Consider the following 103,043-nt stretch of genomic DNA (forward strand, 5'->3'; position numbering starts at 1 on the left):
TATTCATAGGTTGCCATTTTTCATCTCACGTTTTCCTCAAACGGGGTGGCAGCTGAACTGGCTGCTTGAGCCATGCAACCGTCTCCCGACGTTTTTGCGGTGCGAAATATGTAATTGTCCCCAGCATTCTCCACTTTTGGTCAAGTTTCTAGGGCTCACGTCGATTCATCGAAATCCTCCCGCGTAGCCTGATCCGTTTCAGCAGAAAGAAGCCTCCGCTTTGTGCCTCCTGCTTTGGAGGATTCAGGTGGCTTCCACCCTTGCCAAGGGGCTGAACTTGAGCACCCGCGAAACCGGGCCACCGGCAGCATGGCCAAGAGCACCTTCACGAAAGAGCTCATCTTGTTGCTCTGGGGGCTATTGACTCGGGATTGCTCTCGGACAAGGCTGCACAAGGCGCTGGAACCCCTGATCCAGCGCAAGGTTCCGTCAACTGATAGTCGATGTCGTCCTGAACCAGTGCTCGGAATTCTGTGCGGCGACAAACTGAATCCCCAATCGTGCTGGATATTTTGGTGGCGGTTGTAGTTTCGCCGTTTTTCGGCGATCCTCAGTTATCGCCGGGCCACAGCACTCTGCTGGTAGCCGGACTCCAACAGCACTCGCAGCAACCCCCGGGTGTCCGGCACCATGCTTACCTCGGTCCGCTGCCATCCGGGGTCGCGGCCTGCGACCTCGACGACTGACTTCACCTCTGCTGATAACAGCCCACGAACTGCATAGCAGCTTCCTAATTCAGAGATCCAGTCCAGTTGGGCCGCTGGAGGGGACCAACCGTTGTGGATGTTTGCGGCATGCATGAAAAGCCACTGCAAGATGATCAGCCGCTTTCGAGACTCGGTAGTATTCCGATCGCCATGAAGTTGAGAATCGAAACCGTAGTGGTCCCCACAAGCGTCGCCGGTGGCACTCTCCGACCATCTTTGCCACTTCCTGGTCTCTGGTCTCCAAAGTCACTATTGGCGATCCCCAACGGAACAAGGGTGGCTCTGTTGATGCGCTGCGACCGTGGGGCTTCACGAGGTGCAGCCCTGTATCAATCGGTCACCCGGGATGTGGTCGGTTTGAACAGCCCCTGGGATCACGCTCACTGAGACAGTTGCCGGCACACTTCTGTTCACTTAGCAATCCTGCTAAGACAGACGAAATATTCCGACCCTGGGCACCGTCCGGAGAAAAACTCCCCATCTGGACATGAAGGAGGGGTGCACGTCCGTAAGCTCAACTCCTCCGTCGCGATGCCTCCCAACCACTGTTTATGTCGTTGATCCGGCGATTGCTCCCCCTATGGTATTTTCCGATGGATACTCGTCACCAAAGTTGGAACCAGGGCCGGCATCAATGACCACATCGCGTTCAAGAAGAGGGTTTCGGTGAGCTGCTTGCCCTCCACAACGACTCCTTTGGTTTTCCAGGATTCCACCCCAGCCAACGGTCCAAGAAGACATCAGCAGGTACTCGGACCGTGGCCAGCAGCTTTGTCGCCAGATGCCTGAACGAGTCCGCCCAAGATTGGTTCACGGGTCCGTTTCCAGCAAGCGGGTAAAGCGAATGACAAAGTTCCGTTGCCGAGGTGCCTCAACTGCCCGCGGATCGTGGCTATCCCGCACGCAGGAGATCACTTCGTGTGCAGGCAAGCCGTCATGATCGCCAAACACACCAATGATGTCATTGTCGTGCCGAAGCCTCCCTTGTAGGCAATTTCTACCCGCTCATCGGCCGCCCGGATCCATCCTTCGTGCAGGGCAGCTTCAACTCCGCGGCGATCTCGTCACAGTCGGAAGCCGGAAGCCGGACCAATGGACCCACCACAAGTCCCAAGTCACCGGCAGCGGCCGTTTCCTGAGCAGGTGGAGTCCGAACTCACGTACGAGGGCGGCCAGCAAGGCGCGACGGAGACCGCGATCCCGGACCATCCTTCAGGATGGAAGCGTCCCATGTCCGGTGGCATCCGCAGGCTACGACCTCATGGCCGGGAAAATATCGTCCCCCCCTGACCGATCAACCGCTGTCGGGTTCCTTTGAAAGGCTAGCGGCCATGGTTACGTGAATGGGTTCTGGCGATACGTTCGTTTCCACGCTTGTAATTTCCGGTGAGTCTGGCCATGAGCATTTGCGGATCCTGGGCATTCACCTCGATAAGGAAACGTTCAGCGGCTCCTGCCCGAAGCGTTGCGGCCCGGCTACCATGATGAAAGATCACTACATCACCGCCGCGCACTTGGTATTCGAATCCTTCTGGTAACCCAGTCATACAAGCATTCTTCCTCATCAATGAAAGCGATCAAGAAACCGGTCCGACTGGAGACTAGTGATTAGTCGCCATGGGCTGCATGGGTGCTTTCCACTCGCTCAGCACCAAAATTCAGAACTTGATGGTGTGGTGCCCCCGCAGTGTATGTTCGCTGCTCTTCCCTTTTGGAATTGGCATCCCGGCACATCCGGTGAACAGATGAAAGAATGAGAACCATGAAGCAGAATGGGAACTTTTTACTGCAAGGTCCCCGAGGGAGACGCCTGTGCCTGGAGATCGCGAAGGAACTGGATCCAGACCTCTACGGGTTTGCTTGGTTGCTGACAAACGACCTTGAGCCAGCGACTGGTGCATCTCACGTCTTGGTGCCCTCGTCCTTCGACGACAGCCACGGCTCTAGCTTCAAATCAGTTCCTGAAGATCCATCCACCCAGCAGCTCGCTGATGCCATCGCTTCCCTCGATCTCACCAATATCGATGATTTCCTGGTGCAATCAAGCCTCGAGCTCTCAGTTTCCAGCGCCATGTATTGGCAACCACCTGACGGTGATGACGTACTTGCACGGCTCGCCGCGATCCAGGTAGCCCTTGTTCCCATAGCCGAGCACATCATTGTTTCATCCGGCACTCGCTGGTGGTCAGAACCGCGCCAGAAAAGGCAGTGGGGTATCGAAAGCAGGTCGGCGGATGATCCAGCACCGTTGCCAAGAAACCCACAGCAGACCTTGCGCCAGTGGGGAAAAACCGAACGATCTGAAGAGCAACTGGCCGCTCGGCAGCGTCCGCGTGATCCGCACGCGAACTGGTCAGGCACGTGGTGGTCCATTCCACGCGGCCTGATCCAAACCGTCGGACAGATGCCGGCAGGGCTGGACCTGATAGAGGATTCGTTCGGGTATGACCAAGCGGTTGCGATCCCGGTGCGCGGCATCGGCAAGACCTTGGAAATATGCACGGCCGAAGACTGGATTTCCTTGTGCCGCTCATTCCCGCTCGAAGTCACCGCTTCCCGTCGCCATGACTGGTTCAACACCACCGGGCGTGACGGGCGCTGGGTGATTCCAGACTGGGAGCAAGTCGCGACCCAATGGGACGCCGTTCACCTGACGGTCATGGGCTATCTCAATGCTGCAACACGCACGCTTCAGATCGACACCGATACGGCCTCGGTCATTGCCGGGTGGGACCCTGACAGCACCATTTGGTTAACGGACCTTGCCCGGGAATGGGAAGGCCCGCGCCAGGTGTGGAACCGAACCAATGACACATGGATCTTGGCGCCGTAGGACTCAGGTCTGCCCGGCACCGCGGCTCACGATTCCATGCCACTGCGGGGTTCTTCAGCGGCAGAAAATCGCCGCTTCCCAGCACCCACCCTCCCTTTGCGATTCATGAACCAACGCGTCCACATAGTGGCTAGGAAATTCCCCGTTTAATGGATGGAACGGACCCGACGTCAAGTCCCATGATGACCGTGCCGGTTAAGCAGCACCGAGCCAAATGGAATTGCCAAGCCGGCCGCACACGCAGGATGCGTGCCCTACTGCTTGCGATAAGGCAAAATGGAACCACGATCACATCACGGACGATCAGGCAAACCTGTGTAAGAGCCACCCCTGGTTTCCCAAGTACTTTGGGTTGTCCCCGAGTCATTTACGTCGGCATGGGAGGAACGACTGACCAGTGGAGGCCACCTCCTCGAAGGGACCACCCTCACCCCGCGGCACACCTGAGCTCAGTCGATTGCTCTCTAACCGCGCAGCTAATCTGAACTCGACCCATTTGAGAAGGCAAACGCGATGCACTCATGGCCGAAGCACCCACATTCACCCAATGACCCCCGGGAAGCACGGGACCCGAGAAGCGGAGACGTGTTGAGCAATCGCTCTAAACCATCCGAGAATCACTACGGCAACGATTCCGCCGAACTTCATGGGGCAGGTGCCGCACCCAAGGGCTTCGGGCTCAGCACCGGCATGCGCAGTGCGCGCACCGTGTTAGGTTTCGCTTGGTTCGTGCTCGGGACAGGAACTTCGTTGCTGCTCATGGGCGCCATCATCTTCATAGGCCAAGCAGCATGGACACCACTGGTCTTGCTGTGTCTGGTGGAACTGGTGTTCATCGCAGCGTTCCTTGCCTTGGTGAACTTGGCCAGAGCCCGTCGGACCCAGTCGAACCATGCAGGTATTGATTTCCGTGAGGAATGCTAGCCGCGCGCACCACCCCAAAAATCGTTGTTGCTGGAGCCGCGGAGCCATCCACCTAGCCACGCGGGAAGGCCCGGAGCCTCTGTCTTGCCGCGGTACCAGGCTCAAGCGTCGCGGGAGTCGATCCCGACGTTGATCCAGTACGCGAGTTCCCCATCGTCCTGAAGATGTTCGAAGGGCACGGTCAGCCACCCCGGACCCATGGGACGGCCCTTGCCCATGTACGCCGGTTTCCCTCCCCGTTGGCATAGCTCGTCATAATCGGCGGGAGCAATACGCACCAGTAGGTTGCCGTCGATGCTGGCAGAGACTGACAACCGCGCATCTACCATGAATGACAGCCCGCCGAACATGCGAACTTCGCGCACGTTCGGGAGTGAGGCCATCGCGTCCCGGACCCTGTGCACCAGAGCCTCCTGTGGGCTTGGCGGGCGCGGGGTAGTCACTGTCCGCCCTTGGCAATGCAGTCTTGCCCGTCGTCGTGACGGTTGAGCATGTCGATCATGCCGTCCCGGATGGTAGAACGAAGGTTGCCACCGGGCATCTCAGCGTCACATAAAACACCGGAAGCGGGGTCATCGTGGACCTCACCGAACACGGTGATGCTGCGGACCGTCGAGACCAAGCCCAGCACACCTCGAAGGAAACCCTCCGTGGAATCCATGTGGCGCACTGCCAGGGAAGCGATAAAGTTCAGGTGGTTTCTCACCAGTCCGCGCAGTTCCTGCTGTTCTCCATATGCATCCGATCCCGCGGCGGGAATGCGGTAGTACTCCTGTAGCACCGACGGCGCTGAAACTGGGACGGTGGCCTTCACAGCCCACTCCCTTGGTTGAAGTTGAAAGCGTACCCCCGAATATGAAGCGATTGATGGAGCTTGTCAAGGGACCAATCACGCGGGCCCGGCTGTCTGTCGGGAACTCCGGCTCCCCGAAACGGCTTCCTCCCGCCGCTTCAACACGCTGGCCTCGCGCGAACCCGACCAAGGGCTGTCCCGAAAGCGCGGGCTCCGCACGGGCTAAGACCGGGTCGATCTTCGTGGGGGATGCCTCGCTTCCCGCTTCCCCGTCGCACTTCTTGACAACCCTGAATCGACATCGATATGTTCGGGAGATGGAACGTATCTGGGCTTTTGAAACATCGGCAATCTCGGCGGTCCTCGTGGATTTTCTCGACCCAGCACTCGCTGGTCAACCTGACATCCGGGAGCGCGGCGTACGCCTGGAGATCCGGCCTATGGCGGTGGGCAGCATCGCCACGATCTATTCCTCGCCCGCGCTCTCGTTGAAACCAGCAATCATTCGTATCGATATGCTTGAATCAGCGCCGCATAAAGCCGACCGCATGCACTTTCATCCCGGCATGGTTGACGGGGAGCCAGAGGAGAGAACCTTCGACGAGAAGATGGGTGATAACCCCATCGACTGGCTGCGCTCGTACCTGGAACAACTCCATGACTGGGTTGGGCAGACCGACGGCTGCTCAATAGCTCATGCCGCGGAAGCCATCACCCGGGAAACAGCGGAATTACTTGACAAGGCCCGTCAGCCGTGGCCCGAGGTTGCCCACGATGAGCGTGGCCTGGTGGTTGGCTGATATGTACCTGAGTTTGTCAAGGGGCAGAGAAGAACGACTCCGGGCCAGCAAATGCCTGGGGTCGTTCTTCATGTACCGCTGCGGCAGTTGAAGGTGTGGGCGCGTCTTTCGACAACGAGGTCAATGCTAATATGCGCGGGTTGGGTACCGCATGACAATTGTTCGGCAGGAACATATCGAGGTCTAGATGCGGGCGTCGCCGGAACTTGCGTTCGGGCTGTTCATAGCCAAATGTCGAGTTAGCTCCGCGTGCTGCCCTCTTCGCCTTCAACGGACCGCAGGGTACGTCTGTGGGATCAAGCCACATGCATGGCAGCCTCCGTGAAGATCGGTTCCCGGGCGGCCTTCTTTTGCAAGGGTGCCGCCACGGACCAGCACCAGCCGGCCAACTCGCGGGCGACCGCAGTGTTCGCCTTCACACGCATCTTCGCGCGCTTGTTGAACTGCTCCCAGACGCGGTGCAACCGCCGGTTTCCCTCCAGGGCCCGGGCCCTGGAGGCCGAATCGACCAACTGGAACTGCTTCACCAGACGGGCCCCGTGACGCGCATACGGTCGGTCATGCAGCCCGGCCGTTTCCACCAGCAGGCGCCGGACGTAGGTGTTCCCGGCCTTGGTGATCGAGCCTTGGCTTCGGGTGAGGCCGGAGTAATGCTCGGAGGGCACCAACCCGACGTAGGAGCCCAGGGAGGATCCGGTGAACCTCGTCCAGTCCCCGATCTCCACGGCCAGCCCGAACGCGGTGGTGACGTCGATTCCGCGGAAGCACATCAGCGCGTTGATGACTTCTTGGTATTCGCAGGTCTGGATCTGCGCGATGATTTCGGTTTCCAGGCGTTTGAGGTGCTCCTTGAGCATCCCCACCAGCTCCAGGTCGGCCTCCAGGGTGAGCTGGGCAGTCTTGTGTTCGAAGTGCTGCCGGCGCAGCCACTCCAGATGCTGGCGGGTCCAACGCGACTTCTGCGGATAGTAGAGGCCGTGACGCAGGATGAAGGCATTGACCCGTTGCTTGGCGTGGGCCAGTTCCTTGGCGGCCTTCTCCCTGGCCCGGGATAGGTCGCGCAGGGCTTCCTGCTCCTGGGTGGGCACCCGGACCCGGGTGACTTCGCCTAGGGACAGCATCTTGGCAAGGTTCAAGGCGTCACGTTTATCGTTCTTAATGTGGTCTCCGGGGCCCGCATGAGCTTCGAGGGGGCCGCGATGAGGCAATCGACTGCGTGGTCGGTCAGGAACCGGGATAGGCCATACCCGGTGGGCCGGCCTCGTAGACCACCTGCACCGGTGCGGCAAGCGTTTGGATCCAGGCAAGGACAGCGACCGGGTCGGGGTTCATCTTGGCGCGGATGACCTCCCCGGTGGCTGTGTCCAGAGCACATGCAACGATGGTTTTGGCATGGACATCGAGTCCAATAAAGGTACGCTCAAACATGTCGGGACCTCCCGAGTCTCAAATGCGGCACTGTCAGTCAATACCCGTTCCCGGGAGACCGAAGGGGTTTTTGGTACTGGGTAATCCCCGAAAAATTGATGCCGTGTGGGTCCCTACCCCTTCACCTCATATTGTCTAGGCCGAGGGCACCTTGCGTTCCTGTTTCTGCGTGTACTCGGTAGCGGAAGGTGTAGCTGGATGCTTCGGCAACAGAACCATCAAACGAACGCTCGCACGATGGAACGGATAAGCGGTCACTATTCCTGGAAGTGGCCTCTTGAACGTGGGCCAGAGGAATGTGGCAAAATGCCTAACAGCAACCTCGAGAAAATGTCTGTGAGTTGCCATGCTGGTGTCGGGGCTTGCCAGCGCGGACTTTTTGACGGCGCTTCGTTTCGGCTCCGCTTCCGCGATCTTTGTTTCCCCCGGGCGATGGCGGCATCACCTCCTTCGCTGTCCTCGGTATTGCGGCTTCCCCGCTACTCGGTGAATTCATTTCGGGAGAATTCTAAGGAACCACTGAACTCCAGGCAACGCCGCTGAAGTACACCGTTTACCACGGGAACGCGATGGGTGGCAACCGGAAACTGATCGAAGCTATCGAGCTAAATGACAAGCTGAGGATACAGCCTGCAGGTCGGGACCCGCTACGCGGAGCAACCGAAATGCGCCTCACCACCAGGAAGATCCAAGGCCCAGAGCCAGAAGACTGAACTCCTCCGCGAAAGCGTTGGCCGCAGCGCCCGGGTTGGCCATGATCCACGGATGCTTGCGATGTTCGCGGGCCAGACCGGTGCCTCTGGCTGTGAATCCAGACGCCCCAACCTATCGTTGGCAACTGGACTGAGGCAACATCCCCCAGCGTCCCCGAGCGTGGACTAAGGCCCTGCCGGCAGCAGTGGCTGTCCAGATTCCGACGCCCAGGAATATCGGCGAACCGAGGATGCCACACCAGAAGCTTCTCTCGATGGAGTTCTCAGGAAACAGCACCGCGATGATTGCGGCCGCGCTCAGGAGCGCACCTGCCAAATACAGCACCGGTTGCCCGAAGACGGGTGCAAGCGCCAGGAAATGAATGCCGACGACGACCAGCACCAGCGGTGCGATGAGGTCAGTGCGCTCGGCGCGAATGGCTAAGAAGGCCAGAAGACCCGCAAGGATCATTTTGGCCCAGAACACGATGATGTAGACCAGTAATGCCGTTGTTCCGCTACGCAGTGCAGTTGGCATGTTCCAGCGGTTGATCGCCATCGGAATGCTCACCGCGGCAAGGACGAGACCATCCAGTCCCAGCAGCCCGAGAACGACACGCCACCACCACTGTTCCGGAGGGCCTGCCTACGCCCAGCCTGCCTAAGCGAAACACGCGATACCGAAAATCGCCCCGATCATCACCAGATCACGTGGATATTCCAGTTCAGCATGGTTCCCTCCGCCACCCACGATGCTCACCGCACGGGTCGATGGGAATGCCAAACAACCATGTGCAACGTGGCGTGATTTCACGTATCCGGTTTGCCGGCCGAAAAGGGGTTGAGCACCACCCCAACGCGGGGGCGAATCCGTTTTCATAACGGTGGCTCAGGTGTCTTTCGACTCCCTGATGTGTGGTTTTCTACATTCACGCCTGTATCGATCGTGTCGGGGCTTCGGGCAAGAGACTAGGCAGGTTGTGAGAAATTCGCCTAGGGTGGGAACGGACGAAAGGAGCATTTCATGAAGAAAATCCTCATGGTACTGACCAGCGTTTCCGAGATCGGCAATACGGGAGAGAGCACCGGCTACAACGTGGCCGAGGCTGCACACCCTTGGAAGGTCTTCAAGGATTCAGGGCATTTTGTCGACTTCGCGTCCATTAAGGGCGGCCAGCCCCCGCGCGACGAAGTGGATTCGGAAGATCCCATCCAGGTCGCCTTCACGGAGGACGAGACCACGCGAGCCGGCCTGTACAACACGGCCCGCGTCGAGGTCGTTGATCCCGACCAGTACGATGCTGTCTACCTTGTGGGAGGCCACGGCACCATGTGGGACTTCCCGGACAGCGAAGGCCTTCAGAAGCTCGTGGCCAGCGTCTACAACTCCGGAGGCGTAGTGGGCGCGGTCTGCCACGGACCCGCCGGCTTGGTGAACGTGGAACTGGACAACGGGTTCCGTCTGGTCGAGGGCCGGCGAGTCGCGGCGTTCACCAACGATGAGGAGGTTGCCGCGGGCAAGGACAAGGTCATTCCGTTCTTCCTGGCGGACCGACTCGAGGAACAGGGCGCCACTCACGTCCCGGGCGATGTCTTCGAGGAGAACGTCGTGGTGGACGAACGGCTAGTGACCGGTCAAAACCCTGCTTCTGCAGCCGGTGTGGCCAAGGAGATGGAGAAGCTGCTGGCCGAGGTCATCCACCAGGAAAAGGCCGAGGAACAGCACGACTCGGAGGCACTGCGCGCGGAAAAGGACGCCGAGAAGGCGGCCGCAGAAGCAGCAAACACCGAACACTAACGTCAGCAACACGCTGAAATTGACGGTCGTCCCATGCCGGGGCGGCCGTCATTCTTTATTTCGGACCAACTTGCGTCTCTTTGAGCACAGCAGGGCCACTCCCTTCGCCGCGCCAAGTGGGTTCCGCGCCCTAGGCGCGGGCCTGGACAAGATTTGCGAACGGCAACCTGCCATGGTGTTGTCGGAAGACCACATGCAGATTCGCCTGAACCGTATTGATCTCTTCGTCAGGGAACTCCTTCCAGGCAATCAGGAGGTCTCCGGCATCCGCCAGTTGCCAGATCAGCCGACCGTCCCAGTGCCCCGGCGGCTTTCCTTTTCCGAAGTCCACGAACTCTTGGATCTGGCGTCGGAGCCCCCGGTTTCCCTTGCTGCCGGGACCGGCCTTGCCGATGAACAAGATATCCGCGTCTGCAACCCATTCAGCACAAAGCCCTGCTTGAGGCAAGGTGGGGTTCTTCTTCTTGAAGATCCCGGCGGTGCTTTTGGTTAGGAACCGTGGGTCAAACCCCTCGGGACGCAGCACGGCGAATACCCCCGTGTGTTGTGGAATTCGGTTGATCTCCAGGGCGGTGATTGGCCTAAATCCGGTGAACCCGTCATCTTTGAGTGCTTTTTTATTCAACGGCATTGCATTCCTAAGATCTGGGTGGCGCGATTGCTGCGGAGGCTCTCACGTGGGTGCAGTGACTTCGCACCTACGATGCTACCCGTCCGGGGGTTGCGCACTTTTATCCCTTGCCCCGTGGAAGGTGGTCATCCCGGCCGCGCTCAGGCACCCAGGTGTCCCCTGGTATCCAGCCCCTCGTCCGCCATGCGCTGGGCCAGTGACTTGCCGGGCTGCGCCATGACGGGCTTGGCTGCGGAGGATCCGAAACTCTCGTTGCGTGCCCGGGCGGGATTGTTCAGGTACCCCGGGCCGGGCAGCAGGGACTTGGCCGAGAGGTCCCAAGCATCAAGTGCCTGCAAGCTGATCCCGCGCGGCCCGGTGCGGCGGGTGAGCCCGTGGACCAGCAACAGCCTGGTGGAGAAGAGCAACGGGCCGCAGCGCCTCTGGGCCTCGTGGAAGAACGTGGCATCGATGCATCCGGTGCCGTCGTCCAGCGAGATGAACACGACCCGGCGTCCTCCCCGCATCGGCGGGGTCTGGGTGGCAACCCGCACCCCGGCCACCAGCACCTCGGTGCCGTTGCGCATCGCCAGCAGGTCCTGTGAGCGCGAGACCCCCAGTGACGTGAGCAGCGGGGCATGGGAGGACATCAGGTGCGCGCTGACGTCGATGGAGAGCAAATCCAGCTCGGTGCGCACCACCTCGTCCATCGACGCAGGCTGCGCCCCGATGCCCATGGTGGAGATCTCAAGGTCCCCCAGCGGCAGGGAAAGCTGCCCGGGGATCGGCCGGTGGCGCGGTGCCAACGCCTTGGCGCCGGTGCCACGCAGGTGTGCCACCAGATCCGCCCGGTTCCCGCGTCCGGCCTGGGCCTGCAGGGAATCGAAAGCCCCTAGTGCGGCAAAGTGGTTCAGCGAGGTGCGGTTGAGTCCTGCACGCGCCCGAACGTCGGCGATCGAGTCGTAGGGCTGGCCTGCGGCCACCCGGGTGACCTCCCGCTCGGAGACCCCGCGGATCCCGCGCAGCGAAAGTCTGATCCCGTACCTCCCCGGTGGTGTGGCACCCACCGCCCGCGGAACCACCGGCAAAAGAGCCGGCGGGAGCATCCCGTCAAGATTTTCCACCTTGTAGCTCGGGGCGGAGCGGTTGATGTCCAGCGGCAGGATCGCAATGCCCATGCGCCTTGCCTCTGCCACCAGCAGCCGCTTGGGGTACATCCCCGGATCATGTTCCCATATCCCGGCCAGGAACGCCTCGGGATGGTGGGCCTTGAGCCAGGCCGAGTGGTAGGTGGGTACGGCAAACGCCGCCCCGTGCGCCTTGCAGAACCCGAAGGAGCCAAAGGCCGCCAGCGTGTCCCAGACCTCGTCGATCACCGCCAGGCTGTAGCCGCGTTCCAGTGCGCGGGAGCGGAAGAGCGACTCCACCCGGGGTTCGGCCTCAGGGTTACCCAGCAGCCGGCGGTATACATCGGCCTTGGCCAACCCGCAGCCGGTCATCACGTCCAAGGTCCGCAGCACCTGTTCGTGGAAGACGGTGACCCCATGGGTCTCGGCGAGCGCCGGTGCCAAATCCGGGTGGGGGTATTTTTCCGGTGCGAAGCCGTGGCGGTTTTCCAGGTACGGCTTGATCATGTTCGACTGCATGGGCCCGGGGCGGAAAAGGGAGATGTCGATGATGAGGTCGTTGAATTCGCGCGGGGCGAGCTTGCCGATGAGTTCGCGCTGTCCCGGGGATTCGATCTGGAAGCATCCCAGGGTGTGGGTGGAACGGATGAGTTCGAAGGTAGGTTCGTCATCCAGCGGAACCAGGGCGAGGTCTATGGCCCCGGTGGGGCCGATGTAGTCCGGTATCTGCCCGGGCACCCCTGCCCGGTGTCCCCCTGCCTTGGCCACGGAGGCCGCGTCGGGGTGGATGCGGATGATTTCCTCCAACGCGTAGGTGATGGCCGATTGCATGCGTACCCCCAGCACATCGAGCTTGAGCATGCCCATGGGGTCCATGTCGTGTTTGTCGAACTGGCTCATGGGCAAGGTGAGCCCGCTGGGCTCGACGGGGGTCCGGTGCAGCAGCCCGGCGTCGGAGAGGATGACCCCGCAGGGGTGCATGGAGATGTGGCGAGGAAGCCGATCGAGGCGCTCGGTGAGGTCCACGAGCAGGTCGAGCTGTTTTTCGGTGCCGAGCCGGTCGGCGAAGGGTGCAAGTTCGGGTTTTTCCTCCAGGGCTTCGCGGAAGGACGAGGCGGAGAAACGCCAGAGTTGCTTGGCGATCACATCGATGTCTTGCTCCTCCATGCCCAGTGCCGCCCCGGCGTCGCGTACCGCTCCCCTGGCGCGGTAGCCGTTTTGCATGCTCATGAGGCTGACGCGTTCGGCGCCGAAGCGTTCGAAGATCCTTTGGTAGATGTTGTGGCGTTGGGCGGATTCGACGTCGATGTCAATGTCGGGCAAGGTGGCACGGTCCCGGGAGAGGAAGCGCTCGAAGAGCAAGTCGTGTGCCAATGGGTTCACCTGGCTGATGCCGATGAGGTAGTTCACCAACGAGGAGGCGCCCGAGCCGCGGGCGGCGGAGCGTATACCCATGTCCGTGATCATGGAGCTGACCTCGGCGACGGTGAGGAAATAGGGGGCGAAGCCGAGGTCGGAGATGGTGGATAGTTCCATCTCCAGGCGCTGGCGCATCAGGGGGTTGTTCGCCTCGGCGGGGATCAGGCGGGTGATACCTGCCTCGGCGCGTGCGGCAAGTTCGGCATCCGGTGCTGCGGTGATCCCGATGATGTGGGCTTCGGGCACCACGGGGATCCCCCACCCGGTGTCGGCCACCGGGTCCAGGCGTGCCCAGTCGGCGAGCGCCGCGGTGTTGCGCAGCAATGTGGGCCCCAAGGAAGTCTCGGAAGCGGAACGCCCTATTTCCGTGGCGAGGTGGTGCATATGTTCTGCTGGCTTGAGCCAGCCCTGCCCGTTGGGTTGGATGTCATTGAGGGTCGACAGGGAGCTCAGTGCCCGTGCGGAGTCCAGCACATCAGCGGTTGCCGCCCCGTCGGGGTCCGTGTACCGCACGGCGTTGGTCAGCACCGGGGCGATGCCCACTGACGTGGCGCAGCGCAGCATGCGGATTGCGTGTGCGGTGCTGAGTCTCTCTCCCGGACTGTTCAGGTGTGTGGTGATTTCCACCCGTAGCGCGCTGTGCCCCAGCAGGGTGCGCCAGCTACGCAACAATGTGCGGGCCTTGGCGTAGTCGCGGTGCCCGGTTGCCAGGCCGATGTCTGAGCCTGGTCCCAGCAGGACGGTGAGCAGTGCCTCCCCGTCGCGGCCCAGTGCGTGGCTGGCCAGTTCCTCGCGGGTGATCCCAGATTGCCCCTTGGCCGCTCCGGCGTTTGTGGCTGGTTGGTGTGCGGCGGTGACCAGGTGGCAGAGGGCAGCGTACCCGGCTCCGTTGCTGTGTCCCTTGGCCAGTACCACGAGGCGCCCTGCCGTGCGCATCGGAGCCAGCTTGCCAGATGCCGCGCGTCCCGGTGTGGGCTCGAGGATGGCCAGATCGACTCCGAGGATGGGATCGATGCCGTTTTCGATGCAGGCCTTGAGGTGCTTAACGCTTCCGTAGAGACCGTCGCGGTCCGTGAGCGCCAGAGCGTCAGCCCCGTCGGCGAGCGCCGCGGCGACGAGGTCCTTGGGCCAGGAAACACCGTAGTGTGCGCTGAAGGCGGAGGCCACATGCAGGTGGGTGAAGCTCATGCGCCTGCCCCGGTTCTCTTTTGCCCATCATTCGGTGGTGCCATGATGGCGGTTCGCTCCCTCTATGATGTCTCGCGCCCTTCCCATCCCCCCTGCATGGGCAGCGCATCCGGACCTTACCTTGGTGCCGTGGTTTCCCGGTGCCCTGGTTTGTGCGGCTCCGTGGAGGGGTTGATTCATTCTATTAGAATATGTGTTCGAATCAAGCCATTTGGCCATCCCCGCCACCGGCTTCAAGGAAAAGCTTGCGACCTCCCGCCCCTGACCTGCAACGGGAAGCCCGGAGGTGAGGATTCCCACCGGCAAGGATTTATATACCTTCGTCGGTGAGGAGTTTTTCAAGGGCCACGAGATAGGCCTCGGAGTAGCTGGGGAACTGCGGCACCATGTCGCGCAACACCTTCAGCGGGACGCGTCCCCTGATGGCCATGGACGCTTGGTGGATCCACTCGCTGGCTTGCGGGGCAATGGCCCAGGCACCAATCAGCATCCGCTGGTGCCTGTCAACCAGGATGCCCATGTCCCCTCGCGGGGCCTGTTCATGGGTCCACGGCTTGACGATTGCCTCCGGCAGGTTGACCCGAACTGCCACCGCATCGATTCCACGCTCCTCGGCCGCCTCTCGGGTCAGGCCGACTGCGGCGATTTCCGGGCTGCTGAACACCACGCGCGGGATCCCGTCATAACTTGCGGTGCGATCCCTGCCCAGGATGGAGTCGGCCACGATGCTTCCTTGGTACTTGGCCACATGGGTGAAGGGCATGATCCCGGTTGCATCCCCGACGGCCCAGAGCCCTTCCTCCGCCCAGCAATGCTCATCCACACGCACGTTGCCTCGCCCGTCAAGGGTTGCCCCGGCCCGGGCTACGTCCAATCCATGGGTGCGCGGGGTTCGCCCGGTGGCGAAGACAAGGGCGTCCACAGCGATCTCTCCGCCCTCCACCAACACCAGGACGCTGGATCCGCCACCCCCGCGTCGTCCGCTGGCCACCGAGCTGTTGGTCAGCACCTTGACACCCAGTTCGCGCAGGTACTCTTCCGCGAGCGCCGAGACCTCTGGCTCCTCACGGCCCAGCAGCCTGGCACTTCGGTTCAGCACAGTGACCTCCACCCCGAAGCCGGCCAGGAAGAACGCTGTCTCCAACGCCACCGCACTGCCCCCGACAATCGCCACGGACCGCGGCAGCGTCTTGAGCGTGTAAACCTCGCGGGTGCCCCAGGCGGTGATTTCCCCGACGCCCGGAAATTCCGGGATGAACGGTTCGGTGCCGCTGGCAATGACGACGTGGTGTGCCAAGTACTCCTGCCCGTTGGCACCCACGCTCCCGGGGCCGGTGATGGTCGCCCGGGCACGCACCACGGTTGCCCCTCGTCGGGCATACCCCTGTTCCTGCGCACTGTCATCGAGGTGCCTGGCCATGTAGTCGCGGTACCCCTTGGCCTTCTCCCAGTCCAAGGCGCCCGCCGAGGCCCCGGCAACCCTGTTGGCCTCAACGTTTACCTCGGGGCCGCGCAGGATGGTCTTGGAGGGAACGCAGGCCCAGTAGGCGCATTCACCGCCAATGAGCTCGGCCTCGAAGATGACAACCTTCTTGCCGGCAGTGAGCAGCCTGTCGGCAACAACTTCGCCGCCGGGGCCCATGCCGATGATTGCGGCATCGAATACTTTTTCCATCAGAGCACTCCCATGTTCGAGTCCCTCGCGCCCTCGGTTCAGGCGCTTGCTCCCAGCCTTGCACCTGGGCTGGGCAACGGCCATGGTCCACGATCGTCCAATCGCCTCCCCCGCCCATGCCCCTACGCACTTTCCAGATAGGCTTGGGGCATGCGAATGATGCGCCAGCGTCCGGTCTCGACCTGGCGGGACACCTCGAAGGTGCGCATGGGCCCCAGCCCGGCGAGCTTGACCTGCAACTGCCACACCTCGTAGTCCACAAGCCCGGGGCCGCGCCCGCGCTCGGCACGCAACTCCTCTTTCCACCAGTTTCGCCTCTCGAACCAGCGAACCGGCTCGGCCGCCAACTTGTATTCGCGACCCTGCCAGCGCATGCGGATCGGCACGCCCGCTGGCGTGCAGTCAACTTCGATCGACTGGGTAAAGATTCCCATTCCTTCGCCACCTTCCCGTCGCACGGCCACCCCCAGGCACCGCCTTGTCCCCGTCCATGGGGTGAAGACGGCCGTGGGGTGAGCCCATGCATCCAACCATTTTATTAGAAACTATGTTCTACACAAGATGAGATTAGGACGCATGTACGACAGTTAGTTGCTGGAGGTTCCCATTGACGCGTTTTCACGTGGGCTTATGCTTGAAACCATGACCTTGAACACTGCTCCTACGATCACCGCACTGACCTTGGGGGTGCGCGATGTCCAGCAGTCACGTGATTTCTACGTCACCGGACTGGGGTTTCGCGAAATCAACTTCATCCCCGGCGAGATCCTGTTCCTCCAAGCCGGCCCCGGACTGATGCTCGCATTGTGGCACGTTGAATCAATGCCCGGCGAATACGGGGATGTCGGGCACGGTCCGCTGGCGCCACCGGTTTCCCTGGGGCACAACACCTCCAGCGCCAAGGAGGTCGGCGTCCTGTACACACGCGCCCTGGCCGCGGGCGCCACCTCGATCGGTGCACCGACCACCAGGGAATGGAGCGGCACCAGCGCCTGCGTAGCTGACCCCGACGGCTTCCGTTGGGACTTCGTGCACAACCCGGCCTTCGCCATCGACGAGGACGGGACCGTCACCGGTGTCTAGCCTCCAACATTGCTGCACCTTCGCATTGCCGCTGCGCCGGCGCCCATGAAGCTCTCCAACCTGCCGATCCGCCGAGTCACCGAACATGCGCTGCATTGCGCTCCACGGGACCAATGGCCCCAGACGCTCCCGCCGGTGCTCCAGCTCTTGGACGAAGGCATGGACTTCGGGCCGGCCACCATCCTGGTGGGAGAAAACGGTTCGGGGAAGTCAACGCTCGTTGAGGCCATCGCGATGAGCTACGGGCTCTCCCCGGAGGGAGGTTCCACCGGGGCGCAACACAGCACCCGGGTCACCGAGTCCGGCCTTGAACATCACCTCCAACTGCTGCGGAACATCGGCGCCAGCCGTCGCGGATACTTCCTGCGCGCCGAAACCATGCACAGCTTCTACACCTATCTGGAAGAGAACCCGTCAATGCGGCAGGTGGAGCCGGACTTCCACACCATGAGCCACGGGGAGTCGTTTCTCGAGCTCATCATCGACAAGTTCCGCGAAGGCGGCCTGTGGGTGCTTGACGAGCCCGAATCAGCGCTCTCCTTCTCCGGTTCTCTGGCCTTGGTGGGGATTCTGAAGGACCTCTTGGCGGCGGGGGGCTCGCAGGTGATCATGTCCACGCACTCGCCGCTGCTCGCATCCCTTCCCGGGGCCAATATCTACGAGGTCGGTCCGAGGGGCCTGCGCCGCAGTCAATGGGACGACCTGGACCTGGTGTCCAACTGGCGATCCTTCATGAACATGCCGGGGCGCTACCTCAGGCACCTGTAAAAACGGTGTGCAGGGCTGCTGGCCCTGCACACCGGAAAACTTGCTGCCGTTACTGCTCGGAGTCGTCCTTGGCCGTATCCGGATCGAAGTCGGCGGGCAACGCCCCGCCCTCGCCCTTCCACCTGGCCAGCTGCCTCTTACTCACCTTGCGCTCATCGGTGTTGGGCGTCAGGTTGTTCTCGATTTGCTCATTTTGGTCCGAATTCGATGTTTCATCAGTCATGTTGCCCACGCTAGCCCCTCCGCGGGGTGCCAGCCGGTTCCACCCCTACTCTGCGCGCGCCGGGCACTGTCCCCGGAGCACACATCACTTCATCTTCACGAACCGGGACTTGGCGATCATGTACAGCCCGTAGCACCCCAGCCCGATTCCGACGGCGGTCAACAGATAGACTCCATATGGTTGCTCGCGCACTGCCTTGAGCGCACCGTCCAGGCCGGTGGATTTCTCCGGGTCCGATTGTAGCGTGGTAACGATGACCAAGACCCCGACCAGAGCCAGAGACGCACCCTTGGCCACATAGCCAACAACGCCCAGGACCAAGGTTCCGCGCCTCAACGGCCTAGAGGCCGGCAAGCTCAGCACCTTGGCAAAGGACCGCATGATGCCCCTGATAACAAAAACCACGCCGGTCACTGAGATACCCACTCCCACCAGCAGCAAGATCACCGATCCCCCCGGCATCTCCATGATCTTGGCTGAGGTCCCGCTGCTCGATTCGCTGCTCTCCTTGCGTTTACCCACGGCATAAGACGCGAACCAGAATGCCAGGGCAAAAAACACCGCCCCCTGGCCGGCCGCGGAGAGCTTGCGGCCCAGCTTCTTCTTTTTCTCCAGCTCGCGATAGCCAAAGACCACTTCACTGAGCTGCCACAAACCCAGGGCAAGGCATGCCGCCGCACCCACCCATAACAGTACGGAGCCTGCCGGTTGGGCCGAGAGTTGGGACATCGCGCCACCCTTGTCCGCATCCTTGGACTCCCCGAAGGCAAGCTGGATGGCGATGACACCGATCAGCACGTGCAAAACGCCGCTGACCGCGAAGCCGGTCCGGGCAGTCGCAACGAAGACGCGTGAGTTCGAGGCCTTCTCGACGGCGTCCGCGGCATCGTTCAGGTCTTTCTTGATGGTGGGTCCTCCCCTTGGGCGCGCAGTGGCGCAACGATTTGGCAGCTTACCCGCTGGTATAGACATCCTGCCACCGTTTCTGGCCCCAGCAAACGGCCTTGCCCGCGGGGTCCGTCCAACTTGCGGCGACTTTGGTTGTCCCTGCCACTGCGTCGTTCTCCTGGCCTACGCGAAAACGCGTTTCTTCAACAGCCTGGGTGGATCCCGAAGTGGTTATTCGGCCGATGGCCGCTGTCGCCGCACCTTGGTGGCCGAACGTTGGGACTTGGCTGCCAGGCGCCGCCTCTGGGAACCCTTGGTCGGCTTCGTCGCACGTCGGCGCGGCCCGTCCGGCGCAAGCGCGGAGCGCACCATGTCGGCGAGCTTGGCCAGCGCGGTTTCCCGGTTTCGCAGCTGGGAGCGTTGTTCGGAGGCGGCAACGGTCAAAACCCCTGCAACAAGGCGGGATTTCATCCGCAAGAGCAGGCGCTGGCGTTGCTCGGCGGTCAGTACACGCGAGTCGGTAACGGACCATGACAACTCAACCCGGCTGTCCGAGGTGTTGACGTGTTGCCCGCCCGGTCCGGACGAGCGCGAGAACCGCCAGTCAAGTTCCGAGGCCGGAATCGTGAGCGTCGGTGAAATCTCCAGATCCATGCTTCAAGCATCGCACGAGGTACACCGCCGCCGTGTGAAGGGGGCTTCCACCTACCGCCCCGAGAGCCATACACTGGGCGTCCATCCACTATCGGAAGAAGTGAGTGAAGATGACCATTCCGCAACCTCCAGAGCCTCCTGCCGAACCCGACCGCGTTCCCCCGGCTCCGCCCGGGCCACCTCATGATCCGTCGCCGGAGCCGGGTCCCGATCCGCATGACCCTTTTTCACCAGCCCAGCCAGCTCCACTCGGACCGATTCCGCCGATCAAGTAGGAAAAGAATTCACCGGGTAGCGGGCCCGTATCGCCATCCATGGCGATACGGGCCCGCTGATGTTTGTCGTGGGGGTTTGGTTCAGCGCTGGGAAACCCTGCTGGCCTTGACCAAGAAATCCGTGCCAGGTCTCGGCTCCAGTAGCCGCAACCTACTCAAAGAACTCGTCTGCATCATCGGTGCTGAGGAGTTATATCGGTAGCGTCCCCTTGGTGAGCAATGCCTGCATCCCCTCGCCTTCGGCTGCCGAACGGGCCCAAATCCATACTCCCCACCTTTGCTGTGTCTGGGAGACAAAGCCGTCCTTCGGCAGCGAAGGATCCTACCCCGACAGCAAGGCCCAACGGCAACGGCTACCACGCTGGTCAGGAACATCCCGGAATTGGTATCAATAGCAACGAAAGCCACGATCGTTCCCCCACTGCCTCATGATTATTGCTGGCCTGGTGGCCTGTGTCCATGCACCCCCGATACTTTAGTAAGCAGCGGTCCCGCAAAAGAATGATCGCCGCAAAGTACCCGAGGAAAACCTCTCTGGCTCAAATTCATGGATCATTTGTTTTGTACCTGATCCACCCAAGAGCCATAGACCGTTGCTGGAAATCCCAATCCGTCTCAGGCCTCCGATAACGTCATCCGAACACTCGCATCGTTCAGTACCAGCCACCCGGCGAGAGGACCCGGCCATGAGGACATCAGAGCAATTCCCAGTACAGACAATTTCTGCAGCAGAACTCAGCGAGGAGATCCGATCGTTGTGTGCCAAACAGCGGTATTGGGTCACCGGAGAATGCAAGAACCCAAGGCCTAGCAAACATAGGTCCTGGACCTTCGATCTGCTCACCAAAGATGTGGATTCGGGAAAAGTTGTCTACACGTCCTGCTGGATTTCTGCTAAGAACGCTACGATAATAAACGCGTTTCTGACCCGCCGGGGACCTTCACTCGCCGAAGCCTTAATCGATGGCATGGAACTTATGGTTGATGCTGAACCCCAAATATGGCAGAACACGCTCCAGCTAACGGTCACACGTATTCGTGAGGGGTTCCTCCCCACCGGTGTTTTTCAGCGTGGCCTCGTGGAGGATTTGGCATCCTTGATGATTGAACATCCTGACCATTCTCGATTCGGCGCTCCTCGTTCGACTGTCCACTGGCGGGCAAACAATGGCCTTCCGTTTAGCGTGGGACGGCTGGAGCGCCTAACAGTCATAGGGCCAGAGAGGTCCCAAGGCAGGAACGACTTACAACATGAGTTGGGGAACCGGCTCAATAAAGCCCTGCACATCACCCACCAAAGCATCAACTGGCACCAAGAAGATGCCGGGTCGCGATTCCGCCAGATCGTTCGAGACGCCAAAGAAGACGGACACACCCTAGTGGTCCTCTTGCGCGGTGGCGGCCACTGGTCGGGCATGCAGGCCTTCGAAAGCAGAAAAGTCGCAGAACTCATCATCTGTGCTGAACTACCTATAGTCACGGCGGTTGGCCACGCTGATGATGTTTCGCTAGCGGACAGAGCAGCGAGAGCCTCCTTCGTTACACCGACTGCTGTTGCGAATGCGATCAACGGAACTTTCAACGACCAGAAAACCCAAGACCGGTTCGCCCGGAATCGACAGGCGCGCACGCAGACCCAGAAAAACATGCCACAGTCCGAGCAAAGGATCCTGGATCTCGAAGCAGATCTTGCCACCAGCAAGAACGATGCAGTTGACCTGCGGCGAAAGATTGCTGAGCGGAACAACCAGCACGTACAAACCCTCCTGGGCATGGCACAGCGGCGAGTGAGAGGCTATTCGCGGCTATCGACCGGCGTTGTTATCGTGCTGACGGTCTCCCTGTTTTTTGGCGCCGGAGGATTCCTGGGCTCCTTCGGACTTGATCCCACGCTCACGGCAGTCCTGCTCATGTGGTGCCTGACTATCGGGGCGGCTTGGCTCGTCGCATGCGGAATCGACAATGCGCGGCAGAATCTTCGCCTTCCTGCCACCAAACCCATGCGATCCCCGCCAGCGGCATCGACATGGATGACCAAGATCAAGACGGTTCGAAGCGTCCGGAGCCTGAGAAAGCTTCAGTGCCACATCCCACTGAACCAGCCCGATGGAGAAATCTAGAAAAGACCGGAGTGCGGCTCGATAAGTTCGGGCCCGTTGTTCCGGACGTTGCCGACAGCGGGATCCACCTCACGCAAGTCCCAGCCGGCGGCAACTTCCTGGGCACCGGCGCGGACCATCTCCACCAGCCAGGCCGCATTTTTCTCACCGGGATCCAACCACTGCTCTATCGATTCCTTCGATAGGGGTATCGGCAAGCGGTCATGCAACCCGTGAAGCTGCTGCAACACTTCTGAATCCGCGTCCGGCCCCGGGGACGGGCCGGTGAGGATCGTGGTGGAAAGCAGCCACTGCTCCGGGTCCCCGTCCTCCTTGGACGGGTCCTTCCACCACTCGTAGAGCCCGGCGAAGAAGATCAGTGATTCATCGGTCGGATGCACGTAGAAGGGACGCTTCTTGGCCTTGGGATTCTCCCCCGCCAACCACTCGTAGTACCCCTGGACAGGCACCGCACAGCGCCGGACCTTCACCGCGGAACGGAATGTCGGCTTCTCGGTCACGGTTTCGCTGCGGGCATTGAAGGCGCGCACACCAACGGCCGGGTCCTTGGCCCACCCCGGGACAAGCCCCCACTTGGCCACGTGTACCTGCCGGTGCAGCTCCCCCTCGATGAGCCTCTCCAAAACGATCGGCACATCTGTGGTCGGGGCAACGTTCCACGACTGGCGCAGTTCAAGGTTCGCATCGGCTTCTGCCTCCGCCTCGGCCACCAGGTCCCCAATTGCCTTGGCCATTACATAGCGTCCACACATGGAATAAGACTCTCACGTCCATGGTTGTATTTTGGTTATGAGCCAAATCGAAAAAGAAAAACTTGCCCCCTACGTCCCCGCTGCCGGTGCGGTCACGATGTTCACCACCTCGTGGTGCGGCTACTGCCGTAACCTCAAGCGCCTCATGGATGCCAAGGGGATCGGCTACACCGAGGTGAACATCGAGGAGGTCGAGGGCACCGCGGAACTGGTGGAAGCCATCAACGGGGGAAACCAAACGGTCCCCACTTTGGTCTTCCCCGACGGAAGTGCCGCAACAAACCCACGTATTGAGGAAGTTCTCGAGCGGGTCTAGCCCAGCTGTGCTTGGATGGAGGGGGCCCCGAACGCCAGTCAAGGCGGTCGGTGTCCCCTACACCGTTAAGAACTTAGGTCGTGCTCGTTGCGGCCACGCATGAATGGAGTGACATGTCACAAAAGGTTCAGGCCGTCATCGTCCGTGCCAAGGACGCACCCGTTGAGACGGTGACCATCGTTGTTCCGGACCCGGGTCCGGGCGAGGCCGTCGTGGATATCCTCACCTGCGGGGTGTGCCACACGGATTTGCATTACAAGCTCGGCGGCATCGGCGACGAGTACCCCTACCTGTTGGGCCACGAGGCCACCGCCGTGGTCTCCGACATCGGCGAGGGCGTCACCAACGTCGTCATCGGTGACCGGGTCATCTTGAACTGGCGCGCGGTCTGCGGCCAGTGCCGTGCCTGCGCCAAGGGCCAGCCGCAGTACTGCTTCGATACCCACAACGCCACGCAAAAGATGACTCTTGAGGACGGGACCGAGCTTTCCCCCGCCCTGGGCATCGGTGCCTTCGCAGAAAAGACACTGGTTGCCGCCGGCCAGTGCACCAAGGTCGACGAAGATGTCGACCCCGGTGCCGTCGGACTGCTGGGCTGCGGCATCATGGCCGGCATCGGTGCCGCCATCAACACCGGTGAGGTCAAGCGCGGGGAGTCCGTGGCCGTGATCGGATGCGGCGGTGTCGGCATCGCCGCGATTGCCGGCGCAAAGCTGGCCGGAGCCACCACGATCGTGGCCGTGGACATCGATGACGACAAGCTAGCCATGGCCAAGGACATCGGGGCCACGCACACCGTGAACTCGAAGAACACCGACCCTATCCAGGGCATCAAGGAACTCACGGGCGGCTTTGGCGCCGATGTGGTCATCGATGCCGTGGGCCGTCCCGAAACCTACAAGCAGGCGTTCTACGCCCGGGACCTCGCCGGACGGGTGGTCCTGGTGGGTGTTCCGACACCCGAGATGAAGCTGGAGCTTCCGCTGCTGGACATCTTCGGCCAAGGCGGATCGCTGAAGTCCTCCTGGTACGGGGATTGCCTGCCCTCACGTGACTTCCCGATGCTGGTGGAGCAATACAAGCTCGGCCGCCTGGACCTTGATGCATTCGTCACCGAACGCATCAAGCTAGGGGACGTCGAAGCAGCCTTCACCAAAATGGGTGAAGGCAAGGTCCTGCGTTCGGTGGTGGAGCTCTAATGAGTGCACAGATCCAAAATATCGTTACATCAGGTACGTTCTCCCTGGACGGGGGTACATGGGAGGTGGACAACAACGTCTGGATCATCGGGGACGATTCCGAGGTCTTCGTGATCGACCCCGCCCACGATCCGGCCACGATCAAGGAAGTCGTGGGCAACCGGGCAGTCAAGGCCGTGTTGCTCACCCACGGCCACGACGACCACATCCGCTACGCCCGGGAATTCGCCGACCTCGTCGAAGCACCGATCCACCTGAATCCCGCCGACACGATGCTCTGGGAGGATGTGTTCCCCGGAACCAGCCCCGACCACGAGATCAACGACGGAGACAAGTTCGAGATTGCGGGAACCACCTTAGTGGCCCTGCACACCCCCGGACATTCCCCCGGATCGACCTGCTTCTACACTGAGTCGTTGGGTACCCTGTTTTCCGGGGACACGTTGTTCAACGGCGGTCCCGGGGCGACGGGGCGCAGCTACTCGAGTTTCGATACCATCGTCGAATCGATCCGCGAACGGCTACTCCCCTTGCCCGGGGAAACCGTGGTGAACACCGGACACGGCGACGCAACCACCATCGGAGCCGAAGCCCCGAACTTGGACGAGTGGATCAAGCGCGGCCACTAGGGCACCGCACTTTTCAAACGGGTGGGCGGCAGTGACCGGAAAACCGGATCCTGCCGCCCACACCCTGCACATGGGGCTTCGAGTCACCGGCGAACCGGTGGAAGGCAACCTATGTGGATCACGCATCAGTGTGCTGACTTGACATTCCCTGCGTATCCTCGGTTGCGCGCAACGGTCGCCGCAGCTAAGCCGCAAGGCACATCGTTGCAGGCATCCCTCCCGTTAGGCGGCCAAAAATGGGAGACTCAAATCATGACTAGCTCCGATTCCCGTACCCTGCCGTACCGTGGGCAGTCTTTGGCCGACCAAGTCATGAACTACGTGCGCCACGCCGTGCTCACGGGCGAAATGAAAACCGGACAGCTCTACAGCGTTCACCAGCTGGCGGAGTTGCTCGGCGTCTCGCGCTCGCCGGTCCGCCAAGGGCTGCTGAACCTCGAAGAGGCCGGGCTGATTGAATTCTCCCGCAACCGCGGATTCCGCGTGGTATCGACAAGTCCCCACGACATGGCCGAGATTTTCTCGCTCCGGCTGGCGATCGAGGTGCCCGCGGCCCAACGCGCCGCCCGGGCCTGCACCGAGGAACTCGCCACAGGGATGGACACCCTCGAGGCCCGAATGCAGGTGGCCTCCGAGGATGACGCCGAAGAACTCTTCTTCTCCCTGGATCACCAACTACACGAGTTGATCATGGGTGCTGCACGTTCTCACCGCGGCCGAGAGATTGTCAGCAGGCTCCGCGGTGCAACCCGTATGCAGGGCGTTTCAACCGCGGGCAAGGAACGAACACTCCAAGACATCCTGGCCGAGCATACCCCGGTCATCGAGGCCATCAAGTCCGGCCAAGCCGAAGAAGCCGCAACGGCCATGCGGAGACATCTCACCACCACCGGCCAACTGCTGGTGGCCCAAGCCATCGATGACCAGGGAATGGATCTCGATGCCGATGAGTTGTGGCGCGACTACACCGAAGACTACTGACCTTCCCGCCCGCATCCGGCACGGACCACCCAAGGAAAATCGTCTCGTGGATGAAAAAGGTTTCCAGTTCCATGCGGTTGTGGGTCCATCGCGGGACCCCATGCCACCGGATGGCACACTTGAATCATGGATGAACCTCTCGACGCTAGCCCGCAACCCCTGCCGCCTTCCCGGGGCCGCCTGCCGATGATCGCCGGGATCCTGGCGGCGCTTGCGCTGGTTGCAGGCGTCGCGACGTTGATCGCCTCAAACGGGCAGGAGATGGAATCGTTCGGTTGGTTCGCCTATGCGCCGTTGAACGAGGAGTTGAGCAAGGACACGTTCACCCCGGCCATCCACTTTGTGAGCACGCAACAAATCATTGGTTGGTTGTTCCTCGCTGTGGCAGCCTGTGCCGCGGCGTTCCGGGCAGGACTGGCTTTGGCCCGTCGCCAGCGCTGATTCACCCGTTCACCGATCGGCCACGGCGCAGTTGGGCATGAGACCCATACTCGGCCAACAGGTCGGTCACGAACGCATCAACGGTGTATCCGGGCAGCAGGTCATCGGCGGCACCGACCGTGGCCGGATCCATGTCTATTTCCATGGCCCGGTAGACCGTATCCAACACGCCTCGGATGGGCGCGGAGTCCTCAATGACGAAGACGCTGGAAAACAGCCAAGCTCCGGAGACCACCCGTTGGGCGGTACCGACCAACTTGACCGGGTGTTCCACGGCGGCCCCGTTCCCGGGCAAGCCGTGAACACTGTATTCCCCGGCGCAGTACTCCCCGGGGATCTCTCCGAGGCGGGCATCAATGCCCGGGCGGCACAGTGCCTCGGCATAGAGCTTGCCCAACGCCTTGAAACGCAGCTGGTGCCCCATCATGGCCTCGGTCGCCGGTTCGACATGGTCAACGATCACCGTGCCACGATGGTAGGCAGCAGCCCGGCCGCCGGCCTTGCGCACCACCGGCACGAAACCGTGCTCCATCGACTGTGCCACGGCCCGGTCGTATCCTTCCACCCGCACATCGCGTTGCCCGAACGCCACGGTTGGGTCCGGACGGTAGAGCCGCAAGGTTGCCGGTTCCCGTCCCTCACGCACTGCCTCGAGCAGCCTGACCCCGGCCATCAAGTCGGCTTCCGGGTCGCCGGAGGAGTCCTCGATGCGCACTTTGAGCAGGTGGTCGACATCGGGATTCCAAAGACTCATGGCACGATTCTAGGTGGCGATGCCCGACAGTGAATAATGGGTGTCGTGCCGAAACAACAAATACCCGTGATCCTGCTCGGTGGGGCTTCCGGATCGGGGAAGTCCTACCTCGCCCAACGCTTCGGCCGACCCCACGTGGAGCTGGACAACTTCTACCGTGAGATCACCGAGCACGCCGCCGGCTCCCCGTTGCCGCAGACCGGATACGGCCAGATCGACTGGGACCATCCGGGAACCTGGAACTGCGACAAGGCCGTCGATGCCCTGGTCGAGCTGCTCGAATCCGGGCAGACCCAGGTGCCGAACTATTCAATCAGCACCTCCACTTACGACGGAACCCGCGCCATTGAGCTCAATGGCGGTCCGTTGCTTGCCGAGGGGATCTTCGTCAGTGAGGTTCTCGCTCCCTTGACCCGTTTGGGAGTCCCGGTCCGTGCGTACTACATCGAGGTCTCAGCACTGGCCACGGCCATCCGTCGGTTCGTGCGCGATGTCAAGGAGCGACGCAAGCCACTGGGCTTCCTGCTCAAGCGCGGCTACGCGCTCTTCCTGGCCGATCAGGGCATTCGCACCAGGCACGTAGCGGCCGGGTTCATCCCGATGAAAAAGAAGGACGTCAAGGTGATGCTGGCAGCGGCCGTTTCCGCCGGTGGTTCACCCACCACCCCTTGACGCACGCGCTCCACCGGGTTGAAATGGTTCCAAGGGATGCTTGGCGCATCAGCTGCCGGCCCCGGAACGGGAGGTGGTGCCATGCTCGCCCCAATCCTTGGAGCGCTTGCCATCCTCGCATGCGCCCAGACGGTGTGGCTCATCAGGACCCGGTCCGCGACGGAACAAGATCCCGACGCGCCGTTCTGGTATGCCTTCACCGGTGCAAGTGTGGTGGTCCCCCTGATTCTGGGTGCAGCCCTTTTGGCCCCATGGCTCGGCATGGTTGTCGTGGCTGCGGTGGCATTCACCGCATTGGCCACCAACAAGGTTTCCACCGCCACCCTTCAGCGTCGGTTGGCGGGAGCGCAAGCGTCCCTGGTGGCCAACGAACACGCGTTGCTTGCCGCTCGCCACGATTACGTTCTCAGGGCGTGGAGCTGGTACGAATTGGATCCCGGCGCAGCCATCGACCATCCGGCAATGAATGACGTAGGAATCCCTGCGACCGCCGCATTGACCAGGGCACTGGCTGCCGCTGAGCAACTTCGCTACCAGCCGGCACAGGCAGCGGCGGCTAGCGGGACCAACTACCAGCAGGCGGTCGTCGGTCTTGAATCTGCCTTTGCATTGGCCCAGCGCCCCGAACTGCAACTCCACGGCAAAGAAGCCTCGGGCCTTTACAGCGCCTGAGGATGCCGCAGGGCAATCGGATCATGGTTACCCGGATCCGGCACGGAGATCCTGCGCACCGGCCATGGCTGGATCAACGCCCACGAGGCTCCTGATCACCCAGTAGTGCCGGAATCGACGCTGAAGTCGACAAAACGGCGGCTCGGCCAGGCTGCTCCGATTTGTCCTGACGAGTTCAGGCAATCATGGTTGTGAGCCAAGCAGTCCTGCGCCCCGAAGGGTCCAAGACCGCTCCTTCCACCGTTCCTGCAACCCGACGTCCGTCCTCCGCACCCGATGCAATACCAGGGGCGGAGGACGGACGTCGGCGGGCAAGCTACCTACCGCCCACCAGATCAGCTCTTCTTATCTTCTTCCGGGGCACGCACCACCAGAACGGGGCACTCGGATTGGGCGATGGCGGCGGAGCTGACTGACCCGACCAGCAATCCTTTCAATCCGCCCATGCCACGTCTGCCGACAATGAGCATATCCGCGTTCTTGCTGGCTTCGATGAGTGCTGATCTTGGGTCTCCCTGGACAAGCGTGATTCTCACACTGTCGAAGGATTCGGGACCGACGGCACGAGTCACGGCCTCGTCGAGGACCTTTTCGGCGCTTTCCTTAAACCCTCCAATGTCCATCATCAAATACCTGTCATACATTCGCGGGTAGTCCCAGCAGCCCATTGCTTCGATTTCAGCGCCCAAGGGCCCTGACAGGGATTTGGCTTGCTTCAATGCCTCGATCGAAGCCTCCGAGCCGTCTACGCCCACAATGATTTTTGCAATGCCGGATCCATGTCCCATGTAAGTCTCCAAAGTCAGATGGTTGGTCTCCCCCAAGCTACAGGCAACGACGATCGGAAGGTAGCTTCAAACGAGGCTGCAACGAGGCGGTATTCGTCCCAGACGAAAAGTAGCGGCGAAACCCAAGGAAGACCTGGCGGTGCCCGACTAGGCGGCAACATCAACTGGCCCCGGCGGGGACTTGGTCGACGGACCTTGGGGATTTCTTAGCCCGATTCACCATGCGGGAACGAACGCCAGGGAATATCACCATGGCATGGGGTCTCGACCCTGATCGAGTCCCACGCCATGGAGCGGGTGGCGAACGGGACACTAAGGCGCCTTTGGCCGACTCCACGCAGCATGCATGGACACGGACGACGACTAACTGCAAAGCAGGAGGATTGCCCAAGTAGCCCAACAATGAGGTTCTTGATGCGGCCGATGCCAAGGGCATCACCTACGACAACAATCGACCGTGTGGGGTCGCTCCAACTAGGCAACTCGTGGATCACTAACCAACCGAGCAAGCGGTCAAGTGTCCGCTAACCGGAATCAGGGTACCGGTTCGCAACGTCATGCCAAACCGTCAACTACCGGCTGGAGCTGACAGATAGCTCCACCGCGCCCGTACAGCAGAAACGGACCCTCCCTTGGCTTCCTTACTTCTGTCCCGCAGCCGGACGCACCGTAAGGATCTGCTCACTGCGCCCGAAAGGTCCGTGCACATCGTGCAGCACGGCACTGGTGAGTCCAATACCGTCGGCCCCATAGGTCTGTTGTGCCTGTATTCCGAGCCATTGGCCGGAAGGACCCCGGTGCATGTGGATCTGCAGGTCCACATTGGGGAACATCCATGAATCCGGGCCGGGCTCAACGCGCGGGGCCACACCGTTGGCGGTGTCGACCATACCCAGCAACCGGACCAGGTCCGAGGTTGTTTCGCCTTCTACCATCTCAAAGTTGTTGCGCATCCAAACGACGCCCTTGCCCGCGCGGTGGCCGTCCGCTCCACGGAATTCCAGACCCCGGATGTAACCGCCGGGCCATGGGGACATTCCGCTAAAGGTCTCCAACTCCTCGGGGTGCACCACCGGGTCATCCTCGATCGCTGCCACCGATGAGCTGTCAAGGGTCTTGAGGCGCCAACCGCGCGCGACGATGCAGGTACGTCCGTGCGAAACCATTTCGGCCTCAATGAGCTCGATGGTGCGTCCAGGACGAACCATGCGGGTCTTAACCTCGAATTCGCCGCCATGGATAACCCCGTGGATATCCAGGCTCACCCGGGCCATGCGCATGTCCTGGCGCGGCTCGAAGAGTTCGAGCTCATGCACCAATACCCCGGTCGCCGGGGCCATGTGCTGTTCGTGCGGATTCCACGCACCTTGGGCATGCACCGTGGAACGATAGGTACCTTCGCCGGTGTGTCGGTAGTAGAAGTCGCCCACCGCGAGTTCCGGAAGATTCTGCTCGGCAGCCGTTTGCGTCATGGTCCCGTTCCTTGTTCCCGTGGCTGTGCAGCCACCTTGTGTCCGGGATTCAGCTTAACCGGCAAGTCGCCCCGCAGGACAATCCCGCCACGGCCAGACCATCGCTGACCTGCCCCGTACGCTTGGCCGGTGCCTGTGACGGAAGTATGGTGATGGGTGATTGCACACTTTATGGAATAGGATGCCGATGCCAACCGTCGCGGAAACCATGATCTCCACTTTCAAGGCCAATAGGGTGAAACGGATCTACGGAGTTGCCGGGGATTCATTGAACGGACTCACCGATGCCATGCGCAAGGACGGCACCATCACGTGGATGCCGGTACGCCATGAGGAAACTGCGGCTTTCGCCGCCGGTGCGGAAGCGGAGATGACAGGGAACCTGACGGTGTGTGCCGGGAGTTGCGGCCCGGGCAATCTTCATTTGATCAACGGATTATATGACGCGAACCGCAACCGGGTACCGGTGCTGGCAATTGCTTCGCACATCCCCAGCGGCGAGATCGGCAGCAACTACTTCCAGGAGACGCACCCGACCGATTTGTTCCGTGAGGCATCAGTGTTCTGCGAGATGGTTTCCACTCCTGAACAAATGCCTCGGCTCCTGGAAATCGCGATGCGTACGGCCATTGAGCGCCGCGGCGTTGCAGTTCTTGTCCTGCCAGGGGACGTTGCCCTGGCCCAGGCAAAGAACACCGGCACCCCCGTGATCAAGGCCAGCCGATCCGCCGTCCTGCCCCATGCCGAAGACCTTTCGCAGGCAGCCGACCTGCTCAATGCCGCCAAGCGAGTAACGATCTTGGCCGGGGCGGGCGTTGCCGGGGCCCATGCACAAGTCATGGACGTTGCGGGAACGCTCGGTGCACCGGTCGTGCATGCACTGCGCGGCAAGGAACATATCGAGTTCGACAACCCCTACGATGTCGGAATGACCGGGCTCCTTGGCTTCGCTTCCGGGTACCGTGCGATGGACGCCGCCGACACCATCTTGTTGTTAGGGACGGACTTCCCGTACCAGCAGTTCTACCCACAGGACGCAACCATCATCCAGATCGATGTGCGCGGAGAACAACTGGGCAGACGCACCAAGATCGATGTGGGGCTGGTGGGCACCGTAACCGATACCCTGCAGGCAATGCTGCCTCTGCTGGAACGCAAGTCGGATACGGGTCACTTGAAGGACGCGCAGAAACACTATCGCAAGACACGTGAAAAGCTCGATGACCTAGCTACGCCATCGCGCAAGGGTGCCAAGATCCACCCCCAATACTTGGCCCGCATATTGGACCAACTCGCAGACGAAGATGCGGTGTTCCTTCCTGACGTCGGCTCTCCGGTTATTTGGGCTTCGCGCTACCTGAGCATGAACGGCAAACGCCGGCTGCTGGGTTCCTTCAGCCATGGAAGCATGGCCAGCTCGGTCCCCCAAGCCATCGGGGTTCAGGCCTCCCAGCCTGATCGCCAAGTCGTCACGCTCTCGGGCGACGGCGGACTCGCGATGCTGATGGGCGACCTGCTCACCTTGGTGCAGTCGAAGCTGCCGGTTAAGATCGTGGTGTTCAACAACTCCTCGCTGAATTTCGTGGAACTGGAGATGAAGTCGGCCGGGTTCGTCAGCTTCGCCACCGACCTGGAGAACCCGAACTTCGCCGACGTCGCCACAGCGCTTGGCATCCGGGGTTTCCGCGTGGAGAAGTCCAAGGACCTGTCCGAGGTTTTGCGTGAGGCCTTGGCACACGATGGCCCCGCTCTGATAGATGTGGTCACCGACAGGCAGGAACTATCGATGCCACCGGCCGTTACCGCGGAACAAGCCAAGGGGTTCGCGCTCTATGCCGTTCGTACCGTGCTCTCGGGTAGGGGCGACGAGTTGCTGGATCTGGCCGCCACGAACTGGCGCCAGCTCTTCTAGGTAGCCAGCACGACGCACGGGGCCGTTGTGCCCCGGCATGCTCTTGTCACCACCGCCCTGTGCGCACCGGCCAAACAACCAGGTCTTCTCAGCATCGGGAGTGTCTGGATACCTGCCATGTCCAACCGGCAAATGAGGTAGATCCCCCAGAGTCCGCGCTATGATTCTGCACGTGTCGGTGAATGATTTCCATGGAACGTTAGGCATTACGCCCTTGAACCGGAATCCTCACGCCAGTAACTTGCGAAAGAGCGGAAAACGATGAGTAGCGAAGAGCGCCGACGTCAACTCGGAGACAACGATGCCCCCGTGGAAGGGGATCTAGTAGATTCCTTTGATCGGATTGTCGAGGAGGGAGCCGAACGGCTAGCCCGGACGCCGACCAGCATTCTGGTCACTGGGACCTTCGGTGGCTTGGAAGTTGGCCTGGGAGTGATGGCCTATTTGGCGGTCCTCCACGAGACACAAAATCACTTGTTGGCAGGGCTGGCGTTCGGCATCGGTTTCATTGCCTTGCTGCTGGCCAAAAGCGAGCTTTTCACTGAAGGGTTCTTGGTCCCGATCACCGCGGTCGTGGCCAAGGAGGCGAGCCTCAGCCAGCTCTTGAAGCTCTGGGGCGGCACATTGGTCATGAACCTCGTCGGAGGCTGGGCTTTCATGTGGATCGTCGTGCAGGCTTTCCCGCAGTGGAAGCCCGAGCTTGAAACCGCTGCCCTGCACTTTGTGGAAGCCGGATTTTCCTGGCAATCCGTCTGTCTTGCGGTGCTTGGTGGCAGCACCATCACTTTGATGACGCGCATGCAGCACGGCACGGACTCCGAGATGGCCAAGATCGTGGCAGCGGTCGCTGGCGGATTCATGCTGGCAGGCCTGCAACTTTTCCACTCGATCCTCGATTCCATTCTCATCTTTGGTGCGATCCATTCCGGGGCACCGGTGACCTACGCCGATTGGTTCGGCTGGTTCGGCTACACGCTGTTGTTCAACATCCTCGGAGGTCTGCTTTTGGTCACGGCGCTGCGCTTGTTGCGCAACAAGGATTTGATTCTTGAACGGCGGCGCCAGGCTCCAGCAGATCCGGATGCGGCAAGATGACACTCGAGTTTGTCGTACAGCTTCCCCGGGGAACCTAAGCTTTTCTTGTATTGGATCCCTGCCACCATCCGAACCGGTGAACACGGACCAAGTTGTTAGCGAGAATTTCGTTGATTCGAAAGACGAACGATGAGTTGTCGACTCATCTACAGAGGCCATTGTTCTCATCTGGGCATCACGGAGTTGTTGCCGTTCCCGATATTCGTTTTTCGTCATGTCGACTTCATGAGCCGAAAACCTTCGAATGAGGGCTGGGACCGTTCGCACTGGATCGTGCCGGCGCCGTGGTTTCGAATGGACACGGTGCAGGCAGCCGTCCGCACACAAGGCACGCTGTGTCGGTCGGACAGAGAGGTTCGATCGATGATCCATACGGGGGATCCAGAAGCCGCTGCCAATCACACGCCGAAGCCAAGCATTGCTGGCATCGTTACGTCACCTTGGGAAATTCCTTCACGGAGGGATTTAGCGATCCTGAACCCTTCTGTCCGGGTTACTACCGCGGGTGGGCCGGGCGTGTAGCCGAGGAGTTCAGTTTTTGCTGCGCCGAGTTCACGTACGCCAGCTAGGCCGTCCGCGCCCATACCGTCAGTCAGGTGATTGCACAGCAGCTCAGTGAGGCGATCGCGCTCACTTTGTGCCTATTGGCATTTCAGGCCGGCTGCAACGACCTCATGCCTCCCTCGGTCAACCCTGATCAATTGGCTGTCCTGATTGAGTCTGAGGTGGATGCCTTGGTTGCGGCAGGTGCCAGAGTGGTGGTGTTTCTCGGACCCGATTCTGGGCCACGGACGGTTTTGGGGCACTGTCGATCCCGAATTGCCATTTTCAACAAGAATCTTCGTGTCCTCTCCGCCTGTCACCTTGCAGTCGTGACGGATCCGTGGGTTCGAGCACCGTTCCATGATCCCAGTATGTGGAATGGGGACTGCCTGCGTCTTTCCCCACTTGATAACGAGAGCGTTGCGATACGGATGATGGAAAGCACGAATGTGGACCACGCCTTTGTACCACTGGCCATCGACCACAGCCACAGGACTTCGTGGCTCCAAGCACGAACCAGTAATCTCCTGTCGACCTGGGATCACTTCGTTCCGTGACTTCGATGGGGAGCGGGCAGGCAGGTTTGGGATATCGTGCCTTCTGTGCAAGGGCCCACTCCGGGGGCGGTCAGCACCATCGAGAAGCCTTAGCAAGAAACCTCGCGGATCGATGACCGTTCGAAATTTACGATCTGAAAGTCCGGACGAGCGCACAGGCAAGGGGCGCCAGCTTCCAAGAAATGAATGCCGACGCCCCTTCCTCGATGCCTATGGTGGGGCCTAGAAGTCCCAATCCTCGTCTTCGGTGTTCACTGCCTTGCCGATGACGTATGAAGAGCCGGAGCCGGAGAAGAAGTCATGGTTCTCGTCCGCGTTCGGGCTAAGCGCCGACAGGATCGCCGGGTTCACATCCGTGACAGAGGCCGGGAACATGGCTTCGTACCCAAGGTTCATCAGTGCCTTGTTGGCGTTGTAGTGCAGGAACTTCTTCACGTCTTCGGCCAAGCCGACGCTGTCATAGAGATCGTGGGTGTACTGGACCTCGTTTTCGTAGAGCTCAAAGAGCAGCTCGAAGGTGTAGTCCTTCAGCTCCTGCTTGCGCTCCTCCGTTACGCCTTCGAGTTCAAGGCCCTTCTGGTACTTGTAGCCGATGTAGTAACCATGCACGGCTTCGTCCCGGATGATCAAGCGGATCAGGTCAGCAGTGTTGGTCAACTTGGCGCGTGAGGACCAGTACATCGGCAGGTAGAAACCGGAATAGAAGAGGAAAGATTCAAGCAGCGTCGAAGCGATCTTGCGCTTCAGCGGATCTTCGCCGTAGTAGTAGCCCTCAATGATTTGGGCCTTCTTCTGCAGGTTTTCGTTCTCGGTGGACCAGCGGAAAGCCTCGTCAATTTCCTTGGTGGAGGCCAAGGTCGAGAAGATCGAGGAGTAGCTCTTGGCGTGCACCGATTCCATGAAGGCAATGTTGGTGTAGACGGCTTCTTCGTGCGGGGTCAGCGCGTCCGGGATCAGTGAAACGGCACCGACCGTGCCCTGCAGGGTGTCCAACAGGGTCAGTCCGGTGAAAACGCGCATCGTCAGCAGCTTTTCGTCCTCGGTCAGCGTGCCCCACGATTGCACGTCGTTTGAAAGCGGGATCTTCTCCGGCAGCCAGAAGTTATTGACCAAACGGTTCCAAACCTCGACATCCTTGTCGTCCTGGATGCGGTTCCAGTTGATGGCTTCGACGTGGCTGGCCAGCTTCAACTTTTCAGTCAATTCGGTCCCTCTTCTTACTCAAGTGTTGGTTATTGCGTGGGTGCGCACGACGCCCGGTGGACACCGGCCGTCGTGCGCTTTCGGTTGCTAGACTATCGCGGTCCAACAACCGTGGGTGAAACGGATTCATCTAGAGTGCGCAGGAAACGCAACCCTCGACTTCGGTTCCCTCAAGTGCCATCTGGCGCAGACGGATGTAGTACAAGGTCTTGATGCCCTTGCGCCATGCGTAGATCTGGGCCTTGTTGATATCGCGAGTCGTGGTGGTGTCTTTGAAGAACAACGTCAGGGACAACCCCTGGTCCACGTGCTGGGTGGCCACGGCGTAAGTGTCGATGACCTTTTCGTAACCGATTTCATAGGCATCCTGGTAGTACTCCAGGTTTTCGTTCGTCAGGTAGGGAGCCGGGTAGTACACCCGGCCGATCTTCCCTTCCTTGCGGATCTCGATCTTGGCCGCCACCGGGTGGATGGACGAGGTCGAGTTGTTGATGTAGGAAATCGAACCGGTCGGCGGCACGGCCTGAAGATTCTGGTTGTAGATGCCGTGCTCCATGATTGAAGCCTTCAGTGCACGCCAGTCATCTTGGGTCGGGATGTCGACGCCGACAAACAACTCGCTGACGCGGTTGGTGGCCGGAACCCATTCCTGGTCGGTGTACTTGTCGAAGAACTCGCCCGAGGCATACTTCGAATCCTCGAAGCCCTCAAAGGTCTCGTCCTTTTCGATGGCCAACAGGTTGGAGGCACGCAACGCGTGGTAAACAACGGTGTAGAAGTAGATGTTGGTGAAGTCCAACCCTTCTTCCGAACCGTAGTAGATGCGTTCGCGAGCCAAGTAGCCGTGCAGGTTCATCTGGCCCAGGCCGATGGCGTGGGTCCTGGCGTTGCCCTGGGCAATCGATGGAACCGAGTTGATGTAGGACATGTCCGAGACCGCCGACAGCGCACGGATGGCGGTCTCGATCGACGCGCCGAGATCCTTGCCGTCCATCGCCTTGGCAATATTCATTGAGCCGAGGTTGCAGGAAATGTCCTTGCCGACTGTCTCGTAGCTGAGATCCTCGTTGTACTCCGAAGGAGTGGACACCTGCAGGATCTCCGAGCACAAGTTGCTCATCGAGATCTTGCCCTTGATCGGGTTTGCCCGGTTTACGGTGTCCTCGAACATGATGTACGGGTAGCCGGACTCGAACTGGATCTCTGCCAAGGTCTGGAAGAACTCGCGTGCATTGATCTTGGTCTTCTTGATGCGGGCATCATCGACCATCTCGTAGTACTTTTCGGTGACGTAAATGTCGCTGAAGGGCACTCCGTAGACCTTTTGAACATCGTACGGTGAGAACAGGTACATGTCCTCGTTCTTGCGGGCCAGGTCGAAGGTGATGTCAGGAACGACAACGCCCAAGGACAAGGTCTTGATGCGGATTTTTTCATCAGCGTTTTCACGCTTGGTGTCCAGGAAACGCAGGATGTCCGGGTGGTGTGCGTTGAGGTACACGGCGCCGGCACCCTGACGTGCGCCAAGCTGGTTGGCGTAGGAGAAGCTATCTTCTAGAAGCTTCATCACGGGGATGACACCGGAGGACTGGTTCTCGATCTGTTTGATCGGAGCCCCATGCTCACGCACGTTCGTCAACGACAGGGCGACGCCGCCGCCTCGTTTGGAAAGCTGAAGAGAGGAGTTGATTCCGCGGGAGATCGATTCCATGTTGTCTTCGATGCGGAGCAGGAAACAGGAAACGAGCTCACCACGCTGGGCTTTTCCGGCATTCAGGAATGTCGGAGTAGCTGGTTGGAAACGACCCTCAATGATCTCGTTGACCAAGGAAACTGCCGTGTCTTCGTCGCCACGAGCCAGGTGCAGGGCAACCATGCACACGCGGTCTTCGTAGCGTTCCAGGTAACGCTTGCCGTCAAAGGTCTTCAAGGTATACGAAGTGTAGAACTTGAAGGCCCCAAGGAAGGTCTCGAAACGGAACTTCTTTGCGTAGGCGCCGCGGTAGAGATCGCGGATGAAATTCTTCGTGTATTGGTCAAGCGTTTCACGCTCGTAGTACTCGTGCTTGACGAGATAATCGAGTTTCTCGTCAAGATCGTGGAAGAACACGGTGTTGTTATTCACGTGTTCCAAGAAGTACTGTCGCGCTGCAGCGCGGTCGGCCTCAAACTGAATGCGGCCATCTGGCCCATACAGGTTCAGCATGGCATTCAGCTCGTGGTAACCCAGACCTTGGAAAGCTGCAGGCGTTTCCTTCGCATCCTGCTTCATTTCAGGTTCTGTGACTTTCGTGTCCAAAAGACTTCCAATCCTTCGCGAACTCGGGTCACATCTTCCGGGGTGCCCATCAGTTCAAATTTGTACATAAGCGGAACGTCGCATTTGGCTGCAATCTTGATTGCGGCCAGGCAATACGTAGTTCCAAAATTGGTGTTGCCGGCGCCTATGACGCCACGTAGAAGGTTCCTGTTTCGTTCATCATTGAGGAACTTCACGACCTGCGGCGGAATCGACCGTTCCCCTTTTTCGCCTCCATAAGTGGGAAGAAGAAGTACAAACGGTTTCACTGCCACCAGGCCTGGCTCGCGGTTCAGCAATGGAATCCGCGCGCAATCCCCGCCCAGTTTCTCCATGAACCGGTGGGTGTAACCAGAGGCTGAGGAGAAATAGATCAAATCGTTGTTGGTATGTACTTCCGCCGATGCGGTGTGATCATGCATTGGGGGTGAAGCCAACGCCGAGCTAGGCATCTTGGTCGCCTCTCAATCAATGGAAACGGTAAAGCTGTGTATGGACGGCTAAGCCATGCTCGGGCTCATGGCGTCAGCCAATTCGTCGATCTTGTCCGGCCGGAAACCCGACCAGTGATCGGCGTCGGTGATAACAACAGGTGCCTGCATATGGCCCAAAGCGCGCACGCGCTCCAAAGCTGCGGGATCCTGCGAAATGTCAACGCTCTGGTAAACGATGCCCTTCTTATCCAGGGCTCGGTAGGTTGCGTTGCACTGTACGCATGCTGGCTTCGTGTAAACCGTGACGGTCATGTCCGTAAATCCCCTCGTGCAAAAATCTGCGTATGTGATGTCTTTGGGTTCCCATGTACTGCCCGGTGTCGGGAAGTACATACGAACGTTGCGTGCCGGCGGTCAGCGTGGCTTTCGAGAGTCGAAGATCCGTAAGTTTCCCCGTATTCCGGAGGCTCGCGCACTAGGCCTCAGCGGCTAACTCAATACTACATCTAGTGGGGGCCTCGGGGTTAGACCCCAACATGATGTATTACACGTCTGTCATTTCATGCACAGGCCGTCCACAACCAGTGTGGATAACCACCCTCGCTTTAACCGCGTGAATCCAGCGAACTCGAAAATCTATCCACACCTTGTGGAACGTCCCCCCACGTTTTAAAGACTTGGCGTGTCGTTGGGCACGGCGTGTCGACTTCCCCGCACTAAACCACAAGATATGGCGCCAAAGCAACGAGTCAACACTACCTATGGTGCCAAGCAGGAACCTAAACGGTCCTCTCCGGCAGCATTTGTTGCCACGCTGCGAGAACCACCGGGCTGCGGCAAACCCGGCCTTGTTCCTTGAACAAAAGGGCAGCGAACTCCCAAATTATGGTTTCTTCCAGGCCACCCGTTGTTGTCCCCGGGGTTCGAAATCATCCCCTGTACATCTAACCGGTCCGCACTGGATCCGACTCGACACATACACCGGGTTTCGCCATCAACTATGAAAAGGCGAATAGGGGCTAGCGGCAAAGCCCCAGCCGATATTCGGCCCCCCGGGCATCGTCGCTGCCATCGGAGCCAACAACTGTGATGCAGTAGGTCGGAGGCTCACGTGCGAGCTTTTATTCAATCCGACGGTAAAATCATCCGCGTCACGTTGTTGGTGAAAAATAGGCGTCGCTCCCGGCAAGCGCCTTCGCTGTTGCTGTAGCAGCAAGCGCAACCGAATCTTCCAAGGTGTTGTTGCCCAGCAGGCATCCGACCGTGGTCCCCAGGAAGAAGTCGCCGGCCCCTTTGGCCCTGCTCTCAACAGCCGGCGTTTTCACCAAAGTGCTGCCTTGGCTGGTCACCAGCAGGGTGTCGACGGTGGAAGCATGGGATCCGCTATTCGCCGCACTGGTGACGGCAACCCACCGAAGCGTGGGTGTGAGCCAAGACTGGACCTTGTCCACCAACGACTTCTTGCTGCCGCCCTCGATGAGCAGCGCTAGTTCAAAGTTATTGGGGGTAACCCCGCTGGCCAAGGGAATCAGATGCTGGATGTAGCCATCGACCACCTCCGGGGCAGTGTATAGACCCACGTCGTCATCCCCCATGGCAGGATCGACAATCAATCGCAGCTCCGGGTTGGTCTCCAGTGCCCGAGTGAACCACTGGCCGACAATGAGGGCTTGGTCCGGATGCGCCAAATACCCAACGCAGACATAGACTGCCTCCCGCAAGACATCGCGCTCCAAAAGGTCATCAAGCATTCCCGACAACCACGCATTGTCGACCGCTCCCCCGGCGAGCGAGGAATAATGTGGCAAGTTGCTGAACATCACGGTCGGGACGCTGACCGCTCGATACCCGGCTCGCTCGATCAGCCTTGAGATCACGATGTTCCCCACCGAACCATAAACGAGCTGGGAGCTGATGACGACTGCGGAGACCGGGCGTTTATCCAGTTCGTAGGGCAGATCCAGGCGCATGATGGACGCAGCCTACTCTGCGGCGGGTTTGGGAGCCGACGATTTTTCGCCGGCGAAGCCCGGCCAGTAGTGGCTGTCCGGCAAAGCCCGGGCGCCAAAAATGCCTTGCCCCACCCGAACGACCGTCGCCCCTTCTTCGATGGCGAGCTCGAAGTCACCACTCATGCCCATCGAGAGTTCTTCGATCTTCATGCCTTCCGGGGCGCTCGTGCGCAACGCGTCTCGCAGCTCGCGCAGGCGAACGAAACAGGCACGCACTGCTTCTTTGTTCTCGCTGAACAACGCCAAGGTCATCAAGCCCTTGACGTGTAGCCGATCGAACTGCGGCAGCTGTTCCACGAACTCTTGGACCTCTTCCGGAGGCAGACCAAACTTGCTTTCCTCATCGGAGGTATTGACCTGCACAAAGACATCGAGCTGGCGGTCTTCAGCCTCCAACCGGCGCTGCAAGGCTGCTGCCTGACGAAGGTTGTCCAGCGCCTGGAATTCATCCGCGAACTGGGCTACGAACTTGGCCTTGTTGGTTTGCAGGTTTCCGATGACCGAGAATCTCAGCCCGGGAATATCGGAAAGATTCTCAGCCTTTCGTGCGGCTTCTTGGACCTTGTTTTCACCCAAGAAGTCCATCCCCGCGGCAACGGCCAGACGCAGCCGATCCTCCGGAACCGTCTTGCTGACCGGCAACAATCGGATTGAGGCGGGATCGCGGCCAGCCTTGTGAGCGGCAGCTTCGATGCGAGCCTTGATCGAGGCAAGGTTGTGCGCAAAATCCTCGGTGGTGCTGGCGTGCGCAGCAGCGGGTTCGGGGGAATTCTCGGACAGCGTCATGGCGGAGGAAGAGTCTTTCGCGATAAGGAAATTCGATTGCATCGACGCACCGGCCGGAACGGCCCAAGCGCCACCGCCAACTTAGCACGTCCCTACTGAAGCCCTTGAAGTCCAAGAGGGGTGGATGGCACCCGGCCGCCCGAAGGTGGCCGTTTGCTACACCTTCTTTACGACCGAGGACTTCAAATGCATCGGGCCAAAGCCATCAACTTTGCAGTCGATGTCGTGTCCGTCGAAGCCCTCAACCAAGCGGATGTTGCGGACCTTGGTCCCGACCTTGATCGACTGCGCCTGGCCCTTGACCTTGAGGTCCTTCACTATGGTGACGGTGTCGCCGTCGCAGAGCACGTTTCCGACCGAGTCCTTGATGGCTGTTTCTTGGGGTTCTTCATCCACATCAGCTGCTGCTGCTGACCACTCATGGGCGCACTCGGGGCAAACCAACAAGGTACCCATTTCATAGGTGTAGGGACTCGAACACTGGGGGCACGATGGCAAGACGTCACTCATGTCACCCAGTCTAGGTCGTTGGCATCCAACAGGGTGTCAGGAGCCTTGTACGGCAGAGCGCGGCCTTCAGGCTTGGGATACGCCGATCCACGGGAAGGGACGTCGCGGTCTTGTTGCCTGTGGCGTCCTTCCTGGGCTTTTCGTGTCGTTGCTGTCACGGAAGGCTGTCTGCGCCTTCTGCCCCCCGGGCTTCGACGTGCCGGGCGCGCGCCGTTCGTCGGTTCGATGCAATCACCGGGGATCGCCATGCGCCTGCTGGCCACCCACGGGACGGGTGGGCGCGGCTCCCGCCTTGGCCTGCAAGACGCTCCTGACACGCCCTGACCAGTTTCTCGGGTACACGCTGGTTTTTGTTGCCGCGGTTTTCATCCTCGAAGACATCCTTCACCGGAGTCCGCCGCAGGATGAACTACACGTGCAGTTGCGGCGCCGGCCTCTTCCCCGTTGCCACCGCACTCAGGACATAGAGAACGGCGACTGCGACAACCACGGCAACCACCACTGGCCCAAGGGAACCTGCTGTCGAACCGAGCGAGCTGAGAAACGCGCCCACCCCTGCGCTTGCCATCTCCCTGAAGTCTCCGGCAAGGATCCGCGATCCGGCCGCATTGGACAATCCCGCCAGGGCCGCCGGAACCACCCACAGCAAGAGCAGATTCACGACCCATGCGACGCCTTGGCGGAGGGTACCTAGACCGCACCAGGCAAGTGCAGCTCCAACCAGCAGTGCCGGCAGCCATCGCGTGGCGCCCACCAAGAACAGCAACGACGCCGGCGAGGGAACGGTGGCCACCCCGAGAATGAAATAGCGAACCCATATGCCCACCGCCAACGCAGCGAGCGCCATCCCGAGGGAAGCCGACAACGGTCCGCCCAGCGCGATCGACAGCAATACAAGCAACCCACCGGCGACCGCAAGGATTATCACCGCCAATACGGCAAGAAAATAGGCAGTGGATGCGAAGGAGAACCGCAGCCCGTCCCGGAGAACGAGCGAGGTTTGGATGATCGCCACGCCGCACGCGGCAAAGGTCCCGATTCCCGCGTATGCGGCAGCTTTGGGCCGTGAGTCGATCGGCATGGGGCGAACCGACAGCCCGGCCAAACCCATGCCCGAGATGACCATCCCCAAAATGGATGAGAGCTCGTACTGGCTAAACGGCAATAGCGTGCGCGGCATCTGCTCCGGCAGCGCTTGGACACCTCACAAATTCTGTAACGGTAGGCGCATCCCGGTCACGAACCAGGGCAGCAACCCCAACACGAGCGCGCCGACACCAATGAATATGTAGCCCATGCGGGGAACCCCCGACGGGCTTGCGCACCGGTTGATGGTCGGGGTGCGCGGCTCATGGGGTTTACTCTGTCATGGGCCACGCAGCCCGGCTGGCCCTCGCCCGTGTTCCGCAGAGCGGCTTAGATGCTGACGAGCAGCCCGACACCTACTGCGGCGCAGGCCCAGAGGACGCTCACGAAGGTGCCTAGGATGAACTGTTCGGCGGCGGCGTGCTGCTTGAGTTCTGAGAACCTACCGAGTCCTTTGACGGCCAAGACCACGGCGAGTCCTTCCGGCCATGCTGCCCAAAGCGTTGAAGCAATGGCGGCCCGCTCCAGCAGACCGATCCACATGCCTCCACGCAGCGGGCTGGCATCCAGCACCAAAGTCTCTCGAGTGTCCTTGCGTGCGTGCTTGAACGCCGCCAGCCGGAAGACGGTCTCGGTCACCGGGCCGCCGCCAAAGGTGGCGGCAGCCACGCTGACAATGATCACCAATTCGCGCGGAACCTGCCCCGCATCCGGCATGTGGTTCCCAATTGCCGCGAGGGTGCCGGAAATCGCCAGCACCATCATGAGCAGGATGCTGGTCAGTGACTGCTTCACCGGCCAACGGAATCCCGATGCGGCGAAATAGCGCGGGATACCCACAAGCACAACGACAAGCAGCAGGGCCCAAGCTATCCAGTTCATCCGGCTCAGCTTCCTTCCGCTATCCGTGCGTACTCGTGCAGTGCCGCACCTGCCAGGTCTGTCAGCCTGGTGGCTTCGTACCAAAGTCCCGAGGCCAGCCGTGCCGAGACGGCTTGCTGCGATATCCCCAGTCGGACTGCGACCTGCTGTTGGGTCAGTCCTTGGGATACCAATATGCCAGCTTCGTCCGACGTTTCGGTGCGTCGCGCGTTCACCAGGGCGATCAATTGCAATTCTGCCTCAAGCCGTTCGGCTTCGGCACCGGGCCCCGAGAGGGCCAGTGAACCGTTGGAGTTCTTCGCCCGCTCCACGGCATCGCGCGCATGTTCAAAGGCGGGTCCGCGGCCGGCTCGCGTTTGCACCGGCATCGGCATCTCCACGGCACCAACACCGATTCCCACACTCCACTCTCCCGTGCGAGCCACCTCGAGCGCCAACAGCACCGCGGCAGGCCCATCTTGGAGCACCCCCTGAACCTCATCGCCAGCGGTTCGTTCAAATGGGCGAGCGACTTCATACGCCCGGGCCAGTCGTTGCAACAGGTCCTCGACCTTGTCCGGTCCCGATCGGGACTTGCGCTGGTCTATGGTCACCACAATCATAATACAAATATAGAACTTTGTATAAGAATATACAAGCTTTGAGGCTTGTATATTGGTTCACAAGGTAAACACTCGGGATAATCACCACCATGCCACGAGCGGGCCCACCACCCGCGGAACCCACGCAACCACCGCTAGACATGGCGTCCACAACGTACCGTTGGACGCGAACAGAGCTAGCAAGCCCATAGCTGGGACGAGCCCGTTTTTTGGCCTGCAGGCAATGCTGGCATGCTTGTGGGATGAGACCGATCACAACTGCACCACCCCGTGCAGTGCTCAGCTGGAAGCTGCTCCCTGCCGTGCTGCTCTCGGCATCCGGAGTGCTCCTTTTCGGGGTCGGTAATGACCCGATCGGCTACAGCCTGCTCATCCTGAGCCTGCTCACGGCGGCAACAATCGACCGCCGGCTCGCACGCCACCTTTTGCTTATCGCCGTGGGGCTACTGATCATCAGCCTGGTTCCGCTCAATGCCGACTTGAGCATCCAGCACATGGCTCTCATGGGTGGTGCGCTGGCCTTGGCCGTGCTGTTGCCGTGGCTCGCTTCGCGGTTCCTTTACCGTGAGGAAGTCATCAAGTTTCCGGTGAAAACCGGCCGGAAATGGCCGTTGGTCGCCAAGCTCTACTTGATAGGTGTCGTAGCCTTGGGCTACTTCATTTTACCGGTGTACCTGATCAGCACGGAGGTATACAGAAACTGGCCGGACGCGTCGGATCCCGTCGTCTTCTGGCGGCTTTTTCTGGGAGTGAATGCTGTTGGTATCTGGGACGAGTTGTTCTTCATCTGCACCACCTTCACGTTGCTGCGGCTGCACTTCCCGGATTGGCTCGCCAACATCCTCCAGGCGGTGATCTTCTCTTCCTTTCTTTGGGAGATCGGATACCAAGCTTGGGGTCCGCTTTTGACGTTTCCTTTTGCACTGCTGCAGGGCTACACTTTCAAGCTGACGAAGTCGTTGACCTATGTCGTTTCGGTGCACCTGACCTTCGACTTCGTTTTGTTCCTCGTGCTGGTCCACGCGCACAACCCTGGCTGGCTGCCGATCTTCGTCTACTGAGCCCCTGGCCCAGCGTCCTTTCGAAAAACCATTGAATCGATAGCGCGCCACTCACGCACGCAACATGGCAGTGCGACCAACCGCGGATGGGTGGTGAACTCGTCGTGGAAAAGGACAGGTATCTCCGGGAGCAACGTGACTGACTGACCGGGTGCATCGGCAACGCAAAAGGTCCCCGACCGAAGCCGGGGACCTTTTGCTGTTCACATATCTTGGTGGAGGTAAGGGGATTCGAACCCCTGACCTTCTGCATGCCATGCAGACGCGCTACCAACTGCGCCATACCCCCAAATGAGAGCCGCCCTCGCGGGCAACTCAACCATCATAGGCCACACAAAACATGTGGCGCAAATCGACGGACCCTAAAGTGAATCAGGCAGCGTCTCGATGTGCGACATGTCCGTTGCGGGCTCCCCGGTGGTGGGCAGATCGATGACCGGGCAGTCCCCCCAGAGGCGCTCGAGCGCGTAGAAGACGCGGTCCTCGTTGTGCTGGACGTGGATAACGACATCCGCGTAGTCAAGCAGGACCCAGCGACCTTCGCCACGGCCCTCGCGCCTCACAGGACGAACATCGAACTTCTCGGCGAGCTTGTCTTCGATCTCGTCGACGATGGCATTGACCTGGCGCTCGGAAGATGCCGAGGCGATCAGGAAAGCGTCGGTGACACCGAGGCGCTCGGAAACGTCCAGAGCAATAAGGTTTTCTGCCTGCTTCTCGGCTGCGGCAAGCGCTGCGGTCTGGACCAGGTTGATGGAATGTTCGTGGGCACTCATAGGGGGTCTCCTTGAGGGATAAGTGGCGTCGCGGTAGCGCGCTAGTTTGAGTTCAGGAACATGATGAGGCCGGCCACCAGGGCCGCACCTCCAACGGACAAAGCCGCGATGACCATCAAGTACATGTTGTTGGCACGGCGCATTCCTGCGGTCTGCACATCCAACGGGTCAAGGCCCTGCGCGCGCACTGCACGCACAGGCGGACGGGCGGCCGCCGAAAACTCGTCATCGGCATGCGAATCAGCGGTTTCCGGTGTCCCGGCCACCTTGCCGTCGAGCGGGGCCTCGGCAGTTGCGGATACGTCCGCCACTGCCTTGGGAGGTGCTGCTGCGGCAGCTTCTTTCGCGTCGGCCGGTTTCGTGCCAGCCGCCGGTGCCTGGGCCGGAGTAGCAGCCTTGAGCGTTTTCGCAGGTGTGACCGCCGGGGCTTTCGCACCCGGGGTCGCCGGCTTGGGCGCCGCGGGCGCCGAAGCCTGAGTAGTGGGGTCCACGGGGTTCGCGGGCTGGGCACCGCCGTGAAGGGTGCCTTGGTCGGTCATGGCGATATTGAAGCCACGGGTCAACGGACCGGAGATGCCGGTGTTGACCATCTTCCTCTCGACGTCATCGGCGACAAGATTGTTCATGGCACCGGTGAAGGGGTCCGATCGGCGGGCACCTTCACGCTGGGTGTTTTCTTCCTGCAGGCGCAGGCGTTCGGCGGCACGGCGGGAAATGATCGCCGCACGTGCCGCAAGTTCGCGTTGCTGTGCCAGCACCTCGAGGTCGACCTCGGCCAGGTCCTCTTCGGGCTGGATCAGCAGCGGTTCGCTGGGGGAACCTGGCTCGGAGCGCCGACGCAGCGCAAGGGCTTCTTCCACGCTCATCTGTGCAGCCGCGGCGGAACTTGCCTCTTCAGCCTTCTTCGAGGACGATTCGGCGGATCCGGGTTTCGGGCCGGATCCCGGACGCACTGGGCCCGGCGACTTGGCTCCCTCCGATTCCTTGAGCGCATCCAACGCCTGGAGCCGCATCTGCTTGCGCGTCAGCGGCGCCGGGTCATCGCCGGGGCTCTGTTCCTTGGGGGAAAGTGAGGAAACTTCCTGTTCCAGCCGGCGGCGGGCGCGCAACGCCTCGCGGTCGCGGGCACGCTGCAGGGATGTTCGCTCGGGCACCGCATCGACCTCGCCGGCTGCGGCACGGCGGCTGCGCAGGGGTTCCGCGACCACGGGTACCGGTTTGGCAGCGGGTGCCGGGTCTTGAGTCGGAGCGGACTTGGCATCTGCAGCAGAATCCTCTGCGCGATGTGTTTCGGCCGATTTTGCAACGGGCTTTGCCACAGGCTTGGCGGCTGGGGCCAGTACAGGCGCTTCTGCCGCCTTTGCCACGGGCTTGGCCGCGGAGACAGCTGCGGGCTTTTGCGCCGGTTTTGCAACGGGTGCGGATTCCTTGGCAGCCGCCGGCTTGTCATTCGACGGTGCGGGAGGCTCCGGCTCTTGGCCCGTGTCCGCAGCTTCCTGGGCAAGCGTCGCTTCGGTCTCGGCACGTCGCTGCTCACGCAGGGCTCGCCTGCTGAGCGCGGGCCCGGTCTCGTCGCTCATCTTGTCCATTCCCGGCCGGTCTCTAGTCCTGGCCGTTGCTTACTGCGTAGTTCTTCTAGTTGTAAAGCTTGTACTTGCCGATGTACTGCACCACGCCGTCCGGTACCAAGTACCAGACCGGATGTCCGGTGCGAACGCGTTCGCGGCAGTCAGTCGAGGATATCGACATCGCGGGCACTTCCATCAGCGACACGTCGTTGCGGTCCAGCACCGGCAATTCATGTCCGGGCCGCGTGACGCCCACGAAGTGCGCCAACCGCCACAGTTCCTCGACGTCCTTCCACCCCATGATCTGGGCCATCGCATCCGCGCCGGTGATGAAGAACAGCTCGGCCTCGGGCCGCTGGGCAGCCAGGTCCCGCAACGTATCGATGGTATAGGTCGGACCCGGGCGGTCGATGTCCACGCGGCTGACGGTAAAGCGCGGATTCGCCGCCGTGGCGATCACCGTCATCAGGTAACGGTGTTCGGCCGAGGCGACATCGCGGTTCGATTTCTGCCATGGTTCCCCGGTGGGGACGAACACGACCTCGTCAAGGTCAAAGACCGAGGCGACCTCGCTGGCCGCCACCAGGTGCCCATGGTGGATCGGGTCGAAGGTACCGCCCATGACGCCGAGGCGAAATGGGCGGTCCGTACGCTCGGCCGCGAGACGACTAGTGATGACCGTGCTTGTTGGTGTGCGTGCGGTGCGGGTCTTCGGGTTCAGGCTTGATCTCATGGCGGTTGCCCACGTTGGAGTACGACATGGTGATCAGCAACATCAGCATCAGCAGCGCGAAGATGCCACCGCCGACGAGCAGCGCCTGCGTACCGGTGCTCATTCCACCGGTGCTCTCCGAAGCCAGGATCGCTGCGTTCAGGGACTGGGTAAACATGTTTCTCCAGGATGTAATGTGCCCGCCGCGCGCATGCGTGCACGGCACGTACTAGTAACTAAGGTGTCTTCCTAGCCTCTATCGTACCCACCTTGGCACGCGGCTACGAACGAACATGCCCATCGCCTTGCACAATCCACTTGGTCGTGGTTAGCTCGCGAAGCCCCATGGGGCCCCGGGCATGCATCTTCTGTGTGGAAATGCCCACTTCGGCGCCCAGTCCCAGCTGGCCCCCGTCGGTGAAACGGGTCGAGGCGTTCACAATCACGGCAGCCGAATCGATCTCGGCGATGAAGCGCTCCGCACGGGCAAGGTCGTTGGTCAGGATCGCCTCGGTGTGCCCGGTGCTGTGTGCCCGGATGTGCTTGATGGCCCCGTCGAGGTCATCGACGACCGCAACGGCCAGGTCCAGGTCCATGTACTCGGTGTCCCAGTCCGCTTCGGTCGCATCGATCGTTTCAATGCCGCCGGCGAGCACTTTGGCGCGGGCATCGACATGCAGGCGCACCCCGGCCTTGGCCAGCGCCGCGAGGACCTCGGGTGCCGCAGCCGCGCGGGCATTGAGGACCAGGGTCTCCACCGTGTTGCACACCGAAGGCCGGTGGGTCTTGGAGTTGAGCACGATCGGCACGGCCATTTCGGCATCGGCGGATTCGTCGAGGTAGATGTGCACGTTGCCCTCGCCGGTCTCGATGACCGGCACGTTCGCGGTGGTGACCACGCGCTGGATCAGTTCGCGTCCGCCGCGCGGGATCAGTACATCGATCTTTCCGCGGGCACCCATCATGGCGGCAGCTCCGTCGCGTCCGTAGGCATCGACCGATGCCACGGCGTCCGCCGGCAGCCCGACGCTCTCTATGGCATCGCGGATCAACCCCAGCAGTGCGAGGTTCGAGTGTGCCGCGGCGCTGCCGCCGCGCAGCAGCACGGCATTGCCGCTCTTGAGCGCAATGCCGGCAATATCGACCGTAACGTTGGGGCGGGCCTCGTAGATGGCACCGATGACGCCCATCGGCACGTGGACCTGGCGCAGGCGCAGTCCGTTTGGCAGGGTCTGTCCGCGCAGCACGGTTCCCACCGGGTCAGGGAGCCCGGCAAGTTCTTCCAGTGCGGCAATCAGATTATCGACACGCGAGTCATCGAGCTTCAGGCGGTCCAGCAATGCCTCGGTGGTCCCGTTGGCGCGCCCGGCCTCGATGTCCTTGGCGTTGGCCTTGATCACCGCGGCGCGATTGGCATCCAAGGAGGCGGCAATGGCCAGCAACGCCCTGTCTTTCCAGTTCCGGTCGGCCCGTGCCAAGACCCGTGCGGCGGAGCGGGCACGATCGGCAAGGTTGCCGACGGCGACCTTTGCTGCTTCGAGTCCATCCGATGGTGCGCCCGCGACTACCGTTTTCTGCTCTGCATCAATATTCTGGCTCATGTTCATCCATTCTACTGGTGGGTGCTGCAAAGCCCGGCCCGGCGCGTTGTGCCAGGGACCGGGCTTTGCATGGAGTGCTTAGAGTCGGACGACGACCAGGTCGTCGACGTGGACCACGGATCTCTCGTATTGGTCCCCGAGGTTTTCCCCGAGCTCGCTGGTGGACCGCCCGAGCATCTGCGGCAGTTCCTCGGAGGAGAAATTGACCAGTCCGCGGGCAACCAGGCCCCCGTCGGCGTCCGTGATTTCCACGGCGTCCCCGGCCTCGAAGGAACCGTTCAGACCGGTGATCCCGGCTGCCAGCAATGAAGCGACACCCGAGGCCACGGCGTCCACGGCACCTGGATCCAGGATCAGCCGCCCACGGGTCGATGCCAGGTGCGCAAGCCAGAGCATCCGGGTGGAACGTCGCCCGCCACGGGCGGCAAACCAGGTTCCCACGTCTTCCCCGGCCAGCGCCGCAGCGGCGTTAGCGGTGGAGGTGACCAGGGCGGGGATGCCAGCTTCGGCGGCCATGGTTGCGGCCTCGACCTTGGTGGCCATGCCGCCGGTGCCCAGTCCAGCTCCCCCGGTGGTCCCGATGTCCAGCAGGGACAGGGCCACGTCGGATTCGATGTCCGGCACGCGCACGCCTCCGTCGTTCGGCGGTGCGTCATAGACGGCGTCGACGTCGGAAAGCAACACCAGCGCATCGGCCTTGACCAGGTGGGCGACCAGTGCCGCGAGCCGGTCGTTGTCGCCGAAGCGGATCTCGTGGTTGGCCACGGTATCGTTCTCGTTCACGATCGGAACAACGCCCAGAGCAAGCAGCCTGTTCAGCGCGCGGAACGCGTTGGCGTACTGCTGGCGTCGGATCAGGTCGTCCGCGGTGAGCAGGACCTGGCCCACGGTGACGCCGTGGGCGGAGAAAGCCTGGGTGTACTTGGCCATCAGCAATCCCTGGCCCACCGACGCCGCGGCCTGCTGGGTGGCCAGGTCGCGTGGCCGACGTGAGAGGTCAAGGGGTGCCAGGCCGGCGGCAATGGCGCCGGAGGACACCAGGATCAATTCGACCCCTGAGGTCTTCACCGCCGCGAGGCGGTCGACAAGGGAGCTGAGCGCTTCCTCGGACATGCCCCCGGCGAGGGTTGTTAGTGAGGAGGATCCGACCTTGACAACGATCCGGGAGGCTCGTGGCAGGTCTTGGCGTTGGGTGATGCCCGAGGGCAGGTTTGTCGCGCGTTCGATGATATTTTACTCTCCAGACTTAGGTTGCTCGTGCTTGTAGTTCACTGACTCCGTCCAGATCCCAGCCTTGCGTTCGGCCTCAAGCTCCGCGCGGGCAGACGCCTTGGCGCCCTTGCGTTCCTCGTGCAACGCCTTCTTTTCATCGCGGGACGGTCGTGCACCGTATTCTTCCAGCCGCACGTCCTGTCCGCGGCGCGAGCCAAGCAGCTCGGCACCGGCGGCCATGGTCGGTTCCCAGTCAAAGACCACGGCATCGGTTTCGGAACCGATGACCACGGCGTCGCCGGGCTTGGCACCCAGCTTATACAGTTGGTTCTCAACCCCCAGCTTAGCCAAACGGTCGGCCAGGTAGCCCACCGCCTCGTCGTTGCGGAAGTCGGTTTGAAGGATCCAGCGCTCGGGCTTCTCACCGATGACGCGGTAAAGCGGCTCGAGGTTTCGCTCCTCCTTGCGGATCACGAACCCTGCCCGCTTGGACACCCGGGTGCGCAGCACCTCAACGGGAACCGGCAGCGGGGCCGCCTCGATCTTAGCGCGTGCCTCGGTGACCAGTTCGGCCATCGCGAAGGAAAGCTCACGCAGTCCTTCGCGGGTCATGGCAGAAACCTCGAAGACACGGTAGCCGCGCTTCTCCAGTTCGGGGCGCACGAATTCGGCCATGTCGCGGCCGTCGGGCATGTCGACCTTGTTCAGGGCGATCAGGCGCGGGCGTTCATTCAGCGGGATGATCTGGCCGTCGGCACCGGCGAAGGAGGAGTCGACCTCGTAGGCGTCGAGCTCGGCGGAGATGATGTCAAGGTCGGTCACCGGATCGCGGTCCGCTTCCAGCGCTGCACAATCGAGCACGTGCACCAGGGCGGCGCAGCGTTCGACGTGGCGAAGGAATTCCAGCCCCAGGCCACGGCCCTCGGAGGCCCCCGGGATCAGGCCGGGCACATCGGCCACGGTGTAGCGGATCTCCCCGGCCTGCACCACTCCGAGGTTCGGGACCAGGGTGGTGAACGGGTAGTCGGCGATCTTGGGCCGCGCAGCGGACAATGCCGCGATCAGCGAGGACTTTCCGGCCGAGGGGTAGCCAACCAGGGCCACGTCTGCCACGGACTTCAGTTCCAGCACCACTTCGGCGGAGCCGCCAGGAGTGCCCAACAGCGCGAATCCGGGGGCCTTGCGCTTCTGGCTGGAAAGCCCGGCGTTGCCGAGGCCTCCCATTCCGCCGGAGGCAATGACGAATTCGGTGCCGTCGCCGATGAGGTCCGCGAGGATCTCACCGTCCCGGGTCTTCACCACGGTTCCCTCAGGCACCGGAAGCACAAGTGTCTCCCCGTTCCTGCCCGGACGCAGGTCGCCCTTGCCGCCTTCGCCGTTCCCGGCGTGGCGGTGCGGCGAGTGGTGGTAGGAGAGCAACGTGGTGGTCTGTGCATCCACGCGCAGGATCACGTCTCCACCGTGGCCGCCGGCTGCTCCGTCGGGTCCACCCAGCGGCTTGAATTTTTCGCGCTTGATGGAGACACAGCCGTGCCCACCGGTACCACCGGAGACATGGAGGACCACTCGGTCGATGAAGGCTGCCACGGTTGAAAACTCCTAGTAAAAAGGGGTGGCGTTGTGCTCGCTACCGGCCAGTGGCGCGGTCTCGGCAAAACACGGGGTACTTGGAAAAACACATAGAGGGTGAGCCGTGCGGCCCACCCTCTATTGTGTAATGAATGCGGTTACGTACTGGGTTAGCCAGCCGTAACGATGTTTACGACCTTGCGGCCGCGGCGGGAACCGAACTCGACGGCTCCTGCTGCCAGAGCGAACAAGGTGTCATCCTTGCCGATTCCCACGCCGGCACCCGGGTGGAAACGGGTACCGCGCTGGCGCACGATGATTTCGCCGGCGGAAACAACCTGTCCACCAAAACGCTTGACGCCCAGGTATTGGGGGTTGGAGTCGCGACCGTTGCGAGTGGAACTCGCACCCTTCTTACTTGCCATGGAATGTGCCTACCTTCAGGTAATGGGAATGCTTGGAAACGACCGCAATTAAGCGATCGAGGTGACCTTGACCTTGGTCAGCGAGGCGCGGAAACCTTGGCGCTTCTTGTAACCGGTCTTGTTCTTGTACTTCTGGATGACGATCTTCTGGCCTCGAAGGTTCTCAACGACCTCAGCAGTCACCGACACCTTGGCCAGTTCGTCGGCTGCAGAAGTTACCTTCTCGCCGTCGACCAGCAACAGGGCAGGCAGTTCAATGGAGGCGCCCGGGGCAGCCTTCAAGCGGTCAAGGGTTACGAGGTCTCCAACAGAAACCTTTTCCTGGCGGCCGCCAGCGCGGACAATTGCGTACACCACGTGGGTACTCACTTCTACTCGACGTTCAATCTGTCTTGCTGCGCATCACTACCCCAAAACAAGCCTGGGGATTGCGCTGTGCTGGCACGCCGAGCGGAAGATTCCGATAGCTGGCGTTCGCACCGAGGATCTAGACTACGCTAAAAAGCGCAGCGGTGGCAAATACAACGTGCCCCCGCGAGTCGTCACGACCCCTACTCTTTCAGCTCGTTGACCGGCACTCCGACACCCAGCATAACCGGCGCATTCGCGGGGTTTTGCTGCTTGGAGAGTGAGGTTTTTTCAGCGAGCGAAGCAACATGGGAGGTACCCGATGCTGCAAGCGTGTCCGATGCCACAGTGACTGCTGCGTCGGATCCGCCCTGCGGGCTCGTTGCACGGCGGCTGCGCTTAGCGCGCACCACTGGCTCGATTCCCGAAGTCTTGTTTTTTGCCTTGGTTGCGGGCTCCTGGGAGGCTGCATCGGCCGAGGCCTGGCCGGCCACACCTGAGACGACGGGCGCCTGCAGGACAGGGGCCTCCACGACGGGGGTCTGCACGACGGCCTTGGGCTCATCCGACGCGTTGTCGCTTTCCGTCGGCTCGGTGGCCTTGGTGCGCGACTTGCGGCGGCTGCGGGAGCGTGCCGGACGTGCATTGGACGACTCCTCCTCGTCATGGGTATCCTGCGCCTCGACCTGAGCGGCACCGCCGGGCAGCGCCGCTTCCAGGTTCTCCAGTGTCACCGACGGTGCGGTTCCCTCCGAACCTGCACGGCGGTTGCGCCGGGCGGCCGGGACAGCCACCTGCTCGCCGGCCACCGACAGGGTGGGAGCTTCCTCCGGGGATTCGGCTCCGTCCTGGTCGTGGGCGGCATGGGCTGCGGCGGCGATGTTCGCAAACGCGGTGCGTGCGGCATCGGCCTTGGCCGTGTCCTCGGGCGCCTGGGCCTCAACGGTTCCTTGGGCGGGCGCCGACTCGGAGTGCGAGTCGGTTTCCGGGGTGCGGTTACGGCGGCGGCGTTCGGCCCGCGAAGGCTTTTCGGCCGCGCGCTGGCTCGATGTGTGTGCATCGCCGGCCGAGTTGAAGGCCCTGCGGTGTTCCACCGGCTCGTCGTGGGTGATCACGCCGCGGCCGTTGCAGGCCTCGCAGTTCTCGCCAAAGACTTCCAGCAGGCCGGTTCCCATGCGCTTTCGCGTCATCTGGATCAAGCCCAGGGAGGTCACCTCGGCGACCTGGTGCTTGGTGCGGTCGCGGCCCAGGCATTCGACGAGGCGACGCAGCACCAGGTCCCTGTTGGACTCCAGGACCATGTCGATGAAGTCAATGACGATGATTCCGCCGATGTCGCGCAGGCGCAGCTGGCGCACGACCTCTTCGGCGGCCTCAAGGTTGTTCTTGGTGACCGTTTCCTCGAGGTTTCCGCCGGAACCGGTGTACTTGCCGGTGTTCACGTCAACGACCGTCATGGCCTCGGTGCGGTCGATGACCAGCGAGCCGCCCGAAGGCAGGAAGACCTTGCGGTCAAGTGCCTTGTGGATCTGCTCGTCGATGCGGAAGTGGTTGAAGATGTCATCTTCGCCCTCCCACTTCTCCAGGCGCGAAACCAGGTCCGGGGCCACGTAGGTCACGTAGGCCTCGATGGTGTCCCAGGCTTCCTCGCCGGAGACGATGAGCTTGGTGAAGTCCTCGTTGAAGACATCGCGAACGACCTTGATGGTCAAATCCGGTTCGCCGTAGAGCAGTTCCGGTGCCAGGGTCTTGGTGGAGGCGGCGGCCGCCTCGATGCCTTCCCACTGGGCGCGAAGGCGGTTGATGTCGTTCATCAACTCTTCCTCGGAGGCGCCTTCGGCAGCGGTGCGCACGATGACACCCGCGTTTTCCGGAAGGTGGTCCTTGAGGATCTTCTTCAGGCGGTTGCGTTCCACATCCGGGAGCTTGCGCGAGATGCCGGTCATCGAACCACCGGGCACGTAGACCAGGTAGCGGCCCGGCAGGGAGACCTGGCTGGTCAGCCGAGCGCCCTTGTGTCCGACGGGATCCTTGGTGACCTGCACCAGCACCGTGTCCCCGGACTTCAGCGCGTGTTCGATGCGGCGCGGCGCACCGTCAAGGCCCGCCACGTCCCAGTTGACCTCGCCGGCGTAGAGCACGGCGTTGCGTCCGCGGCCGATGTCGATGAATGCAGCTTCCATGGACGGTAGTACGTTCTGCACCTTGCCCACATATACGTTGCCGATCAGCGAGTCCTGCTGCGTCTTGGAGACGAAGTGCTCGGCCATGATGCCGTCTTCGAGGACGCCGATCTGTATGCGGTCCTCGTTTTGGCGCACCACCATCTGGCGATCCACGGATTCTCGGCGTGCCAGGAACTCGGCCTCGGTGATCACCTGGCGGCGGCGGCCGGACTCGCGGGAGTCGCGGCGGCGCTGGCGCTTGGCTTCCAGCCGGGTCGATCCGCGCACTGCGGTGACCTTGTTGGAGACAACCGGTTCCAGGGAGGTGCGCGGGGCACGGACGCGGGTGATGGTGTTCGGCGGATCCTCGTCCGAGCCCCCGGTGAGCTCCAGGTCGGCATCACCGCGGCGGCGGCGACGCCGGCGGCGCGACACGGCACCTGAATCCTCGGAGGAATCGTCATCGGAGTCATCGTGCGCGCTTCCGCCCTCGGCCTCCGGCTCTTCCTCGTGGTTCCCGGTGGTTGCTCCGGCGGAGGGAAGGTTCGGCGCCTGGAAGATCATCGACAGCGCGGATTCCGGGATGGCGAACGGGTCGTGGGCCACTGCGGCGTCTACTTCAACAATCTCCACGATCGTGGCATCGGCGACGGCTTCCTCGGCACTGGCAACGTCCTGATCTGACCGGGTCTCGACGGTCCTGATGCTGGCGCCGCTGCGTGTTCCGCGGCCGCCACGTGTTGAACGGGAAGTATCGGCCTTGGCCTGCTCCGGCTTCTCGGCCTGCTCCTCGGTGTCCCCTGCGGTTTCTGCAGGAGCCTGCGCCTGATCGACAACCGGTTCCTGGGCGTTTGAGGCTTCCGATGTGGCCTTGCGGCTGCGGCCCCGTGCAGGGCGCTTGGCGGCGGTCTTGGGAGCTGCATCTTCCTCGACGCGGTCCTCTAACGCGGCTGCCGCGGCGGCGGGCTCTGCCGCGGCTTCACTGGCGAGGGGCGCCACCGTGGCGGATGCACCCGGTGCGCCGACACCTGAAGAGGCGCGACGTGGACCGCGGCGGACCGGGGCCTTGGGCTGCTCGACCGGCGGCGTCGCTGCTTGCACGGGTACCGGGATGGTTGCCGCTGCGGCGACCGATTCCACGGTGGCATCCACATTGGTGGCGGCCCGGGCGTTGCGAGCCTGCGGGCGGCGTGCCGTGGCGTTGCGCGGGGAAACTGCCGGGCGCGTCTTGGCTGTGGGTGCTGCGGCGGCGTCATTGAGTTCGGCCAGGGTCATCGCCCGGCGGGCCGGACGGCTTGGCTCGGCCGGCTCATTGAAGTTGGTGCGCGGGCGACTGGTGCGGCTCCGGCCCTTGGTGCCCTGACCCATCGCTGCCTTGGATTCGTCGCGATTCATTGCCATTGTAAAAGAGTGCTCCTCGGCGGGCTCGACGCTCCCACAGATAGCGACTAGACCCCTGGTTGGTTCGCTGGACCGGGCCTTGTGGCCGCATGTCCCAGCGGAAGTCCTTGTTCTGTTCCGCCCGGGTGCGCCAACCATGATCGGGGCGCGGCATCCATGCGGAACCAACGGCGCTTTTCCAAGCAAGCCGCTTTACATTGCGGCGGCCATATCGCGGTATTCGCTCAGACCTTCGTATAGGTGGTCTATTTGCAGCAGATTCCTCGCGATCGGGCTTGAAAGCCTGTCGTTGGGTTGAAAGCAGACTGTGGATCCACGAACAACCACTGCAATTGTCTCACACCGACACGCCCATGACCGCCGCCATCCCCCAAGGCGCGCCACGGCACTTCCCTGCGGGCATTGTCCCTGCGGTTGTGCCTCCGCGACACGGCAGGATTTCCCGGCCCCGCGGGACATTAGACTTATTGCACGGACCCGGCAAAACCGGTTCCGCATTGGCAACGCAGAGACCCGCCACCGGGTGGCCTCCCTGCCAAGGAACACATGACCTGAAACAGGGAGCATCCCATGCGCACATCCGAAGCCTCAGCACCACCAAGCCACCGGCCCGATGCGCCACGCATGGCCCAGGGCAGATCCTTTGGGCTCTTTCTGGTGCTCACCGGAGTGGTTTCATGGCTTGCCTCGGGCATGCTGGTGCTCGAACGCCTCGCGCTGTATAAGGACCCGGACTACATCACCAGCTGCGACTTCAACCCCTGGGTCTCCTGCGGCACCGTGATGAAATCCACGCAGGCCGCCTTGTTCGGTTTCCCCAACCCATTCCTGGGCATCGTCGGATTCGCCGTGGTGATCACCATTGGCATGGCACTGCTGGCCGGGGCGCGGTTCGCCCGCTGGTACTGGATCGGGGTGCAAGTCGGGGTCTCCCTGGCCATGGTCTTCATCGTCTGGCTCTGGTCCCAGGCGTTGTATGAGATCAACGCGCTGTGCCTGTACTGCATGGTCGTCTGGGCGATGGTGATCCCGATGTTCCTCTACACCACCGCACGAAACATCGCCCACGGAGTGATCCCGGCCTCAGGCCCCGTGCGCCGTTTCAGCGCCGAATGGACCTGGGTCCTCGCTGTCATCTTGCTGGTTGGAACCGCGGCCACGATCTTCCTGCGCTTCCCCGGTGCATTCCTTGGCGCCTGAGGCTCCAACGGCTGCCAAGATGCAGGCAAGGAACCGGCGCCGCAGCGCAGCGGCCTGCGTGCCGCTTCTCATCGCCTTGGGCTTGGCTTCGCGCTTCCCGGGCACCGGCCCGGTTGCGGATGCCGCCGGCGGGGTGTTCTATGCCGTTCTGATCTACGTGCTCTTGGTCTTGCTGCGCCCGGGCGCAGCGATGCTTTCCAACGCGCTAGGCGCCCTGGGTTTCTGCGTGGCACTCGAGCTGTTCCAGCTCACCGAAATTCCGCTGGAGCTGGCCAGCGTCTTCGCGCCGGTGCGGTTGGTACTGGGCACCACTTTCGTTCCCCTGGACCTCTTGGCCTACGCGATCGGTGCCGCGGCGGCACCGATCGCCGACCTTCTGCTGGGGCGGATACGTTCCGCTGCGCCCGGTTCCTTACCGCGCTGATCCGCGCCAACGCCGACGGGCCCGGCACTTCCCATGTTGGGGGAAGTGCCGGGCCCGTCGGCTTTCCCGGGTATCCAGGTTCCGGCGATCCCCGCGCGGCTAGGAGAACCAGATGCCGATTTCACGCCTCGAGGACTCTACCGAGTCCGAGCCGTGGACAAGGTTCTGCTGGACCTTCAGGCCCCAGTCGCGGCCCAGGTCCCCGCGGATGGTCCCCGGGGCCGCCGTGGTCGGATCCGTGGTCCCGGCAAGCGAGCGGAATCCGGTGATGACGTTGTGCCCCTCGGCAACGATGGCCACCAAGGGGCCCGAGAGCATGAATTCGACAAGCGGCTCGTAGAACGGCTTGCCCACATGCTCCTCGTAGTGTGCCTCGAGCAGTTCGCGGGTCGCGGAGACCTGCTTGAGTTCGGCGATCACATAGCCCTTGGCTTCGATGCGGGAAATGACCTGCCCGGTCAGCTGGCGCTTGACGCCGTCGGGCTTGATCAAGATGAGGGAACGTTCAATAGCCATGTCATGGCTCCTATCCAAAGGTGTTTAGAGGGTGTACAAGTCAAAAACTGTGGTGCGGTTCGCCCGCGGTGGAGGAACTAAGCTTGCTCGGGACCGGTTTCGGCCTCGGGATGCTCGGCATCCCACACCTCCTGCTCGCGGGCCCGCCGGGCGGTCTCCAGGTCCATGGTGTGTCCCTTGGTCACCGCATACCACCAGGTCGCGGCAAACGCGGCGCCGATGAAGAACATCGAGGGCAGCAGGAAACCGGTGAGGATAAACAGCAGCTGCAGCGCCCAGCCGATGGCATAGCCAACCGGTTTCTTCAGCAACGCGCAGGTCATAGTGCACGCCACCGCCATGAGAGCTCCGGCGCCAAGGACCATAACAGGTGCGAACTCATCGCGCTTGAGCCCGAAGAGCGCCAAAGCGACGAAGAGAGCCAGCAGCGCCTCGAGGGTGAGCACGGTGGAGGCAAACAGCACCCTGGTGGAACGGACTTTCTTGGGCTGCCCCGGGCGCCATTCACGTTGCGCCTTGGTCATTTTCGCCATGGGCCTATGCACCTCCAAGGAGCATGCGGGCCTCGCCCACCAGGGTGATGGAGCCGGTGACCAGCACTCCGCCGCCAAAGTCCGTCGATGCCTCGGCGCGGCCCACGGCCCACTCCAGGGCATCGTCAAGGCGTTCGGTGACAAACAGGTCCTCTTCGTTGAATCCCGCTTCCAGCGCCATGTTGGCCAGCTCGCCGGCCGGAATGGACCGAGGGGAGTTGGACTGGGTGATGCAGATGTCCTGGCTCAAATCCAGGTACGCCTCGCGCAATTCGGCCAGCATTGCGCGGGCGTCTTTTTCGGCAAGTATCCCGATGACCAGCACCAGCTTGGTGAATCCGAAGGACTCCTTCACCGCGGCCGCGGAGACGCGGATGCCCTCGGGGTTGTGCCCGGCATCGAGCAGTACTGTCGGCGCTTTGCGGATCACCTCGAGGCGTCCGGGGCTGGTGACCGCACCGAAGCCCTCGATGACCAGATCGTGGTTCAGCTCCGTGCTCCCTCCCCCGATGAACGCCTCCACGGCGGCCAGGGCTACCGCGGCATTTTGCCCTTGGTGCGCTCCGTGCAGCGGCAAAAGAATCCCGGGGTAACGTCCGGCGATGCCCTGCAGGTCAAGCTGCTGGCCTCCAACGGCAACGGTGCGGTTTTCGACGCCGAACTCGACGCCCTCGAATCGGTAGGGCACCTCGGTTTCCAGTGCCCGCTCCAGAAGCACCTGGGCCGCGTCGGCCGGCTGCGCGGAGGAGATGAGGAATCCCCCGGGCTTGATGATCCCGGCCTTTTCGCCCGCGATCAGCTCGGTGGTATCGCCCAGCAGGTCCGTGTGGTCAAGGGAAATCGGGGTGAGGACGGCAACTTGTCCGTCCCCGACGTTGGTGGCATCGGTGATCCCGCCCAGGCCGACCTCGATGATCGCGACGTCCACCGGGGTGTCTGCGAAGATCGCGAAGCCCAGGATGGTCACCGCCTCGAAGTAGGTCAGCCGGTTCTCCCCGGTGGCGGTGAGCTCGTCGTCGACGATTCGAAGGTAGGGCCGGATCTCGTCCCAGATCCGCACGAACGTCTCGTCATCCACCGGTTCCCCGTCGATCCCGATGCGCTCGGTCACCGAGACCAAGTGCGGGGAGGAATAGCGCCCGGTGCGCAGGTCGTGGGCGCGCAGCAGTGCCTCGATCATCCGGGCGGTGGAGGTCTTGCCGTTGGTGCCGGTGACGTGGATGATCGGGAACGCCTTGTTCGGCTCCCCCAGGATCTCCATGGCACGGCGCATCGGCTCCATGCGCGGCTCGATCTTGTTTTCCGGGGCGCGTGAGAGCAGCTCGGCGTAGACGCTCTCCACCGAGAACCGGTCAAAGGTGTTGCTCATGCGTGTGGCTCCGATGCATTGGTCTTGCCCTGGGCGGTGGCTACCGACTCCACGGTGATCTTGGTGTCGGCCCCGTTTTCGTTCGGTTCAAGGACCAGTCCGGTGGTGAGAGTCTCGGACTTGATCAGGGCGGCGTTGGCTTGCAGCGCCGCCAGGGTGGCGGGGTCGGCGTGGATCACAGTGCGGATGCGGTCGCTGACCGCCAAATCCGCGTCCTTGCGGGCCGACTGGATGGCGCGGATCGTGTCCCGCGCCAGGCCTTCGGCGGCGAGTTCGGGACTCACCTCGGTGTCCAGGACCAGGAATCCCCCTCCGGGCAGCACCGCCGCGGCGATCGACTCCTCGCCCTCGGTGGCTTCGACGACGGTCTCCAGGGTGTATTCGTGGTCTTGGAGTTCCAGGGACCCGGCGGTGACGATGCCGGCCTCGCTCGTTGACCAGTCCCCCGATTTGGCACCCTTGATGGCGAGCTGCACGTTCTTACCCAGCCGCGGCCCGGCGGCCCGGGCGTTGACGACCAGGCGCTGGCTGATGCCGTATTCGGCGGCGTTGGCTTCTGCCGCATCGATCAGGGTCAGCGATCGAAGGTTCAGCTCGTCCTTGATGATGGTGGCGAAGGTGCCGGCCAGCGCGGCGGCGTTGGGCACCGCGACGCTCATCCCGGCCAGCGGGAGGCGCACCCGCAGGTTCGCGGCCTTGCGCAGCGAGGAACCGACCGAGGCGATCTTCCGGGTGGTTTCCATCGCAGCGACCAGCTCCTGGTTGCGTCCAAAGGCCTCGGCGTCGGGCCATGGCTCCAGGTGCACCGAGCGTCCCCCGGTGAGCCCGCGCCAGATCTCCTCGGATGCCAGCGGCAGCAGCGAGGCCGCCACGCGGGTCAGTGTTTCCAGGGCCGTGTAGAGGGTGTCGAACGCGCCAGGGTCCTCGTCGAAGAAGCGCTGGCGGGAACGGCGCACGTACCAGTTGGTGAGCGTGTCCATGTATTGGCGGATGGTTTCCGCGGCCTCGGAGATATCGTAGGCATCCAGGTGGGCCCCGGCCTGCCGGACCAGGTCCCCGGTCGCGGCGAGCATGTAGGCATCGAGCGGGTCGGACGAGGTGTAGGTGTGCTTGGCCTGGTACCCGGCACCGGAATTCGCGGCGTTGGTGTACAGGCAGAAGAAATGCCAGACGTTCCACATCGGCAGCAACACCTGGCGCACGCCCTCGCGGATGCCTTGCTCGGTGACCACCAGGTTGCCGCCGCGAAGGATCGGGGAGGCCATCAGGAACCAGCGCATCGCATCGGCGCCGTCGCGATCAAGGACCTCATTGACATCCGGGTAGTTGCGCAGCGACTTGGACATCTTCGCTCCGTCCGAGCCCAGCACGATGCCGTGGCTGATCACGTTCTTGAACGCCGGGCGGTCAAAGAGCGCGGTGGAGAGGATGTGCATGGTGTAGAACCAGCCGCGGGTCTGGCCGATGTATTCGACGATGAAGTCCGCCGGGTGGTGGGTGTCGAACCATTCCTTGTTCTCGAACGGGTAGTGCGCCTGGGCGTAGGGCATAGACCCGGAGTCGAACCAGACATCTAGGACGTCCTCGACGCGGTACATGGTACCCGCGCCGGTGCAGCCCTCGTGGGCCTTGGTGAGCTCGTCGATGAACGGGCGGTGCAGATCCGGCTCACCCCCGTGGTTGAGCGGCAGGCGGCCGAATCCGGCCTGGATTTCTTCAAGCGAGCCGTACACCTCGCGGTGTGTGCAGTCCTGGGCGTCGCATTCCCACACCGGGATCGGGGAACCCCAGTAGCGGTTGCGCGAGATCGACCAGTCACGGGCGTTGGCAAGCCACTTGCCGAATTGGCCGTCCTTGACGTTGCCCGGGATCCAGTTGATCTGCTGGTTCAATTCCAGCATGCGCTCCTTGACCTTGGTGACTTCTACGTACCAGGAGGAAATCGCCCGGTAGATCAGCGGGGTGCGGCAACGCCAGCAGTGCGGGTAGGAGTGCACGTAGGAGGCTTGCTTGATGAGACGCGCATCGGACTTCAGGACGTTGGTGATGATCTTGTTGGCTTCAAAGACCTGCACTCCGGCGATCTCGGCCAGCTCCCCGCCCTTGAAAAGCGGCAGGAAGTTCGCACCCTCGTCGATGGAGAGGATCACCGGGATGCCAGCGGCCTCACAGATCTTTTGGTCCTCTTCGCCGTAGGCGGGGGCCTGGTGGACGATGCCGGTGCCGTCAGTGGTGGTGACGTAGTCGGCAACCAGCAGCTGGAATGCATCTGCGGTGTCGTAGGCATCGATATCGGTGAAGGTGTCCCACAACGGGGTGTAGCGGATCCCGGCCAGCTGCTCACCGGTGTAGTGTGCGGTGATTGCCTCGGCGGCCGATGCCTCGTCGGCGTAGCCGAGGTCTTTGGCGTAGGAACCCAGCAGGTCCGCGGCGATCATGAAGTCGCCGTTGGCCGCCGATGCCTTTACGCCGTTCTCCCCGGCGGGCACCACCACGTAGGTGACCGAAGGGCCCACGGCCAGGGCCAGGTTGGTCGGCAGCGTCCACGGGGTGGTGGTCCAGGCCAGCGCCTGGACCCCGGCGAGTTCCCTGGAGATCTCGGTGTCCCCGGCCAGCAGCGGGAAGGAGACGGTGACCGTCTGGTCCTGGCGGTCCTTGTAGACGTCGTCGTCCATGCGCAACTCGTGGTTCGACAGCGGGGTCTCGTCCTTCCAGCAGTAAGGCAGCACGCGGAAGCCCTGGTAGGTCAGGCCCTTGGTGTGCAGCTGCTTGAAGGCCCAGATGACCGATTCCATGTACTCGACGTTAAGCGTCTTATAGTCGTTCTCGAAGTCGACCCAGCGTGCCTGGCGGGTGACGTACTCCTGCCACTCATCGGCGTACTTCATCACCGAGGTTCGGCAGGCGTCGTTGAACTTGTCGATGCCCATGGCCTCGATCTGTTCCTTGTCCGTCATGCCCAGCTGCTTCATGGCCTCAAGCTCGGCCGGCAACCCGTGGGTGTCCCACCCGAAGCGGCGCTCGACGCGGTGCCCGCGTTGGGTCTGGTAGCGGGCCACCAGATCCTTGACATAGCCGGTAAGCAGGTGCCCGTAGTGCGGCAGGCCATTGGCGAAGGGGGGTCCGTCATAGAAGACGAATTCGTTGGCTCCCTCGGCACCGGCATCGCGGGTGTCAATGGAGGCTTGGAAGGTCTCGTCGTTCTTCCAGTAGGAAAGGACCCGTTCCTCGATCTCCGGAAAGCGGGGAGAGGATGGCGTCACGCCATGGGGGTCGGTCGAGGCCTTGGGGTAGCTGGTCATCTGCGGCAGTCCTGGTGATCGAAGGCGCATGCATGCGCTTAGGCGTTCTCCAAATACAGGGGCGAGTACGAAGCAAATCGGTCGCTCCATCTCGCGGTACCACCCCGCTTGCCAGGTTCGGTCCGGATTCCCGGGCGCTTCCTGGCCGCTCATTGACTGCTGTGACGGGCTTACCCGCTCGGGTCTAATGCGGTGTCGCCCGCGTGCTTGGTGGGCTTGCCGTTCTTCCGAGGACTCGCCGGTGATTGCCGGGTCAACGTCATGCTTTATCCAGTCTAGCGCCCCCGGGCCCCGAAGGATCAACCCGGCCGGCCGCTTTCCAGGTACTCCTTCGAATGTTCCGGCCGGAAACACTTCGCCGTTGGGCGCCAACACCACCGGGGCTCGCCGTGCGCCCTGTGATAATCCCGACATCGATGCACCTTCCTCCGGCACCCCGCAGCGGGTCGAAGAGCGGCTTTCACCTGCCCAGCCCAAACGCGCCGCAGACCGAGAACGACCATGGCGAAACCCTCGCCCTCCACCCGCAGCGTCGCGCACAAACACTACAAGGGAGGATCATGCAATAATTTCGTCTATCGGTTATTGATAACGCTACCTTTAGTCAGCAGCACCTCGTCCAGGCGCAGAGTTCCGGATGGCACCACCACCCTTCGAACCAGCGCCGAACCCCGTGACACGGGCTCGCGCCGGAGAACTGGAGCACTTGATGAAACGCGGAATCCAACTCATCGGCGGTGGGGCAATCGCGCTCATCGCACTCACCGGTTGCTCCGGGCTCATGGGCAGCGATGAACCGGCTGCCCCGACAACCCAGGAAGCCCCTGCCAGCCAGGAATCCGCCCCAAGCGCCGAGCCCACCGCGCAGGCCGGGCCTGGCACAGCCTCCGCAGACGCCTCCGGGGAAGCGCCCACCGTCGAGTCACTGGGCACTGCCCTTCTCACCCAGGACTTCACCGTTCCCGGGACCAAAGACAAGGTCGAGGCAAGCATCTATTCGCTAAAGGTCCACGGCGAGATCATGGAACTGACCATGACGATCACCCCGCACTTCCCGGACGCCCCGGCGGACGAGCCCCTGAGCTACTACACCGTCCTGAACGAAACCGCCCAGGGCCCCAAGCTCCTAGACCGGGAAAACCTCAAGGAATACAGCACCGTGAAGGAGCCCAGCTCATCGGGCCTCTCGACGCTCAATGACACCCCAATGCTTTGGACCGGGTGGTACTCCGCTCCGCAGGACCCCATCGACACCATCGACATCAAGGTGATGGACGGGGTTCCGAGCTTCCGCAACGTTCCGGTGACCCGATGATCGCCCAACTTGCCGTTGCCGCGCTGCTGCTGGCTTCGGGCGGCTGGACCCCCGCCCCGGAGGCCCCGCCGGTGATCCCCGCCAAGGACCTTGCCGCCTCGGTACACACCTACGACCTCGAATCCTCCGTCTTGGCGTTGGACACCACCGATTACCGCGGCGGCAAGAGAATAATCTCGCTTTCCAGCGACATCCTCTTCGACGTTGACGAATCGGACCTGCCCGCGGCGGCAGGGGCACAGATCAAAAAACTGCTTGCGGATGTACCCAAGGGGGCAGGGCTGGCCATCGGCGGCCACACCGATTCGCGCACCGGTGCGATCCCCAACAAGGTACTCTCCACCGATCGCGCAAAGGCCGTGGCCGCACTGGTGAAGAAGCAGCGTCCGGACCTCGAACTCAGCGTCAAGGGACTGGCCGACACCCAACCCGCGGCCCTCGGGGACCAGGAAGACGCGGAGAACCGGGCCAAGAACCGGCGCGTTGAAATGATCTACGAGGGCTAAGGGCCCCGCCCCGGAAGAGGTGCCGCCACATCCACGCCTATGGCGTGCCTCCTTGGCCCGCACGTAGGCTGGTGGCCACCCCCACCAGCCCGAGCCACCAAGGAACCGAACCCCCATGAGCAAGAAGCCGACCCCAGGAATCTGGACCTACCTCGTCGAGTCCGGTGACTCGCCAGCGGAAGGGACCGCCCTGGGCTCGGGCCTCGACGCGGGGTTCGACTTCGCCGTGAAGGCCAACATCGAGGTCGCGGGCCTGCCCGCCAGTGCCGGCAGCCCGGTCTTCGACGGCTACCTGCCGCTGGCGGACTCCCCCGTGGTGACAACGTTGAAGCGGCACGGCGGACGTCTTGCCGGGCTGACCAACATGCATGAACTCGCCTTCGGCATCACCAGCAACAATTCCGTTTTCGGCCCGGTGCCCAACCCCTTCGATCCGCTGCGCAGCGCCGGTGGTTCCAGCGGCGGCAGTGCCGCTGCCGTGGCAGCCGGGCTGGTCCAGGTCTCGCTGGGCACCGACACCGGCGGATCGGTATCGATTCCCGCTGCTGCCTGCGCCGTGGTGGGGTTCCGCCCCACCACCGGCCGCTGGCCCGGGGCGGGGACCATTGGGCTGTCGTGGTCCCGTGACACCGTCGGTGTCCATGCCCGCAGCGTCGCACACGTAAGCACCGTCGATTCCTGGCTCACCCACAACGGGCAGACAGGCCTCGAGGCAAAGGCCCCGGTGTTGGCGGTCCCCACCACGTTCCTGCTGAACCTGGATCCATCGGTCGCAAAGCGCTTCCAGGAAGTCCTGGCAACACTGAGCAAGGACTACGAGGTCATCGAGGTTGACCTTGACCAGGTGTTCGCGCAGACCGACGCGGCCCAGTGGGATCTCGTGGGCTGGGAGGCCCCGCGACTGCTCGGTGCGCACCTGGCCGCAGCGGAGAACCTGTCCCCCACAGAGGCCTGGAAACAGGTCGTGGCCCGTGCGGCCTCACCGGATGTGCGCACCGTCCTGGCTGGATACGAAGCCGATCCTGTCACTGCCGACGCCTACGAGCAAGCCGTCGAACTGATGGATACCGCCCGCGAAAACCATGCAGCAATTATGGCCGCTGCGGGCATCGACGCGTTGGTTTTCCCGACGTTGCCGTGCCTTCCGACTCCCATTGGCCAGGACCACATCGTTTCGCATCTCGGGAGACAGGTCCCGGTCTTCCCGCTTCTCACCCGGCATGTCGGCCCGGGCACGGTACTGGGAGTACCGTCTGTGACACTTCCGGCCGGCTTGAGCGACGACGGCCTGCCCGTGGGGATCAACTTGCAAGGATTCGCCCACCAGGACCGGGGTCTGCTGGGCATTGCTGCCCGCGTGGAAGCGCTCCTGGCAACAACGATGCACGCATAGCATAAGAACCACCCTAGGATCCGCCCCAAATCGATGCCTTGCCCTCCCCTGCCCGTACATCGCTTCCCGGGCGGATGGCGACACGTCACGAACCGAACCATGGAGTAGGCACTTATCCACACTTCTCCCCTCGACTCGCCGGCGTCCGAGGTTCCCCGGCCAAACTTGTACCCATGACCAACCAGCCCGAACCCTACGAAGCAGGTTCTTCGACAAACACGTCGACGGGCGCCATGGCCGATGAGTTGCGTTTGCTCGCCGTCTTCAAATCGGGTTTTCGGGATCTCCTGGACAAGGCCTCACGGTCCATCGGTTCCTCCCAGGTCCGTGCCGCAGCATTCGTAGCGCTCACCGAGGACTTGTACAGAATCAGTGGCTACGGCCAGATCCTGGCTGTCGCACGGGCCACCGAAGCCCAACTGCACACCATCACCGAGGCCCCGCTGGCTGAACTCAACAAGTTGCTTGCCGAACCTGCAGCATTTTTAAGCGGTGAACGCGGGCTGCCAGCGGATGCAACGAATGAGCCGAGACGCAAAACCCTGTTCCGCGACGAGGCTGAGTTCTTCAAGAACCAGCAAAACCTCACCCACTTCCAAGCACTGCACCGCGTTGAGACAGCCGCCAACCTTCTTCCGCGCACCGGTTTCAACGGCCGTGAAGTTGCACCGAAGTTCCCGCAGCTCGGCGCCGTCTTGGGTGAAGGATCTGCAGATCCCAAGACGTTGGCGGTCCTAGCAAAAAAGATCGCAGCGATGGGCCCTGAAATCGAACGTCAACCGGATCCGGAAGCCGTGGCATGGCAATTCGAAGCCGAGCTGGCCGATGCCGCTCGCACACGCAACATCCAAGGCACCGACAAGCTCGTCAAGGACCAGACCCGACGCTTGGAATCATTTGCCGCGGCTCACCCGGAAGAATCCGAATCCATGTTCATCGGCGCCTATTACATGGGCCACAGCCGCAAGGGCTATGAATACAAGATCATCACTAACGCCGAAGGCCACGAACTGCTGGCCACCGCTGCTGATGTCCTCAGCAATCCACGAACCAAGGCAGGCAACACGCCCGTCCCACCGCTTGGCATTCCCGAATGGGCGATCGACCCGGAGGCGCCAACAGAGCGAATCCCGGTCCAGGGCTTCGGCGAGCCCGAAGGTTCTCCCACAGGCGGACTTGGGCTCGAACCGCGCGTGGAAGTCATGGGCGGGGAGACCCTGGCCCAAGCTCGTGCCCGACAGCGCGCCCAGCGCCTGCACCGGTTCTTACTCGACTCGATCCGCAGCGTGACGACACACGACGCGTCTGGTTCCGACGGTCCGCCAAAGCCCGAGGCCGAAGGGAAACATACCGCGATGCCTTTGGCGCCGCAGTTCACCTTAGCCGTCACCATCGACTTCCAAACCCTTGCTGGGCAGCTGAACACGACCGGAATCACGGACCACGGACTATCGGTTTCAGCGCAGGATTGCCGTCGGATCGCCTGTAACGCGAGAATCCTCCCGATCGTTCTTAACGGGGACGGGGTTCCGCTGGAACTCGGTCGGACCAGACGATATTTCAACCGAGCGCAACGACGTGCCATTGCGGTACGCGACAAGGGATGCTTCAACCCAGGGTGTTCAATGCCCGTGAACCGGACGGAGGCCCACCACCTCGATCAGTGGAGTGCCGGAGGACGGACCGATGTCTCGCGCGGCTGCCTGCTGTGTGTGCGTTGCCATGTGGCGTACCACGCCGGACATTTCCGCATCACGATGATCAAGGGTTTGCCTTACGTCATCGCGGCGAAATCGACCGATCCTTCACAGATTCCAAGACGCAACTGGATCTTCCATCCCATGGCCGATGCACTGGCTGTTTAACCATCCCTTGGCATGCGCCGGAGCCTGGACCCCAGCGAATCTTGGATACCCGACCGCACGGGGCTGCTTCAGGTCTTGGCGGTGTCACCCAAAATCGTGATTAGTTCCCGATCACGCAGCGCTTGCGGTTCATGGCGTGATGCTCAAAAGCCCGAGGTCCCATGAGACCAGCAAAAATGCCCGGCCGGATACGGTCGAGCATTTTTGCTGGTTCGGTTTCGCGCGGGCCGTTCATCCGCAGCGCATGAGCGGTTGCGCCTGTGCCGAAGGCTAGCTCAGCACCGTGCTTTCAATCTTCCATGCGGTAAGCCGGGGGTATACCCAAAATGAGTAGATACCCAACGTTACGACGCACAGCAGCAACCATTTGAGCCATAGGCCGAAGATTCCCCAGCCCGTCCCGGTGAATTTCAAGGGACGCCCCAACAAATAGGTGTTTTGCGCGCGCCAGCGCTCCACCAGCACCACCGCGAACGGGTAGCAAATCCCCAGCGTCACGACGGTAATCAACACGCCGAGGATCTGGGTTCCGAACCACGTTGCTGCACCACCGCGGAATTGGAACACCTTGGTACCCGGTGAGAGGCTTCCCATCGGTGGGCCGGAAGTCGGTGGGTAGTTTTTTTCGTTGACGTTGATGCTCATGTGTCCCCCATAAGGCAAAGTGACTATTCGATTGCCCTCACGGTATGGCATCGCTCCCCTGCGTTACGTATCGCTGCGGTTCATGACACGGCACTCCAAGGGGTTTGCCCCCAGATGGGATCATGCGAGTCGCTCATTTCGCTGACCGACGGGATCAACGCAAGTTGCCGCGCTACTCCGCGGAACAGTCTCAGTGACGAACATGCCGTCGCCCAGCTGAAGGATTGCCGTCCTCCCGATTCCAGCGCAGCGAATCGCTCATGGCAGGACCGCCCTCTCCGGCAGCGAACGTGCCAGCCGGCCCGGCGGGACGTTGGCAGAGGGCCGCCAATATTCAGGCCAGGTGGCCGATCCGACGTTTCGAAACCACCGGACCCCGAATACAGATGGCCGTCCGCTCTTTCCCGTATGCGGGGTGCCCTACGGCGTTCCATGGGCGAGAATTCGAGCGCGGTCCGGCGAGTGGCTCGCTATCGGTGCAAGGTCTCTGGAACAACGGCGCAATTGTCCGGCTTGCCGGTGCGCGGTCAGCGGACGGCGAACCACCAGGTAGAGCGCACCGCCTGCCCGCCCCGCCAAACCCACAGCGAACCAGGATCCGCCCAGGAACCCATGGAACACCGCCCGGCGAGGAACCGGTGCCGGTGCCGGCGATGTTTCCGCCCGCTGGTTGCTAGGCGGTCTTGCGGATGAGTTTGTGGGCGGCGGCCTGCGCCAGGGGACGCACAACAATCTCATCGAGGTTCACGTGGTGCGGCAGGTTTACCGCGTAGGAGATCACCTCAGCGACGTCGGAGGCTTGCAGTGGTTTTTCCACCCCTTGGTAGATCGCTTCGGCAGCTTCTGCATCTCCGCCAAGCCGGCGCAACGCAAACTCCTCGGTCTGCACCAAACCGGGCAGCACTTCGACGACCCGGACGTTGTGTTCGGCTTCTTCCAGCCGCAGCGCCTTGGTCAGCGCCCGCTGTGCAGCCTTCGCTGCATTGTATCCGCTACCTCCCTCGTAACTGACCTGGGCGGCGGTTGAGGTCAGGTTCACCACGGTTCCTTGGCCTCCGGCGCGCAGCATCGGCAGGAATGCCCGGGTCAGCTTCATCGTGCCCATGACATTGACTTGGAGCATGAACTCCCAGTCCTCGTTTTTCGCTGACCCCACGTAGTCCGTGCCTCGGGCACCGCCGGCGATGTTGACCAGCGTGTCGATCCCGCCCTCGGCCGTGACGCGGGCCAGCAGCGCGGCGACTTGCCCGTCGTCGGTCACATCGCACGGTGAGGGGATGGCGCCTGTTTGGGCCGCCAGGGATTCCAGGCGCTCGGCTCGGCGGGCGACGGCGAAGACCTTCCATCCTGCCGAACGCAGGGCCCGCACCGTGGCTTCGCCGATTCCCGTTGAGGCGCCCGTAACTACTGCTGCATGAAAATTCTGTGGTTGCATGCTCAAATTCTAGCCAGAGCCGTCATCCTTGGACGCCACCGATGCCTCGTCCTGCTGCTCCTGCAGGTACTCCAGCAACACCACCGCGTGGTTGTGCACCTGGTCCTTCGCTGCAAAGAGCAGCACCATGTCCTCGTGTTCCTCAACCAGACCCAACAGCCGTTGGGCACCCTCGAAGGCGCACCCGAGTTCAAGTTCATGCCAGTAGTTGTCGCTGAATTCGCCGAAATGCTCGGCCTTCCGGCGGAAAGCGACGCGCAGTTCCGTCGAGGGGGCAGCATCCTTGGCCCAGTCATCGAGCCGCGCCCGCTCCCTGGCCAGTCCACGCGGCCAGAGCCTGTCAACCAGCACCCTGAAGCCACCGTCCGGATCGTCATATGCGCGCATGATGCGGAAACTACCCATGCTTGGCATCATAGAGCCCACGGGCAGTCCCATGTCAGTGAATGCCGTGATCGTCACATCTGCGCAAATGGGGCAACCACGCCCAGACATGGAAGAATGGAACCCATGGCAGAAGACACCTTGGGCACAGACACGCCCGTCATCGTTTCCGTTCCGGACAAGCCCGTTCTTGAGGGCCTGGAGGAACGCCTCGACGCCCGGTGGCGCGAGCAGGGCACCTACAAGTTCAATCCCGACACCAGTCGCGAGCAGGTGTACTCGATCGACACTCCCCCGCCGACCGCCTCGGGCTCGTTGCATGTGGGACACATGTTCTCTTACACGCAGACTGATGTGCTGGCCCGCTACCAGCGGATGAACGGGAAGAACGTGTTCTACCCGATGGGCTGGGACGACAACGGGCTTCCCACCGAGCGCCGGGTTCAGAACTACTACGGTGTGCGTTGCGACCCGACATACCACTACGTCCAGGGCTACACCCCGCCGGCGACTCCGGCGAAGAACCAGCGCGACTGGGACGTCGTTTCGCGCAAGAACTTCATCGAGCTTTGCGAGGAACTGGCAGTCGAGGATGAGAAGGTCTTCGAGCACCTCTTTTCAACCCTTGGACTGTCCGTCGACTGGGACTTGACCTACCGCACCATCGACGATGTCTCGCGCTCCGTTTCGCAGCGTGCCTTCCTGGCAAACCTGAAGGCCGGGGATGCGTACATGTCCGAGGCCCCCACCTTGTGGGACGTCACGTTCCGCACGGCCGTTGCCCAGGCGGAGCTCGAGGACCGCGAAGTTCCCGGGGCATATTACCGCTACCCGTTCACCGCCGAGGACGGCACCCAAATCTTTATCGAGACCACCCGCCCCGAGCTGCTTGCAGCCTGTGCCGGGCTGGTGGCCAACCCGGATGACGACCGCTACAAGCCGCTCTTCGGCAAGACCGTCACCTCACCGCTCTTCGACGTCGCTGTCACCGTCTATCCCCACGCATTGGCAAAGGCCGACAAGGGGTCGGGAATCGCGATGGTCTGCACCTTCGGCGACTTGACCGACGTGACCTGGTGGCGCGAGCTGCAGCTGCCGACCCGTGCCATCATCGGCCGCGACGGTCGCGTGATCGCCGAGACCCCCGACTGGATCAGCACCGAGGCCGGCCGCGAGGCCTACGCGAAGATTGCCGGCAAGACGGTATTCTCAGCCAAGGAGGGCGTCGTAGCACTGCTCACCGAAGCCGACCTGCTAGACGGCGAACCCAAGAAGATCAGCCACCCTGTGAACTTCTTTGAAAAGGGCGACAAGCCCCTGGAAATCGTTTCCTCCCGCCAGTGGTACATTCGCAACGGCGGGCGCGACGAGGAACGCCGCGAACGCTTGATCAAGCGCGGGGAACAGATCCAATTCCATCCCGCGTTCATGCGTTCGCGCTACGAGAACTGGATCTCTGGCCTGAACGGTGACTGGCTGGTCTCGCGCCAGCGCTTCTTCGGAGTACCGGTCCCTGTCTGGTACCCGTTGGATGACGCCGCCGAACCCGACTACGAGAACCCGGTGTTGCCTACCGATGAGATGCTGCCGGTCGATCCGGCTGCGGACATCGCCCCGGGATACGAGGAATCGGCGCGCAACCAGCCCGGAGGTTTCGTTGGCGACGCCGACGTTCTCGACACCTGGGCCACCAGCTCGCTGACCCCGCAGATCGTGGGCCGATGGTCTCGGGACGAGGACTTCTTCGCCAAGGTCTTCCCCTTCGATCTGCGCCCGCAGGGCCACGACATCATCAGGACCTGGCTCTTCTCAACCGCGGTGCGTGCCGATGCACTGCACGATGTCGCCCCGTGGAAGCACGCCGCGATCTCCGGTTGGATCCTGGATCCGGACCGGAAGAAGATGTCCAAGTCCAAGGGCAACGTGGTGGTTCCAACCGACGTGCTCAACGACTTCGGGTCCGACGCGGTGCGCTATTGGGCGGCCAGCGCCAAGCTGGGTGCAGACACCGCGTACGAGATCAACCAGATGAAGATCGGTCGCAGGCTGGCGATCAAGATCCTCAACGCTTCCAAGTTCGTCCTGAACTTGGGTTCCACCGAGGCCAACGTGCTCGCCGGCAACGCAGACGTGGTGACCAACGGCCTGGACAAGTCCCTGCTGGCCCGGCTCTCCCAAGTCATCGACGACGCGACTCGCGCATTCGATGCCTACGACTACGCCCGGGCGCTGGACATCACCGAATCGTTCTTCTGGTCATTCACCGACGATTACGTCGAGCTCATCAAGGACCGTGCCTATGGTGCACGCGGCGAAGCGGAACAAGCATCGGTGCTTGCGGCGTTGGCCACCACGCTTGATGCCGTACTGCGCCTCTTTGCCCCGTTCATGCCCTTCGCCACCGAAGAGGTCTGGGGTTGGTGGCGAGCAGGCTCGGTGCACCGCGCACCGTGGCCGGGTTCGGCGCATTTGGCCGGAGCCATCGAGGGCGCAGACACCACTGTGCTCCCCGTTGTCGGCGAGGCGCTCTCGGGTATCCGCAAGGCGAAGTCCGAGGCCAAGGTCAAGCAGCGCACCGAGGTTCTTTCCGGGGTCATCTCCGCCCCCGAGGGAACCCTCGAGTTGCTGCGTGCAGGACTCGGTGACCTGTTGGCTGCGGGCAATGCGCACGATGTGACCCTTGTTGCCGCAGAGGGCGAGTTGAGCGTCAGCGATGTTGTGCTGGCACCGGCCGAGGACACCGTCCAAGCCTGACCCTGCGGCCTGAAGGCTCACGCTGACGGACGACGATGGCGCCGCATCCTTACCCCCTGACGGGGTTTGGTGCGGCGCCATCGTCGTTGCCATCCAGGATCATTCCGGCAATGATGCGTATTCCAGTTATCCGCACGCAAAGAAAACAAGGCAAGTACAGGACCCAATCTTCTTGATTAAGTCCTGTACTTGCCTTGGATCATTGGGGCTCACCCAAATTGACAGCCGTTTACGATGTTTTTCTCAACGCTAGTTGGCCTCGACGTCGAACTGCGGGCTCTCGGTCCTCGAACGCTTGATCTCAAAGAAATACGGGTACGACGCCAGACCGACAGCAGAGTCAAAGAGCTTTCCGGCAATCTCGCCGGTTGGTACCCGGGTGATGACGGGACCGAAGAAAGCCGTGCCGTTCAGGGCAATGATCGGGGTCCCGACCTCCTGGCCTACCCGGGAAATACCGTCCTCGTGGCTGGCCTTGAGCGCCACGTCGTACTCGGTGCCGTTGGCGGCTTCGGCCAGTTCCGGCTCCAGTCCAACTGTGGCCAAGGAACGGGTCACGACCTCGGTGAGGTCCGAGACCTTTTCGTAATGCAGCAGTTCGCCCATGGCGGTGTAGAGGTCCCCTAGGACATCGTTGCCATGTTTCTGTGCCGCAGCGGTCAGGACACGGACAGGACCCCAGGCCTTTTCCACGTGTTCGCGGTATTCCTTGCTGATGTCGTCCCGGCCCTCGTTGAGCACCGAGAGCGACATGACGTGCCAGGCGATCTCGACGTCGCGCACCTTCTCCACTTCCAGCACCCAACGAGAGGTTGCCCAGGCGAACGGGCATGTTGGATCGAACCAAAAATCAACGTGTGTCTTCTCGGACAAGTTACTGCTCCTTCAATTGCTTTCCATGGCCACGGGGACCCCGGTCTCGTGGTGCGACGAAGCCAAGGTGGTGGCGGTGGGGTACTAGGCGGACTTCTTGCCGCGTTTGTCGGCGAGCTGAGAGGAAATCAAGGTGGCCTCGTCCCCGTTGAGCACTACGTCCTCGGTGATGATGACCTCCGCGACATCGTCGCGGCTGGGCATTTCGAACATGGTGGCGCTGAGGGTTTCCTCCAGGATCGCCCGCAGGCCGCGCGCTCCGGTGCCACGTGCCAGCGCCTGGTCGGCGATTGCTTCGAGTGCACCTTGCTCAAAGGTCAGTTCCACGTCATCCATGCGGAACATCTTCTGGTACTGCTTGATCAGCGCGTTCTTGGGCTCGGAGAGGATCTTGATCAGCGCTCCGCGGTCCAGCTTTTCCACGGTGCTGATCACCGGCAGGCGTCCAATGAATTCGGGGATCAGCCCGAACTTCAGCAGGTCCTCGGGCCTCACGTCGGAGTAAGAGGCCTCTTCGGACTTCAGCGCCGAAAGCGGTGCGCCGAAGCCGATCCCCTTGCGTCCGGCACGGGAGGAGACGATGTCTTCAAGCCCGGCAAAGGCACCGGCAACGATGAACAACACGTTGGTGGTGTCCAACTGGATGAACTCCTGGTGCGGGTGCTTGCGTCCGCCCTGCGGCGGCACTGAGGCAACGGTTCCCTCGAGGATCTTCAGCAAGGCCTGCTGGACGCCTTCGCCCGAAACATCTCGGGTAATCGAGGGATTCTCGCTCTTGCGCGAGATCTTGTCGATCTCGTCGATGTAGATGATGCCCTGCTCGGCCTTCTTGACATCGAAGTCAGCGGCCTGGAGGAGCTTGAGCAGGATGTTCTCCACGTCTTCGCCCACATAGCCGGCTTCGGTCAGCGACGTTGCGTCGGCGACGGCGAAGGGGACGTTGAGCCTGCGGGCGAGCGTTTGTGCCAGATACGTCTTGCCACAGCCGGTGGGGCCGATGAGCAGGATGTTGGACTTGGACACCTCGACTTCGTCGAAAGAGTCCGTGTCGGTGAGCGTCGAAACGGATTTCGAGGCCGCACCGCCCTGGATGCGCTTGTAGTGGTTGTAGACAGCGACGGCTAGCGAACGCTTGGCGCTTTCCTGCCCGATCACGTACTCCTGCAGGGAGTCGAAGATTTCCTTCGGCTTGGGCAGCTCGAACTCAACACCCTCTTCGACCTCGACCAACTCTTCTTCGATGATCTCGTTGCAGAGCTCGATGCACTCGGTGCAGATATAGACGCCGTGGCCGGCAATTAGCTTGCGAACCTGCTTCTGGCTCTTGCCGCAGAAGGAACACTTGAGCAGATCAGACCCTTCACTCATGCGTGCCATCGTGTTGGTCCCCTTATCTGGTACCGGAAGAAGCCGGTCCGAGAGACCGGAAATGCTTAACTGGCTTAACTCTATGGCAGAGTGCCGACGGAATGGGTGAACGGGCGGCCCGTGGTTCGCGTTTCCGCGCTTTCACGGGACCACCCGTTCATCGTTTTGCGATCTTTAGCTGGTGATGCTGCCCGTGGCCTTGATCTTGCGCGGGGTCAAGACTTCGTCGATCAAGCCATATTCCTTGGCATCGGCCGCGGTCATGTACAGATCGCGTTCGATATCGTTGCCGATCTCTTCCGGTGTCTTGTTTGTGTGGCCGGCAAGGGTCGATTCGAGCCATGAACGCATGCGCATGACCTCTTCGGCCTGGATCTGCAGGTCCGATGCGGTTCCACGCTCTCCGCCGCCCATGGACGGCTGGTGGATCAGGATCCGCGCGTTGGGCAATGCCAGACGCTTGCCGGGGGTTCCTCCGGCAAGGAGCACGGCCGCGGCGCTGGCTGCCTGGCCTAGGCATACCGTTTGGACCTCGGGGCGCACGAACTGCATCGTGTCGTAGATCGCGGTCATCGCGGTGAACGAGCCACCTGGTGAGTTGATGTACAAGGTGATGTCGCGCTCGGGGTCCATGGATTCAAGGACCAAAAGCTGGGCCATGACGTCGTCGGCCGAAGCGTCGTCGACCTGGGCACCAAGGAAGATGATGCGGTCTTCGAACAGCTTCGCGTAGGGGTCCTGGCGTTTGAACCCGTAGGGGGTGCGCTCCTCGAACTGAGGAAGGATGTAGCGTGCCGACGGCATCTCGCCGGAGGTCGCATCTGGGGTGAAGTTCATCGTTTCTCCTGGAAAATCTATTGGTTCTGCCGGATTCCGTCGCGCTACTTCGCTGCGACCCCGCCGCCACCGGAAACGATGCCGGAGGACTGGGCGATGTGGTCGAAGAACCCGTATTCTAAGCCGTCGGTGGCGGTGAACCACTTGTCGCGCTCGTTGTCCTTCAGGATGGTCTCAACGCTCTGGCCGGTCTGTGTGGCGGTCAGTTCGCTCATGACCTTCTTCATGTGAAGGATCAGTTCGGCCTGGATGCGGATGTCCGAGGCGGTGCCGCCGATGCCGCCGGAGGGCTGGTGCATCAGGATGCGTGCGTTCGGGGTGGCGTAGCGCTTACCAGGGGTGCCGGAGGAGAGCAGGAACTGGCCCATGGAGGCGGCCAGGCCTGTTGCCACGGTGACGACATCGTTGGGAATGTACTGCATGGTGTCGTAGATCGCCATGCCCGCGGTGATGGAGCCACCCGGGGAGTTGATGTACAGGTAGATGTCCTTGTCCGGGTCTTCTGCCGAGAGCAGGAGCAACTGGGAGCAGATCGCGTTGGCGTTGTCGTCCCGGACCTCAGAGCCGAGCCAAATGATCCGCTCCTTCAGGAGCCGGTTGTAGATGTAGTCCTCACGATTGGCCGGATCTACCGAAGCCATAGTGGGAGTGCGGGAGTCACTGGACATGTTCTGATACCTCTCCGTGATGCCGTGCCCCGATGTTCTGTCCGTCGGGCCAACGGCTCGTTACTTCCTTGAACATTACTGCCTTGGCCTACCACTTTGGAGGCGCAAGGGCGACTGTTCGCTGTCGGCGCATGGTAGCTGTGCGATGCATCGCCATCGGCTTAAAGCTGGGGTTAAATACAAGTGCGGAGCCACCTTCTGAAGGTGGCTCCGCACTTGGAAGCTACTCCCGCGTGAAGCGGTGCCGCGCTACTTGGCCGATGCCGCCGAAGCGGAGGAGGCCGAGGAGGCCGACGATGCAGAGGAGGCCGACGATGCAGAGGCACCGGATTCCTCGTCTTCGCCGGCCGGGCGAACGAAGTCGCTCAAATCAACGACGTTGCCGTTGGTGTCGGTGACGACTGCCAGTTCCAGGACCTTGGCAAGTGCCTTGCGGCGGCGAACTTCGCCAACCAGCATCGGGACCTGGCCGGCGCCGTCAAGCATCTGGGCAAATTCGTTCGGATCCATGCCGTACTGGCCTGCGGTCTGGACGATGTAGTCGATCAGCTCGGACTGGGCTACGCCAACCTTCTCTGCCTCGGCCACTGCATCGAGCACGATCTCGTTCTTGAACGCCTTCTCGGTGTTCTCACGAACCTCGGTGCGGTGCTCTTCGGTGTCGTGCTCTTCGCCCTCGTTGTGGGCGCCCTGCTCGAAGTGCTGCTCGACCTGCTCGGTGATGACCGATTCCGGAACCGGAACCTCGACGAGTTCCATGAGCTTGTCAAGGACGAGGTCGCGGGCCTCGACGCCCTGCTCCATGACCTTGGATTCGGCGGCGTCCTTGGCAAGCGACTCGCGCAGCTCGTCCATGGTGTCGAATTCTGAAGCCAGCTGGGCGAATTCGTCGTTGGTCTCGGGAAGCTCGCGCTCCTTGACTGCGGTGACGGTGACCTTGACCTGTGCGGTGGCACCTGCGTGCTCGCCGCCGGCCAGCGTCGTTTCGAAGGTGGCGTCTTCGCCTGCCGAGAGGCCGGTGACTGCCTCGTCCATGCCCTCAAGCATGGTGCCAGAGCCGACCTGGTAGGAAAGGCCGGTGGCCGAATCGACTTCTTCGTCTCCGACGGACGCGGTCAGGTCAAGGGTGATGAAGTCCTGGTCTGCTGCCGGGCGATCAATGGACTTCAGCGTGCCGAAGCGGCCGCGCAGGTCATCAAGTGCCTTCTCGATGTCGGCTTCGCCGGCTTCGGTGGCTTCCACGGTGACTTCCAGGCCCTTGTACTCCGGCAGCTCGATGCTGGGGCGGATGTCGATCTCGACCTGGAAAACCAGCTGGCCTTCACCTTCGGTCTCGGCCGAGGGGGTTTCGGTGATTTCCACCTCGGGGCGCGAGAGCGGAACGATTTCGTTCTGCGTGACGGCTTCCTGGTAGTAGGTGTTCATGCCTTCGTTAATGGCAGTCTCCAGGACGTGGCCACGGCCGACTCGCTGGTCGATCATGCGGGCCGGAACCTTGCCGGCGCGGAAGCCGGGAACCTGGATCTGCTTGGCGATGGTCTTGTACGCCTCTTCAATGCGCGGTTTCAGTTCCTCGTAGGGAACTTCAACGGTGAGCTTGACCCGGGTGGGGTTGAGGTTTTCGACGGCGCTCTTCACAGCGTTGCACTCCTGGTGTGTGATGTTTGGTCTAAGTGGACTTCAACCCCGCAACGGTAACCGTTGCGGGGTCGAAGGTACTGAGTCGGGGTGACAGGAGTCGAACCTGCGACCTCACGCTCCCAAAGCGCGCGCTCTAGCCAAGCTGAGCTACACCCCGATTAGCGCAGAAACAGTCTATGCAGAATTTGCGTGTTTCCACTAATCGGCCGTCGACCAGAAGTTTGGATTTCGTCAACGGCGCTGATCAACCATACAAGCATTCGCCCGAAAACAAAATTCGGCGTCCACCCAAGGGATATGGCGCATGTTTCCGCCTTATCCGGTAACCCGGGGCAATAGGGACTCGCTGCGAACCTCCTGCACCATGGTGGATCGAGAGATGAGAAGCGACGCACGGGTAAGGATTCTTTCGGGGTATCAAAGCCAAGTGTGAAACAAAAATGGCTTGGTTCCCTCTACGGGAACCAAGCCATTTCATCTTGGAGGGGATGACGGGAATCGAACCCGCGTCATCAGTTTGGAAAACTGAGGCTTTACCATTAAGCTACATCCCCGCATTTGCTTCACCTGGTCGGTGGCAACGGACAAAACCTTAGCACCCTAAATCCGCACCAAGCAAATCGGCCCGCAAAAGCACCGCGATCCTTGTCACCACCAAAGTTCGCACCCTCCACAACTAACCTGGCACCATCGTGACCGATGCGGCTTTTCGCAGCTTGATGGCCCTGGAGCCGGACCCCTCCGGGGAGCAACGGCAGGACTACGGGAAACCCGGTCCAACCAGGAGACTCCGCGAGGGCGAGGACAGTTACGGACGCGAGGAATCCGGTGATGCTGCACACGTTTGGGACCCACGTCGCCGAGGGGACATACATAACCTATGTAGGATGCATAAGCGCTCTTCGCCCCGGAGTCGCGCCGAAGGGGCAAGCGCCACTGCACCTGCCTTTCCGCTCATGTGTCCCATCCCCTTGCCCCAGTAGGAGCCACCAGATCAGTCGCCGAACCGCACCCCCTCGTTCTTCACCAGCAGTCGTCCCGAACGACAAGACCCGCTCGCCCCGCGCCATCGTCAGCACGTTGGCTTTTGTCGGCATCGTCGTCTCGCTCATGCAAACCCTGGTGGTTCCCCTGATCCCCCGATTGCCGAGCATGCTCAATGCCGATCCCTCCGACGCCTCGTGGGTGGTCACCGCAACGCTGCTTTCCGGCGCTGCCATCACCCCGATCGCCGGGCGGCTAGGCGACATGTACGGCAAACGGAGACTTTTGGTGCTCTCGCTGGTGGTCTTGGTGGCCGGATCGGGCATCTCCGCGATGAGCGAATCGGTGTGGCCGATGGTCATCGGCCGGGCGCTGCAAGGCATGGCAATGGGGGCGATCCCGTTGGGCATCAGCATCCTTCGTGATGAATTGCCACGCGAAAAGGTCGGGGCCGCGATCGCCACGATGAGCGCAACGATGGGCGTGGGCGGGGCGATCGGCCTTCCGCTGGCGGCCGTCATCGCCCAGTACGCCAATTGGCACACCCTGTTCTGGGTGGCGGCCGGACTCGGTGCGCTGTGCCTGGTGCTGGTGCTGACGGTGTTGCCGGCCTCCTCGCTGCGCGCCCCTGCCCGGTTCGACCTGGCCGGGGCCCTGGTCCTGTGCATCGGACTGGTTTCCCTCCTGCTGCCCGTTTCCAAGGGCTCCACGTGGGGCTGGTCCAGCCCGCTGACGCTGGGCATGCTGGGCGGCTCGGTGCTTGTGTTGGTGCTCTGGGGCTTCTATGAACTGCGCATCAAGTCCCCGCTGGTTGACCTGCGGGTGGCCGGAAGGGCGCCGGTGCTTTTCACCAACCTGGCATCGGTGGCCGTGGGCTTCGCCATGTACGTGATGACGCTGGTGTTCCCGCAGCTGTTGATGGCCCCGGCATCCACCGGCTACGGGCTGGGCTTCGACATGGTGCAGACCGGACTGGTGCTCTTCCCCGGCGGACTGGTGATGATGGCGCTCTCGCCGGTCTCAGCACGGATTTCGGCCCGCCGCGGGCCCAAGACAACGCTGATGCTCGGTTCCTTGGTGATCGGCCTCGGATACGTGCTGGTGTTGCTGCTCAACTCCCAGGCCTGGCACATCCTGGTCTCCTCGATGATCATCGGCGCCGGGATCGGGCTGGCCTATGCCGCGATGCCGAGCCTGATCATGGGAGCGGTGAAGCAATCCGAGTCCGCCGCAGCCAACGTGCTGAACGCACTGATGCGTGCGGTGGGCACCTCAAGCTCCGCCGCAGTGATGGGCGTTGTCCTGGCCGCCATGAGCGTGGGCTCCGGCCCCTTGGCGGTCCCGACGATGAACGGGTTCCGGGTGGCATTCGGCATTGCCATGGGTGCCTCACTGCTGTCCATCGTGCTCACCTGGCTGATTCCGCGTCACGGCAAGCTTGAGCGCGTCCACGGAAAACCGGCGAAGGTACCCGCGGAAACGAAGGCTTAGTCGCGGGCGGGCCGCTGGCAGTCCGGACACCAGTAGAGCTTGCGTCCGGCGGCCTCGGCCATCGAGATCTGCCCGGTGCACAAGCGGCAGGTGCGGCCCTGGCGCTGGTAGGTGTAGTAGGCGTTCTCCGGCCACACCGGGCCCTCGCCACGGTGTTCGGGGTGGGTGGTGATGATCTTCCCGTCGCGCACCCCGTCGGCCATGATCGCCACGATGTCATCCCACAGCACCCCCGCCTTGCGCGAGGAGATCTTGCTGCTTGGCTTGAACGGATCAAGGCGGGTGCGGAACAGCGTTTCGGCACGGTAGATGTTCCCCACCCCGGCCAGCAGCGACTGGTCCATCAATGCGATTCCGACCGGGGTCCTCCTGGCGGCTAGGCGGGAAACGAACTCCTTGCGTGCTGCCCGGGCCGCGGACTGGTGCCCGGCGGGGGTACCGCGGCCCTTGGACTGCTCGAACTCCCCGGCTGCTGCGGTGAGCGGATCGGGGCCGAGCTTGGTGCGGATGAGCGCGGCTTGTTCGATGGTGAGGACCTCGCAGGCGCTGGGCCCTCGCACATCGGCCCAGCCGTGCGCGGAGACCAGCCTGGCCCGGACCTGTCCAACCGGTTCCGGGGGCCCGGCATATGGCCCTTCCCCGGTATCCGGGCCCTGTTCGCTCTCCCCCACCTTGCGCGGGGCGCCGATGGAGGATGCCCCGGAGAATTCTTCATCCCCGCCGAAGCTCCACGCACCGTAGAGGCCAAGGTGCACGCGCAGCACCAGCTCGTTCTCGAAGCCCAGGAAGAGTTGCTTGCCGTGGGCATGCGAAGACACCAGCCGGTGTCCGTCGATCAGCCGGGCGCCAGGGGCGAATCGGCCCTGCGGGGAGGAGACACAGAGGACCTGCCCGCCAAAGACATCGTCGAATTGGCGGGCAAGGCGGTGTACGGAGTGGCCTTCAGGCATAGGTTCGGGCGGCCTTGGGCTAGGCCACGACCTCGCCGGTTTCCTCGTAGGTGGCGATTTTTGAAATGCGGCGGATGTGACGTTCGACGTTGGAGAATGGCTCGGTGAGGAACGCCTCGATAATGCCGGTTGCCTCTTCAATGGAATGCTGGCGCCCGCCGACGGCAACGACATTGGCGTCGTTGTGCTCGCGGGCCAGGCGGGCGGTGTCCAGATTCCATGCCAGTGCTGCGCGAACGCCAAGAACCTTGTTGGCGGCGATCTGCTCGCCGTTTCCCGAGCCACCGAGCACGATGCCCAGCGAGTCCATGCCGGACGCACGGTCGGCAACGACGGCCAGCGCGGCATTGATGCAGAAGGCGGGGTAGTCGTCCTCGGCGTCATAGGCGGTGGGTCCGTGGTCGATCATCTCGAAGCCCTTGGCACCCAGGTCCTCGATGAGGTGGGCGCTGAGCTCGAGGCCGGCATGGTCGGTGGCGATGTGAACGCGCATGTGAAAAGTCCTTAGACGGTGGTTGTCGGGGTGCAGGAACCAGCCTAGCGGGGCCCCCTGCGGGACACGAGGTTCATGACCGACCCGGGTGCTGCCTTGCGGCGAGGGAGTTGAGCAGCCCTGCCATGGCCAGGGCGTCATCCATCGTGGCCACCGAGTAGATGCGCGCCCCGGCGTGCTTGCGGATCACGATGACACCTGGCCCGGCGCGGACGATGAAAGCAACACCCGCGCCGCTGTTGCGCGGGCCCCAGCCTCCGAATTCGCCCGCGTGATTTCCCTGGCCTCCGCCATCTCGATGTCCTCCGGCCGGACGTGCAGCAACTTGAGGAATCCTCCGGCGTAGGCGCGGAGGCCCGCGTCGTCAGCGACGACTTGCCCGGTCATGAAAACCACCCCGGAAACCACCACGATCACGACGCCGGGGACCAGTGACCAGGATGTCGCTGGGCTGTCTTTCCATTCGAGGACCGCCACCACCGCCATGCCAGCCGCGAAGGCAGCCAGAAAGGCCAGAAACCAGGCCGAGCCGCGCACGGTGGATGAAATCGCAGAGCCGGGGGCTAAGGACCGCTGCCCCGAAAGGTCCTCGGCCGTGGTGGCTGGTTCGGGCACCGCACGGGGCGGGCATGCTCCGCGGATCAGGAGTGCCGAGCCCGTTCCCCAGAGGATTGCCACGACGAGCGCTCCAATGAGCACCGGGGCGTTCATACGCGTTCCCAGGGCTTGTGGCGCATCAAGCTGCCCCACTTTCCCGGAAAGGAACAGGCCCGCGATGGAGACCAGCAGTCCGTTGCCCAAGCCCGAGAGCACCGGCTTCCCGGCGCGGCTGCCTGCCATGGCGCAGGCGGCAAAAGGCACCAGGATGCCCGGCAGCACCAGGGTGAAGACACCCAGAAGCAGGTATGTGGCCAGGGAGCCGGTGCCGTCGGCCACTCCGGTTCCGGACCAGTGCGTCGCCATGGGCTCAGGCAGCCGCTCGCGCCACAGCAGAGAGCTGCTCAGGTGGATGGCCACCATGGTGCCCATGGTGGCCAGGGACAGCACCCACAGGTGGTGAAGGCGGTACGCATCTGCATCGAGCCTACCCAGATCAGCCTTATTGGTTCGACCTCACTCAATGCGCAGAGTCCGGGAGCAGTGCTAGATGAAGTGCGAGCCTCTTCCGGCAAGGCGAAGCACGCCGGAGGCCATCGATCGCGCGGTCAGCGCGCTGGTGGCCGGGTTCTCCGGATCCGGGAAGTTCTGGATCTCGAAGCGGTAGTTTCCGCAGTCCCCGCGAACCGTGATGGTGTGGCTGGTCAATACAGCGCCCGGGTCGGCAATGATTCGCACATCTACCAGGTCCATGTTCCCGGCGGCAAGCCCCAGGGCCGCGGCGACGTTGATGTTCGAGGGGAAACTCTGGACCGCCTCGGGTACCGAACCGGTGAACACGAGTTTCGGCGTGCCGGAGTCTGTCGTCCCGGTGATGCTCCCGCGCAGCCTTTCGGGAAGGCCTGGGTGCAGCAGCGCCTCGGGCAGCTTGCGTGTTTCGAGTTCGATGGCCTTGATGGTTCCGGCCGAGGCCCGGATCAAGTCCAGTCCCCCGATGGCGCCGGTGGAGAGGTGGCAGCGTCCGGGGCCCGCGGTGAGCATTCCGTGCAGCCGTCCATCGGCCAACGCCCCAAGCGAAGCAATGAGCAGGTCGGTACCGGCGCCGGTGATCCTGGGCCCGTGGGCGCGAATCGCCGACGGGGAGGCGCACTCGATGACCAGGTCTGCGATCTCGATGGCGCGGGACAGTCCGAGCACCGGCACCTTAAGCCCGGCAGGCCCAAGCACACGGTCCGATCCGGGTGCGCCGGCTCGGCAGTGGTCGGTTTCGGCCAGGGAAGCGCGGTCCATGACCCCCAGCACGCGCACCTCGCTCCGGTGCTCAGCGAGCAGTCCATGGACAGCCTGCCCGATCGCCCCGTATCCCAGTATCACCACGTCGATTCCCATGCCCCCATCCAACCAGCACTTCCAGGGGCTTGCAGTTGTGTGGGGTGTTGGTGAGAGAATGGACACAATGTTCAAGGTTTGCTTCACACCCATCTTCTTGGTGCGACCCACCGCCGACGAACAGCACTTGCTCGTTACCCCGATCGAAAGGCGTCTGCGTCCACCATGCCAGGAATGAACCTCACCCGCGAAGAAGCACAAGCCCGGGCAGAAATCGTCAACGTCGACTCCTACGAGGTCGTCCTTGACCTCACCGTTTCCGACAAGGTTTTCGGCTCGCACACCACCGTGCGGTTCTCGGCCACCGAAGGCACCAGCACCTTCATCGACGCAGTGACCTCCTGCGTGCGCTCGGTGAACCTCAACGGCGTGGAACTCGACCCCACCGAGGTCTCTGACGGAGTGCGCATCACACTGCCGGACCTGGCCGCGGAAAACACCCTGGTCATCGACGCCGACGCGCTCTACATGAACACCGGCGAGGGACTTCACCGCTTCGTGGACCCGGTCGATGCGGAGGTCTACCTCTACTCGCAGTTCGAGGTCCCCGACTCCCGCCGCATGTTCGCCGTCTTTGAGCAGCCGGACTTGAAGGCAGCCTTCGCTTTCACGGTCACCGCGCCGGCGCACTGGGACGTCATTTCCAACGCCCCGACACCCGAACCTCTCGACGCCCACGAGGGTGCCAAGACCTGGGCGTTCAGCCCTACGGACCGGATCTCCTCATACATCACCGCGCTCATCGCCGGCCCCTACCAGTGTGTCCGTTCGGAACTCACCAGCAGCGACGGACGGACCATCCCGTTGGGTGTCTTCGCCCGCGCCTCGCTTATGAAGCACCTGGATGCGGAGAACATCTTCACGCTCACCCGCCAGGGCTTCGAGTTCTTCGAGGAGCAGTTCGGCACGCCGTACCCGTTTGAGAAGTACGACCAGCTCTTCGTCCCCGAGTTCAACGCCGGAGCCATGGAAAACGCCGGGGCCGTGACGTTCCTGGAATCCTACATCTTCCGCTCCCGTCCGACCGAGGCCATGGTCGAACGCCGTGCCATCACCGTGCTGCACGAACTGGCACATATGTGGTTCGGGGACCTGGTGACCATGCGCTGGTGGAACGACCTGTGGCTCAACGAGTCCTTTGCGGAGTTCATGTCCACCCTTGCCGCAGCGCAGAACACCGAATTCACCTCGTCGTGGACCACGTTCAACATCCTGGAAAAAAACTGGGCCTACCGCCAGGACCAGCTGCCATCCACGCATCCGATCAAGGCCGAGATCAACGACCTCGAAGACGTGTTGGTGAACTTCGACGGCATCACCTACGCCAAGGGTGCCTCCGTGTTGCGCCAGCTGGTTGCCTGGGTGGGCCAGGAGCAGTTCATGGCAGGGGTTCGCCAGTACTTCGACAAGCACGCCTGGACGAACACCGAGCTGCCCGACTTGATGCGCGAGCTCGAGGCCGCCTCGGGTCGCGACCTTTCACAATGGTCCAAGTTGTGGCTGGAAACGGCGGGGGTCAACACGCTGCGCGCCCGTATCGAAACCGATGCTTCCTCCGTGATCACCTCCTTCGCCATCGACCAGAGCGCGATCGAGGAACACCCGGTGATCCGCCCGCACCGCCTGGCCGTGGGTTTCTACGACCTTGACAGCTCCGGGTCCCTGATGCGGGTGCATCGCGAAGAACTGGACGTCGCCGGGGAAACCACCGACGTCCCGGCATTGGTGGGCCGCAAGCGCCCGGACCTGGTGCTGGTCAACGACGACGATCTGGCCTACACCAAAATCCGCCTCGACGCCTCGTCGCTGGCAACCGCCACCGAGCACCTGAAGGATTTCACCGACTCGTTGCCGCGCACCCTCGTCTGGTCGGCCGTGTGGGACGCGGTGCGCGATGCCGAAACCCCGGCCCGCGACTTCGTCGAGCTCGTGCTGGGAAACATCGGGCACGAGACGGACTCCACCGTGGTCATGGTGCTGTTGCGCCAGCTCAACACGGCCCTTGACTACTACATCGACCGAGGCCACGCGCCTGCCGCCCGCCGTGCAACGGCAGACAGGCTGTGGGAACTGGCCCGGGATGCCAAGGCAGGATCCGATGCGCAACTGCAGTTCACCACGGCGTTCGCCAACCTGGCGCATACCGGGGCACAGCTCGACGCCGTGGGGGCCCTGCTCAGCGCAACGATTGAGCTTGAGGGTCTTACCGTGGATGCGGACTTGCGTTGGGACCTGCTGACGTCCCTGTGCGCCGGGGGCCGCGCCGAGGCCGCGGCCATCGAGGCCGAGCTGGTGCGCGATGCCACCTCCACCGGCCAGCTGGCCGCCCACACTGCCCGTGCCGCAATCCCGACGGCGGAGGCCAAGCGCACAGCATGGGATGCGGTGATCGCCGGGACGCTCTCAAACCTGGAGCAGCGCGCCGCCATCTCCGGATTCAACCGGGTGCACGATCCGAAGCTGATTTCTTCCTACCTCGAGGAGTACTTCGCCTCCGTGGGCACGGTGTGGAAGTCCAAGAGCTACGAGATCGCCCAGCAGATCGCCACCGGGCTTTACCCCTCCGCCCAGGTCAGCGAGTCCACCCTTGCCACGACGGACGCGTTCTTGGGCGCCCTAGGCGATTCATCCCCTGCGCTGCATCGGCTGATCGTCGAAAGCCGCGAATCCGTGGTCCGGGCACTGGCCGCTCAGGCAGCGGACGCCGAGGGGACCGCTCACTGACCGGCTCCACCACAGCCCGCTGCAGGCCGGCGCCGGTGCGCCGCATACACCGGCACCGGCCCGCGTCGGCGAGAATGGGAACATGAACATGGCACTGCACGAATATCACGTTGACATTTCCTGGACCGGTAACCGTGGAGAAGGCACCTCCGGCTACCGCGGCTACGGACGCGACCATGTGATCCGTGCAGCCGGCCTGCCCGATCTGCTCGGCACCGCAGACCCGACATTTCACGGGGACAAGGACCGGTGGAATCCGGAGCAGCTGCTGCTCGGCGCATTAAGCCAATGCCACATGCTCTCCTACCTGCATATGGCGGTGAAGCATGGGGTCGTGGTTACCGGCTACGACGACGCCGCTTCCGGGGTGCTGCGGCTGAACCGCGACGGCAGCGGGGAGTTCCTGGAGGCAAACCTGTCCCCAAGGGTGGCACTGGCAGACGAAACCAATCGAGAGCTGGCCGATTCGCTGCATGCCAAGGCCAACGCGGTGTGCTTCATCGCCCGCAGCGTAAACTTTCCCGTCCACCACCACCCCACGGCACCGGAGGCCTGACCCCATGGGCACCGGCACTTGGCGGGGCGCCACCTGCGACACCGCTTTGCTGGACCTGCTCACCGCAGCGCTGCTTCCGTCGGTGCTGCCCGGCCGGTCGGTCTCCGCACAGGCGTACATGAAAACCGCCCAGCCTTTCTTGGGCGTGCCGATACCGCAGATGCGCCGCATCACGCGCTTTTTCGTCCGGGAGCTTGGCATCCGCAGCGCCGAAGACCGGTTGGCGCTGGCCACCGAAATCTGGTCTGAGGCAACGCACCGCGAGCACTGGTACGCCGCACAGGAAATCTGTGCCGCTGCAACCTGTCGCGGGCGTCTCGAGTTCCTTCCGCTCTATGAACGGATGATCATCCAAGGTGCGTGGTGGGACATCGTCGACGGATGCTCGCGGCCCTACGGGCAGCTTCTGCTTGCCCGCCCGAGGGTCATCGGCGCATTGATGCGTTCATGGTCGAATGATCCCAACATGTGGAAACGTCGACAGTCGATAATCTGCCAACTCCATCTTGGCCTCGACACCGACACAGACCTGCTCGCTGCAGCCCTGCTGCCCAACTTGGGAGACCGGGAGTACTTCATCGGCAAGGCCATGGGCTGGGCGCTTCGCCAATATGGCAAGACCGACCCGCAATGGGTGCTTTCGTGGGTCCGGGACCACCAAGAAGCAATGACACCGCTAGCCTTGCGTGAAGCATTGAAGCATCTGGGCGATCCCTCCGTGGCGGACCCGGCCGACTCTAACGCCCTGCGCGAAAGCCCTCGGATCCGCGATGCATCCGCGAGACAATAAGCCAAGAAGCATCCCGGGCCGTTGCCGGGGAACTGAAAGGACGCACTGTGAACGAGAACCTTCCCGAGCAAGAATCCACCACGACAGAACCGGCTTTGTTGCCGGTCAGCACTCGTTTCGGTGAAAACGTCGGCCAGCTTCGCCCCTTCGGCCAGGAGCCAGGCCAATTGCGACCGGTTGGGGAATCCCTGAAGACGAATCTGCCCGAGGGCCGGATCACTCCCGGCGACGAGCACGAACCATCCGACTATGAGGGCACTTTCTACGCACAGGTCGGCGGTCGGGAAACCTTCCGCAAACTCACGGAAAGCTTCTACGACTCCGTTGCCGAGGACCTTGAGTTCCGTGCCATGTACCCGGAGCAAGACCTGCGCCCGGCCGCCATGCGCCTGCAGTTGTTCCTGGAACAATATTGGGGTGGGCCGAAAACCTACAGCGAACGACGCGGCCACCCACGCCTGCGCATGCGCCACCATCCCTACACGATCAATTCCCACAACCGAGATGTCTGGCTCAAGCACATGCGCTTTGCCGTGGACTCCTTGGGATTGCCGCCTTTGCAAGAGGAGACCCTCTGGGACTACTTCGACCGGGCAGCCCACTCGCTGGTGAACGCACCGGACCAGTAGCCCCGATCCGAGGTCCCGGGGTCCGCCACCTGACTCCGGACCTCAGCCCAAGATTCCGCCCTGCCGTGCCAGCATATGCCCGCCGCCGCTGCTCAGGCGCAGCCACTGGCCGGATGAATACAGTGTGGAGGCCTCCCCCGCACGAAGGAACCCCAGCGCATGGGCCCCGAAGGCCACGGCAAGTGGCGTCGGTGTACCCACTCCCTCGACCGTCGTGGACCAGATCCTGGCGCGCACCGATTTGAGCACGGGACTGCCGGCGTTTGCCGGTAGCGCCTGCGCCACCACGCTCATTCCGCGCAGCGCCTCGGTGACCAACATATCGTCGTCCAGTATCCCTTGCTGCTCCCAGCCGCCCCGAGGCACCTGCTGGCCGGTCCATGACGCCTTGACCTCCGTCGGCGGCACGGAAAGTTCCAGCAACTCCTCGCCCATGCGGGCCAATCTGTCGGTCAATGCGGAGATGGCGTACACGCCCTGTGTCTTGGCTGGCACCGAGAGCCGCACAGCGCGCATCCCCAACACCGTGGGAACCGCATTGCCAAGAAACTCCGGATAGAGCACCGGCACGTACAACGCCAGGGCGTTGCCCGCGGCGTGCATCATGACCGCCCCGTCCTCGATCGATCGAGCGCGTGCCAGGAACGTGGTCAGATCCGCAACGGTTTCCTGATCCTCAAGTACAACGGTTTCACTTGCCATGCCACCATACTTTCATGTTCGAAGCGGCCGGGCTCAATCAGTCTTCCCCCGACGGCTGAACACGGCGTCGGTACGGCGTGGCCCCATCGGATTTTCCCCAACGGCGGAACAGGGCGTCGATACGCCGAACAACTCCTCGGGGCGATAGTGTCTAACCAGATCATTATTTCTCCCTTTCAAGGAGCACAAACGTGAGCACCCAAGACACGACGACGCCGAAACTGATTGAGCTGCTTGACCTAAGCGGTGATCCCGAGGCGCGGACCGATGAAGACATCTTCGTCGGCCACACACCACCGCAGTCAAGGAACAGGATCTTCGGCGGCCAGGTGCTCGGCCAGGCCGTGATGGCAGCGTCCAAGACCGTCGAGCAGGCCCGACCCATACATTCCATGCACGGATACTTCCTGCGTGCGGGAGACGCGAGGCTGCCCATCACTTTCGGGGTGCAACGGCTGCGGGACGGTCGTTCGTTCTCGGCACGCCGGGTCCATGCGTACCAGGACGGGGTGCCCATCCTTTCGATGATCGCCTCGTTCCAGACATACGACGAGGGCATCGACCACCAAGACACCATGCCCGAAGGAATCCCGGATCCCGAGTCGCTGCCTTCGACCGCGGAGCTGATCGGCGATATCAACCACCCCGTTGCCAAGGAATATGCGTTCAACAGGCCCTTCGACATTCGCTACATCAGCGAGCCGCTGTTCTTGAAGGGTTCCGAGGACCGAAGCGCTGCCAACGCGGTGTGGATGAAAACCAACTCAGCCATGCCCGACGACGATGCCCTGCACCGGGCTGCACTGGCCTTTGCCAGCGACTACACGCTTCTCGAATCTGTTCTGCGACGCCACGGGCTGGCATGGATCACCCCGGGCATGTCAGTGGCCAGCTTGGATCACGCCATGTGGTGGCACCGCCCGTTCAGGGTCGATGAGTGGCTTCTCTATGTGCAGGAATCACCCAGCGCCTCGGGTTCCCGCGGCTTGGCCACCGGACGGATCTTCAACCGCGCCGGACAGCTCGTGGCCACCGTCGCACAGGAAGGCATGGTTCGTCTGCCCAAGGACGACGGCGAATAGCCCGGAACGCCAAAGGCCCGGATCGGCACCGAGTAATCGGTGGGGATCCGGGCCTTTGGTTTGACCATGGAAGCTACTGCCGCGCACGGCAGGGACCTCCCTAGCCGCGGGTCAGGCGACGGTGGGTGACGCGGTGCGGCTTAGCTGCTTCAGGGCCCAAGCGCTCGACCTTGTTCGCTTCATAGGACTCGAAGTTGCCCTCGAACCAGTGCCAGTTCGCCGGGTTCTCGTCGGTGCCCTCGTAGGACAGGATGTGGGTCGCCACACGGTCCAGGAACCAACGGTCGTGCGATACGACCACGGCGCAACCCGGGAATTCGAGCAGCGCGTTTTCCAGGCTGGAGAGCGTTTCGACGTCGAGGTCGTTAGTCGGCTCGTCAAGCAGCAGCAAGTTGCCGCCCTGCTTGAGGGTCAGCGCCAGGTTCAGGCGGTTTCGCTCACCACCGGAGAGCACACCTGCCTTCTTCTGCTGGTCCGGTCCCTTGAATCCGAAGGCAGCGACATAAGCCCGTGAAGGGACTTCTACCTGGCCGACGTGCATGTAATCGTTGCCGTCGGACACGACCTCCCACAACGACTTCTCCGGATCGATGCCACCACGGTTCTGGTCGACATAGGAGATCTTGACGGAGTCGCCGATATTCAGCTCGCCGCCATCAATCGGCTCCATTCCAACAATGGTCTTGAACAGGGTCGACTTGCCGACACCGTTGGGCCCGATCACGCCGACGATACCGTTGCGCGGCAGCGTGAAGGAAAGGTTGTCGATCAGTACGCGGTCGTCGTAGCCCTTCTTCAGGTTCTTGGCCTCGATGACCAACGAACCCAGTCGCGGCCCAGCTGGAATCTGGATTTCTTCGAAGTCCAGCTTCCGGGTGCGTTCGGCCTCCGAAGCCATTTCCTCGTAGCGAGCCAGACGGGCCTTCGACTTGGTCTGGCGGCCCTTGGCGTTGGAGCGAACCCATTCGAGTTCTTCGCTCAGGCGCTTGGCCAGCTTCTGGTCCTTCTTGCCCTGGACCTCGAGACGGTCGCGCTTCTTTTCGAGGTACGTGGAGTAGTTGCCTTCATAGGGGATCAAGCGGCCACGGTCCACTTCAGCAATCCACTGGGCCACGTGATCCAGGAAGTACCTATCGTGGGTCACCGCGAGAACTGCACCGTGGTACGCCTTGAGGTGCTGCTCCAGCCACGACACGGACTCGGCGTCCAAGTGGTTAGTGGGTTCGTCAAGGAGCAACAAGTCAGGTTTCTGCAGCAGGAGCTTGCACAACGCAACTCGGCGACGCTCTCCACCGGAGAGGTGGGATACCGGGGAATCAGCCGGCGGGCACTGCAACGCGTCCATTGCTTGTTCGAGCTGGGAATCGATATCCCAGGCATCCGCCGTATCGATGGCCTCTTGCAGGTGTCCCATTTCCTCGAGCAATGCATCAAAGTCGGCACCGTCTTGGGCCATCTCTTCGGAAATCTCGTTGAACCGGGAGATCTTCTGGTAGATCTCACCGACTCCCTCCTGGACGTTGCCCAAGACTGTCTTTTCTTCGTTCAGCGGTGGTTCCTGCAACAGGATCCCAACGCTGTATCCGGGGCTTAGACGCGCCTCGCCGTTAGAGGGTGTGTCCAACCCGGCCATGATCTTCAGGATCGTAGACTTGCCCGCACCGTTCGGACCCACGACGCCGATCTTCGCGCCTGGGTAGAACGACATGCTGACATTGTCGAGAATGACTTTGTCGCCAACGGCCTTGCGAGCCTTGGTCATCGTGTAAATGAATTCCGCCATACCTTCAAGGCTAGTGCCTGTGGCGGGCTTACTCACAATTTTTATCCCCGGATTCCACCGATGGCGCATGTTCCTGCACACATTGGGCGGCCACCGCATCACATGCAGTGGCCGCCGACACATCACTGGTCCAAATTGCGTGATCAGCTAGGCCGCTTCATCCTCGGAACCGGGGTCGTCGGAGGGCCAACCGGTCTGCGGGAATTCCTCGACTGCCTCCCCTTGGCCAGGGTTCTGCATGGCGTGAGTGGTACGCCGATCGATGTTTTCTTCGCTGCCACCGCCCCGAACGCGTTCAAAACGGCTTACTCCGAATCGGAGGTCATGACCCATTGCCATGGCCTCGATGTCAACGCTGAAGCCGCGGGTGCCGTCCTTGCGGTCGTACTCGCGAACCTGCATCTTCCCGTAGACCACTACGTGGTCCCCCATGTGGATGCTTTCAAGCAGGTTGGTCGCCATGGCGCGGAAGCAAGAGACCGTGTACCAGTTGCTGTGTACATCGGCCCATTTTCCGGTATCCGGATCCTGCCGCCGTTCGTTGCTGACCAAGCGAAACTTGGCGATGAGCGTTCCGCTGTTTTCCCCGCTTTGGCGGCGCTCGGTTCCCACTACACCGCGCAAGGTTATGTGGTCCGTCATGGTGCACTCCAATGCTTGGATGTGGGCAGGCGTCTCCTGCCGCGATCACCCCAGTGTGGAGGTGCATCGTCAACGTCTTGCAGAACGGGGTAGCGATTGTGGACAAGCCGCTGAATGCGCGATCACAGCTAGCCGTCAAACGGTGGTTGTGGGGGTAACTGCCTCCGGCGGCTCTCTACCGTCGAAAGGCGACGGAATTGTCCAAGGGCCACCAGGACGATGACAACAGCCAGCGGAGCGATCCAGGCGGACCATCCAAGAATGGTCGCGTTGACGGTGTTGGCCGGGGCGCCGACCGCCGCAAAGACCAGAAAGAACCCTGCCGCCGCATTGAACGTGCCGTGCGCCAGTGCCGCTGGCCACACGGAGTCGGAGCGCAGGCTCAACCAGCCGAAGACCGCCCCGACAAGGATGCACATGCTCGTCATCATGGTACCCCCAGCCAACCGGGAGCCAGCCGATAGTTGTAGCCCAGCAGGATCAGTGGTGCATGCCAGACACCCCAAATGACTCCGGAGATCACGATCGCCTTGACCTGGCCGTACCTTAGGAGCTTGGGCAACAACCAGCCACGGCAGCCGAGCTCCTCGCCCAACGCGGGCACCAGGTTGATCACCGAACCCGCCAGCACGTTGAGAAACTGAAGCGCCACCAGCATCTCGATAGACAAGGGCAGTTCGCCCTGCCCTGAAGTGGAAAGCTGGGCTCCGAGCATCATTTTGAAGCCGGAAAGGTTCTCATAATCGGCCGGGTAGACGCCGAGGGCGGCGCCGATCGGAAGTGCCGCCAAAACGAGCGCCACGGGAACCACAAGACCCAGGCCCAGGCCCAGGCCCAACAGCAGGCGTCCGGCAGGTTTGAGCGGCCAGAGGCCCAAGGCATGCGCCTTGGCCGGGGGACGTTCAACGATGAAAACCATCACCAATGAAGCGACCGCGGGGGTGAACATCATGGCCAGGGCCGCGGTGCCGAAGTGGGCATCGAAATGTCCGTCGCCTTGCCACAGAGGCAATGCCACCAGCCAGGCGAGCCTGAAGGTGATCGCGACGAAGAGCGAGATGTCCCGAAAATTGAACTTCACAGCCTTTGGTGCCTTCCCTCGGGATGGACGATGGCCTCCGGTCTTCTGGATACCTCCCCTTGCCTCGTCCTTCTAACTTGCCACGGCCCCGGCAAGGAACGCGTCCCTCTTTGCGAGGATCTCTTGCCACCGCAGGTCCAGGTCTCCAGGGTTGCTGTGTAGTGCACGCCGGGGCCCTCTATCGGGAAAGCGATTGGTGCAATAGCATGGCCAAATGTCAGATAACTACGCATCGGTCCCGTTACGCGAACTCAACAATGGCGCCTTCATGCCATCCATTGGCCTAGGCACCTGGCCGCTGGACGATATCCAGGCCGGAGCGGCAGTCGCCCACGCATTGGAGGCCGGTTACCGGCTGATCGACACGGCGGAGCAGTACGGCAACGAGGAGGGCATTGGCGAGGGCATCGGTTCCACGTCCATTCCCCGCGAGGAAATCTTCATTACCTCCAAGTTCAATGCGCAATGGCATTCCGTCCAGGGTGTGATGGACGCTTGGGAGAATTCCTGCAAGCGTCTGGGAGTGGACTACATCGACTTGTTCCTGATCCACTGGCCCAACCCGAATCAAGGAAACTACGTACAGGCTTGGGAGGGGCTGGTCAAGTTGCTCAAGCGCGGGAGGGTCAGGGCCATCGGCACCTCGAACTTCACCGTCGAGCAACTCCAGGAAATTATTGATGCCACCGGGGTGGTTCCCGACGTCAACCAGTTCCAGCTCTCACCGTTTTGGCTCGACGATGCACGTGTGGCATTCCACTCCGAACACGGCATACTCACCGAGGCGTGGGCCCCGCTGGGCCGCGGCGAACACGGACTCCTGGAGACCTCACCGGTTGTGCAGGCGGCAGCCGCCCACAAGGTGACCCCTGCCCAGGCTGTGCTGCGCTGGCACATAGAGCGCGGCGTAGTGCCGATCCCCAAGACCTCGAACCCGGATCGGATGGTTGAAAACCTGGATGTCTTTGCGTTTAACCTGTCTCCGGCAGAGGTCTTGGCCATCGACGAACTCGATGGTACTGCCGACGAAAGGGTCGATCCAATGCGTTTCGGTCACTAGTCGATTCGTTGTGCCGCCGAAGCGGGGCCCTGCACAGCAGTTGCCTTTGGCGTGATCACCAGGGTCAGGAGGAGAACGACCGCGACGACGGTAAACGCCCTGAGCACCCCGAAGTGTTCACCAAGGAACCCCAACACGGGTGGACCGACAAGCATTGACGAGTAGCCGAACACGGCAACGATTCCTACGCGTCGGGGCCCCTCGGTCGGATGTGCCGCCGCAACGCTCATGCCCACCGGGAATCCAAGTGAACCTCCCAGTCCCCACAGCAGCGCACCGGTGAAGACGGCCCATGGGGACGTGGCCACGATGAACAGCACGATGCCGCTAAGCCCAAGCAGGCCCATGAACATCAATACCTGTTTATGCCCGGCCCTGTCGATAAGCGGGCCGCCGAAGATGCGTCCGGCGGTCATCGCGGCAACGAAGGCCCCAAAGACCAACGCGCCGTTGGCTTCGCTGAAGCCGTGATCGTCAACCGCGGCTATCGTGAGCCAGTCGTTGGCAGTCCCTTCGGCAAATGCCAGACCGGCAACCATCAATCCGATCAGCATCAGGTGCCCGTCCCGGAACAGGACGCGGATGCGCCTCCATCTGTTTTCTGGGGCGGGGATCGCGGCGGGAGCACCATTCGGCACCGGTTCAAGTCCGGAAACGTTGCGAACGAAGTAAAGTCCCAGCCCCATGATCAAGGCACCAACAATGGTGAAGTTCCACATCACATCGATGTCGAACCGGGCCGCTCCTGCACCAAGGACCGCGCCGATAATGGTCCCGAAACTGAAAAATGCGTGCATCATCGGCAAGACGGTCTTATCCAGCGAACGTTCGACCGCGGCTCCGTCGACGTTCATCATCACATCGGTGGCGCTAAACACGAAACCGTAGACTGCAAGGACCACCATGGCTCCTCCGGTGCTGCCCAACATCTCCGTCACACCACCCAGCGCAACCAGTGCCGCACCAAGGCTCAGCAGCCCCAGCTTGATACCGCGCCGGATCCCCAGGCGCGCCAAGATGCCCGGGGCGAACGCCAGTCCGCCGATGGACCCGATTGCCAGGGAAAAGAGCAAGATACCTACATCGGAAGTGGAGAGCTCCAGTTGCATCCGCACCGCCGGAAGCCGTGAAACCCACGTAGCAAACGCGAAGCCACATAAAAAGAAGATGCCAAAGATGGAGTTGCGCCAAGATGCGATCGTCGGGTTTCCCCCCACTTCAACGGGTGCTTCGGACATACTGGGTAACTGCCATCCTTTCGGCGGTCAAACGATAAATGAGGCTACTGGTCGTCCGCATCCTCCAACGGCGATAGTTGACACTTTCATCATACGTCCGGAGTAATTACTTTTCAGAGCCTCGGTAGCACTCCCAACTCGGTATGGCCAAGAATGGAATATGAGCGTGTCCGTTGTTTAGGCTATGATTCTTGTGCCCGGCCCCCGTAGCTCAGATGGATAGAGCAAGAGCCTTCTAATCTCTAGGTCGCGCGTTCGAGTCGCGCCGGGGGCACCTGCAACGAGTGACATCCGGCTGTGCATTCCTGGCGGATGTCACTCGTTTCTTTCCGCACGCGGCAGGGCGGTGAAGCAACGATTCAAACCATGGCCCGTTTGCTTCCAATTTCAGGCACGACGTATTTCGATGTAGTTCCGGCCTCGTCAGCCGTGGTGGATCCCCCCGACCCTGTGTGCGCCATCCCAGATCATTTCCCGCGGTTCGCCACCGGACGTGCTGGTGGTCCTGGCTAGGTAGCGGGCCCGCACGCGTTCTTCCCGATGCGGATCCGTCGGCATCGATTCAACCATCTGCGCAGCCGGCCAATCCCAGATGGTCATTTCTCGGCCGTCGAATGGGCCGCCACGCAAGACGACCCGCATCGAGCTCATGGCCGATACCTTTGAAACGGTTTCGCTCTGCGGAAATACATGATTTCTTCCTTGATTTCGGGCTCTCCACTGCTCCACGGCTTGCCGTGGTTTCCTCAGCATCACGCAGCTGGGTGGATTTCACAATAGCCAGCTCGGGGCTCGTAAACCGGAGCCGCCGCCACGTCAGCCAAGACCGTACTACAGCCGTGTGGCTAAAGCGGCAGCCGGCCCCCGGACTTGAGGTTTTTCATGACGATTGTGCTGGTTAATTTTTCCACCCCGGGCAGCCCCACCAGGACATCGTCATAGAACCGCTGATAAGCAGGCAGGTCCGAAGCCATTACGCGCAGCAAGAAATCAGGCTCACCAAACAGCCGCTGGGCATCGATGATTTGACCGATCTCGCCAACCTCGCGCTCAAAATCCTTCATGCTCGAGCGGTCCCGCAAGGTCACAAAGATAATGGCTTCGAACCCCAGATCAACTTTGGCCGGATCGACATCGACACCGTACCCCCGGATGACCCCGTTGTTTTCCAGCTCCCTCAGCCTCCGATGGCAAGGAGCGAGTGTCAGCCCGACGCCCACCGCCAAGGCAGTCGCGGTCATGCGCCCGTTCTCCTGCAACTTTCGCAGGATAGCGCGATCGATTCCGTCCATGTCAGAGCCCTTCGATAGATCTTTCTCACCTATCCACAGATGTTACGCAAGATTCTTGCGCAATATGGATTGCGTTTCGGATTTAATCTTCCAGTCTCATCGTTTAGTGCAAGAACCGGCAAGCACCTCTCGAGGTTTTCTTCCTAAACTTGCCGGTATACCTCCACAGCAGAAAAGAAAAGTGATCATGGCCGTCCAGACCTTCCTCGCATTCATCGCGGTTTCCTTCGCCCTGGCCATGACGCCCGGCGCCGATTGGACCTACGCGATCTCCGCGGGATTGGGCCGGCATCGGGTCTCTTCGGCCGTTGCCGGATTATCCAGTGGCTACATCTTCCACACGGCACTGATCGTCGTCGGAATGGCAGCCGTGGTTGCCAGTCGGCCTCAACTGCTTTCATGGCTCACGCTCGCGGGGGCGGCCTACCTGCTTTGGTTGGGCGTCAGCACCTGTAAATCGTGGCGCAGGGCAGGATTCAACGCAGAAGAAATCCAGGCCGAAGACACCGGAACCCAAGCGCTGGATGAGCCGATTCACTCCACTATCGAAGGTTCGGTGAAGGTTGCGGTCCGCACTCAGGTCGCTGCGGCTGCGCTGCAGAAAACCACGCAACGGTTCTTCGGGCCGGCGTTCTTCCGCGGACTGGGTACAAGCGGCACCAATCCGAAAGCCCTACTGCTGTACCTCGCACTGATTCCCCAGTTCATTCATGCAGAGGCCTCCTTTTCGGTACCCGTACAAACAGCGATACTCGGCACTAGCCACATGGTGCTATCAATCTTCATCTATACGGGCGTTGCCCTGGGCGCCCGGGCGCTATTGCGGCAGCGGCCAACCGCCGCTCGATTCATCACGCTGGCCAGCGGCGTGATCATGATCGGATTGGGCCTGCTGCTGGTTATTGAACAAGCCCCGGCATTGCTGGATTCGATCCTGTTGCTGATGGCGTTGCTCGGCCACTGATCCCCGCGGGGTTTGCCGGAATACGCGGGAACCAGGTCGCCGAACGTAGGACTTTCGGGCACGGCAACCCGCCAACTGCTGTCACGTCGGAGCCGGCACCGTCCGCCAAGGTATCCCCCGCATACGATGGCCACCGGTGGAATGCGGATTGGCCCCTAGCGCACCTCGGCGCGGTGGGTCACCTGCGCCGGCTTCCTGAACGACGACGCGTTCTCCTTGATTCACAAAGCAGGTCGACACCACGAAGCAACCAAGTAACGTGCACACCGCCGTTCCCCTTTTTCAGTGCGGCAGCGCGGCCTGACACCCTACTCCTGATGCTCGGATCAATACCAGGCGACCATGGCCGACGTGTACGCCTTGCATCAGCGACGACACCGGCGGGCACCGGGACCCTAGTCCAACGATTCACATTGACCGGTAGGGTTCTAGGAAAGATCTGAATAGACGAAGGGCACAACTACGCATGCGAAAAGTTCTCTCCATCCTGGTCCTCGGCACCATGGTCCTCCTCACAGGCGCCCCCGCAGCGATGGCAGCACAGGCCACCGACGTCGTTGTGGAGGACACCGCCGGGACCCTGGATTCCAACACGCTGGTTCCTGCCATCGAGAAGATCAAGTTCCACGAACCAACAAAGGTGGCCATCTACACTCGGGATGGCGAGTACGAAGACGACCTCAATGAGGAAGTTTTGCGTTTCGCGCGCGACAAACATCCTGAATGGCTGAGCGCTGACGGCCAGAAATGGGCGGATTCACTGTTCGTCTTCACCCTCGATCGTTCCGGCAGGCAGGTCGGAACGTACTTCGGTGAGGACCGCAAGGTCTCCCCCTCGCAGCGTGACGAAATCCAGGAAGCCACCAAGGACCTTTATCGCGAGGCACAGTGGACCGACGGAACCATCGCTGGGGTCAAAAGTGCTGCGAAGATCATGAATCGCCCCTGGTATGCATCGCCGTTCGCTATTCTCTGGGGCGTCGTCATCCTGCTCGTTGGGGGAATAAGCACTGTCACCACGATGGGTGTTCGCAAGCACTACCGGAAACGTTCCGAAGAAGCCCTGGCAATGGGGAACGCCAGCTACTCGAACGTGAGCATGGATCTTGAAGTCACCGAGCTCAACGCGAAGACCATCGACCCCGATTCACGGTACGGAAGTCTGGTGTTGGAGAAGTATCGCGGGTTCATGGCCGCCTATTCTGAGCTTGCCGAAATGAGCAACAAGGCAAACGGAATGGATGCCAAGTCCCACGTACGCGGCGATACCGTGAAGTTCATGAAAAAATACTCCGCCAAGGCCGTCGAGCTCGATCGCTTGGACGATGTCATCCACGATACGAACATGCTCCTGAACATGGGCTCCGGCTGGGAAAGTGCCTGGGAGCGGCAGATTGCTCCGCTACGCGAGGACCTGTCGGAAATCGACAACCTCACCACGGGCCAGCATGCGGCGCCCGAGGCACCCTCGGCCATCGCCTTGGACCGTTTCAAGGCGGCGACGGCAGCCGGGATGGAAAGATTGGGCGCCGCACTGCAGTCGAAGCAGATCAGCCCCGACGACGCCTTGGACAAGATCACAGCATTCCAGAAAGAGCTAACCGGCCTGCTCAAGGAATACTCCGAGGCGGTAATCGCCAAGTACTCAAAGGACAACGAAGAGGCCGATCTCATGCGAGCGGCAATGCGCACTCCCGAATCCAGCGGCCGCAGCAGGACTTCACCGTCCCCCAGCATCCTGGGCACCGTGTATCCGTCCAACATGTTCTGGACGGCCGTCGGCTTCAACACGGGATTCAGGTCCGCCCGGTCCAGCGTCCAGTCCCATCGCACTCCTAGCTCCTCCGGTGGCAGCACGGGTTACGGCTCCAGCGGAGGCAGTTTCTCCGGTTCGGGCTCATCTTCCCGCTTCTGAGCATTCAAGGGGTTCGGCTCCAAGCACGCGAAGGGCGGCTTTATCTCGGTTTCCCGAGGCAAAGCCGCCCTTCCGTATGCCTAGGTGTGTTACTTGCCCGGGACGATCAACGCAGCAGCACCCTTACGGGCAGCCTCGAAACGAGCCGACACATCAGCCCAGTTCACGATGTTCCAGAACGCCTTGACATAGTCGCCCTTCACATTCACGTAA

95 protein-coding genes and 4 tRNA genes are annotated in these 103,043 nt (G+C 62.0%); 35 read left to right on the top strand and 64 right to left on the bottom strand.

What is annotated here, in order from left to right:
* The first annotated feature begins 2,050 nt into the window (after positions 1-2,050).
* The 3 genes from ABEA12_RS18065 to ABEA12_RS18075 all read left to right on the top strand — a co-directional run bounded on the left by ABEA12_RS18065 (position 2,051) and on the right by ABEA12_RS18075 (position 4,464).
* On the top strand, positions 2,051-2,245 hold the full coding sequence (locus ABEA12_RS18065; RefSeq protein WP_345469178.1) for a hypothetical protein: 195 nt from the start codon (positions 2,051-2,053) through the stop codon (positions 2,243-2,245).
* A 224-nt stretch (positions 2,246-2,469) separates the two neighbouring features.
* A complete protein-coding gene (locus tag ABEA12_RS18070; protein WP_210100920.1) occupies positions 2,470-3,540 on the top strand; it encodes a hypothetical protein in 1,071 nt (356 codons plus the stop codon).
* Positions 3,541-4,125: 585 nt separating this feature from the next.
* Complete coding sequence (locus tag ABEA12_RS18075; RefSeq protein WP_210100921.1) at positions 4,126-4,464, top strand: hypothetical protein; 339 nt, start codon at positions 4,126-4,128, stop codon at positions 4,462-4,464.
* A 101-nt stretch (positions 4,465-4,565) separates the two neighbouring features.
* On the opposite strand, the gene ABEA12_RS18080 is transcribed toward ABEA12_RS18075, so the two are convergent.
* Together ABEA12_RS18080 and ABEA12_RS18085 are read right to left on the bottom strand one after the other, a co-directional pair.
* The gene (locus ABEA12_RS18080) at positions 4,566-4,847 is read right to left on the bottom strand and encodes a TfoX/Sxy family protein (protein ID WP_210102567.1); all 282 of its coding nucleotides are present in this window, start codon (positions 4,845-4,847) and stop codon (positions 4,566-4,568) included.
* A gap of 56 nt (positions 4,848-4,903) precedes the next feature.
* On the bottom strand, positions 4,904-5,278 hold the full coding sequence (locus ABEA12_RS18085; protein ID WP_210100922.1) for a hypothetical protein: 375 nt from the start codon (positions 5,276-5,278) through the stop codon (positions 4,904-4,906).
* Between the two features lie 296 nt (positions 5,279-5,574).
* Here ABEA12_RS18085 and ABEA12_RS18090 point away from each other — a divergent pair, with 296 nt between their 5' ends.
* On the top strand, positions 5,575-6,057 hold the full coding sequence (locus ABEA12_RS18090; RefSeq protein ID WP_210100923.1) for a hypothetical protein: 483 nt from the start codon (positions 5,575-5,577) through the stop codon (positions 6,055-6,057).
* 296 nt (positions 6,058-6,353) lie between these two features.
* On the opposite strand, the gene ABEA12_RS18095 is transcribed toward ABEA12_RS18090, so the two are convergent.
* The 3 genes from ABEA12_RS18095 to ABEA12_RS18105 form a co-directional block, all read right to left on the bottom strand.
* Complete coding sequence (locus ABEA12_RS18095) at positions 6,354-7,193, bottom strand: transposase (protein WP_345469182.1); 840 nt, start codon at positions 7,191-7,193, stop codon at positions 6,354-6,356.
* An 88-nt stretch (positions 7,194-7,281) separates the two neighbouring features.
* A complete protein-coding gene (locus ABEA12_RS18100) occupies positions 7,282-7,485 on the bottom strand; it encodes a hypothetical protein (protein ID WP_345469185.1) in 204 nt (67 codons plus the stop codon).
* 825 nt (positions 7,486-8,310) lie between these two features.
* Positions 8,311-8,748, bottom strand: a complete 438-nt coding sequence (locus ABEA12_RS18105; RefSeq protein WP_210100924.1) for a hypothetical protein — start codon at positions 8,746-8,748, stop codon at positions 8,311-8,313.
* Positions 8,749-9,201: 453 nt separating this feature from the next.
* On the opposite strand from ABEA12_RS18105, the gene ABEA12_RS18110 reads away from it, so the two are divergent.
* On the top strand, positions 9,202-9,975 hold the full coding sequence (locus ABEA12_RS18110; protein ID WP_210100925.1) for a type 1 glutamine amidotransferase domain-containing protein: 774 nt from the start codon (positions 9,202-9,204) through the stop codon (positions 9,973-9,975).
* A gap of 130 nt (positions 9,976-10,105) precedes the next feature.
* On the opposite strand, the gene ABEA12_RS18115 is transcribed toward ABEA12_RS18110, so the two are convergent.
* The 4 genes from ABEA12_RS18115 to ABEA12_RS18130 form a co-directional block, all read right to left on the bottom strand.
* Entirely contained in the window at positions 10,106-10,606 is a 501-nt protein-coding gene (locus tag ABEA12_RS18115; protein WP_210100926.1) for a hypothetical protein, read from the bottom strand.
* Between the two features lie 140 nt (positions 10,607-10,746).
* Positions 10,747-14,319: a DNA polymerase III subunit alpha gene (locus tag ABEA12_RS18120; protein WP_210100927.1), complete on the bottom strand. Its 3,573-nt coding sequence runs from the start codon at positions 14,317-14,319 to the stop codon at positions 10,747-10,749.
* Between the two features lie 310 nt (positions 14,320-14,629).
* Positions 14,630-15,994, bottom strand: a complete 1,365-nt coding sequence (locus ABEA12_RS18125) for a dihydrolipoyl dehydrogenase family protein (RefSeq protein ID WP_210100928.1) — start codon at positions 15,992-15,994, stop codon at positions 14,630-14,632.
* A gap of 122 nt (positions 15,995-16,116) precedes the next feature.
* Positions 16,117-16,428 carry a hypothetical protein gene (locus ABEA12_RS18130; protein ID WP_210100929.1) on the bottom strand — a complete coding sequence of 104 codons (312 nt, stop codon included), beginning with the start codon at positions 16,426-16,428 and terminating at the stop codon, positions 16,117-16,119.
* 208 nt (positions 16,429-16,636) lie between these two features.
* On the opposite strand from ABEA12_RS18130, the gene ABEA12_RS18135 reads away from it, so the two are divergent.
* Positions 16,637-17,077 carry a VOC family protein gene (locus ABEA12_RS18135; protein WP_345469192.1) on the top strand — a complete coding sequence of 147 codons (441 nt, stop codon included), beginning with the start codon at positions 16,637-16,639 and terminating at the stop codon, positions 17,075-17,077.
* A 45-nt stretch (positions 17,078-17,122) separates the two neighbouring features.
* Positions 17,123-17,845 (top strand): AAA family ATPase, encoded by a 723-nt coding sequence (locus ABEA12_RS18140; protein ID WP_210102569.1) that lies wholly within the window; start codon positions 17,123-17,125, stop codon positions 17,843-17,845.
* A gap of 49 nt (positions 17,846-17,894) precedes the next feature.
* Here the strand turns inward: ABEA12_RS18140 and ABEA12_RS18145 are convergent, their stop codons facing one another.
* The 3 genes from ABEA12_RS18145 to arfB all read right to left on the bottom strand — a co-directional run bounded on the left by ABEA12_RS18145 (position 17,895) and on the right by arfB (position 19,610).
* A complete protein-coding gene (locus ABEA12_RS18145) occupies positions 17,895-18,068 on the bottom strand; it encodes a hypothetical protein (protein WP_210100930.1) in 174 nt (57 codons plus the stop codon).
* Positions 18,069-18,152: 84 nt separating this feature from the next.
* Entirely contained in the window at positions 18,153-19,040 is an 888-nt protein-coding gene (locus ABEA12_RS18150) for a DUF1206 domain-containing protein (RefSeq protein WP_210100931.1), read from the bottom strand.
* 147 nt (positions 19,041-19,187) lie between these two features.
* On the bottom strand, positions 19,188-19,610 hold the full coding sequence (gene arfB, locus ABEA12_RS18155; protein ID WP_210100932.1) for an alternative ribosome rescue aminoacyl-tRNA hydrolase ArfB: 423 nt from the start codon (positions 19,608-19,610) through the stop codon (positions 19,188-19,190).
* A gap of 961 nt (positions 19,611-20,571) precedes the next feature.
* Between arfB and ABEA12_RS18160 the strand changes: the two genes are divergently transcribed.
* Positions 20,572-22,005: an exodeoxyribonuclease VII large subunit gene (locus ABEA12_RS18160; protein WP_210100933.1), complete on the top strand. Its 1,434-nt coding sequence runs from the start codon at positions 20,572-20,574 to the stop codon at positions 22,003-22,005.
* Here the strand turns inward: ABEA12_RS18160 and ABEA12_RS18165 are convergent.
* Positions 22,002-22,757, bottom strand: a complete 756-nt coding sequence (locus ABEA12_RS18165) for an SOS response-associated peptidase (RefSeq protein ID WP_210100934.1) — start codon at positions 22,755-22,757, stop codon at positions 22,002-22,004. The two genes, ABEA12_RS18160 and ABEA12_RS18165, sit on opposite strands and share 4 nt — an antisense overlap.
* Before the next feature lie 37 nt (positions 22,758-22,794).
* On the opposite strand from ABEA12_RS18165, the gene ABEA12_RS18170 reads away from it, so the two are divergent.
* The 5 genes from ABEA12_RS18170 to ABEA12_RS18190 all read left to right on the top strand — a co-directional run bounded on the left by ABEA12_RS18170 (position 22,795) and on the right by ABEA12_RS18190 (position 26,323).
* Positions 22,795-23,073, top strand: coding sequence for a mycoredoxin (locus ABEA12_RS18170; RefSeq protein ID WP_210100935.1), 279 nt, complete (start codon positions 22,795-22,797; stop codon positions 23,071-23,073).
* Positions 23,074-23,186: 113 nt separating this feature from the next.
* The gene (locus ABEA12_RS18175; RefSeq protein ID WP_210100936.1) at positions 23,187-24,272 is read left to right on the top strand and encodes an S-(hydroxymethyl)mycothiol dehydrogenase; all 1,086 of its coding nucleotides are present in this window, start codon (positions 23,187-23,189) and stop codon (positions 24,270-24,272) included.
* Positions 24,272-24,901, top strand: coding sequence for an MBL fold metallo-hydrolase (locus ABEA12_RS18180; protein WP_210100937.1), 630 nt, complete (start codon positions 24,272-24,274; stop codon positions 24,899-24,901). The genes ABEA12_RS18175 and ABEA12_RS18180 overlap by 1 nt, the downstream gene beginning before the upstream one ends.
* Before the next feature lie 252 nt (positions 24,902-25,153).
* The gene (locus ABEA12_RS18185) at positions 25,154-25,882 is read left to right on the top strand and encodes a GntR family transcriptional regulator (protein WP_210100938.1); all 729 of its coding nucleotides are present in this window, start codon (positions 25,154-25,156) and stop codon (positions 25,880-25,882) included.
* 126 nt (positions 25,883-26,008) lie between these two features.
* A complete protein-coding gene (locus tag ABEA12_RS18190; RefSeq protein ID WP_210100939.1) occupies positions 26,009-26,323 on the top strand; it encodes a hypothetical protein in 315 nt (104 codons plus the stop codon).
* A 1-nt stretch (position 26,324) separates the two neighbouring features.
* Here ABEA12_RS18190 and ABEA12_RS18195 read toward each other — a convergent pair whose 3' ends face one another.
* On the bottom strand, positions 26,325-27,077 hold the full coding sequence (locus tag ABEA12_RS18195; protein ID WP_210100940.1) for a lipoate--protein ligase family protein: 753 nt from the start codon (positions 27,075-27,077) through the stop codon (positions 26,325-26,327).
* A gap of 36 nt (positions 27,078-27,113) precedes the next feature.
* On the opposite strand from ABEA12_RS18195, the gene ABEA12_RS18200 reads away from it, so the two are divergent.
* On the top strand, positions 27,114-27,749 hold the full coding sequence (locus ABEA12_RS18200; protein WP_210100941.1) for a uridine kinase family protein: 636 nt from the start codon (positions 27,114-27,116) through the stop codon (positions 27,747-27,749).
* An 81-nt stretch (positions 27,750-27,830) separates the two neighbouring features.
* A complete protein-coding gene (locus ABEA12_RS18205; RefSeq protein WP_210100942.1) occupies positions 27,831-28,421 on the top strand; it encodes a hypothetical protein in 591 nt (196 codons plus the stop codon).
* A gap of 335 nt (positions 28,422-28,756) precedes the next feature.
* Here the strand turns inward: ABEA12_RS18205 and ABEA12_RS18210 are convergent, their stop codons facing one another.
* Together ABEA12_RS18210 and ABEA12_RS18215 are read right to left on the bottom strand one after the other, a co-directional pair.
* Complete coding sequence (locus ABEA12_RS18210; protein ID WP_210100943.1) at positions 28,757-29,209, bottom strand: universal stress protein; 453 nt, start codon at positions 29,207-29,209, stop codon at positions 28,757-28,759.
* A gap of 641 nt (positions 29,210-29,850) precedes the next feature.
* The gene (locus ABEA12_RS18215) at positions 29,851-30,681 is read right to left on the bottom strand and encodes a thioesterase family protein (RefSeq protein WP_210100944.1); all 831 of its coding nucleotides are present in this window, start codon (positions 30,679-30,681) and stop codon (positions 29,851-29,853) included.
* A gap of 187 nt (positions 30,682-30,868) precedes the next feature.
* On the opposite strand from ABEA12_RS18215, the gene poxB reads away from it, so the two are divergent.
* Positions 30,869-32,593 carry a ubiquinone-dependent pyruvate dehydrogenase gene (poxB, locus tag ABEA12_RS18220; RefSeq protein WP_210100945.1) on the top strand — a complete coding sequence of 575 codons (1,725 nt, stop codon included), beginning with the start codon at positions 30,869-30,871 and terminating at the stop codon, positions 32,591-32,593.
* A 261-nt stretch (positions 32,594-32,854) separates the two neighbouring features.
* Positions 32,855-33,688, top strand: coding sequence for a formate/nitrite transporter family protein (locus tag ABEA12_RS18225; protein WP_210100946.1), 834 nt, complete (start codon positions 32,855-32,857; stop codon positions 33,686-33,688).
* 1,322 nt (positions 33,689-35,010) lie between these two features.
* Here ABEA12_RS18225 and nrdF read toward each other — a convergent pair.
* The 10 genes from nrdF to ABEA12_RS18275 all read right to left on the bottom strand — a co-directional run bounded on the left by nrdF (position 35,011) and on the right by ABEA12_RS18275 (position 44,602).
* Positions 35,011-35,991: a class 1b ribonucleoside-diphosphate reductase subunit beta gene (nrdF, locus tag ABEA12_RS18230; protein ID WP_210100947.1), complete on the bottom strand. Its 981-nt coding sequence runs from the start codon at positions 35,989-35,991 to the stop codon at positions 35,011-35,013.
* 130 nt (positions 35,992-36,121) lie between these two features.
* On the bottom strand, positions 36,122-38,263 hold the full coding sequence (gene nrdE / locus ABEA12_RS18235) for a class 1b ribonucleoside-diphosphate reductase subunit alpha (protein ID WP_210100948.1): 2,142 nt from the start codon (positions 38,261-38,263) through the stop codon (positions 36,122-36,124).
* Positions 38,260-38,712 carry a class Ib ribonucleoside-diphosphate reductase assembly flavoprotein NrdI gene (nrdI, locus tag ABEA12_RS18240; RefSeq protein WP_345469207.1) on the bottom strand — a complete coding sequence of 151 codons (453 nt, stop codon included), beginning with the start codon at positions 38,710-38,712 and terminating at the stop codon, positions 38,260-38,262. The genes nrdE and nrdI overlap by 4 nt, the downstream gene beginning before the upstream one ends.
* Positions 38,713-38,790: 78 nt before the next feature.
* Complete coding sequence (gene nrdH, locus ABEA12_RS18245; RefSeq protein WP_210100950.1) at positions 38,791-39,036, bottom strand: glutaredoxin-like protein NrdH; 246 nt, start codon at positions 39,034-39,036, stop codon at positions 38,791-38,793.
* Between the two features lie 839 nt (positions 39,037-39,875).
* Positions 39,876-40,694 (bottom strand): PfkB family carbohydrate kinase, encoded by an 819-nt coding sequence (locus ABEA12_RS18250; RefSeq protein ID WP_210100951.1) that lies wholly within the window; start codon positions 40,692-40,694, stop codon positions 39,876-39,878.
* Between the two features lie 12 nt (positions 40,695-40,706).
* Positions 40,707-41,522 (bottom strand): YggS family pyridoxal phosphate-dependent enzyme, encoded by an 816-nt coding sequence (locus ABEA12_RS18255; RefSeq protein ID WP_210100952.1) that lies wholly within the window; start codon positions 41,520-41,522, stop codon positions 40,707-40,709.
* Positions 41,523-41,678: 156 nt separating this feature from the next.
* On the bottom strand, positions 41,679-42,032 hold the full coding sequence (locus tag ABEA12_RS18260) for a zinc ribbon domain-containing protein YjdM (RefSeq protein WP_210100953.1): 354 nt from the start codon (positions 42,030-42,032) through the stop codon (positions 41,679-41,681).
* A gap of 409 nt (positions 42,033-42,441) precedes the next feature.
* Complete coding sequence (locus ABEA12_RS18265) at positions 42,442-43,212, bottom strand: hypothetical protein (protein ID WP_210100954.1); 771 nt, start codon at positions 43,210-43,212, stop codon at positions 42,442-42,444.
* A 236-nt stretch (positions 43,213-43,448) separates the two neighbouring features.
* A complete protein-coding gene (locus ABEA12_RS18270; RefSeq protein ID WP_210100955.1) occupies positions 43,449-44,000 on the bottom strand; it encodes a hypothetical protein in 552 nt (183 codons plus the stop codon).
* A gap of 5 nt (positions 44,001-44,005) precedes the next feature.
* Positions 44,006-44,602 (bottom strand): hypothetical protein, encoded by a 597-nt coding sequence (locus ABEA12_RS18275; protein ID WP_210100956.1) that lies wholly within the window; start codon positions 44,600-44,602, stop codon positions 44,006-44,008.
* 242 nt (positions 44,603-44,844) lie between these two features.
* Between ABEA12_RS18275 and ABEA12_RS18280 the strand changes: the two genes are divergently transcribed.
* Positions 44,845-45,663, top strand: coding sequence for a CPBP family intramembrane metalloprotease (locus tag ABEA12_RS18280; protein ID WP_210100957.1), 819 nt, complete (start codon positions 44,845-44,847; stop codon positions 45,661-45,663).
* 213 nt (positions 45,664-45,876) lie between these two features.
* Here ABEA12_RS18280 and ABEA12_RS18285 read toward each other — a convergent pair.
* From ABEA12_RS18285 to ABEA12_RS18335, 11 genes are all read right to left on the bottom strand, one after another.
* A tRNA-Ala gene (locus ABEA12_RS18285) sits at positions 45,877-45,952 on the bottom strand.
* A 73-nt stretch (positions 45,953-46,025) separates the two neighbouring features.
* Positions 46,026-46,439 carry a ribosome silencing factor gene (gene rsfS, locus ABEA12_RS18290; protein WP_210100958.1) on the bottom strand — a complete coding sequence of 138 codons (414 nt, stop codon included), beginning with the start codon at positions 46,437-46,439 and terminating at the stop codon, positions 46,026-46,028.
* Positions 46,440-46,480: 41 nt separating this feature from the next.
* Positions 46,481-48,019: a hypothetical protein gene (locus tag ABEA12_RS18295; protein ID WP_210100959.1), complete on the bottom strand. Its 1,539-nt coding sequence runs from the start codon at positions 48,017-48,019 to the stop codon at positions 46,481-46,483.
* 55 nt (positions 48,020-48,074) lie between these two features.
* Entirely contained in the window at positions 48,075-48,740 is a 666-nt protein-coding gene (gene nadD, locus ABEA12_RS18300; RefSeq protein ID WP_345469214.1) for a nicotinate-nucleotide adenylyltransferase, read from the bottom strand.
* Positions 48,676-48,897, bottom strand: coding sequence for a hypothetical protein (locus tag ABEA12_RS18305; RefSeq protein WP_210100960.1), 222 nt, complete (start codon positions 48,895-48,897; stop codon positions 48,676-48,678). The genes nadD and ABEA12_RS18305 overlap by 65 nt, the downstream gene beginning before the upstream one ends.
* A gap of 103 nt (positions 48,898-49,000) precedes the next feature.
* Positions 49,001-50,320, bottom strand: coding sequence for a glutamate-5-semialdehyde dehydrogenase (locus tag ABEA12_RS18310; RefSeq protein ID WP_210100961.1), 1,320 nt, complete (start codon positions 50,318-50,320; stop codon positions 49,001-49,003).
* Positions 50,321-50,398: 78 nt separating this feature from the next.
* Positions 50,399-51,550: a glutamate 5-kinase gene (gene proB, locus ABEA12_RS18315; RefSeq protein WP_210102571.1), complete on the bottom strand. Its 1,152-nt coding sequence runs from the start codon at positions 51,548-51,550 to the stop codon at positions 50,399-50,401.
* A gap of 3 nt (positions 51,551-51,553) precedes the next feature.
* Entirely contained in the window at positions 51,554-53,119 is a 1,566-nt protein-coding gene (obgE, locus tag ABEA12_RS18320) for a GTPase ObgE (RefSeq protein WP_210100962.1), read from the bottom strand.
* Positions 53,120-53,271: 152 nt separating this feature from the next.
* A complete protein-coding gene (gene rpmA, locus ABEA12_RS18325; RefSeq protein ID WP_210100963.1) occupies positions 53,272-53,526 on the bottom strand; it encodes a 50S ribosomal protein L27 in 255 nt (84 codons plus the stop codon).
* Between the two features lie 48 nt (positions 53,527-53,574).
* On the bottom strand, positions 53,575-53,883 hold the full coding sequence (gene rplU, locus ABEA12_RS18330) for a 50S ribosomal protein L21 (protein ID WP_210100964.1): 309 nt from the start codon (positions 53,881-53,883) through the stop codon (positions 53,575-53,577).
* Between the two features lie 194 nt (positions 53,884-54,077).
* Positions 54,078-57,440 (bottom strand): Rne/Rng family ribonuclease, encoded by a 3,363-nt coding sequence (locus tag ABEA12_RS18335; protein ID WP_210100965.1) that lies wholly within the window; start codon positions 57,438-57,440, stop codon positions 54,078-54,080.
* Positions 57,441-58,010: 570 nt separating this feature from the next.
* Here ABEA12_RS18335 and ABEA12_RS18340 point away from each other — a divergent pair.
* Together ABEA12_RS18340 and ABEA12_RS18345 are read left to right on the top strand one after the other, a co-directional pair.
* Positions 58,011-58,640 carry a vitamin K epoxide reductase family protein gene (locus ABEA12_RS18340; RefSeq protein ID WP_210100966.1) on the top strand — a complete coding sequence of 210 codons (630 nt, stop codon included), beginning with the start codon at positions 58,011-58,013 and terminating at the stop codon, positions 58,638-58,640.
* 19 nt (positions 58,641-58,659) lie between these two features.
* A complete protein-coding gene (locus tag ABEA12_RS18345; RefSeq protein ID WP_210100967.1) occupies positions 58,660-59,064 on the top strand; it encodes a DUF2809 domain-containing protein in 405 nt (134 codons plus the stop codon).
* Positions 59,065-59,163: 99 nt separating this feature from the next.
* Here ABEA12_RS18345 and ndk read toward each other — a convergent pair whose 3' ends face one another.
* The 4 genes from ndk to ileS form a co-directional block, all read right to left on the bottom strand.
* Positions 59,164-59,580 carry a nucleoside-diphosphate kinase gene (gene ndk, locus ABEA12_RS18350; RefSeq protein ID WP_210100968.1) on the bottom strand — a complete coding sequence of 139 codons (417 nt, stop codon included), beginning with the start codon at positions 59,578-59,580 and terminating at the stop codon, positions 59,164-59,166.
* 77 nt (positions 59,581-59,657) lie between these two features.
* Positions 59,658-60,113, bottom strand: a complete 456-nt coding sequence (locus ABEA12_RS18355) for a DUF4233 domain-containing protein (RefSeq protein WP_210100969.1) — start codon at positions 60,111-60,113, stop codon at positions 59,658-59,660.
* A gap of 4 nt (positions 60,114-60,117) precedes the next feature.
* Positions 60,118-61,482, bottom strand: a complete 1,365-nt coding sequence (locus ABEA12_RS18360) for a bifunctional folylpolyglutamate synthase/dihydrofolate synthase (RefSeq protein ID WP_210100970.1) — start codon at positions 61,480-61,482, stop codon at positions 60,118-60,120.
* On the bottom strand, positions 61,479-64,784 hold the full coding sequence (gene ileS, locus ABEA12_RS18365; protein WP_210100971.1) for an isoleucine--tRNA ligase: 3,306 nt from the start codon (positions 64,782-64,784) through the stop codon (positions 61,479-61,481). Before ileS ends, ABEA12_RS18360 begins: the two co-directional genes overlap by 4 nt.
* Before the next feature lie 709 nt (positions 64,785-65,493).
* Between ileS and ABEA12_RS18370 the strand changes: the two genes are divergently transcribed.
* The 4 genes from ABEA12_RS18370 (at position 65,494) to ABEA12_RS18385 (ending at position 69,863) form a co-directional block, all read left to right on the top strand.
* Positions 65,494-66,099, top strand: a complete 606-nt coding sequence (locus ABEA12_RS18370) for a flagellar basal body-associated FliL family protein (RefSeq protein ID WP_210100972.1) — start codon at positions 65,494-65,496, stop codon at positions 66,097-66,099.
* Complete coding sequence (locus tag ABEA12_RS18375; protein WP_210100973.1) at positions 66,096-66,605, top strand: OmpA family protein; 510 nt, start codon at positions 66,096-66,098, stop codon at positions 66,603-66,605. The genes ABEA12_RS18370 and ABEA12_RS18375 overlap by 4 nt, the downstream gene beginning before the upstream one ends.
* Positions 66,606-66,720: 115 nt before the next feature.
* Positions 66,721-67,998, top strand: coding sequence for an amidase family protein (locus ABEA12_RS18380; protein WP_210100974.1), 1,278 nt, complete (start codon positions 66,721-66,723; stop codon positions 67,996-67,998).
* Between the two features lie 173 nt (positions 67,999-68,171).
* On the top strand, positions 68,172-69,863 hold the full coding sequence (locus ABEA12_RS18385; RefSeq protein ID WP_210100975.1) for an HNH endonuclease: 1,692 nt from the start codon (positions 68,172-68,174) through the stop codon (positions 69,861-69,863).
* 270 nt (positions 69,864-70,133) lie between these two features.
* On the opposite strand, the gene ABEA12_RS18390 is transcribed toward ABEA12_RS18385, so the two are convergent.
* The 3 genes from ABEA12_RS18390 to ABEA12_RS18400 all read right to left on the bottom strand — a co-directional run bounded on the left by ABEA12_RS18390 (position 70,134) and on the right by ABEA12_RS18400 (position 72,348).
* Positions 70,134-70,508, bottom strand: a complete 375-nt coding sequence (locus tag ABEA12_RS18390; protein WP_210100976.1) for a DUF898 family protein — start codon at positions 70,506-70,508, stop codon at positions 70,134-70,136.
* A gap of 673 nt (positions 70,509-71,181) precedes the next feature.
* The gene (locus tag ABEA12_RS18395; RefSeq protein WP_210100977.1) at positions 71,182-71,943 is read right to left on the bottom strand and encodes an SDR family oxidoreductase; all 762 of its coding nucleotides are present in this window, start codon (positions 71,941-71,943) and stop codon (positions 71,182-71,184) included.
* A 9-nt stretch (positions 71,944-71,952) separates the two neighbouring features.
* A complete protein-coding gene (locus tag ABEA12_RS18400) occupies positions 71,953-72,348 on the bottom strand; it encodes a DUF488 domain-containing protein (protein WP_345469231.1) in 396 nt (131 codons plus the stop codon).
* 105 nt (positions 72,349-72,453) lie between these two features.
* Between ABEA12_RS18400 and valS the strand changes: the two genes are divergently transcribed.
* Positions 72,454-75,081: a valine--tRNA ligase gene (valS, locus tag ABEA12_RS18405; RefSeq protein ID WP_210100978.1), complete on the top strand. Its 2,628-nt coding sequence runs from the start codon at positions 72,454-72,456 to the stop codon at positions 75,079-75,081.
* 249 nt (positions 75,082-75,330) lie between these two features.
* Here valS and ABEA12_RS18410 read toward each other — a convergent pair whose 3' ends face one another.
* The 7 genes from ABEA12_RS18410 to ABEA12_RS18440 all read right to left on the bottom strand — a co-directional run bounded on the left by ABEA12_RS18410 (position 75,331) and on the right by ABEA12_RS18440 (position 81,022).
* Positions 75,331-75,954 carry a mycothiol-dependent nitroreductase Rv2466c family protein gene (locus ABEA12_RS18410; RefSeq protein ID WP_210100979.1) on the bottom strand — a complete coding sequence of 208 codons (624 nt, stop codon included), beginning with the start codon at positions 75,952-75,954 and terminating at the stop codon, positions 75,331-75,333.
* Positions 75,955-76,038: 84 nt separating this feature from the next.
* Positions 76,039-77,331: an ATP-dependent Clp protease ATP-binding subunit ClpX gene (clpX, locus tag ABEA12_RS18415; protein ID WP_210100980.1), complete on the bottom strand. Its 1,293-nt coding sequence runs from the start codon at positions 77,329-77,331 to the stop codon at positions 76,039-76,041.
* A 165-nt stretch (positions 77,332-77,496) separates the two neighbouring features.
* A complete protein-coding gene (locus ABEA12_RS18420; RefSeq protein ID WP_210100981.1) occupies positions 77,497-78,159 on the bottom strand; it encodes an ATP-dependent Clp protease proteolytic subunit in 663 nt (220 codons plus the stop codon).
* A 44-nt stretch (positions 78,160-78,203) separates the two neighbouring features.
* Positions 78,204-78,800 (bottom strand): ATP-dependent Clp protease proteolytic subunit, encoded by a 597-nt coding sequence (locus tag ABEA12_RS18425; protein ID WP_210102573.1) that lies wholly within the window; start codon positions 78,798-78,800, stop codon positions 78,204-78,206.
* Positions 78,801-79,076: 276 nt separating this feature from the next.
* Entirely contained in the window at positions 79,077-80,465 is a 1,389-nt protein-coding gene (tig, locus tag ABEA12_RS18430; RefSeq protein ID WP_210100982.1) for a trigger factor, read from the bottom strand.
* An 85-nt stretch (positions 80,466-80,550) separates the two neighbouring features.
* A tRNA-Pro gene (locus tag ABEA12_RS18435) sits at positions 80,551-80,625 on the bottom strand.
* A gap of 323 nt (positions 80,626-80,948) precedes the next feature.
* A tRNA-Gly gene (locus ABEA12_RS18440) sits at positions 80,949-81,022 on the bottom strand.
* Between the two features lie 526 nt (positions 81,023-81,548).
* Here ABEA12_RS18440 and ABEA12_RS18445 point away from each other — a divergent pair.
* The gene (locus tag ABEA12_RS18445; RefSeq protein WP_345469237.1) at positions 81,549-82,943 is read left to right on the top strand and encodes an MFS transporter; all 1,395 of its coding nucleotides are present in this window, start codon (positions 81,549-81,551) and stop codon (positions 82,941-82,943) included.
* On the opposite strand, the gene ABEA12_RS18450 is transcribed toward ABEA12_RS18445, so the two are convergent.
* The 4 genes from ABEA12_RS18450 to ABEA12_RS18465 form a co-directional block, all read right to left on the bottom strand.
* Positions 82,940-83,893, bottom strand: coding sequence for an Fpg/Nei family DNA glycosylase (locus ABEA12_RS18450; protein WP_210100984.1), 954 nt, complete (start codon positions 83,891-83,893; stop codon positions 82,940-82,942). The genes ABEA12_RS18445 and ABEA12_RS18450 overlap by 4 nt on opposite strands.
* A gap of 19 nt (positions 83,894-83,912) precedes the next feature.
* Entirely contained in the window at positions 83,913-84,386 is a 474-nt protein-coding gene (locus ABEA12_RS18455; RefSeq protein WP_210100985.1) for a ribose-5-phosphate isomerase, read from the bottom strand.
* A 186-nt stretch (positions 84,387-84,572) separates the two neighbouring features.
* Positions 84,573-85,415 carry a DUF1648 domain-containing protein gene (locus ABEA12_RS18460; RefSeq protein ID WP_345469241.1) on the bottom strand — a complete coding sequence of 281 codons (843 nt, stop codon included), beginning with the start codon at positions 85,413-85,415 and terminating at the stop codon, positions 84,573-84,575.
* Between the two features lie 114 nt (positions 85,416-85,529).
* Positions 85,530-86,372, bottom strand: a complete 843-nt coding sequence (locus ABEA12_RS18465) for an aspartate dehydrogenase domain-containing protein (protein ID WP_210100987.1) — start codon at positions 86,370-86,372, stop codon at positions 85,530-85,532.
* Positions 86,373-86,537: 165 nt separating this feature from the next.
* Between ABEA12_RS18465 and pepN the strand changes: the two genes are divergently transcribed.
* From pepN to ABEA12_RS18485, 4 genes are all read left to right on the top strand, one after another.
* Positions 86,538-89,096 carry an aminopeptidase N gene (gene pepN, locus ABEA12_RS18470; RefSeq protein WP_210100988.1) on the top strand — a complete coding sequence of 853 codons (2,559 nt, stop codon included), beginning with the start codon at positions 86,538-86,540 and terminating at the stop codon, positions 89,094-89,096.
* A gap of 82 nt (positions 89,097-89,178) precedes the next feature.
* The gene (locus tag ABEA12_RS18475; RefSeq protein ID WP_210100989.1) at positions 89,179-89,652 is read left to right on the top strand and encodes an OsmC family protein; all 474 of its coding nucleotides are present in this window, start codon (positions 89,179-89,181) and stop codon (positions 89,650-89,652) included.
* Positions 89,653-89,656: 4 nt separating this feature from the next.
* Positions 89,657-90,442 (top strand): DNA alkylation repair protein, encoded by a 786-nt coding sequence (locus tag ABEA12_RS18480; RefSeq protein WP_210100990.1) that lies wholly within the window; start codon positions 89,657-89,659, stop codon positions 90,440-90,442.
* A gap of 200 nt (positions 90,443-90,642) precedes the next feature.
* Positions 90,643-91,071 (top strand): globin, encoded by a 429-nt coding sequence (locus ABEA12_RS18485; protein ID WP_425571807.1) that lies wholly within the window; start codon positions 90,643-90,645, stop codon positions 91,069-91,071.
* A gap of 42 nt (positions 91,072-91,113) precedes the next feature.
* Here the strand turns inward: ABEA12_RS18485 and ABEA12_RS18490 are convergent, their stop codons facing one another.
* On the bottom strand, positions 91,114-91,773 hold the full coding sequence (locus ABEA12_RS18490) for a DUF8185 domain-containing protein (protein WP_210100991.1): 660 nt from the start codon (positions 91,771-91,773) through the stop codon (positions 91,114-91,116).
* Positions 91,774-91,964: 191 nt separating this feature from the next.
* Between ABEA12_RS18490 and ABEA12_RS18495 the strand changes: the two genes are divergently transcribed.
* Positions 91,965-92,855 carry an acyl-CoA thioesterase gene (locus ABEA12_RS18495; RefSeq protein WP_210100992.1) on the top strand — a complete coding sequence of 297 codons (891 nt, stop codon included), beginning with the start codon at positions 91,965-91,967 and terminating at the stop codon, positions 92,853-92,855.
* A 100-nt stretch (positions 92,856-92,955) separates the two neighbouring features.
* On the opposite strand, the gene ettA is transcribed toward ABEA12_RS18495, so the two are convergent.
* The 4 genes from ettA to ABEA12_RS18515 all read right to left on the bottom strand — a co-directional run bounded on the left by ettA (position 92,956) and on the right by ABEA12_RS18515 (position 96,361).
* Complete coding sequence (gene ettA, locus ABEA12_RS18500; RefSeq protein ID WP_210100993.1) at positions 92,956-94,638, bottom strand: energy-dependent translational throttle protein EttA; 1,683 nt, start codon at positions 94,636-94,638, stop codon at positions 92,956-92,958.
* Between the two features lie 147 nt (positions 94,639-94,785).
* A complete protein-coding gene (locus ABEA12_RS18505; RefSeq protein WP_210100994.1) occupies positions 94,786-95,280 on the bottom strand; it encodes a single-stranded DNA-binding protein in 495 nt (164 codons plus the stop codon).
* A 128-nt stretch (positions 95,281-95,408) separates the two neighbouring features.
* Positions 95,409-95,711 (bottom strand): CPBP family glutamic-type intramembrane protease, encoded by a 303-nt coding sequence (locus ABEA12_RS18510; RefSeq protein ID WP_345469249.1) that lies wholly within the window; start codon positions 95,709-95,711, stop codon positions 95,409-95,411.
* Positions 95,708-96,361 carry a CPBP family intramembrane glutamic endopeptidase gene (locus tag ABEA12_RS18515; protein ID WP_345469251.1) on the bottom strand — a complete coding sequence of 218 codons (654 nt, stop codon included), beginning with the start codon at positions 96,359-96,361 and terminating at the stop codon, positions 95,708-95,710. The genes ABEA12_RS18510 and ABEA12_RS18515 overlap by 4 nt, the downstream gene beginning before the upstream one ends.
* Before the next feature lie 214 nt (positions 96,362-96,575).
* On the opposite strand from ABEA12_RS18515, the gene ABEA12_RS18520 reads away from it, so the two are divergent.
* Complete coding sequence (locus ABEA12_RS18520; RefSeq protein ID WP_210100995.1) at positions 96,576-97,421, top strand: aldo/keto reductase; 846 nt, start codon at positions 96,576-96,578, stop codon at positions 97,419-97,421.
* On the opposite strand, the gene ABEA12_RS18525 is transcribed toward ABEA12_RS18520, so the two are convergent.
* Complete coding sequence (locus ABEA12_RS18525) at positions 97,418-98,659, bottom strand: MFS transporter (protein WP_210100996.1); 1,242 nt, start codon at positions 98,657-98,659, stop codon at positions 97,418-97,420. The genes ABEA12_RS18520 and ABEA12_RS18525 overlap by 4 nt on opposite strands.
* 200 nt (positions 98,660-98,859) lie before the next feature.
* Here ABEA12_RS18525 and ABEA12_RS18530 point away from each other — a divergent pair.
* Positions 98,860-98,933, top strand: a tRNA-Arg gene (locus ABEA12_RS18530).
* Positions 98,934-99,082: 149 nt separating this feature from the next.
* Here ABEA12_RS18530 and ABEA12_RS18535 read toward each other — a convergent pair.
* Positions 99,083-99,310, bottom strand: coding sequence for a hypothetical protein (locus tag ABEA12_RS18535; RefSeq protein ID WP_210100997.1), 228 nt, complete (start codon positions 99,308-99,310; stop codon positions 99,083-99,085).
* A gap of 194 nt (positions 99,311-99,504) precedes the next feature.
* On the bottom strand, positions 99,505-99,951 hold the full coding sequence (locus ABEA12_RS18540) for an Lrp/AsnC family transcriptional regulator (protein WP_210100998.1): 447 nt from the start codon (positions 99,949-99,951) through the stop codon (positions 99,505-99,507).
* Between the two features lie 187 nt (positions 99,952-100,138).
* Here ABEA12_RS18540 and ABEA12_RS18545 point away from each other — a divergent pair, with 187 nt between their 5' ends.
* Positions 100,139-100,915, top strand: a complete 777-nt coding sequence (locus ABEA12_RS18545; protein ID WP_210100999.1) for a LysE family translocator — start codon at positions 100,139-100,141, stop codon at positions 100,913-100,915.
* Positions 100,916-101,381: 466 nt separating this feature from the next.
* Positions 101,382-102,830, top strand: a complete 1,449-nt coding sequence (locus ABEA12_RS18550) for a DUF5129 domain-containing protein (RefSeq protein WP_210101000.1) — start codon at positions 101,382-101,384, stop codon at positions 102,828-102,830.
* 89 nt (positions 102,831-102,919) lie between these two features.
* On the opposite strand, the gene ABEA12_RS18555 is transcribed toward ABEA12_RS18550, so the two are convergent.
* On the bottom strand, positions 102,920-103,043 hold a 124-nt coding region (locus ABEA12_RS18555), incomplete at its 5' end, for a Fe-Mn family superoxide dismutase (RefSeq protein ID WP_345468912.1).

Origin of the sequence: Paeniglutamicibacter antarcticus (assembly GCF_039544305.1) — a bacterium.
Lineage (GTDB): Bacteria > Actinomycetota > Actinomycetes > Actinomycetales > Micrococcaceae > Paeniglutamicibacter > Paeniglutamicibacter antarcticus_C.

Bases quoted from the DNA above. Each gene is read 5' to 3' on its own strand.
- ABEA12_RS18460 (WP_345469241.1), bottom strand. From the start codon at position 85,415: ATGGGCACCATGGTGGCCATCCACCTGAGCAGCTCTCTGCTGTGGCGC.
- ndk (WP_210100968.1), bottom strand. From the start codon at position 59,580: ATGGCTATTGAACGTTCCCTCATCTTGATCAAGCCCGACGGCGTCAAG.
- arfB (WP_210100932.1), bottom strand. From the start codon at position 19,610: ATGGATCTGGAGATTTCACCGACGCTCACGATTCCGGCCTCGGAACTT.
- ABEA12_RS18390 (WP_210100976.1), bottom strand. From the start codon at position 70,508: ATGAGCATCAACGTCAACGAAAAAAACTACCCACCGACTTCCGGCCCA.
- ABEA12_RS18145 (WP_210100930.1), bottom strand. From the start codon at position 18,068: ATGACTGATGAAACATCGAATTCGGACCAAAATGAGCAAATCGAGAAC.
- nadD (WP_345469214.1), bottom strand. From the start codon at position 48,740: ATGAGATCAAGCCTGAACCCGAAGACCCGCACCGCACGCACACCAACA.
- ABEA12_RS18270 (WP_210100955.1), bottom strand. From the start codon at position 44,000: ATGAACTGGATAGCTTGGGCCCTGCTGCTTGTCGTTGTGCTTGTGGGT.
- ABEA12_RS18335 (WP_210100965.1), bottom strand. From the start codon at position 57,440: ATGGCAATGAATCGCGACGAATCCAAGGCAGCGATGGGTCAGGGCACC.
- ABEA12_RS18265 (WP_210100954.1), bottom strand. From the start codon at position 43,212: ATGCCGCGCACGCTATTGCCGTTTAGCCAGTACGAGCTCTCATCCATT.
- ettA (WP_210100993.1), bottom strand. From the start codon at position 94,638: ATGGCGGAATTCATTTACACGATGACCAAGGCTCGCAAGGCCGTTGGC.
- clpX (WP_210100980.1), bottom strand. From the start codon at position 77,331: ATGGCACGCATGAGTGAAGGGTCTGATCTGCTCAAGTGTTCCTTCTGC.
- ABEA12_RS18165 (WP_210100934.1), bottom strand. From the start codon at position 22,757: ATGTGTGGACGCTATGTAATGGCCAAGGCAATTGGGGACCTGGTGGCC.
- ABEA12_RS18395 (WP_210100977.1), bottom strand. From the start codon at position 71,943: ATGCAACCACAGAATTTTCATGCAGCAGTAGTTACGGGCGCCTCAACG.
- ABEA12_RS18080 (WP_210102567.1), bottom strand. From the start codon at position 4,847: ATGGCCTCACTCCCGAACGTGCGCGAAGTTCGCATGTTCGGCGGGCTG.
- ABEA12_RS18070 (WP_210100920.1), top strand. From the start codon at position 2,470: ATGAAGCAGAATGGGAACTTTTTACTGCAAGGTCCCCGAGGGAGACGC.
- ABEA12_RS18225 (WP_210100946.1), top strand. From the start codon at position 32,855: ATGAGTAGCGAAGAGCGCCGACGTCAACTCGGAGACAACGATGCCCCC.
- poxB (WP_210100945.1), top strand. From the start codon at position 30,869: ATGCCAACCGTCGCGGAAACCATGATCTCCACTTTCAAGGCCAATAGG.
- ABEA12_RS18110 (WP_210100925.1), top strand. From the start codon at position 9,202: ATGAAGAAAATCCTCATGGTACTGACCAGCGTTTCCGAGATCGGCAAT.
- ABEA12_RS18340 (WP_210100966.1), top strand. From the start codon at position 58,011: ATGCGCACATCCGAAGCCTCAGCACCACCAAGCCACCGGCCCGATGCG.
- ABEA12_RS18175 (WP_210100936.1), top strand. From the start codon at position 23,187: ATGTCACAAAAGGTTCAGGCCGTCATCGTCCGTGCCAAGGACGCACCC.
- ABEA12_RS18100 (WP_345469185.1), bottom strand. From the start codon at position 7,485: ATGTTTGAGCGTACCTTTATTGGACTCGATGTCCATGCCAAAACCATC.
- ABEA12_RS18375 (WP_210100973.1), top strand. From the start codon at position 66,096: ATGATCGCCCAACTTGCCGTTGCCGCGCTGCTGCTGGCTTCGGGCGGC.
- ABEA12_RS18510 (WP_345469249.1), bottom strand. From the start codon at position 95,711: ATGATGACGAGCATGTGCATCCTTGTCGGGGCGGTCTTCGGCTGGTTG.
- ABEA12_RS18200 (WP_210100941.1), top strand. From the start codon at position 27,114: ATGGGTGTCGTGCCGAAACAACAAATACCCGTGATCCTGCTCGGTGGG.
- ABEA12_RS18420 (WP_210100981.1), bottom strand. From the start codon at position 78,159: ATGAACTTCACCCCAGATGCGACCTCCGGCGAGATGCCGTCGGCACGC.
- ABEA12_RS18550 (WP_210101000.1), top strand. From the start codon at position 101,382: ATGCGAAAAGTTCTCTCCATCCTGGTCCTCGGCACCATGGTCCTCCTC.
- ABEA12_RS18305 (WP_210100960.1), bottom strand. From the start codon at position 48,897: ATGTTTACCCAGTCCCTGAACGCAGCGATCCTGGCTTCGGAGAGCACC.
- ABEA12_RS18465 (WP_210100987.1), bottom strand. From the start codon at position 86,372: ATGGGAATCGACGTGGTGATACTGGGATACGGGGCGATCGGGCAGGCT.
- ABEA12_RS18195 (WP_210100940.1), bottom strand. From the start codon at position 27,077: ATGAGTCTTTGGAATCCCGATGTCGACCACCTGCTCAAAGTGCGCATC.
- nrdH (WP_210100950.1), bottom strand. From the start codon at position 39,036: ATGACCGTCACGGTTTACACGAAGCCAGCATGCGTACAGTGCAACGCA.
- ABEA12_RS18205 (WP_210100942.1), top strand. From the start codon at position 27,831: ATGCTCGCCCCAATCCTTGGAGCGCTTGCCATCCTCGCATGCGCCCAG.
- ABEA12_RS18210 (WP_210100943.1), bottom strand. From the start codon at position 29,209: ATGGGACATGGATCCGGCATTGCAAAAATCATTGTGGGCGTAGACGGC.
- ABEA12_RS18385 (WP_210100975.1), top strand. From the start codon at position 68,172: ATGACCAACCAGCCCGAACCCTACGAAGCAGGTTCTTCGACAAACACG.
- ABEA12_RS18545 (WP_210100999.1), top strand. From the start codon at position 100,139: ATGGCCGTCCAGACCTTCCTCGCATTCATCGCGGTTTCCTTCGCCCTG.
- ABEA12_RS18160 (WP_210100933.1), top strand. From the start codon at position 20,572: ATGAGGACATCAGAGCAATTCCCAGTACAGACAATTTCTGCAGCAGAA.
- ABEA12_RS18185 (WP_210100938.1), top strand. From the start codon at position 25,154: ATGACTAGCTCCGATTCCCGTACCCTGCCGTACCGTGGGCAGTCTTTG.
- ABEA12_RS18480 (WP_210100990.1), top strand. From the start codon at position 89,657: ATGGGCACCGGCACTTGGCGGGGCGCCACCTGCGACACCGCTTTGCTG.
- ABEA12_RS18140 (WP_210102569.1), top strand. From the start codon at position 17,123: ATGAAGCTCTCCAACCTGCCGATCCGCCGAGTCACCGAACATGCGCTG.
- ABEA12_RS18130 (WP_210100929.1), bottom strand. From the start codon at position 16,428: ATGGGAATCTTTACCCAGTCGATCGAAGTTGACTGCACGCCAGCGGGC.
- ABEA12_RS18505 (WP_210100994.1), bottom strand. From the start codon at position 95,280: ATGACGGACCACATAACCTTGCGCGGTGTAGTGGGAACCGAGCGCCGC.
- ABEA12_RS18150 (WP_210100931.1), bottom strand. From the start codon at position 19,040: ATGTCTATACCAGCGGGTAAGCTGCCAAATCGTTGCGCCACTGCGCGC.
- pepN (WP_210100988.1), top strand. From the start codon at position 86,538: ATGCCAGGAATGAACCTCACCCGCGAAGAAGCACAAGCCCGGGCAGAA.
- valS (WP_210100978.1), top strand. From the start codon at position 72,454: ATGGCAGAAGACACCTTGGGCACAGACACGCCCGTCATCGTTTCCGTT.
- ABEA12_RS18180 (WP_210100937.1), top strand. From the start codon at position 24,272: ATGAGTGCACAGATCCAAAATATCGTTACATCAGGTACGTTCTCCCTG.
- ABEA12_RS18215 (WP_210100944.1), bottom strand. From the start codon at position 30,681: ATGACGCAAACGGCTGCCGAGCAGAATCTTCCGGAACTCGCGGTGGGC.
- ABEA12_RS18425 (WP_210102573.1), bottom strand. From the start codon at position 78,800: ATGGCTTCGGTAGATCCGGCCAATCGTGAGGACTACATCTACAACCGG.
- ABEA12_RS18450 (WP_210100984.1), bottom strand. From the start codon at position 83,893: ATGCCTGAAGGCCACTCCGTACACCGCCTTGCCCGCCAATTCGACGAT.
- ABEA12_RS18490 (WP_210100991.1), bottom strand. From the start codon at position 91,773: ATGGCAAGTGAAACCGTTGTACTTGAGGATCAGGAAACCGTTGCGGAT.
- ABEA12_RS18125 (WP_210100928.1), bottom strand. From the start codon at position 15,994: ATGGAAAAAGTATTCGATGCCGCAATCATCGGCATGGGCCCCGGCGGC.
- ABEA12_RS18540 (WP_210100998.1), bottom strand. From the start codon at position 99,951: ATGGACGGAATCGATCGCGCTATCCTGCGAAAGTTGCAGGAGAACGGG.
- ABEA12_RS18355 (WP_210100969.1), bottom strand. From the start codon at position 60,113: ATGGCGAAAATGACCAAGGCGCAACGTGAATGGCGCCCGGGGCAGCCC.
- ABEA12_RS18120 (WP_210100927.1), bottom strand. From the start codon at position 14,319: ATGAGCTTCACCCACCTGCATGTGGCCTCCGCCTTCAGCGCACACTAC.
- ABEA12_RS18135 (WP_345469192.1), top strand. From the start codon at position 16,637: ATGACCTTGAACACTGCTCCTACGATCACCGCACTGACCTTGGGGGTG.
- ABEA12_RS18360 (WP_210100970.1), bottom strand. From the start codon at position 61,482: ATGAGCAACACCTTTGACCGGTTCTCGGTGGAGAGCGTCTACGCCGAG.
- ABEA12_RS18065 (WP_345469178.1), top strand. From the start codon at position 2,051: ATGGGTTCTGGCGATACGTTCGTTTCCACGCTTGTAATTTCCGGTGAG.
- ABEA12_RS18115 (WP_210100926.1), bottom strand. From the start codon at position 10,606: ATGCCGTTGAATAAAAAAGCACTCAAAGATGACGGGTTCACCGGATTT.
- nrdI (WP_345469207.1), bottom strand. From the start codon at position 38,712: ATGCATGATCACACCGCATCGGCGGAAGTACATACCAACAACGATTTG.
- ABEA12_RS18535 (WP_210100997.1), bottom strand. From the start codon at position 99,310: ATGAGCTCGATGCGGGTCGTCTTGCGTGGCGGCCCATTCGACGGCCGA.
- ABEA12_RS18275 (WP_210100956.1), bottom strand. From the start codon at position 44,602: ATGATTGTGGTGACCATAGACCAGCGCAAGTCCCGATCGGGACCGGAC.
- rsfS (WP_210100958.1), bottom strand. From the start codon at position 46,439: ATGAGTGCCCACGAACATTCCATCAACCTGGTCCAGACCGCAGCGCTT.
- ABEA12_RS18370 (WP_210100972.1), top strand. From the start codon at position 65,494: ATGAAACGCGGAATCCAACTCATCGGCGGTGGGGCAATCGCGCTCATC.
- ABEA12_RS18260 (WP_210100953.1), bottom strand. From the start codon at position 42,032: ATGAGTGACGTCTTGCCATCGTGCCCCCAGTGTTCGAGTCCCTACACC.
- ABEA12_RS18190 (WP_210100939.1), top strand. From the start codon at position 26,009: ATGGATGAACCTCTCGACGCTAGCCCGCAACCCCTGCCGCCTTCCCGG.
- ABEA12_RS18090 (WP_210100923.1), top strand. From the start codon at position 5,575: ATGGAACGTATCTGGGCTTTTGAAACATCGGCAATCTCGGCGGTCCTC.
- ABEA12_RS18170 (WP_210100935.1), top strand. From the start codon at position 22,795: ATGAGCCAAATCGAAAAAGAAAAACTTGCCCCCTACGTCCCCGCTGCC.
- ABEA12_RS18520 (WP_210100995.1), top strand. From the start codon at position 96,576: ATGTCAGATAACTACGCATCGGTCCCGTTACGCGAACTCAACAATGGC.
- ABEA12_RS18380 (WP_210100974.1), top strand. From the start codon at position 66,721: ATGAGCAAGAAGCCGACCCCAGGAATCTGGACCTACCTCGTCGAGTCC.
- ABEA12_RS18280 (WP_210100957.1), top strand. From the start codon at position 44,845: ATGAGACCGATCACAACTGCACCACCCCGTGCAGTGCTCAGCTGGAAG.
- nrdE (WP_210100948.1), bottom strand. From the start codon at position 38,263: ATGAAGCAGGATGCGAAGGAAACGCCTGCAGCTTTCCAAGGTCTGGGT.
- ABEA12_RS18455 (WP_210100985.1), bottom strand. From the start codon at position 84,386: ATGCGCGTTCACATCGCCACCGACCATGCCGGCCTCGAGCTCAGCGCC.
- ABEA12_RS18255 (WP_210100952.1), bottom strand. From the start codon at position 41,522: ATGACGCTGTCCGAGAATTCCCCCGAACCCGCTGCTGCGCACGCCAGC.
- ABEA12_RS18345 (WP_210100967.1), top strand. From the start codon at position 58,660: ATGCAGGCAAGGAACCGGCGCCGCAGCGCAGCGGCCTGCGTGCCGCTT.
- ABEA12_RS18295 (WP_210100959.1), bottom strand. From the start codon at position 48,019: ATGAGCGACGAGACCGGGCCCGCGCTCAGCAGGCGAGCCCTGCGTGAG.
- ABEA12_RS18475 (WP_210100989.1), top strand. From the start codon at position 89,179: ATGAACATGGCACTGCACGAATATCACGTTGACATTTCCTGGACCGGT.
- ABEA12_RS18400 (WP_345469231.1), bottom strand. From the start codon at position 72,348: ATGGGTAGTTTCCGCATCATGCGCGCATATGACGATCCGGACGGTGGC.
- ileS (WP_210100971.1), bottom strand. From the start codon at position 64,784: ATGACCAGCTACCCCAAGGCCTCGACCGACCCCCATGGCGTGACGCCA.
- ABEA12_RS18250 (WP_210100951.1), bottom strand. From the start codon at position 40,694: ATGCGCCTGGATCTGCCCTACGAACTGGATAAACGCCCGGTCTCCGCA.
- ABEA12_RS18310 (WP_210100961.1), bottom strand. From the start codon at position 50,320: ATGAGCCAGAATATTGATGCAGAGCAGAAAACGGTAGTCGCGGGCGCA.
- rpmA (WP_210100963.1), bottom strand. From the start codon at position 53,526: ATGGCAAGTAAGAAGGGTGCGAGTTCCACTCGCAACGGTCGCGACTCC.
- ABEA12_RS18525 (WP_210100996.1), bottom strand. From the start codon at position 98,659: ATGTCCGAAGCACCCGTTGAAGTGGGGGGAAACCCGACGATCGCATCT.